Consider the following 87,407-nt stretch of genomic DNA (forward strand, 5'->3'; position numbering starts at 1 on the left):
GTGAAAGTAGGTCATCGTCAGGCTTGTTACTCCGCAATAGCCTCTCCATCTCTGATGGGGAGGCTTTTTGCTTTGCGCTTTGCACTTTGCGATTCGCGATTTGAGTTTTAGCGTTAAGAATTTGGATTCGACTGCCTCTGCAGGCGAACTTCATCACACGCTTCCCCCCCGCTCGCGCGCCAACTCCTGCAACACATCCCTGACAGATCCATTCGTATTCCGCATGTGCCGCATGCAGTGCGATAAAACCCTTTCAAATTACCCTGTAAGCATCCACTCGCAATTGTCTTGATGCCGCCAATAGGGCGCAACAGTCCTTCAGTTTGCGGAGACGGGCATTTGCAGAATAATTGACCCATCCCGGGATGAATGCGGCTTCTGTCTTTGCTCACACACAATCCGGTGCCGCCAACCGCCGCTGAAATCGTTCATAGATGAACTCGCGCACTTGCCGGCCAGAGTAGGTTGTGGATGTCATCAAAGCGCGCAAAAAAAGCCGGCAAAGCCGGCTTTTTAGCACTGCGAATTTTCGCTGCCGATCTTAGAACTTGTACGCCACACGCGCCACGGCGAAGTTCACGCCGCCGTTAGGTTGCTTGATGCCGCCGTTCGAGAAGTGCTGCAAGCGGATGCCCAGGTCCAGGCCGTTGGTGAACACATAGCCGGCGCCGATGTGGTCGCCGAACTGGAAGGCCGTCGACAGGACCTTGTCGTTGTTGCGATACAGCTTGGAGAACAGGTGGACGCCGATGCCGGCTTCGCCATAGAAGCCCTTGCCGTCATCGCGCTGGAAGCGGAGCACCGGGGTCAGGCCGAGATCGATCAGGTTGCCGCTGTCATTCGTGTTGTTATAGTGGTTCATGCGCCAGTTGGCCAGCGACAGATCCCAGTAGCCACCGATATGCGTGCCGTTCGACTGCCAGAAATTCCAGTTCGGGCCCCAGTTCCACTGGGCGCCGAGGCGAACCAGCTGGGTGTTGTTGCCGGTGCCGTATTCCAGCGACATGCCGTCGATGGCGTAGCTCGGTGCTTGGACAGCGATGGAGGCGATGCCGACGAATGCAAGTTTGGCGACCAGGCTCTTCAATTTAGTCATAGATATTCTTTCGACGCGTAAATAGTATTGATGGATGTCGGTGTCAGACGAAATCTGGTGCGGATACTGTATCCGCGATAACGCAGTATTTTCTCACAATCATCGGAAATGCATACTCGCGTGTCTGATTTTGGCCTCGTTCGCGTCTGGTCTTCAGCGGCACAAAGGAAAAAGAGCGGCGCCATCGGGCGGGCGCCGCGTTTCAGTCCTGTATCCATCCCCGCGAGCATCCCACCGCCTTATGCCAGCGCATCAGGAGTTCATCGCGCAAACCGGCCGCCATTGCCGGTTCAAACAGGCGCTCGACTTGCCACATGGCGGAAATCTCTTCCTGGGAATGCCAAAACCCGGTGGCCAGCCCGGCCAGGTAAGCGGCGCCCAGCGCGGTCGTTTCCGTGACTTGCGGACGCACCACCGGCACGCCCAGCATGTCCGCCTGGAATTGCATCAGCAAGTCATTGCGTGCGCCGCCGCCGTCTACTCGCAGTTCCTTGAGCGGGATGGCGGCATCCTTTTGCATTGCTTCCAATACATCGGCGGTCTGGTAAGCGATGCTTTCCAGCGCGGCGCGGGCCAGATGCGCCTTGGTCGAGCCGCGCGTGAGGCCGCTGATGCTGCCGCGCGCGTAAGGATCCCAATACGGCGTGCCGAGTCCGGTAAAGGCCGGCACGAAATACACGCCGCCATTGTCCGGCGCCTGTGCTGCCAGCGCCTCGACATCGGAGGATTTTTCGATCACGCCCAGGCCATCGCGCAGCCACTGCACCACCGCACCCGCGACAAAGACACTGCCCTCAAGCATGTACGAGGTCCGGGGCGGGGCGCCATCTTTTGCCGCCAGGGTCCAGCCGATGGTCGTGAGCAACTTGTTCTTCGACACGGCGGCTTGCGCGCCGGTCTGCATCAGCATGAAACAGCCGGTGCCGTAGGTATTCTTGACCATGCCTTCACGCAGGCAGGCCTGCCCGAACGTGGCGGCCTGCTGGTCGCCGGCGATGCCGGTAATCGGCAGGGCGCTCCCGAACCATTCGGCTTTGGCCTGCGCCGCGACGCCGCTGCTGGCCACCACGCGCGGCAACATGGAGCGCGGCACTTGCAGCACCGCCATGAGTTCATCGTCCCATTCGCAGCGGTGGATGTCGAACAGCAGGCTGCGCGAGGCATTGCTGCTGTCGGTAACATGTTCCCCGCTGAGCTTGTAGACCAGCCAGGAATCGACGGTGCCGAACGCCAGCTCGCCGCGCTCGGCGCGCGCGCGGGCATCCGGCACGTTCTCCAGGATCCAGTTCAGCTTGGTGCCGGCGAAATACGCGTCCAGCACCAGGCCGGTCTTGCGGGCGAACAGTTCTTCCTTGCCTTCGCCGCGCAGCCGGTCGCACAGGCCGGCGGTGCGGCGATCCTGCCACACGATGGCCGGGCAGACCGGTTCGCCGCTCTTGCGATCCCACACCACGGTGGTCTCGCGCTGGTTGGTGATGCCGATGGCGTCAATGTCGCCGGCTTTCACATGATTGTTCTTGAGCACGGCCTGGGCGACTTCAAGCTGCGAGCGCCAGATGTCGTTGGCGTCATGCTCTACCCATCCGGATTGCGGGTAATGCTGCGCAAACTCTTTTTGCTCGATGGCGGCGATGCGGCCCTGGCGGTCAAACAGAATGGCGCGCGAACTGGTGGTGCCCTGGTCGAGTGCGAGCAGGTAACGGCTCATGGGGCTCATGGGGCTCATGGGGCTCATGGCATAGTCTCCCGATGCTGGTCTTTTTGTCATCCGGCGTGCCGGGAAAATCAGGGCCGGTAACTGTATTCCAGGCGCCCCGGCACATCCACGCGCAGCGACAGCACGCATCCCGACAGCGGATATTGCTGCAATTCGCTATCGCTGCGGCCATTACGCCCGGTCGTGATGTACAGCGTGCGCAGGTCGGCGCCGCCGAAGGCCACCATGGTCGGGCAGCGTGCCGGCAAGCGGATCTCGCGCAGGATCTCGCCTTGCGGCGACAGCCGCAGCACGCGTCCGCCCTCGAACATGGCGCACCAGTAGGCGCCTTCGCTATCCACCGCGGCGCCGTCGGGGCGGCCGCCATAATCGGGCGAACTCTTGTCGGCATCGAACTGGCGCAGCAGGCGGCAGTTGCCGGCCGTGCCCGTGGCCAGGTCATAGTCGTAGACGTTGATGCGGTGCGCCGGCGTGTTCGAGTGGTACAGCAGGCGCTGGTCGGGGCTGAACGCCACGCCGTTGGAGGTAGTCACCGGATGGTGGGCATCGCGCAGGCCGTTGCGTTCGAAACAGTACAGTGTGCCGGCTTCGCGATCGCGCGGTTCGTAGATGGTGCCGCACCAGAAACGGCCGGCGGCATCGCAGCGGCCATCGTTGAAGCGGATGCGGGCGGTGTCGTAAGGCGCCGCCAGCAGCGGCGACAGCGCGCCGGTCTGCGTATTGAGGTGCGCCATGCCGGAACGCAGCGCCACCACCAGGCCCTCCTGGGCATGCTTGACGATGGCGCCGGGTTCTTGCGGCATCGGCCAGGATGTATGCTGCCGGCTTTCGATCTGCAGGCGATGCACCGCCTTGCCGGGAATGTCGATCCAGTACAGCGCCGCCTCTTCGGCATGCCACAACGGCGATTCGCCCAGCAGCATCGGTTGGTCAAAGGCAGCCGTGATCTGTTCGGATGGCGGGGATATGTCGGTCATGGGAAGGGAAAGGATGACGGAAAGACACATTATGCGCCGCAGCCGCCGATTCACAAACCTGTGCCGCAAGCTGCCTCAGCAATGAAAAACGGCATGTGTCGAAACACATGCCGTTTTCTTTTGGCAGGCATTCAGGCCGGGCAGGCCCGCTCCTGCGATGCCGATGCACAGATCGATGCCGCGATCAGTTCGACCAGCCGCCGTCGATCATGTGGATCGAGCCGGTGGTGAAGTTCGACTCGTCCGAGGCCAGGTACAGCGCCAGCGCGGCGACTTCCTCGGCCTTGCCGACGCGGCCCATCGGTTGGCGGGCGACGAAGGCCGCGCGCACCTCGGCTTCGCTCTTGCCGGTTTCCTTGGCCTGGGCGGAGATGCGCTGGTTCAGCGACGGCGATTCGATGGTGCCCGGGCAGATCGCGTTGCAGCGTACGCCCTGCGCCACGAAGTCAGCCGCGACCGACTTGGTCAGGCCGACCACCGCCGCCTTGGAGGCGCCGTAGGCGAAGCGATTGGCCACGCCCTTGACGCTGGAAGCGGCCGAGGCGATGTTGACGATCGAGCCGGCCTTCTTGGCCAGCATGCCCGGCAGCACCGCACGGATGGTGTGGAACATCGCCTTGGCGTTCAGGTTGAAGGAAAAGTCCCAGGCCTTGTCGTCGCATTCCAGGATGTTGCCGGCGGCGACGTAGCCCGCGCAGTTGAACAGCACGTCGATGGTGCCGATGTCGGCTACCAGTTGCTTGATGGCGGCGTCGTCGGTTACGTCCAGCAGGCGGGTTTCGACGCCGGCGATGCCGGCCAGTTCGTCGAGGTGAGGCTTGCTGATGTCGGTGGCGATCACGCGCGCGCCTTCCTTGGCGAACAATTCGGTCGAGGCGCGGCCGATGCCTTGTGCGGCGGCAGTGATCAGAACGGTCTTGCCGGCGAGGCGTCCAGTGGATGAGGCCATGTTGATTCCTTTAGATGAGTTGTCGTTTTGCCAGATTCTTGAGCAGCGCGGTCAGGCCGAAAGTCCAGGGCGCCGTCTTGTCGCTGAAATTCACGGTGTTGACCAGCGCGCCCAGCCTGGGCGTGGCGATCGTCACGATGTCGGCGACCTGGTGCGTGAAGCCCTGGCCCGGACCGAAACGGTCCTGGGTCGGCGCGAACATGGTGCCCAGGAACAGTACCAGACCATCCGGATACTGGTGGTTGGGCCCGATCGCATGTTCCACCAGTTGCAGCGGATCGCGGCTGATCATCGACATCGAGCTGCTGCCCTTGAGCGTGAAGCCTTCCGTACCGTCGACCCGCATTGTAAGTTCGGCGCGGCGCACGTCGTCAATTGAAAAGTTTGCGTCGAACAGACGAATAAAAGGCCCGACCGAGCAAGAGGCGTTGTTGTCCTTGGCCTTGCCCAGCAGCAGCGCGCTGCGGCCCTCGAAATCGCGCAGGTTGACGTCGTTGCCCAGCGTGGCGCCGACCACCTTGCCGCGGCTGTTGACGGCCAGCACGATTTCGGGCTCGGGGTTGTTCCAGGCCGATTTCGGATGGATGCCGACTTCATCGCCCAGGCCGACCGACGACAGCGGCTGGGCCTTGGTGAAGATCTCGGCGTCGGGGCCGATGCCCACTTCCAGGTATTGCGACCACACGCCCTGTTCCAGCAGCACCTCTTTCAGCTTGGCCGCTTCCGGCGAACCCGGCACCACGCTGGAGAGGTTGTCGCCGATCACGGCGGTGATCGCCTTGCGTACCGACTCCGCACGGCCGGCATCGCCGCGCGCCTGTTCCTCGATCACGCGTTCCAGCATGCTGGCCACGAAGGTCACGCCGCTGGCTTTGACCGCCTGCAGGTCGATCGGCGCCAGCAGCCAGGGCTTGGCCGTGTCGCGCTTGGCAATGTCGGCGTTATCCAGCAGTTCCTGCAGCGAAGCCAGGCGCGCCAGGCCGGTCGCGGCCTTCACCGCTGCGGCCGGATCGTCCAGTTCCAGCAACTGGCTGGAGGTGGCGGCAAGCTTGCTCAGGTCGTACACGCCATCGGCATCGACCTTGACCAGCACCGGGCCGACATCCGGCTGCCAGACGCGCCCGATCAGCGTCGCTTGCGCGTGGTCTTCAGGCAGGTGCGCCTGGATAGTGAATGCATGTGCCATATTCTTGACTCCTAGGTTATTGAGGCCGCATGAAGCTGGCCATACTTGGCTTGTTGGCGTCACCGCTGGCAAAACACCCTCATGCATGAAAGCCAGGGGATGCTTTGCCGGCGGCGCCGTATCTGACGGCGAACGCCGGAGGGCGCAAACAACACTGCCGTTGGCAGCGACGCCAACGGCAGCAGGGGGATGCAGCTCAGGTGTACACGCCGATATGCCAGGGGACGAACTCATCCTGTCCGTATCCGTGCAATTCGCTCTTGGTCTTCTTGCCGGATGCGGTATCGAGGATCATCTGGAAGAAGCGTGCGCCGATCTCCTGCGGCGTCGCGATGCCGTCCGCGATCTCGCCGCAATTGATATCCATGTCTTCTTCCTGGCGTTGCCACAGCGCCGTGTTGGTCGCCAGTTTCAGCGACGGCGACGGTGCGCAGCCATAGGCCGAACCGCGGCCGGTGGTGAAGCAGATCATGTTGGCGCCGCCGGCGACCTGGCCGGTGGCCGAGATCGGGTCGTAACCCGGCGTGTCCATGAACACAAAGCCCTTGGCGGTGACGGTCTCGGCGTACTTGTAGACATCCACCAGGTTGGTGGTGCCGCCCTTGGCCACCGCGCCCAGCGACTTTTCCAGGATGGTGGTCAGCCCGCCCGCCTTGTTGCCGGCCGAAGGATTGTTGTTCATCTCGGCATCGTTCTTGCGGCAGTATTCCTCCCACCAGTCGATGCGCGCCAGCAGCTTCTGGCCCACCTCCGACGACACCGCGCGGCGCGTCAGCAAGTGTTCGGCGCCATAGATTTCCGGCGTTTCCGACAGGATCGCGGTGCCGCCGTTTTGCACCAGCAAGTCGACCGCCGCACCCAGCGCCGGGTTGGCGGTGATGCCCGAGTAGCCGTCCGAGCCGCCGCATTGCAGGCCCAGCGTCAGGTGCTTGGCCGACACCGGTTCGCGCTTGATGTCATTGGCCTTGGGCAGCATCTTCTTGATCTTCTCGATACCCAGCGCCACCGTCTTGGCGGTGCCGCCGGTGCTCTGGATCGTGAAGGTATGGAAGTATTCGCCTTCCTTCAGGTCATGGCTTTCCATCAGGCCCGAGATCTGGTTGGTCTCGCAGCCCAGGCCCACCACCAGCACGGCGGCGAAGTTGGGATGCTTGGCGTAGCCGGCCAGGGTGCGGCGCAGGATCTGCAGCGGTTCGCCCAGCGAGTCCACCGCGCAGCCCAGGCCGTGGGTCAGCGCCACCACGCCGTCGACATTGGGGAAAGCGGCCAGCGCTTCCGGATGGATGTCGCGGCGGAAATGGTCGGCGATGGCGCGCGCGGCCGTGGCCGAGCAGTTCACCGAGGTCAGCACGCCGATGTAGTTGCGCGTGGCCACGCGACCGTCCGGGCGCACGATGCCCATGAAGGTCGCCGGCTGTGCGACGAAGTCGACCGGTTTGACGTCGGCGCCGAAATGGTGCTCGCGGGAGAATTCCGCCATCGCCAGATTGTGCGTGTGCACGTGCTGGCCTGGCTCGATGGCTTGGCTGGCGGTGCCGATGATCTGGCCATAGCGCTTGACCGGCTCGCCGGCCGCGATGGCGCGGGTCGCCATCTTGTGGCCGGCAGGGATCAGGCCGACGACCTTGAGGCCGCCTTCCTCTTCCAGCACGGTGCCGGAAATGAGCTGCCGGCGCGCAATGACGACATCATCGACCGGATTCAATCGAATGATGGGAGAAATAGGTTTCATGATGATCTCGGTGAGAGCGTTTCAAACAATCCGCGTCCGGCAGAATCGCCGGCGCGGATTTCAGGATTACTTCGCGGCGAACTGCGACAGGTCGGGCATCGGGCTGCCTACCCATTGCTGGTAGATGCCGGCCAGCTTGCCGTTCTTCAGGTTCACGCCGATCCAGTCGTTGAGCCACTTTTCCAGCGCCGGCTCGTTCTTGCGGATGCCGATGGCGTAAGGGATGTCCTTGATCACGAACTTGGTTTCGATGTTCTTGGACGGGTTCTGCTTGGATACGGCCGAGGCCAGCGAGTTGGGCGTGCAGAAAGCATCCACCTGGCCCGAGACGATGGCGGCGGTCACCGTGGCGTCGTCATCGAAGCGCACGATAGTCGCGCCCTTGGGAGCGATCGGGGTCAGCAGCGAATCCTGCATGTTGCCGCGCACCACGGCCACGCGCTTGCCGACCAGGTCATTCAGGCCCTTGATGTTCTCGCCCTTGGGCGCGGCCACCACGAACTGCGAGGCGCCGTACGGTTGCGAGAACGACACCACCTTCTGGCGTTCCGGCGTGATCGAGAACGATGCGATCACCATGTCGGCCTTGCCGGTCATCAGGAAGGGGATGCGGTTGGGGCCGGTGACCTGCACGATTTCCAGTTCCACGCCCAGGTCCTTGGCCAGGGCGCGCGCGGTCTCCACGTCCGAACCCTGCGGCTCCAGCTTGGCGCTGGTCATGCCGAACGGGGGCGCGCCCAGGTCGATGGCGATCAGCACTTTCTTGCGGGCCTTGATGTCGGCCAGCGCATCGGCGTGCGCGACCTGTGCGAAGCAGGCGATGCCCAGCACCACGGCGGCGGCTTTTTTGGTGAAGTTCAAAAGGTTTTTCATTGATGTCTCCTGAGATGAAAGGTACTGCTTGGGTACGTCGTCTTGATGATGCGACTGATGTGTTACAGATCGCTGGATACGAATTTCTGCAGCTCGGCGGTCTTGGGATTGGAAAACAGCTCATCCGGCGGACCCACTTCCCACACCTTGCCCTGGTGCATGAACACCAGCACGTCGGCCAGCTTGCGGGCGAAGGCCATTTCGTGCGTGACCAGCACCATGGTCATGCCCTGCTTGGCCAGGTCTTCCATGACCTTGAGCACTTCCGAGGTCAGTTCCGGATCCAGCGCCGAGGTCACTTCATCGAACAGCATCAGTTCCGGCGCCATCGCCAGCGAACGGGCGATCGCCACGCGTTGCTGCTGGCCGCCGGAGAGCTGCTCGGGATAGGCTTCCTTCTTGTTTTCCAGTCCGACCAGTTGCAATACGTTCTGCGCGATCTTCCTGGCTTCGTCGGAAGACATCTTCTTGATGGTGGTGAGCGCCAGCGTGATGTTGCGCTCCACCGTCAGGTGCGGGAACAGGTTGTAGCTCTGGAACACGATGCCGACCTGCTTGCGCAGTTCGCGCAGGTTGAGCTTGTCGGGATGGTGGATGTCGTGGCCGCAGACGTTGATGTCGCCGGCATCGACCTTCTCCAGGCCGTTGAGGCAGCGCAGCAGGGTGCTCTTGCCCGAGCCGCTGCGGCCGATAATGGCCACCATCTGGCCCTTCTGCACATCCAGCGAGACGCCGTTCAACACCTTGTTGGTGCCGAAGCTCTTGTGCAGGTCCTTGATCTTAACGATTGCTGACATTCAATTTCCTTTCGAAATGCTTGGAGAGCGCCGACAGCGGATAGCAGAGGCAGAAGTAGATCAGCGCCACACAACCGAACACGGTGAAGGGCTGGAAGGTCGAGTTGTTGATGATCTGGCCGGCGCGCGCGAGGTCGACGAAACCGATCACCGAGGCCAGCGAGGTGTTCTTCACGATCTGCACCATGAAGCCCACGGTCGGCGGGATGGCGATCTTCGTCGCCTGCGGCAGGATCACCTTGGTCAACTGCTCGAAGCGGTTGAAGCCCAGGCATTCCGACGCTTCCCACTGGGTCTTGGGCACCGCCTGGATGCAGCCGCGCCAGATTTCCCCGAGGAAGGCCGCGCAGTAGATCGCGAACGAAATGCCGGCCGCCACCAGCGGCGTGAGCTTGAAGCCGGCGATGGCCAGGCCGAAGTAGGCCACGAACAGGATCACCAGCAGCGGGATGCCCTGCACGATCTGGATGTACCAGCTGGCGATGGTGCGCAGCGCCTTGTTGGGCGAGACGCGCCACAGCGCGATCACGATGCCGGCGACGCCGCCGAACACGAAGGCCACCAGCGACAGCACCACGGTCCAGACGGCCGCCTGCAGCAGGTATTCAACGTGTAGAAAACTGAATGAGTTCACGTTGTCTCCTTGAAATAGTTCATAACACGCTCACAGGTTGGTGCCGAGCTTGCGCTTGCGGACGAACGCGACCTGGCTGATCAGCCAGAATGCCGCACGGAACAGGAAGGACAGCGCCAGGTAGGCCACCGCGATCACCACATACACTTCGAAGCTGCGGAAGGTTTCCGACTGCACCAGGTTGGCGGTGGCGGTCAGTTCTTCGGCGGAGATCTGCGAGGTGATGGACGATGCCAGCATCAGCAGGATGAACTGGCTGGTCAGCGACGGGTAGACGCGCTCCACCGCCGGCAGCAGCACCACATGCCAGTAGACATGCAGCTTGGACATGCCCAGGCATTCGGCCGCCTCGATCTGGCCGGGATGGATCGAGTTGATGCCGGCGCGCATGATCTCGGTGGTGTAGGCGCCGACGTTGAGCGTGAGTGCGATCACGGCGGCGGTTTCGGCGGTCAGCTTCCAGCCGATGCTGGCCAGGCCGAAGAACACCAGGAACACCTGCACCAGCAGCGGCGTATTGCGGATGATCTCCACGTAAGCCTTCACCAGGCCATGCAGCAGCGGGTTCTTGCTCCGGTAGGCGATCGCGCACAATGTGCCGACCACGAAGCCGAGCACGATGGACAGGGCGGAGAGCTGGATCGTCAGCCAGGCGCCGTACAGCAGGCGGTCCCAGTTGGCGAACACACTCATGAAATCAAATGTGTAATTCATTGATACTCCGGTGGAACGGGGCGGGTGGCAGGATTACGTATGGCGGCGGCAGATGTGCGCCGTTCCCGGCCGGGAGTGATGGGGTGTTGACATGAAGTGGTCTCCTTTCTTGTTACCTGAGGTCTGACGCCTGGCGTGCCGCCGGTTGCACAGAAGGATCCGGCTACCGGTGGGCGGGCTCTTGTCGGCCTGTGTGCCAGGGTGGCTTGTTACTGCTTGCTGCATGCGCCTTGCGGCGATCTTTCACCGACGGTTCCTGCAAGCCTTACAAGGCCTTGGCGCCGCCGATGCCGAATGTCGTTGCGGCCATTTCAATGCCATTGACCAGCGGCTCGCCGAAGTCGGGAATGCTGATCTCGAAGCTGTCGCCCATCTGCGTGCGCACGCCGGAGGCGAACGAGAGGTTGGCCGCGCCCATGTAATGCACATGCACGTCGCCGGCGCGCAGAAACTGGTTGTACTTGAAGTGGTGGTACTCCAGGTTCTCGATGTCGTGGCACATGTTGTCCTGGCCGGTCAGGAATTCCTGTTCCCAGATCACGCGGCCATTGCGGCGGATGCGGGTCATCCCGACCAGGTGCGCAGGCGGCATGCCCACCCGCAGTTCCGGCCCGAAGGAGCAATGGCGCAGTTTCGAATGCGCCTGGTACAGGTAATTCCTGCGCTCCATCACGTGATCGGAAAATTCATTGCCGATGGCAAATCCCAGGCGCCGCGGGCAGCCTTCGTCGTCGATCACGTACAGGCCGACCAGCTCGGGCTCCTCACCGGCATCCAGCGCAAAGTCGGGGCTGGGGAAGGGATGGCCGGGGGCGACCACGATGTCGCCGTCGCCCTTGTAAAACCACTCCGACTGCACGCCGACCCGGCCCTTGCCCGGGCGGCCGCCTTCCAGGCCCCATTCGAACATGCGCATGATGTCGGTCTTGGCCATGTCTTCGCCGTCGATCGTGCGGTGCATCTTGTCACGCGTGGAGGCGCTGCTCAGGTGCGTGACGCCGGCGCCGGAGACCAGGCAATGGGCCGGGTCTTCATGGTCCAGCGGCGCCAGGATGCGTCGCTCTTGCAGGATGGCGGCGTAGTCTTCCTGCCGGTTCCCATTGAGCAGCTGGGCCTGGCGTTCCAGGCCATTGCCGTTGCGCACGGCCAGCAACGCCAGCTCGCGCATGGTGGCGACCTGCGACAGCGCCTGGATAGTCGTCCCGTTGACGATACCGACACGGCGCGCACCTTCGCGATCCGAAAATTGAATCAGCCTCACCTTGTCTCCGATGGTCATTCTTGTTGCTTGAACAGCGCGATTCCCATGTCGTATCCCGTTACGCTGCAGTGCACGATAGGCGCCAGGGCAATCGGATGTCAGTGATTCGCACTTGGCGGGAATTTCTGCTCCGCCAGATCAATTTCGCAAAAGTCTCCTGCTTTTTTCACGCATCGCTTTGGCTGGACGATAGATGCGCTAGCATTGTGGTTTTTCGCAGCACCGAATATAAGAGGCTTACAAAACGATGTCTAATGAGCTTAATTCATCGGGTGATAACCAACTCAAGACGGCCGGGGGGGAATTGCCCTCGGTCGGTTCCATTGTCAGCCGCCTGCGTTTCCGGCAGGTCGCCTTGCTGACGGCGCTCGATGAGCAGGGCTCGCTGCACAAGGCGGCCGAAGTGATGCACATGACGCAGCCGGCTGCCACCAAGGCCTTGCATGAAATGGAAGATGCCCTGGGCGTCACCCTGTTCGACCGCTCGCCGCGCGGCATCGAGGCCACCGAACTGGGGCGCTGCGTGATCCGCTATGCGCGCCTGATCCAAAGCGACGTCGCCAACCTGCGCGACGAACTGCAGAACATGATCAGCGGCCGCGGCGGCCGCCTGTCCATCGGCACCATCATGGGCGCGGCGCCCTTCGTCACGCGCGCGCTGTCGCGCCTGCGCGAGATCCAGCCGGACGTTTCCATCGAAATCACCGAAGACACCAGCGCGCGCCAGTTGCTGTTGCTCGACCAGGGACGCATCGACCTGATGATCGGGCGCTCCTCGGTCAGTTCCCAGCCGAACCTGTACAACTATGAAATGCTGCGCGGCGAGCCCATGTGCATCGTCAGCGGCATCGATCATCCGCTGGCCACCGCGCACAAGGTGCGCTTGCAGGAGCTGTCGGACGCCTCCTGGATTTTGTATTCGAGCAATATGCCCATGCGCATCTGGATCGAGCACGAGTTCAAGCTGGATGGCCTGAAAGTCCCGGGCAATGTGATCGAGACGGCATCGCCCTTCGTCACGGTGACCTTGCTGGCGCAGTCCAGCATGGTGGCCGTCATGCCGCTGGACATCGCCCATTTCTTCGCCGCCAAGCAGATGCTGTGCATCTTGCCGGTCGGGCTGAAAACCCGGATCGAACATTACGGCATCGTCACGCGAAAAAATACGACCTTGTCTTCGTTATCGAAGATGTTCATCCAGATCTTGCGCCAGCAGAATTGAGGATGCTGTCGGGCCGGGCACGGCTTCGCGTATGATGTGGTGCGATTTCCCCCCTGCCTGTTCACCGCGCCCGCACGACGAGGGCCGTGGGTGTCACGCAGTTTCCGTTATTGCGGCCGACTAGGCCGGCTCTTCTGGTTGTTTCCATGACATTGCGTTGCTTGCGGTTCTGGCTTTCCCCGGCTGTTGGGCGGCTTCTTCCAGGCTTGCGCCCTTTTCCCCGTTTTCGCCATCCGTGGCGGATCGCGGCATTGACCATCGCCGCACTGGCGCTGGCAGGCTGCGCCGGGCAAAAGCAGGCGCCGTTGTCGCCTGAGGCGGCGGCCAAGCAGGCGCGGCTGGACCGGGCCCTGGCGCTGTTCTCCGCCAATGCGCCGGGAGGACTGCCGGCGGAATGGGAGCCGCTGGCGTTGGCGCGCAGGAAGAAGAGTACCGACTACCAGTTGGTCGAAGATGCCGGCCGCACGGTGCTGCGCGCCTATGCCGACAAGGCATCGTCCGGACTGCGCCACCAGGTCAATATCGACATCGACAAGAAACCCTGGCTGTCATGGAACTGGAAGACCGCGGCCCTGATCCCCAGCGCCGACAATACCCAGCGCGAGACCGAGGATTCGCCGGTGCGCATCGTGCTGGCGTTCGATGGCGACCACGACAAGCTGTCGCTGATGGACACCATCCTGTTCGACACGGCCAAGCTGCTGACCGGCCATGAGCTGCCCTATGCCACGCTGATGTACATCTGGGAAAACAAGGCGCCCGTGGGCAGCGTGATCGCCAATACCCGTACCGGGCGCATCCAGATGCTGGTGGTCGAAAGCGGCACGGTCAATGTCGGGCAATGGGTGGAATACAAGCGCAATGTGGCGGAGGACTACGAGAAGGCGTTCGGCGAAAAGCCGGGACGGCTGATTGGCGTGGGCGTGCTCACCGATACCGATAACACCGGGCAAAAGGTGGAAGCCTGGTATGGCGACATCAGGCTGATGCGCGAGGTTGACGCCGGCTCGTGAGCAGGCTCCAGGCAAACCAGGCCTGCCGGACGTGCGCCGGCAGGCCTGGTTTGTCTTCATTGCATTATTCCATCACACGCCGCGCCACCATGCGGCGACATGGCCCCAGAATCCCTTCGGCCCTTCGGTGAATAGCCAGGGCTTCTGCGCCTTCAGACGCTCGATCATCTCCTGCTCCGCCTTTTCCGATACATTGCCGTAGGCGCGTCCCAGCCGCAGCAGGCTGCGCAGCGCGCCCAGCTTTTCGCGCGCCACCGCGCCGGAGGCATGTTCGATGGCGATGTGCGTCTCGCGCAGTTCCTGCACCAATGCGTGCGCCAGTTGCGAAGCCGGGGTTTTCAGCTTTTCCTGCACCACGGTGATGCTGGTCACCGAATTCTTGATTTGCGCGGCCAGGATATCGATCTGCGATTCGTCGCCCTTGGCTTGCTTGACGATGGACGCGGCCCAGGCCTTGGAGGCGGCCAGCAGGTCGTCCGTGCTCCAGTCATGGCGTACCGCGATGTAAAAGCCGTAGTTCGACGCCTGCGAGATCAGGATCTCCACCACATCAGGGAAATCCTTGTCCAGCGCGCGCTTGGCCCAGGCGTACTGGCCCGAGAGCATCAGGTGCTGTACGCCGTCCTCGGTCAGGAAATGGGGGTTTTCCGAGACCTTGGCCAGCAAGAAACCGTCGAATGTCGGGGAAACGAAGCCCGAATCGACTTTCGTCGACAGCCGGACAAAGTTCTTGTAATCGCGTTGCAGCGATTCGTATGCCTCATCCTTGAGGTTGAGTTTGATCTGTTTCATTGCCCTTCCCCGAGCGTGTTTGATGTTGTCGCGCCGGCATCGCAGGCTGCCGGCCGGTAGTTGTCATTGCTTCACGTCCTGTGCGAAGCGGCAACCGTGAACAATGATTATCGGCCAAATCGAAGGAAAACTTTATGTTGGGAAATTCCCGTTCGCTTTCCGGGCACGCCACCCGCCTGGCGCCGTCCGGCGGCGTCCTGTTGCGAGAGGCCCCCTCAATAGGGCCGCAGGCCGTAACGGCGGCGCGTATCTTCGTTGGGGAACAGGACATCCCGGTAGCTCGACCAGGCGGCGTCGGCCTTGATCTCGGTATGTATTTCGCAGCCCGGGCAAAGCTTGGCATAGACCGCCGCGGCGGTTTCCCCGAGACCGTTGGGATCGATCACATAAATATAGTTGAGTTGTTCCAGGTTATGGATGACGGTGCCGGCATAAATGCTGCGCGTCTTGCGGCCGATGGCCGCCACCAGCGCTTCCGAGATGGCGTTGAGCCGGCCGGCGTCGCCCGGCTCGGGCAAGCCGTCCGGGCGGCTCGAACGGTAACCCACGCCGGTGACGATTACATACGGATAGCCGGAAACCGGCGCCACCCTGCGCAACCCCATGTCCAGCCGGACGCTGTCGGGTTTGCCGTCGCGCTCGGAGAGATAGCTCCACCATTCGGCGTTGTCGGCAGTCTGCGCGCGTAGTGCGCCGGCGGCGAGCAGTGCCAGCATGGCCATCGCGAGTTTGTTCATCGGGGCGCCTGGCCAGTCATCGCGCGGCCAGCAGGGCGAGCAAGGCCAGCAGGGCCGGCAAGGCCTGGACATACAGGATGGAGCGTTTCGCAGTGAGCCCGCCGTAGATGCCGGCGACCAGTACGCAGGTGACGAAAAACAACTGCACCGGACGTTCGCCCGCGGCGACTCCCCACAACAGGCCGGCGGCCAGGAAGCCGTTGTACAGGCCCTGGTTGGCGGCCAGCACCCGCGAAGCCTCGGCGGCTTGTTGCGACTGGCCGAACGTCTTCAGGCCGATGGGTTTGGTCCACAGGAACATCTCCAGCACCAGGATCCAGACATGCTCGATGGCGATCAGGATGAGCAGGGCAGTGGCGAGCGTTTGCAAGGGGTTCTCCTTTTTTCGTGATGGGGGCTGTTGCGATCATGCCCGAAAGCGCCAGCCTCGCCAATGTTGATGCCTTGCCGGCACGGCTGTCGCATCGCCGCCACCCCCGGCTTGGCAGAGTTGCGCCGTTGCGGATAGAATGCGGCCACGGGCGCGGCAGGGCGCCCATTCCCGCGAAAGCCGATGCACCTGCCGTCTGCGGAAGTACCTCTTGGAACCTGCTCAGGTTCTTGAACACAGACGTTGAACCTTGATAGTCGTGGCGGGAGACGACGCTTGAAAGGAACAAACGTAATGTGGTCTACCCAATTTCCCCACGCCATAAATATCGCCGAACCCGGTTTCGGCAACAGCCTCGCCAACGGCGATTTCCTGCGCCGCTATGCCAAGCGGCTGCTGCGCGCGGTACATTCCGAGCGCAGCAGCGAGGCATTGCCCGTCCTGCGCCGCATTGTCGCCATGCAGGTGACGCCGGAAATTTCCGTGGCCGAACTCCACCCCTTGCGCCGCAGCCTGCAACTCAAGCACGTGCTGCATACGCTGGCGCGCGAAGTCGGTTTTGCCAGCTGGGAGCTGTGCGCGCGCCAGGTCGACGCACGGCCGCCTGCGCTGCTGGACCGCTATCGTTTTGAACTTGGCATGTTCCGCGATTTCGAGACCAACTGGTTCCCCGACATGGCTGCCGCGCAAGGCTGGCAGCGCGAACATGGCGGTTACCTGATCGCCTACGGCACACAGGCGGTGGCGATCCTGGCGCATTGAGATTGCCCGTCATGCCGCAATGAAAAACGGCGCCGATTGAAAAGGAATATATTTGAAATCCCGCTGATGAAGAGCGGGCCTTCAATCCTCACAAATCGGAACTGGAAAAATGACAACTTCATATACAGCTTCAAATGCCGTACCACTCGGTGCTACCCCGACAGTCAATGGGATCGTTCAGAAGTTTATAGTTGGCACGACCAATCTGGCGGATGCAACTTTCGCTCCGGATGGTTATGCCGCAGCACCGATTTTTGGGTTGGGCGGCCAGGCGTTGCAGGGTAATGAACTGGTAGCTAACAGCGTGGCGACATTGGTCTCTTATGTTGGCCCACTGTTGAATTCTGGGGCGTTGTGTTGGATTCTGTTGGATTGCCCTGGCGGTACTCAGCAAGTGGCGATGGCGACGGCGAGCCAACAGGCGGTCAACTTAGGTCAGTTGAATGTGTCGAAAAATTTTGGTTTTGAAAAAATCACGGCAAGCGGGAACTTCATCACACCTGTTAGCGTTACTACATCGACGGTTTTTAAAATTACCCTAGTAGGTGCAGGCGGTGGCGGCGCTTCAGCATTGGTTGCCAATGGTGTCTCCGGTGGTGGCGGTGCGGGAGCAGCGGCGACATTTTATTTAAGTGGACTGTCTGCTAACACAGCATATGCGGTAGTAATTGGAGCGGCGGGAAGCGCTGGCGGTTCGGGAGCAAGCGGCGGAGATGGCGGAACCACTCAAATTACTATCGCAGGCACCGTATATTCGGCAGGAGGAGGTAGCGGCGGGGTTGGAGCAACGACAGCCGTTGGCGCTCAGGTTACAAATGTACAAGGGGTGCTATCGACAAGTGTGATAGCACTTCCCAATGTCACGTATTACCAGACATCTGGGACCGCTGGCACTACCATATCCGGCAGTTATGCCGGTAGTAACGGTGGTGGCTTACCTTACGGTACCGCTGGTATTGGTGGTTATAGCGGGAATGGGAATGGTGGCGTAGGAATCGGTTTCGGAGTGGGGGGCGGTGGCGGCGTCGCTAGCGGGGCTGGCGGCGCTGGCGCACAGGGATTATTTATCGCCGAATGGATTGCGTAAATTTGATATTTACTTGATTCCAGAATGAGACCAAGTCCGCCACGTTGAACTGTCCAGTAAAGCTGGATGGTCATGTAGGCCGGTTACGGGCTTGAGGGCTGGGTTCTGTATTGAACAGGACTTCAGCCCTTTTTACCTAGAACGCATCTCACTCCTATTTATGAAATGAGTTCTAGTGGTATTGAGTATTCTGCTTATAAGTGCGCCTGCAGGAATTTTTCCGCCAGCCGCACCCAGTAGGTGGCGCCGATGGGCAGCAGGTCGTCGTTGAAGTCGTAGCTGGGGTTGTGCAGGTTGCACGGGCCCAGCCCATGGCCGTGGTCGCGGTGGCCGCCATCGCCGTTGCCGAGGAAGACGTAGCAGCCCGGCTTGTGCTGCAGCATGAAGGCGAAGTCCTCGGCGCCCATGGTCGGCTCGGTGCGCGCATCGACATGGTCGGCGCCGAATTGCTCGGTCAGCACCCCGACTGCGAAGGCGGTTTCCTTCGCATGGTTGATCAGCGGCGGATAGTTGCGCTTGAAGCCGAATTCCACGGTGGCGTCGAACGCGGCCGCGGTGTGTTCGGCGATTTCCCGCATACGGCGCTCGATCATGTCCAGCACCGGCGTGCTGAAGGTGCGCACGGTGCCGATCATGGTGGCCGTGTCGGGGATCACGTTGGTGGCGCTGCCGCTATGGATCTGGGTGATCGAGACGACCGCCGGATCGTTCGGATTGGCGTTGCGCGAGACGATGGTCTGCCAGCTCTGGGCGATCTGCACCGCCGTCATGACCGGATCGATCGCCTTGTGCGGCTGGGCCGCGTGGGAACCCTTGCCCTTGACGGTGACTTCGAACTCGTTGCTGGAAGCCATCTGCGGCCCCGGCGTCACGCCGAAATGGCCGGCCGGGATGCCGGGCCAGTTGTGCATGCCGAACACGGCGTCCATCGGGTATTGCTCGAACAGGCCGTCCTGGATCATGCGCTCGGCGCCGCGGCCGCCTTCTTCGGCCGGCTGGAAGATCACGTACACGGTGCCGTCGAAATTGCGATGCTGCGCCAGGTAATGCGCCGCGCCCAGCAGCATGGTGGTGTGGCCGTCATGGCCGCAGGCGTGCATCTTGCCCTCGTTCTTCGAGGCGTGCGCGAAGGTGTTGAGCTCGGGCATGGGCAGCGCGTCCATGTCGGCGCGCAGGCCGATGGCGCGCGGGCTGTCGCCATGGCGGATGATGCCGACCACGCCGGTCACGCCCAGGCCGCGTACCACCGGAATGCCCCATTCGGCCAGCTTTTGCGCAACTACCTCGGCGGTGCGCACTTCCTCATAGCCGAGCTCGGGGTGGGCGTGGATGTCGCGGCGAATTGCTTGCAGTTCGGCGTGGAAGCGGACGATGGGATCGATGAGTTTCATGATGGCTTGGCGGCCGCGGATGGCTGGGCGTTTGCTGAATAAAAAGCTATCTTAATCCGGTGGCCGCCGGGTTGCGGCGCGGCGGTTCGGGCCTGCGCAATTTTGTTCAATACAGGCTGGCGCGGTTTGCCTAGCATGCGTTGCTCCATCATTGCCATGATCCGCGTGCATCCATGTTGACTTCCGAATTCTTCTTGCTGGCCTCGGCCCATTTCCTGGCGCTGGCCAGTCCCGGCCCCGACTTCCTGCTGCTGGTGCGCAATTCCTTGCGCCACGGGCGGCGCAACGGTATCGGCGCCAGCCTGGGCATCGCCCTGGCCAATGGTTTGTACATCGCGCTGGCGCTGGCCGGATTCAGCCTGTTGCAGCAGAGCCCGGCGTTGCTGAGCGTCATGAAATGGGCGGCCAGCGTCTATCTCGCATGGCTGGGATGGCTGTTCATGCAATCCAGCCTGAAGCCGCAGGCATTGGCCGGCACGCAGCCTGCGGCGTTACGCAGCCATTCCGGATTCGTTGCCGGCATGGGCGCGGGTTTTTTGTCGGCGGCCTTGAATCCGAAGAACGGCATCTTCTATTTCGGCCTGTTCACGCTGATCGTGGGGGCGCAGACCGGGTTCGGGCTGAAGCTTCTTTACGGCGTGTGGATGTTCGCCGCGGTGTTCGTGTGGGATGCGGCGCTGGTGTGCGCGGTATCGCAGCGCCGGGCGATGGCATGGCTGGCGCGCAGTTTGCCGATGGTCGAGCGCGGGGCCGGCCTGTTGCTGATGGTGGCGGCCGCGGCGTTGGCCTTATCGCGGGTCTGAAGGAGTTCAGCGCTTTTGATACTGCGCCGGCGTGGCCGCCACACGCGACTTGAACGCGCGGTGGAAGTGGCTCTGGTCGGCGAAGCCGGTGTCGTAGGCGGCGTCGGCGGCACTGGCGCCTTGCTTGAGCAAGGCGCGCGCCTGGTTGATTTTCATGTCCAGCTGCAGCGCATGCGGGGTCAGGCCGTAGCGGCGGCGGAACAGCCGGATCAACTGGTAGCGGCCGGTGCCGGCGACTTGCGCCAGGGTGTCGATGTCGACCCGTTCGCGGCAGTGCTCCAACAGGTAATCGTGGGCCTGCTGCAGGCCATCGGGATTGCCGGTTTCCTCCGCGGGCGGTTCGCTGCCGGCTTCGGCGCACAGCAGCATCAGCTCGTGCAGGCAGGTGATGACTTCCGCTTCCTTGGCCGCACCGTCATTGCCGTCGAGCGCCGCCGTCATGCGGTCGAGCAGTTGCGCCGCTTGCGGCGAGCGGATCACCTGCGACTCCATTGCGGCCAGCAGGCGGCATGTATCCGGCGATTCCGCCAGCAAGTCGCGCAACCAGGCCGCGTCGAGATGGAACATGCGGTAGCTCCAGCGTTGCAGGTCTTCCGGGTTGCAGCTATGCACGTCGCCCGCGCGCACCAGCACCACGTCGCCGGGAACGATAGGCATGCTGCGCCCGGCCAGCGCGAAGGTGCTGCGGCCGGCGTCGACGATGCCGATCGAGAAAGTCGGATGCGTATGCGGCGCATAGCAGGACAGGCTGCCGGTGGCGCGCCGCCCTTCCAGGAAGGGCAGGGCGGGGTCGCGCCAGAAATGGAGAGAGGTCGGCATCGTTGTGGGCAGTCAGCGTTCGGAAAGTGCATTTTAAGATAAAGTATCCGCTTTGCCGCAGCCAGGGTTGCGGCCCATCCTTTTAGCCGATCTGCCATGTCCACCACGATAGTCCGCGCCGCCTGCCCGCATGATTGCCCCGATACCTGCGCCTTGCTGGTGACCGTGAAAGACGGCGTCGCCACCGAAGTGCGCGGCGACCCCGCGCATCCACCGACTTCCGGCGTGCTGTGCACCAAGGTCGCGCGCTACACCGAGCGCACCTATCACAAGGACCGCTTGCTGCATCCGCTGCGCCGCGTGGGCCGCAAGGGCGAAGGCAAATTCGAGCGCATCAGTTGGGATGAGGCGATCGCGACCATCGCCGACCGCCTGGGCGCCATCGCGCTGCGCGATCCGCAGGCGATCTTGCCCTATAGCTATGCCGGCACCATGGGCCTGGTGCAGGGCGAGTCGATGGCGGGGCGTTTCTTCAACCGCCTGGGCGCTTCGCAACTGGAGCGCACCATCTGCGCCTCGGCCGGCGGCGCCGGCTATCGCTATACCGTCGGCGCGCGCATCGGCACCGACCTGGAACAGGTTGACCATGCCAAGCTGATCCTGATCTGGGGCGGCAACCCGATTGCCTCCAACCTGCATTTCTGGACCCGGGTGCAGGCCGCCAAGCGCAACGGCGCGCGCATCATCGCCATCGATCCCTACCGTTCGCTGACGGCCGAGAAATGCCACCAGCACATCGCCTTGCTGCCGGGCACCGATGCCGCGCTGGCGCTGGGCATGATGCATGTGCTGGCCGCCGAAGGCCTGCTGGACCACGACTATATCGCCCGCCACACGCTGGGCTTCGAACAACTGAAGGAACGCGTCGCCGAATGGACGCCGCAGCGCACCGCCGAGGTGTGCGGCATCAGCGTTGAGGAAGTGCAAGGCCTGGCGCGCGAATACGGCCGCGTGGCGCTGGCCGGCGAAGGCGCGATGATCCGCGCCAATTACGGCTTGCAGCGCGTGCGCGGCGGCGGCATGGCGGCGCGCAACATCGCCTGCCTGCCGGCGCTGGTGGGGGCGTGGCGCCATCCGGCCGGCGGCATCCAGATGTCGACCTCGGATTCCTTCCCCAGGGACAATGCCGCGCTGTCGCGCCCCGACCTGGCGACCCGCCACGGCGCGCCGGCCCGTACGATCAACATGAGCACCATCGGCGACGAATTGCTGAAACCGGCCTCGCCCGCGTTCGGCCCGCAGATCGCAGCCGTGGTCGTCTACAACGCCAACCCGGTCGCGGTGGCGCCGGAGTCGGCCAAGGTGGCGGCAGGTTTCGCGCGGGAGGATTTGTTTACCGTGGTGCTGGAGCATTTCCAGACCGATACCGCCGACTACGCCGACATCGTGCTGCCGGCCACCACCCAGCTGGAACACGTGGATGTGCACAGCGCCTACGGTCACGTCTACATGATGGCCAACAACGCCGCCATCGCGCCGCTGGGCGAGGCCAAGCCGAACACCGAGATCTTCCGGCTGCTGGCCGCGGCCATGGGTTTTGAGGAGGATTGCTTCAAGGATAGCGATGACGCGATCGCCGCCTCCGCCTTCCGCCGTGACCATCCGCGCAGCGCCGGTTACGACTGGGACGGGTTGAAGGAAAAAGGCTGGCAGCGCTTGGCCATGCCGGCCGCGCCGTTCGCCGAAGGCGGTTTCGCCACGCCCTCGGGCAAGTGCGAGTTCTATTCGGAACAGATGAAGGCGGCCGGGCTCGATCCGCTGCCGGCCTACACCCCGCCTTACGAATCGGTGGCCAGCAACCCGCAATTGGGGGCGAAATACCCGTTGGCGATGATTTCGCCGCCGGCGCGCAATTTCCTCAATTCGTCCTTCGTCAACGTGCAGAGCCTGCGCGACACCGAAGGCGAACCGCATCTCGACATGCATCCGGCCGATGCCGCCGCGCGCGGCATCGCCGACGGCGACATGGTACGCATCTTCAACGACCGCGGCAGCATGCAGGCGCGTGTGCGCGTGACCGACAAGGCGCGCCTGGGCCTGGTGGTCGGCTTGTCGATCTGGTGGAAGAAGTTCGCCGCCGACGGCAAGAACGCCAACGAAGTCACCAGCCAGCGCCTGACAGATATGGGTAACGCGCCGACTTTCTACGATGTGCTGGTGCAGGTTGAAAGGATGGCCGGGGATGCGGCCGCCGCAGCTTGAGCCCTTGCGCATGAAATGGCGCGCGCTGCGGGTGGCGACGCTGGCTGCGGTTGCCGTATCGGCGGCCGGTTGCACCTCGATCTCCTATTACGCGCAGGCGGCCCACGGCCAGTTTTCTTTGCTGGCCCAGGCCAAGCCGTTCGACGACTGGATCGCCGACCCGAACGCCAAACCGGGCCTGAAGGCCAAATTGCAGACCGTCCGCGAGATCCGGCGTTTCGCCGTCGATCAACTGGGGTTGCCAGACAACGGCAGCTACAAGACCTATGCCCAGCTGGACCGCCCCTTCGTGCTGTGGAACGTGGTGGCGGCGCCCGAGCTGTCGCTCAAGGCCCATCAGTGGTGTTTCCCCGTCGCCGGTTGCGTCGACTATCGGGGCTATTACAGCCAGCAGGCGGCGCAGGCGTATGGCGCGCAGTTGCAGCAGCAGGGCTATGACGTGCAGGTGGTGGGCGTGCCGGCGTACTCGACGCTGGGCTGGTTCAACGACCCGGTGATCTCCACCTTCATCAATTATCCCGACGGCGAGCTGGCGCGCCTGATCTTCCACGAGCTGGCGCACCAGACCGTCTACGCGCGCGACGATACGTCGTTCAACGAAGGTTTCGCCGTGGCGGTCGAAGAAATCGGCGTCGAGCGCTGGCTGGCGGCCAGGCATGACGACCAGCTGATCGAGGCTTACCGCCGCTTCGATGCGCGCAAGCAGGATTTCCTGGCCTTGCTGGACAAATACCGCGACAAGCTCGAAGCCAACTACGACAGCGATGCGCCGGACGATGCCAAGCGCGAACGCAAGCAGCAGATCTTCGACCAACTGCGCGCGGAGTATGCGCAGATGAAGGCGCAGCGCTGGGACGGCTATGCCGGTTACGACCGCTGGTTCGCCATGCCGTTGTCCAATGCGCACCTGGCGCTGGTCGGCGCGTACCACGACCTGGTGCCGGCATTCAAGGCGCTGTTCGCGCATAGCAGCGGTTTCCCTGACTTTTATGCGAAGGTGAAACAACTGGCGGAGATGGACAAGGCCGCGCGCCACATCGCCCTGGGCGATCCGCTGCCGACGGGAGAGCCGGGCCGGCAGCGGGATCGCAAGACCGAGCGCGCACCGCTGTGATTGGGCAGACGGGGTGTTTCCGCCAGGCATGCAAGGGTGCACGGACATGGCGCCCAAGGGTATGATGCAAAAGCGAGAGGGTTTGTCCGAAAAGCAAGACGGCCGAATACGAGCCATGCCGGGGAGGGGGTGAAGTTTTACGTAAAAAACCTCCTAAACTACTTGCCCAAGCGGCCAATGCTGGATAGCATCTGCACTAAATAAAAAAACACTCGTGCTTTTTTTGCTGTGCGCGCCAAGGCAATGATGCCCGATCAACGCTCAGCCCAGCGCAAGTTCTGACCGGAGACAGAGGTAACAACATGGAAAAATTCTGGCTTGCTTCCTACCCTGCGGGCGTGCCTGCCGAGATCGACCCGGGCCGCTATGGCTCGTTGGTGCAGATGATCGACGAGGCCTTCGCCAAGTATGCCGAGCGCAACGCCTACGTCTGCATGGGCAAGTACCTGAGCTATGCCGAACTGGATCGCCTGTCGCGCCTGCTGGGCGCCTGGCTGCAAGACCTGGGCCTGGAAAAGGGCGCGCGCGTGGCGATCATGATGCCCAACGTGCTGCAATACCCGATCGCGATCGCCGCCATCCTGCGCGCCGGCTATACCGTGGTCAACGTCAATCCGCTCTACACCGCGCGCGAACTGGAGCACCAGTTGAAGGACTCGGGCGCCGAAGCCATCTTCGTGCTGGAAAACTTCGCCGGCACCTTGCAGAAGGTGCTGGAGAAAACCCGGATCAAGCACATCGTGGTCGCCAGCATGGGCGAGTTGCTGGGCACCTTGAAGGGCGCCATCGTGAACCTGGTGGTGCGCCATGTGAAGAAGATGGTGCCGGCCTGGTCCCTGCCGCACGCCATCACCTTCAGCCAGGCGCTGCAACAGGCTGCCGGCAAGCAATTGCGGCCGGTGACGCTGGGGCATGAGGACATCGCCTTCCTGCAATATACCGGCGGCACCACCGGCGTGGCCAAGGGTGCGGTGCTGACCCATCGCAACCTGGTGGCCAACGTGCTGCAGGCAGAAGAGTGGCTGAACCCGGCGCTCAAGTCCGGCAAGCCGATCGACCAGCTGGTGTTCGTCTGCGCGCTGCCGCTGTACCACATCTTCGCGCTGACGGTCTGCAACATGCTGGGCACACGCGAGGGCGCGCTGAACCTGCTGATCCCCAATCCGCGCGACATCCCCGGTTTCGTCAAGGAGCTGGCCAAGTACAAGGTCAACACCTTCCCGGCGGTCAATACGCTGTACAACGCGCTGTTGAACAACGCCGAATTCGCCAAGCTGGATTTTTCGGGCTACCGTTGTTGCGTGGGCGGCGGCATGGCGGTGCAAAAGGGCGTGGCCGACAAGTGGAAGAAGCTGACCGGCTGTCCCATCATCGAAGGCTACGGCCTGTCGGAAACCTCGCCCATCGCCAGCGCCAATCCCTGCACCATCGACGAATACACCGGCACCATCGGCCTGCCGCTGCCGGCGACCGACATCGCCATCCTGGATGACAACGGCAAGCCGGTGGCGCTGGGCCAGCCGGGCGAGATCGCCATCCGCGGCCCGCAGGTGATGGCCGGCTACTGGCAGCGTCCGGACGAGACCGCCCTGGTCATGACCGACGACGGTTTCTTCAAGACCGGCGACATCGGCGTGATGGACGAGCGCGGCTACACCAAGATTGTGGACCGCAAGAAGGACATGATCCTGGTGTCCGGTTTCAACGTCTATCCGAACGAGATCGAAGGCGTGGTGGCGCTGCATCCGGGCGTGCTGGAGTGCGCCTGCGTGGGCGTGCCGGATGAGCACACCGGCGAGGCGGTCAAGCTGTTCGTGGTGCGCAAGGACAAGTCGCTCACCGTCGAGCAACTGATGGCCTATTGCAAGGAACAGTTCACCGGCTACAAGAAACCCAAGCACATCGAGTTCCGCGACGAGCTGCCCAAGACCAATGTCGGCAAGATCCTGCGCCGCGAGCTGCGCGACGAGAAAAAGAAATCGCAGGAAGAAAAGAAGGCTGCCTGATAGCGTATTCAGGTGTCAGGCAACAAGCGCCGCTGTGAAGAGATTCGCAGCGGCGCTTTTGTTTTGCCGCCATCCCGGCACGGCGTGAACGGCGGGATGGCGGACGAGGGGTTCAGGTTGGTTCGCAGGCGCGCAATGCATCGATGAACGCCTTGGCATTGGCCCCGACTTCCTGCGCGCTCATGCCGGGTTTGTACAGCGCGGAGCCCAAACCGAAGGCAGTGGCGCCGGCCTGCATGAAGGTCGGCAGGTTGTCCGGCGTGATCCCGCCTACCGGCGCCAGCACCACGCTGGCAGGCACCACCGCACGCCAGGCCTTGACCACCGCCGGGCCCAACTGCTCGGCCGGGAACATCTTGAGGATGTCGGCGCCGGCGGCCAGCGCGGCGAAGGCTTCGGTGACCGTGGCCACGCCCGGCGCGCTGGCCAGGCCGGCATCGGTGGCGGCGCGGATCACGGCCGGGTCGCTGTGCGGCATCACGATCAACTGGCCGCCGGCATCCGCTACCTGTTGCACCTGGGCCGGCGACATCACGGTGCCGGCGCCGACCACGCAGTCGACCGGCAGCGCGCTGCGCAGGATGCGGATGCTTTCCAGCGGTTCAGGCGAGTTCAGGGGGACTTCGATGATGCGGAACCCGGCATCGTAGATGGCGCGGCCGACCGCCTCCACCTCGTCGGGGCGTACCCCGCGCAGGATGGCGATGAGCCGGCATTTCTTCATGGCTTCTTTGAACATGGCGTCTTTCGCTTGGTGTCTTTGGTTTTGGTCCACGCTGCAGTGGACGAGATAGATGGCCGGCGCGCTCAGTCCTGGCGCACCAGCCCCGCTTGCACGGCGATTTTCCACAGGCCGCGTTCGGTCGCCTGCGCCGACACGTCGACCCTGGTGTAACCGTAAATGGCCAGCGCCCGCTGGTAACGCTCGCACAGCTTGCCGTCGCCGATCAGGACGATGCGCGGGTTGCCTGCCAGCCTGGCCGCTGCCCGGCTGTCGCGCAACGCCGCGATCTCGTGCCCGATCAGCAAGCCGGAGAGATAGTCGGCCTGGGCCGCGCCGTCCAGCGCGCCGGTCAGGCCCAGCGTGCGCGTGCTGAAGATGGTCGACAGCACGCCATTGATGCCGGCGCTGTCGGTGGCGACCCGCACGCCGCGTTCGAAGGCCGGCAGATTGAAATCCGCGCCGCGTTGCATGGTGCGGCCCAGGATGGTGTGCGAGGAAAGGGCCGCATACGCCTCGCCGGTCATGAAGGTATCGAAGTGCATGAAGCGTTCGCCGGCGATGCGCACCCATTTGGAATGCGTGCCGGGCAGGCCGATCAGCAGTTCCTCGTCGGCGCCGTTCTCCAGCGCCCCGGCCACCTGCGTTTCTTCGCCGCGCATCACATTGGGCAACGCGCCGCGCTCGATCAGGCCGGGCACGATGTGCAGCACGGCGCCGCCGCGGGTGGGGACCGCGGTCAGGCCGGCGCCGATGTCGGCGACCTGCAGCGGCACGTCGAGATAGGCGGCTTCGCGCCAGCCCTGGGCGCTGCCGACCATGCCGGCGGCCAGCACGGGAGTGGCGGGCGCATCGCGCAGCCAGTCGCCGCAAGCCTCGCTGAACGCCTGTTCGAAACCGGCCTGCGAATCGGCCTGCAAACCGGCGGCCGAGGCCTCGACCACCGGCAGGTTCATGATGCCCCAGGGCAGCGCGCGCTTGTCCAGCACCGCGCCGCCGCTGCCCAGCCGATAGGCGCGCAGCGAGGAGGTGCCCCAGTCGAGCGCAATCAGTGTGGTGGAGTCCGCCATCGCCGTTTTCAGTTCGGCACCGGCGTGAGCACCGGCTTGCCGGCGAAATGCGCTTGCAGGTTATGGAAGGCGAGGTCGGCCATGGCGGTACGCGTGACCAGCGTGCCGCTGGCCATGTGCGGGGTCAGCACCACGTTCTCCAGCGCCGCCAGTTCGGCCGGGATGTTGGGTTCGTTTTCGAACACGTCGAGGCCGGCGCCGGCGATCTTGCCCTCCTTGAGCGCCCGGGTCAGCGCCGCCTCGTCGACCACCGAGCCGCGCGCGACGTTGATCAGGAAACCTTTGGGGCCCAGCGCTTCCAGCACCTCGGCATTGACCAGGGCGCGCGTGCCGGCGCCGCCAGGGGTGATCATGACCAGGAAGTCGACTGCCGCCGCCAGCGACTTGATGTCGCCGTAGTAGGTGTAAGGCACATCCTTTTGCGAGCGGTTGTGGTACGAAATATCCATGTCGAAGCCGGCCGCGCGCCGGGCGATCGCTTCGCCGATACGGCCCAGGCCGACGATGCCCAGCCTGGCGCCGCTGACCTTGGTGGTGAAGGGGAACGGCCCGTTTTTCCATTCGCCGCCGCGGGCGAAGCGGTCGGCGCGCACTACGTTGCGGGCCGCGGCCAGCATCAGGGCGATGGCCATGTCGGCGACATCGTCGGTGAGCACGTCGGGCGTGTGCGTGACATGGATGCCGCGTTCGCGCGCGGCCGGCACGTCGACGCCGTCATAGCCGACGCCGAATACCGAGACGATCTCCAGCGCCGGGAAGCGCGCCATGAATTCGCGCGGCACCTTGGCTTCACCGTTGGCGGCGATGGCGCGGATGGCCGGGGCGATCTGGCTGAGCTTCTCTTCGCTCAGGCCATCGAGCAGGTTGTGGCAATTGAAATTGTCGTGCAGCAGTTGCATCAGGTGTTGCGGCAGGCGTGCCACGATCAGGACATCGGGACGGGAAGGCATGGATGGGGACATGGTGAAGATTCGTGGAGCGATAGATGAGGGGATCGTAACAATACAAACTAAGCGCAGCCCGCGTGCTGAATTCTTTTCAACATTGCGGTCGCGCGGGTTGCGTTGGCAGCGTCAAATTGACAGCATCAAATGGCCTGCCAGCCGCCGCCCAGGTCCTGCATGGTGTTGAGCTCGCCGATATCGTCGTCCGGCCCCAGCGGCGGCAGTGCGCGCGGCTTGCGGCTTTCATCGGTGGCGACATAGGTGAGCGTGGCTTCGGTGACCTTGACGATTTCGGTTTGCAGGCGGTTGCGCTCGGCATACACCTCGACGTTGACGGTGATGGAGGTGTTGCCTACCTTGACGATGTCGGCGTAGAAGGAGAGCAGGTCGCCCACGAACACCGGATTCTTGAACAGGAAGGAATTGACGGCGATGGTGGCCACGCGGCCATTGGCGCGGCGCGTGGCGGGCAGCGAGCCGGCCACGTCGACCTGGGCCATGATCCAGCCGCCGAAGACGTCGCCGTACACGTTGGCGTCGGCCGGCATGGGCATGACGCGCAGTTGCGGGAATTTCCCGGCAGGCAGTTGAGTACGGAGCGGTGTGGTCATTGCTTCTCCCTTGAAAGCGTGAAGTCCGGCGAGATTCCGAATAGGTTCTTATAATCCCAGCTTGCTCGCCCGGATGACGGCGGGGCGCGCCGAAGGCGTCCTCACTTGTCAAACAGGCACGTAAAGCATATATGAATCGTTCGTGGATCATGTTCGCGCCAATGGCGCGAGCACCATAGTTTATCGGATGTTGCCTCGCCGCAGCGGGCTTTGCCGCCGTTAGCGGCATGTTTCGCGGCTGTGCGCAATATCGCCGCCAGCCATTTTCCAGCCATCTCATGCGCCGTTATCCGAATACCTCCTCCCCGCAAACCGCCGCCGTGCCGCGCCAACGCAGCGACTGGGCCATCGTCAAGACGCTGTTGCCCTATCTGTGGACCTACAAGTGGCGCGTCATGCTGGCGCTGGCTTTCCTGGTGGGCGCCAAGGTGGCCAATGTGGGCGTGCCGCTGATCCTGAAGAAACTGGTCGACCAGATGAGCGCCACAGTTGCGCATCCGCAAGCCTTGCTGGTGCTGCCACTGGGTTTGCTGGCCGCTTATGGCGCGCTGCGGCTGGCGACCTCGGTCTTCACCGAGCTGCGCGAACTGATGTTTGCGCGCGTGACCCAGCGCGCGGTGCGCACGATTGCCTTGCAGGTGTTCCAGCACCTGCACGCGTTGTCGCTGCGCTTTCACCTGAATCGCCAGACCGGCGGCATGACGCGCGACATCGAACGCGGCACGCGCGGCGTCTCCACCCTGGTGTCGTACACGCTGTTTTCGATCCTGCCCACGGTCATCGAGATCCTGCTGGTGCTGGCTTACCTGGTGCTGCATTACGACATCTGGTTTTCCATCATCACGGCCGGCGCGCTGGGGCTGTATATCCTGTTTACCATCACGGTGACCGAGTGGCGCACGCATTTCCGCCGCACGATGAACGAACTGGACTCGCGCGCCAACACCCGCGCCATCGATTCGCTGCTCAACTACGAGACGGTCAAGTATTTCGGCAATGAGAGTTTTGAGGCGCGCCGCTATGACGAAGGCCTGCAGCGCTATGAGCGCGCCGCGGTCAAGTCCCAGAGTTCGCTGTCGCTGCTCAACACCGGGCAGTCGGCCATCATCGCCATCGCGGTCACGCTGATCCTGTGGCGCGCCACGGCGGGCGTGATCGACGGCACCATGACGCTGGGCGACATGGTGCTGGTCAATGCCTTCATGATCCAGCTCTACATCCCGCTCAATTTCCTGGGCGTGCTGTATCGCGAGATCAAGCAGAGCCTGGCGGACATGGAGCGCCTGTTCTCGCTGCTGGAAGAAAACCGCGAAGTGGCCGACAGCGCCGCCGCCGCGCCGCTCAAGGCGCAAGGCGCGGCATTGCGTTTCGAGCATGTCGATTTCAGCTACGAGAGCAAGCGCCAGATCCTGTTCGATGTCGACTTCACCGTGCCGGCCGGCACCACGACCGCGGTGGTCGGCCACAGCGGTTCGGGCAAGTCGACGCTGTCGCGGTTGCTGTACCGTTTCTACGATGTCGATCGCGGCGCCATCCGTATCGACGGGCAGGACCTGCGCGAGGTGACCCAGGCTTCGCTGCGCCAGGCCATCGGCATCGTGCCGCAGGATACGGTGCTGTTCAACGACACCATCGAATACAACATCGCCTACGGCAAGCCGGGCGCCAGCCGCGAGCAGATCGTGGCGGCCGCCAGGGCGGCTTACATCCACGAGTTCATCGAATCGCTGCCGGACGGTTACGCCACCATGGTGGGCGAGCGCGGCTTGAAATTGTCGGGCGGCGAAAAGCAGCGGGTGGCGATCGCCCGCACGCTGCTCAAGGATCCGGCTATCCTGATCTTCGACGAAGCGACATCGGCGCTGGATTCGCGCGCCGAGCAGGCGATCCAGCAGCAACTGGCGGAGATCGCGCGCGAGCGCACCACGCTGGTCATCGCCCACCGCCTGTCGACCATCGTGGATGCCCATCAGATCCTGGTGCTGGACCACGGCCGCATCGTCGAGCGCGGTACGCACTCGGGGCTGTTGCTGGCCAACGGCCTGTACGCCCAGATGTGGCTGCGCCAGCAGGCCGGCGCCGATGACGAGGGCGGATCGCCGGCGCCCGGGATGGAGGCCGGCGGCGAGGCGGCCGCAGCCGCCGGACCGGACGGCGAGCCGACAGTGCTGATGCCCGCGGCCAGCCGGTGAGAGGCGGTTCCCGGTTCTTTGGCTAAGGGTTATCCGCTGCAGCGTTCGCTTGCGCGGCGACTGGCGCGGCGGCACAATTCGTCCATTCGCATGAATTCTTAAAAGAACGAGAAGTGGGCGGGCAATGGAAAGCAAATGGCTTGAAGATTTCGTCTCCCTGGCTGAAACCCGCAGTTTCAGCCGTTCCGCCGATTTGCGGCATGTCACGCAGCCGGCTTTCTCGCGCCGCATCCAGTCGCTGGAGGCCTGGCTGGGCGCCGACCTGATTGACCGGACTTCCTATCCGACCCGGTTGACCGCGGCCGGCGAGGTGTTCTACGAGCAGGCGGTGGAGATGCTGGGGCAGATCAACAATACCCGCGCCCTGCTGCGCGGCAAGCGGCCGACGGCCCAGACCACCATCGATTTTGCGGTGCCGCATACGCTCTCGCTGACTTACATGCCCAAGTGGCTCAGTTCGCTGGAATCCGGCTTCGGCTCCATCAACACGCGCCTGATCGCGCTGAACGTGCACGATGCGGTGATGACCATCGTCGAGGGCGGTTGCGACCTGCTGCTGTGCTATCACCATCCGCGCCAGCCGGTACAGCTCGACGCCAGCCGTTACGACATGCTGACCATGGGAACCGAGACGCTGCGCCCGTATTCGCGCTGCGACCGCAACGGCATGCCCGATTACCTGTTCCCTGGCACCTCCAAGGCGCCGGTGCCGTTCCTGTCATACACCAGCAATGCCTATCTGGGCCGGATGGTGGAGCTGATGATGTCGGATGTGAAGCGCCCGCTGCACCTGCTCAAGCACTATGAGACCGATATGTCGGAAAGCCTCAAGATGATGGCGCTGGAGGGCCATGGCGTGGCCTTCCTGCCGGAGTCTTCGGTGGTGCGCGAGGTGCGCAACCGCCAGTTGGCGCGCACCGATGGGCCGGCCGGCGAGTGGGAGGTGGAGATGGAGATCCGCCTGTACCGCGAACGGCCCACCGCGCAGCGCGTCGGCAAGGCGCTGGTGGCGCGTCTGTGGGAATACCTGGTGGAGCAGGATACGGCGCGGGCCGAGCGTCAGAAGGGGGCCGCGGCCGGCTCCGGGAGGGCGGCGTCGAAGGCTGCCCGCCATGCCGAAAAGCGCGAATCCTGAGCCTGGCGCGGGCCGGCCCGGGGCGGCCGGTCAAGGGCCGCGAAAACCGCCCGGCGAGGGCGTACATATCCCGCAATCCCGCCACCACAAGGGGTATTCGTTGGTTATGCATCCTGTGCATAGTTGCATGCTCACAAAGCATTAGCCTTGCTTTGTCCGGCTGGCTACGATTGCGTCGCTGATTCGGACGGAGAAGATTTCAGGCGCTTGCGCACTGCGAGCGCGGCCGGTCAGGATGCCCGCGCCATCGGCTGCAATGCCAGAGGGCGCGCGACGTATCTTGATCGTTGGCCGCGGCGGAGTACTATGCTCGGCAGGTCTCGATTTCTTTGCAGCGTCTTGAACAGCACGGCAAACAAAAGGAGCGATTGCATCATGTCGAACGTACCTAACCACGAAGTGCCTTCCTACCTCGTCCCGCACGGCATCGGCCCGTGGGGCGTCTATCTCGAACAGATCGACCGCGTGACGCCCTACCTGGGGTCGCTGGCGCGCTGGGTGGAAACCCTCAAGCGCCCCAAGCGCATGCTGATCGTCGACGTCCCCATCGAGCGCGACGACGGCACCATCGCCCACTTCGAGGGGTATCGTGTCCAGCACAATACTTCGCGCGGCCCGGGCAAGGGCGGCGTGCGTTTCCACCAGGACGTGACGCTGTCGGAAGTGATGGCGCTGTCGGCCTGGATGACCGTCAAGAACGCGGCGGTAAACGTTCCCTACGGCGGCGCCAAGGGCGGCATCCGCGTCGATCCGCGGACGCTCTCGCGCGGCGAGCTGCAGCGCGTCACCCGCCGCTACACCAGCGAAATCGGCATCATCATCGGCCCCAACAAGGACATTCCGGCGCCGGACGTGAACACCGATTCGCAGATCATGGCGTGGATGATGGATACCTACTCCATGAACCAGGGCAGCACCTCTTCGGGTGTGGTCACCGGCAAGCCGATCTCGCTGGGCGGCAGCCTGGGACGGCATGAGGCGACCGGCCGCGGCGTGTTCGTGGTGGGCTGCGAAGCGGCCGCCAAGCGCAGCCTCGACATCAAGGACGCCAAGGTTGCGGTGCAAGGTTTCGGCAACGTCGGCGGCATCGCCGCACGCCTGTTCGCGGAAGCCGGCGCCAAGGTGGTGGCGGTTCAGGACCATGTGACGACGGTGTTCAACGCCGGCGGCCTGGATGTCGTCGCGCTGCAGACCTATGTCGCGCAGAACGGCAGCGTGAAGGGATTTGCCGGCGCCGACGAGATTGCCGAGCGCGCCCAATTCTGGTCGGTGGACTGCGACATTCTGGTGCCTGCTGCACTGGAACAGCAAATCACCGAAGCCAATGCCAACAACATCAAGGCCAAGATCATCCTGGAAGGCGCCAACGGCCCGACCACGCCGGCGGCCGACGATATCCTGCGCGACAAGGGCGTGCTGATCGTGCCCGACGTGATCGCCAATGCTGGCGGCGTGACGGTGAGCTACTTCGAATGGGTGCAGGATTTCTCCAGCTTCTTCTGGACCGAGGACGAGATCAATCTGCGCCTGACCCGCATCATGCGCGAAGCCTTCGCCGCGGTGTGGCAACTGGCCGACGAGAAGAAGGTTTCACTGCGCACCGCGGCGTTCATCGTGGCTTGCACACGCGTGCTGCAGGCGCGTGAAATGCGAGGTTTGTACCCGTAATAGGGCTTTATTCACGGCATGGGCAGCCAAGGCGACAGCATAAGATCGTCGGTTGCGGAAAAGCGGTAAGGGAGGAGACGTGGTTCGTGTGCGCGTGCGCACCGGCGGCGCTGATGTCGTGCGGTGCGTGAAACTGGCAATGGCGGTGCTGGCATGCTTGTGCCTGGCGCCGTTGCTTGCGCACGCCGAAAACACGCTGGACAAGATCCGGCGCACCAACACGATGGTGATCGCTTTTCCGGTCGACCATTTCCCTTTCGCCGAGGCCGGCAGCGACGGCCGGGTGGCCGGCTATTCCATCGAGATTTGCCGGAAGATCGCGGACGCCGTACGACGCGAAGCCAGGCTGCCCCAGATGCAGCTCAAGTTCCTGCCGGTCGATATCGATGGCCGTTTCGAGGCCATCGCCAGCGGCGCCGCCGACATCGAGTGCGGCTCGACTACCAATAACGCTTCGCGCAGAAGCCGTTTCGATTTCACCGTTCCCCACTTTTATACGACCACGCGCATGATGGTGCGCAAGGACTCGGGCATCCGCTCGTGGCTCGACATGCGCGGCAAGCGCGTGGTGACGCTGCGCGGCAGTTCCATCCTGCCCTATGTAAAGGCGCGCGACGCCGCGGGCGTGCTCGATATGCGCTGGCTTGAGGCGGGCAACGATGAGGAAGCCGTGACGATGGTGCTGGACGGGCGCGCCGACGCCTATGCCGACGACGACGTGTTGCTGTATTCATACCGCACCGAAATAAAGACGCCGGAAGCCTTGGAGATCGTCGGCGAGGCATTGTCGGTCGATCCCTATGCGATGATGATGCGCAAGGGCGATGCCGCCTTCAAGGCGCTGGTCGATCGCGAGATGGCGCGCATGATTTTCGATGGCGAGATCCAGGGCATGTATTACCGCTGGTTCATGCAGCCGGCGGGAGCGCGCAAGCAGGCGCTGGGGCTGCCGATGGGGTATGTGCTGCGCGATTCGTTTCGCTTCCCTTCGGACAAGATCGCAAAATAGTTTTCTGGCATGGATATTGCTGACGGTAAGAAGCTATCGCGGCGGTTTTGGCGGGGGATCGGCAACGATGCCGCGAAAGCATAGCCGGCCGGGCCGGATGCTCATGTAAGATGTGCTGGCTGTCTGTCGGGGGAATCGGCCGCTGCGATGCGGCAGGCGATGGACGCTTCACCGGGAATGGAATATTGGCGCGCTGCGGGCGATTGGCTTGGGTATCTGTCGTAAAATGCCGCCGCCGCATGTCGCGCATCTGGATCACTGCTATGGGTTGCGTGCCGCCATCGGTTGGCGGCAGCGGCTGCAAGCGGATGAAAGAAAGCCTGCAAAGATATGGCTTAACAATAAAAAAGAGGCATGGCAACAGGACCGCTAAGCCTTGCTCCATGGACTGCTCAGGCTGTTTTTGGAAGAGGGCTTTTGGTACACTACGTAAAAATTTTTCCAGGAGGTCACACAATGAAGTTATTGAAGCTAGCAGGGGTGTTGGTCGGCGCAAGCGTTCTGATGGGTTCTGTCCATGCGGAAGAGTTCACCGGCCGGATGAAGAAGATCAAAGATACCGGCACCCTGACACTGGGCGTGCGCGATTCCTCGATCCCGTTCTCCTATCTCGATGACAAGCAGTCCTACCAGGGCTACTCGATCGACCTGTGCCTGAAGGCCGCTACCGCGATCCAGAAGAAGCTGGGCCTGACGTCGCTCAACATCAAGATGGTTCCGGTGACGTCGGCGACCCGTATTCCGCTGATCGCCAACGGCACCACCGACATCTCGTGCGACTCTGCGACCAACAACATGGAACGCCAGAAGCAGGTGTCCTTCTCGGTGACCGAATTCGTGACCGCCAACAAGTTCCTGTCGAAGAAGGCCGCCAACCTGAAGACCCTGGACGACCTGAAGGGCAAGACCGTCGTCTCGACCTCGGGCACTTCGAACCTGAAGCAGATCACTACCCTGAACGCAGAGCGTAACCTGGGCATGAACATCCTGGCCGCCAAGGATCACGCCGAAGCCTTCCTGATGGTGGAAACCGGCCGTGCCGCGGCGTTCGTGATGGACGACATCCTGTTGTCCTCGCTGGCTGCCAACTCCAAGGCGCCGGGCGACTACCAGGTTTCTTCGGAAGCCCTGTCGGTCGAGCCCTATGGCCTGATCCTGCCGAAGGACGACGTCGCCTTCAAGAAGGTGGTCGACGATGCCCTGACCGTGGTCTACAAGGGTGACGAGATCAAGAAGATCTATGCCAAGTGGTTCCAGTCGCCGATTCCGCCCAAGGGCGTGAACCTGAACGTGCCGATGAGCCCGCAGCTGCAAGCTGTGCTGGCCAAGCCGACCGATTCGGGCGAACCGGCCGCGTATGCAGCCGTTCCGGAAGCGCAGAAGCAATCTTCTTCCAAGAAGTAATCGGCTGATTGCCTTTGGCAATGAGTGATGAAACGGGGCGACCCGTTTTATCCCAAGACGAATCAATCCGTCTTGACGAAACGGGGGCCTGGTCCCCCGTTTTGTTTAACCGGCCGGCAAAGGCGGTTGCCGCGGTGCAATTGCTTTTATCCACAGCGGCCGGTGACTGACCGGAATATCCATGGCGCGGCATTTGCCTGGTGATCGCGCCTGACAGACTGACTCGAAACAGAGACGAGGCCACTTATGCATTACAACTGGAACTGGGGAATCTTCTGGGAGATGTCTCCCGACGGCATTCCCTATATCGATACGCTGATGGCGGGCCTGAAATGGACCCTCGCGACAGCGATATCCGCCTGGATCATGGCGCTGGTCCTCGGCACCATCGCCGGCACCATCCGCACAACAACAAAACCATGGGCGGTTCGCCTCGCCAACGGTTACGTGGAACTGTTCCGCAACATTCCCCTGCTGGTACAGATGTTCCTCTGGTATTTCGTGATGCCGGAACTGATGCCCAGTGGCATCGGCAACTGGCTCAAGGGCCTGCCCGACGCATCCTTCGTCACCGCCACCCTGGCGCTGGGATTCTTTACCTCTGCTCGTGTCGCGGTGCAGGTCACGACCGGCATCCAGGCGCTGCCGCGCGGCCAGCGCATGGCCGGCCAGGCGCTCGGCCTGACGCCGGTGCAGACCTACCGCTACGTGCTGCTGCCGATGGCGTTTCGCATTATCATCCCGGCGCTGACCAACGAGTTCGCCGCGATCATCAAGAACAGCTCGGTGGCGTTGACCATCGGCCTGATCGAACTGACCGCCGCCACCTACTCGATGCGCGAGTTCACCTTCCAGACCTTCGAGGCGCTGACCGGTGCAACCATCATCTATATCGTCATTTCCGCCATTGCGCTGCTGTTGGCGCGCCTGTTGGAAAAGGTAACGGCTGTCCCTGGCTATATCTCCAGCGGTAGCACCAGTGCGGGAGGGCATTAATCCATGTTCAGCAATTTCGACTTCGACGTCATCGAGCGTTCCTGGGTCTACCTGTTCACCACGGGCCTGAAATTCACGCTTGTCCTGACCTTCTCGGCCATGCTGGGCGGCATCATCCTCGGCACGCTGCTGGCGATGATGCGCCTGTCCAGCAACAAGCCGCTGTCGTTCATCGCCACCACCTACGTCAACCTGATCCGTTCGATCCCGCTGGTGCTGGTGATCTTCTGGTTCTACTTCCTGGTGCCGTTCATCGGGGCGTGGATCATCGGCGCGTCCGAGCCTATCCGGGTGGGCGCATTCCAGTCGGCGCTGATCACCTTCATCCTGTTCGAGGCTGCCTATTACTGCGAAATCATGCGCTCGGGCATCCAGTCGATTCCGCGCGGCCAGGTGTTCGCCGGCTACGCGATCGGCATGAACTACTGGCAGATGATGGGCAACGTGGTGCTGCCGCAGGCGTTCCGCAACATGACGCCGATCCTGTTGACCCAGACCATCGTCCTGTTCCAGGACGTGTCGCTGGTGTACGTGCTGGGTTCGGTGCCGGACTTCGTCACCAGCGCTTCCAAGATCGCGCAGCGCGATGGACGCCTGGTGGAAATGTACCTGTTCGTGGCGGTGGTGTACTTCATCCTGAGCTTTGGCCTGTCGCAACTGGTCAAGCGCTTCCAGAGCAAGATCGCCATCATCCGTTAAGCCCCATGACGGCGGCTGGCGCAGATGACGCGCCGGCCGCCCAACGCATCCAGAAATCCAGGAGAAACAAATGATTGAACTCAACAACGTCAGCAAGTGGTACGGCAGCTTCCAGGTCCTGACCGATTGCACGACTTCGGTGAAAAAGGGCGACGTGGTGGTGGTGTGCGGCCCGTCCGGTTCGGGCAAGTCGACGCTGATCAAGACCGTCAACGGCCTGGAGCCGTTCCAGAAGGGCGACATCACCGTGGACGGCATCTCGGTGGGCGACCCCAAGACCAACCTGTCCAAGCTGCGCGCGCGCATCGGCATGGTGTTCCAGAACTTCGAACTGTTCCCGCACCTGTCCATTCGCGAGAACCTGACCATCGGCCAGGTCAAGGTGCTGGGTCGCAGCAAGGACGAGGCGACCGAGAAGGGCCTGAAGTATCTCGACCGCGTGGGCCTGTTGGCGCACAAGGACAAATTCCCCGGCCAACTGTCCGGCGGCCAGCAGCAGCGCGTGGCGATTGCCCGCGCGCTGTCGATGGACCCGATCGCCATGCTGTTCGACGAGCCGACCTCGGCGCTCGACCCGGAAATGATCAATGAAGTGCTGGATGTCATGGTCGGCCTGGCCCAGGAAGGCATGACCATGATGGTCGTGACCCACGAAATGGGGTTCGCCCGCAAGGTCGCCAACCGCGTCGTGTTCATGGACAAGGGCCTAGTGGTGGAAGATTGCGCCAAGGATGAGTTCTTCGCCTCGCCGCGTTCGGAACGGGCGCGCGATTTCCTGGCCAAGATCATCACCCACTGATCCAATCCCGGCGGCGTCCTTGGGCGCCTCCGAAGGAGAGAAGGCCGCATCGGCGACGATGCGGCCTTTCTTTTGTCCGGCATCAAACCGGCGTGCGCCGGGCCGGCCGGGGCTTGACGGCTACGGTAGAATATCGCTCTTGATGGTGAAGCCCCGGCCCGCGCGGCCGGACGCGGCCATGGGATGCCCGCCATCCGCCAATTCCAGACCAGAAAGAACATCGAATGAGCAACCAACTGACCATCACCCGCCCGGACGACTGGCACCTGCACCTGCGCGACGGCGCCACCCTGAAGGACGTGTTGCCGCACACCGCGCGCCAGTTCGCGCGCGCCATCGTCATGCCCAACCTGAAGCCGCCGGTCACCACCACCGAACAGGCCGCGGCCTACCGCGAGCGCATCCTGGCGGCATTGCCCGAGGGGATGCAGTTCGAGCCGCTGATGGTGCTCTACCTGACCGACAATACCCCGCCCGACGAGATCCGCCGCGCCAAGGACAGCGGCTTCGTCAAGGCCGTCAAGCTGTACCCGGCCGGCGCCACCACCAACTCGGACGCCGGCGTGACCGACCTCGGCAAGTGCTACAAGACGCTGGAAGTGCTGCAGGAGCTGGACATGCCGTTCCTGGTCCACGGCGAAGTCACCGATCCGGCGATCGACCTGTTCGACCGCGAAGCGGTGTTCATCGAGCGCATCATGAAGCCCTTGCGCCAGGCCATGCCCGAGCTGAAAGTGGTGTTCGAGCACATCACCACCAAGGAAGCGGCCGACTACGTGCTGGCCGGCGAGGGCCCGACCGCGGCCACCATCACCGCGCACCACTTGCTGTTCAACCGCAACGAGATCTTCAAGGGCGGCATCCGCCCGCATTACTACTGCCTGCCGGTATTGAAGCGCGAGACCCACCGCCAGGCGCTGGTGGCCGCGGCTATTTCCGGCAACGACAAGTTCTTCCTCGGCACCGACTCGGCGCCGCACGCCAAGGGCCTCAAGGAGCACGCCTGCGGCTGTGCCGGCTGCTACACCGCGCTGCACGCGCTGGAGCTGTACGCGCAAGCCTTCGACCAGGCCGGCGCGCTGGACAAGTTCGAGGCCTTCGCCAGCTTCAACGGCCCGGCCTTCTACGGCTTGCCGCGCAACCAGGGCACGGTCACCCTCAAGCGCGACAGCTGGACCATCCCGGCCGAATTGCCGATGGGCGATACCACCGTGGTGCCGCTGTCGGCCGGCGAGCAGATCAACTGGAAGATGGCCTGAGCCACCAATAGGAAGGGTACGCATGCAATTCGTCGACCGACTGATTACCGATCTGGATAAAGCGCTGCGCGTGGTCAGCGGCGTGGTCTCCGAAAGCCGGCCCAATCCCGGGCGCGGCCTGGCCGATGGCGTGATGGACGAGGCCGAGAAGCGGCATGCGGCCGGCCTGATGCGGGTCAACCATGTCGGCGAGGTCTGCGCCCAGGCGCTGTACGACGCGCAGGGACGGTTGGCCCAGAAGCGCGAGATCAAGCAGGCCTTCGAGCATGCCGGCATCGAAGAGGAGGATCACCTGGCCTGGACCGCCGAACGCCTGCGCGAGCTGGGTTCGCGCACCAGCCTGTTGAATCCCGTCTGGTATGCCGGTTCCTACGTGCTGGGCACCATCGCGGCCCGCGTGGGCGATGCGCGCAACCTCGGCTTTGTGGCCGAGACCGAGCGCCAGGTCGAGCTGCATTTGCTGAGCCACCTGGAAAAGCTGCCGGCGCAGGACAACAAGTCGCGCGCCATCGTCGAGCAGATGCGCATCGATGAGGTCGAACATGGCCAGGCCGCGAAGGAGCTGGGCGCGGCCGAGATGCCTGCGCCCATCAAGGGGCTGATGAAGGCGATGTCGAAAGTGATGACGGGCGTGGCTTACTACGTCTGAGCCGCCCCGGATGTAAAAAACGCCGCACCGGCGCAAGCCGTGCGGCGTTTTTTTTTTGCCGTGATCCTTGCTTACTGCTGCTGGCCCAGCGCCGGCACCGCTTCGGCGAGGTCGTCGATGATCTCGAAGGAGTGGGTCAGTTCGGCGGTCTTTTCCAGCATGATCGAGGCCGAGCAGTATTTCTCGTGGGACAGCTTGATGGCGCGCTCGACCACGTTGGGCTTGAGGTTGCGGCCGCGCACGGTGAAGTGGAAGTGGATCTTGGTGAACACTTTCGGATCGGTTTCGGCGCGCTCGGACTTGAGCGTGACGTCGCAGCCGCGCACATCCTGGCCGCTCTTGCGCAGGATCACCACCACGTCATAAGCGGTGCAGCCGCCGGTGCCGGCCAGCACCACTTCCATCGGGCGCGGGGCCAGGTTGCGGCCGCCGCCATCGGGCGCGCCGTCCATGGTGACCAGATGTCCCGAGCCTGTTTCCGCCGTAAAGGTCATGCCGGACAATCCGGTCCAGCGCACTGTGCATTCCATCGTGTAGTCCAAATTGGTTGAAAGAGCTGCGTATTGTAGCTTTTGGCGGCCGGGGCCGCTGCTGCGGCGATGCGCAGGCGCGCAGTTGCGCCGGGGTATGTCATTTTGCGATGCGGTGGAATTGCCTGTTTGTCATGGTTCTTCAAGTACTGTCGAGTCGTGTAAACCCAACAACGGCGTGCCTTTTAAGGGATTTCGAAAAAATATTCGAACGTATATTGCAATGCACAATTCGCTTTGCTATATTGGTTTCAACGGATGTATTTGCAGCACGTAACGATGTCTCCTCCACCCTCCTCATTGGTGTGGATTAAACCCGGAACCACTGTTTCCGGGTTTTTTTTATCCATTTTTCCGCGATCCCGGCCGCACCTGTCGGCAAACTTGCCTGTTTGCCATCGGAACAGGCGCGTTCGCCGCTTGTTGCTACCCCGGCGCGGCGAAATGCGACAAAAGCCGTCAAACCTTTTGACGCTAAGTCATTGAAAAGGCTATAATTCTCGGCTTTCCCATGCGCTCGGGAAGATAAAAGGATGAGTCCGCAAGGCGTGAAGGCCTGTCTAGATACATCTAGTACGGCCGGCACGGACGAACGGAACCGCCACTTTGAGCGTTATTTTTTCATTTAGGAAGTCAAACATGAAGACCTTTTCCGCTAAAGCCCATGAGGTTCAGCGTGAGTGGTTCGTGATTGACGCGACGGACTTGATCCTCGGACGTGTTGCCAGCGAAGTGGCACTCCGACTGCGCGGCAAACACAAACCGGAATTTACCCCCCACGTCGACACCGGCGATTTCATCGTCGTGATCAACGCTGGCAAGTTGCGCGTCACCGGCACCAAGGCGACTGAAAAGACGTATTTCCGTCACAGCGGCTATCCGGGCGGCATCTACGAAACCAACTTCCTGAAGATGCAGCAGCGTTTCCCCGGCCGTGCGCTGGAGAAGGCTGTCAAGGGCATGCTGCCCAAGGGCCCGCTGGGCTATGCCATGATCAAGAAGCTGAAGGTGTACGCAGATGGCAACCATCCGCACTCCGCCCAGCAACCGAAACCCCTCGCGCTCTAAGGAACAGACATGATCGGTAACTACAATTACGGAACCGGCCGTCGCAAGAGTGCTGTGGCTCGTGTTTTCATCAAGGCCGGCTCTGGCAATATCGTCGTCAACGGCAAGCCCGCCGCTGAATACTTCTCCCGCGAAACCGGCCTGATGGTGATCCGTCAGCCGCTGGAACTGACCGGCAACGTCGAGCGTTTTGACATCATGGTCAACGTGCACGGCGGCGGCGAGTCCGGCCAGGCCGGCGCAGTGCGCCACGGCATCACCCGCGCCCTGATCGACTACGACGCCGGCCTGAAGCCAGCCCTGTCGAACGCAGGCTACGTCACCCGTGACGCGCGTGAAGTCGAACGTAAGAAGGTTGGTCTGCGCAAGGCACGTCGCGCAAAGCAATTCTCGAAGCGTTAATCGTTTCTCGCATCACAGAAAGCCGCCGGCATGTTTGCTGGCGGCTTTTTGCTTTTTACGGTGTCGGAACGCTGCTGTGCTGCGCGCCACTGCGCTGTGCCGGGCGGCGCAGCGCTTCCCGCATGGCGGGATTTTTGAAGATTGCCGGTGAAATAACTTCCTCAACAGAAATCAGCGGGAAATATTCTCCTGCTAGAATGAAAAAGTTTGAGAAACTTTGCTTCTGCGAAGCTTTCTGTTCGCTTTTTTTCGCAAGGACAAGACATGATCAAGGTAGGTATCGTCGGCGGAACCGGTTACACCGGCGTCGAATTGCTGCGTATTTTCGCGAGCCACCCGCAAGCCAGCGTGCAGGCCGTGACCTCGCGCAAGGAAGACGGCATGCCGGTGGCGGAAATGTATCCGTCCCTGCGCGGCCGCGTGGACGTGGCATTTTCCTCGCCGGACAAGGCCCGCTTGACCGACTGCGACGTGGTCTTCTTCGCCACCCCGCACGGCGTGGCCATGGCCCAGGCGCCTGAGCTGGTGGCCGCGGGCGTGAAGGTGATCGACCTCGCCGCCGATTTCCGCCTGCAGGATGTCGCCGCCTTTGAAAAATGGTACAAGCTGCCGCACAGCTGCACCGAGCTGTTGAAGGAAGCCGCCTACGGCTTGCCGGAACTGAACCGCGAACAGATCCGCCGCGCGCGCGTGGTGGGCAATCCGGGTTGCTATCCGACCACCATGCAATTGGGTTTCGCGCCGCTGTTGAAGGCCGGCGTGATCGATGCCTCGCACCTGATCGCCGACTGCAAGTCCGGCGTGTCCGGCGCGGGACGCAAGGCCGAGCTGTCGCTGCTGTTCTCGGAAGCCTCTGACAACTTCAAGGCCTACGGCGTATCCGGCCATCGCCATTCGCCGGAAACCATCGAACGCCTCTCCAAATTGACCAGCGAAAAGGTCGGCCTGCTGTTCACGCCGCACCTGGTGCCGATGATCCGCGGCATGCATTCCACGCTGTACGCGCGCTTGACCAGGGATATCGACAACGCCGCGCTGCAGGCCTTGTTCGAAGAGGCATACAAGAACGAGCCTTTCGTCGACGTGATGCCGTTCGGTTCGCATCCGGAAACCCGCACCACGCGCGCGTCCAACATGCTGCGCCTGGCGGTGCATCGTCCGGACAACGGCGACACCGTGGTGGTGCTGGTGGTGCAGGACAACCTGGTCAAGGGCGCCTCGGGCCAGGCGGTGCAGTGCATGAACCTGATGTTCGGCCTGGAAGAAACCAGCGGCCTGCTACAAGTCCCTGTCCTGCCGTGAAGTACAAGCTATGGCAACGGCGCCTGACGATTTCCGCGCCGAAGATGACCATCAAGCGCCATCTGCCGTGGCCGCTGCAGGCCCTGTTGTGGGCGATCGTGCTGGGTGGCGGGGCGGCGTTGGCGGTATGGGCTTATGAACTGGGGCGCAACAACCTGCCCGGGATCCAGAGCGACGACAGCGAGCAGGTATCGACGCTCTCCGGGCAGGTCAAGAAGCTGTCGGCGGAAAACGATCGGCTGCAGACCGCCTCGAACGCGTCGCAGAACGAGCTGAAGATCGCCCAGGCCGCCCAGGCGCAACTGGCGAACCAGGTGAAGAACCTGGAAGCGGAAAACAACCGCCAGAAAGAGGATCTTGCCTTTTTCGACAGCCTGTTGCCGACCAACCTCGGCGCGCCGGGGATCACCATCCAGCGCTTCAAGGCCGAGCTGGCCGGGCCTAGCCAATTGCGTTACCGGATCCTGGTCATGCAAGGCGGGGGCGGTACCCAGCAATTTGCCGGGAATTTACAGCTCAGTATCACGATTTGGCAGGCGGGCAAGAGTGCTATTATCAATTTCCCGGAATCCAATTCGACCGATCTTGCGCGTTACAGGCTCGCATTCAAGTATTACCAGCGGGTTGAAGGCGTGTTGAATGTGCCGGAGGGAGCGACCATTAAAGCGGTTGCAGTTCGTGTTCTCGACCGCGGCCAGGTGCGCGCCCAGCAGTCGGTAGACCTGTGAGGTGATTTCATGTTCGGACGCAAGACCAAAAGCACGATCGACAGCCTGATCGGCATGTCGACCAGCATCAAGGGCGAGATCGGCTTCAAGGGCGGCCTGCGCATCGACGGCCATATCAATGGCAACATCAGCGGCGAGAGCGGCCAATCCAGCGTGCTGGTGATTTCCGAGCATGCCAAGGTGGTCGGCGAGGTGCGCGCCGCGCACCTGATCGTCAATGGCGAGATCGTCGGCGACGTCTACTCGACCGACCTGCTTGAATTGCAGCCCAAAGCCCGCATTACCGGCAATGTCTATTACAAGGCGCTGGAAATGCATGGCGGCGCGCTGGTTTCCGGCAAGCTCAGCCATGACCAGGCGGAAGAAACGCCGCTGCTGAAGCTGGCCGCGTCGTCCGAAGCATGAAAATCCGCAAGGGCTTATAATGAATCATTGTCCGCCCAAGCCAAGCAGGAGCCCAACATGAATGCCGTAGCCGAACTGCAACAAACCGATATCCCGACCCCGATCAACTTCAGCGACAGCGCTGCCGCCAAGGTGGCCCAACTGATCGAAGAAGAGGGCAACCCTGACCTGAAACTGCGCGTATTCGTGCAGGGCGGCGGCTGCTCCGGTTTCCAGTATGGTTTCACCTTCGATGAGATCGTCAACGAAGATGACACCACCATGTCCAAGAACGGCGTGCAGCTGCTGATCGACTCGATGAGCTACCAGTACCTGGTCGGCGCCGAGATCGACTACAAGGACGACCTGGAAGGCGCGCAGTTCGTGATCAAGAACCCGAATGCCACGACCACTTGCGGTTGCGGCTCGTCGTTCTCGGCCTGATCCAGGGGAAAAGTTTCACCGGATACAAGGCTTTACCGAATAAAAAAGGACGCTTCGGCGTCCTTTTTTATTGTCGGAAAGAAAAGGCTGCGGCATGCGCCGGCAGCCTTTGAGTGTCAGCCCAGTTCCGCAAATGCCTTGGAAGCGGCCGCGATGGTGGCGTCGATCACCGCATCGTCGTGCTGCGCGGAGACGAAGCCGGCTTCGAAGGCCGATGGCGCGAAGTAGACCCCGGCGTCCAGCATCTGGTGGAAGAAGCGGTTGAAGCTTTCCTTGTCGCCCTTCATCACTTCGGCGTAGCTGTCCGGTATCGCTGCCGCGAAATACAAACCGAACATGCCGCCGATGGCGTCGGCGGCGAAGGTGACGCCGGCTTGCCTGGCGGCCGCCGTCAGGCCCTCGGCCAGCTTTTTGGTCTGCAGGCCCAGCCTGGCGTAGAAGCCCGGCTGCTGGATGATCTTCAGCGTGGCCATGCCGGCCGCCACCGTCACCGGATTGCCCGAGAGCGTGCCGGCCTGGTACACGCCGCCCAGCGGCGCCAGGTGCCGCATGATGTCGGCGCGGCCGCCGAAGGCCGCCACCGGCAGGCCGCCGCCGATCACCTTGCCCAGCGCGGTCAGGTCGGGGGTGATGCCGTTGAGTTCCTGGGCCCCGCCCAGCGCCACGCGAAAGCCCGACATTACTTCGTCGAAAATCAGGATGGCGCCGTACTCGGTGCACAGACGGCGCATCGCCTGCAGGAATTCGTCGCTGGCGCGCACCAGGTTCATGTTGCCGGCCACCGGTTCCACGATCACGCAGGCGATCTCGTTGCCGGCGGTCTTGAAGGCGTCTTCCAGTTGCGCGGTGTTGTTGTAGTCCAGCACCAGCGTGTGCTTGGCGAAATCTTCCGGCACGCCGGCCGAAGTCGGGTTGCCGAAGGTCAGCAAGCCGCTGCCGGCCTTGACCAGCAGCGAGTCGCCGTGGCCGTGGTAGCAGCCTTCGAACTTCACGATCTTGTCGCGCTTGGTGGCGCCGCGCGCCAGGCGCAGCGCGCTCATGGTGGCTTCGGTGCCGCTCGACACCAGGCGGATCTGCTCGATCGACGGCACCAGCTTGATGATTTCTTCGGCCATCTCGATTTCGGCCTCGGTCGGCGCGCCGAAGGACAGGCCGCGCGCGGCCGCATCGGTCACCGCCTTGACCACCTCGGGATGGGCGTGGCCGACGATGGCCGGGCCCCAGGAGCCGATGTAGTCGATGTAGCGGCGGCCTTCGGCATCCCAGAAATAGGGGCCGTCGGCGCGTTCGATGAAGCGCGGCGTGCCGCCCACCGAACGGAAGGCGCGCACCGGGGAATTGACGCCGCCCGGCGTGGTTTTCTGGGCGCGGGCGAACAGGGATTCATTACTGGACTTGGACATATTCCTTACCGATTCAAATACTCAAATTCTCAACTGCACATCTGCAAATACGTTAGCCGGGGTGGCCGGGATCTTCCGCCTCGCGCGCCCAGAAATAGCGATCCGGCACCAGCTTGCCCATGCCGAAGCGTTGCGCGTTGGCCAGCGCGGCCAGGGTGAACTCCTGGGCTTCGGTGACCGCCTCGGGGATTTCCAGGCCGTTGGCCAGCATCGCCGCAATCGCGGCCGAGAGCGTGGAGCCGGCGCCGGTGAAGGAGCCCGGCAGGCGTTGCCAGGCGTCCTGGCGCACCAGGCCTGACTCGTCGAAGAGGGTGTTGCCGATCTCTTGCAGATCGGTCTGGGTGTTGGTGACGAACAGGTATTCGCAACCCATTTCGATGATGCGCATGGCATCGAGCATCAGCGTTTCGCCGGGCACGGGCTCGCGCCAAGTCTCGGCCAGCCGCGCCAGTTCGGCCGCCGAGGCCAGCATTAGCGTGGTCTGCGGCACCAGCAGCTCGCGGATGGCGATCAGGCGCTCTTCCTCCTCTTCCAGATTGGACAGGCAAGAGATGAAGGGATCGAGGATCAAGGGCACGTCGGGGTAATCCGAGACGATCTCGGCAATCGCCGAGATGTTCTCGATGCTGCCCACGGCGCCGACCTTGAAGGCGGCCACCGGCATGTCTTCGAGGATGACGCGCGCCTGGTCCGCCACCCAGTCGACTTCGATGATCTGCGCGTCTTCCACGCGGGCGGTATCCCCGATAAGCAGTGCGGTCACGACCGACAGGCCATGGCAGCCCATGGCCGCAAAGGTGGCGAGGTCGGCCTGGATGCCTGTGGCGCCGACCGGATCGGCGGCGCCGAAGGTCAGGATAAGAGGGGAGGTTTGGTTTTGCACGTCGAGTAGATTAAGATAGCGTGTTTAGAACTCGTTTCATCAAGCTTTCGCAGAGCGGCTGTTTGACTTTTTCATGGCTGCCGTTGCGCGGCTTGCCGGGGTTTCCCGATGAAGCGGGTTTCAAGCATTTTACTTGAATTGATTTGAGGGATAGTCAGCCGTGACAGATAGCCAAAGCAGCCAAAGCAGCCAAACCGAATTCAAAACCTGGATGTGCCTGATCTGTGGTTGGATCTACGACGAGGAAGCCGGCTTGCCGGAAGAGGGGATCGCTCCCGGTACCCGCTGGGAGGAGGTCCCCATCAATTGGACCTGTCCCGAGTGCGGCGCGCGCAAGGAAGATTTCGAAATGGTCGAAATCTAAATTTTTTTCCTCTACCATGCGGCGGCCTGTTTTTATCCGCCAGCCGCCGCACGCATTCCCTTGTTTTCCTCTCTTCGTTTCCTCTTTCCGCGGGCTTGATCCGGATCAAGCCGCAGCGCATTTTCCGGGGCAGCCGTCGACGATTTTCCTGCCGGTAATCGTTGTCCGTCACCGGAATGATCATTTTTCGCATCAAACTTGTTTTTATGGAAACTTAATTTACTGGAAGGCATCATTCCAGTGTTTTCAATAAAGCTGTGAAGTTGCTGCTGTTTCGGTGCTAGATGGGCTGGGCATTTGCTAAAGTGGCCCGATAAGCTGCAACGATTTGTGGAAGAGAGACATGGCGCCCCCGCTCCAGCCCGCGAAGAAAATCCTGATTGCCGACGATAATCCGGCCGTGCGCGGCACGGCCGGGCAGGTGCTGGCCGCCGCCGGTTACCAGGTATTGCCGGCCGCCGACGGGATCGAGGCGCTGGCCATGCTGGAGCGGGAGGCGCCCGATATGCTCATGTGCGGCGTGGCCCTGGCGCGCCTGGATGGCCTGAGCGCCTGCATGCTGATTCGCCGCAATGAGCGGCATGCCAACTTGCCCATCGTCATGCTGTCCGCCGCGGCCGGGCTGTTCGACCAGGCGCGTTGCGCCATGGCCGGGGCGGATGGTTATCTGGCCAAGCCGTTTTCCGAAGAAGGATTGCTGCAAATCGTCAGGGCGCATGTCGACGGCGTCGACGGCGCCTGACCTGGGTTTGTCATTTCGGAACAATGGGGGAAGCATGAGAATAAAAAAGGTACTCGTGGTCGATGATTCGCCGACCGACCGATACGTGTTGGCCAATATTCTCGAAAAGAACGGCTTTTCCGTTGCCACGGCCGAGAGCGGCGAAGATGCCCTGCAAAAGATTCGCGAAGACAAGCCGCAACTGGTGTTGCTGGACGTTGTCATGCCCGGGAAGAACGGCTACCAGGTCACGCGCCAGATCGCGCGCGACCCCAGCCTGAAGGATCTGCCGATCGTGATGTGCAGCGTCAAGGCCCAGGAAACTGACCGCATCTGGGCGCTGTGCCAGGGGGCTTGCGATTACATCGTCAAGCCGGTCGACCCGGATGAGCTATTGGCGAAGATCGGCGCCATCGAATGAGCATGGGGCAAGACCATACCCGTTCCGACGCAGACGGCGCGCACGGGCTGCCGGCGGCGGCCGACGACGCCCCGCCGGCGCCGGGCGCCGGCAAGAAGGGCGGCGGGCTGCAGGCCTTCCAGGCTTCGTTGCTGGCCCGCATGGAAGCGGCCAGCAGCGAGGAATTGCTGGCCCGTCGCCTGGCCGTGACGATCGGGCGGACCCATTGCCTGATCCGCCTGGCCGACGCCGGCGAAATCCTGCCGTTGTCCGGCCTGCCCGCGCCGATGCGGGTTCCCTTGACGCAGCCCTGGTACCTCGGCCTGGTCAATCTCCGCGGCAATCTGGTCGGCATTGTCGATCTTGCCGTGTTGAGCGGATACGAAGCCCAGCCGCGCGAGCGCGATAGCCGCATACTGGTGTTTTCTCCTGCGCTGGCGCCCAACTGCGGTTTGCTGCTGTCATCGGTGCTGGGCTTGCGGCACATCTCGGAAATGACACAAATATCGAATAATCACGATGTAGAAAACGAATTAATTGGAGTTATTGGGCGTTATAAAGACAAGGCCGGAACCGAGTGGAATGAAATCGGCCTGGCGACGCTGCTGAAAGAGGCCGCTTTCTTGCATATCGGCCGGTAGTACGGCGAGGGGCCGGCGGCGCACTGCCGCGGCAAGGGGTATGCCGATCTGACATTACAAAGGAGCACCAGTCATGGCACTGAGTTTGCCGCGTCTGCGAAAAAAGCAAAGACATGCAGCCGAGAAGGAGCAGGGGAGTCCCGCCGCGTTACCATCGCGCCTGACCCGGCTGCCCTTCATCAACCGTTTCTCGCTGCGCAGGCAGACCCGCATCCTGCTGGGCATTCTCGCCTTGTCGCTGGCCAGCACCTTCTTTTTCCTGTGGCAAGGCTCGCGCAACTACATCCATGCGACCTTCCAGACGCACATCGCCTCCGACCTGGTGATGCATTCGCAGCGCATCGGCAAGGCCGTGCCGAATGCCATCCAGGGCAACAAGGAGGCCTTCTCCCAGCTTGCCGAAAGCCGTAACGAATTCAACCGGGACCTGGGCCTGCTGACGGCCGGCGGTTCTTACCAGGGTTACCGGATCAGCCTTCCCGATGCCGCGATGAAGCCGGTGCTGGGCGATGTGCAAAAGATTTGGGAGCATACCAACCGCGCTTCCGAAACCATTCTCCGGCTGGAAAAGGAGTTGACCGGTTTCGGCGTCACCCTCAAGCGCCTCAACCTCTTGCTGCCGACCATGCTCGACTTGAGCGAGCAGATTTCCATGCTGCAGTCGCAAGGCTCCGCCAGCCCGCGCGAGATGACCGCGGCCGGGCAACTGGTGCTGCTGACGCTGCGCCTGGGGCGCAGCGCCAACGAGTTCCTAACCTCGGAAGGGGTCAATCCCGAAACTGCCTTCCTGCTCGGCAAGGACGTCAATACCTTCCACGACATCATCGACGGCTTCCTGAACGGCAGCGAGCTGCTGCGGCTCAAGCCGGTGTCCGACCCGGAGATGCGCGACAAGCTGGTGGAACTGGAACGGGTCTTCGGCGAATACCAGCCGCAGGTGGCCGACATCCTGGGCAACCTGCAGAATTTCATCGCCGCCAAGCAATCCGAGCAACTGGTGTTCCTGGAGAACGAGCTGCTCAAGAAGCACCTGACCGTATTGCAGACCGACTACCGCATCGTCCAGGAGTCGCGCGGCTGGACCTTCTGGGCCATGCTGGGGGCCACGGTGTGCGCCCTGATCAGCGCCATCGGCATCGCGCTGGTGCAGCTGCAAAACAGCCGCAACAATGCCGCCGATGCCGAAGCGCGGCGCCAGGAAGCCGAAGCGCAACGCCTGCATGCGCAACAGCAGGAAGAAAAGGCCATGCGCACCAACGTCGCCAACCAGGCGGCCATCCTGCGCCTGATGAATGAATTGCAGAAGGTCGCCGACGGCGACCTGACGGTGCACACCACCGTGTCCGAAGACATCACCGGCGCCATCGCCGACTCGGTCAACTACACCGTGGAGGCGCTGCGCGGCCTGGTGGGGCAGGTCACGCAGATGGCATCGAAGGTGGCGGCATCCTCCGACCATGTGCGCAGCACCACCACCGAACTGGCCAGCGCGGCCCGCATGCAGGCGCGGCGCATCCAGGAAACCGGGCACTCCATGCTGGAGATGTCGATGCAGATCACCGACGTCTCGGTGTCCGCCAGCGAGTCGGCCGATGTGGCGCGCCATTCGGTGGTGGTGGCCGAGCGCGGGGCCAAGGCGGTGGAGGATGCGGTCAAGGCGATGAACGAGATCCGCGAACAGATCCAGGAAACCTCCAAGCGCATCAAGCGGCTGGGCGAGTCTTCGCAGGTGATCGGCGAGATCACCGAACTGATTTCCGACATCACCGAACAGACCAACGTGCTGGCGCTCAATGCCGCCATCCAGGCGGCATCGGCAGGCGAAGCCGGGCGCGGTTTCTCGGTGGTGGCCGAAGAGGTGCAGCGCCTGGCCGAGCGCTCCAGCGCCGCCACGCGCGAAATCGGCGCCCTGGTGCGCATGATCCAGACCGATACCCACGACGCCGTGGCGGCGATGGAAAAATCCACCGCCGGCGTGGTGGAGGGGGCGGTGCTGTCGGATGCCGCCGGCGCCGCGCTGTCGGATATCCGCAGCGTTTCCAACCAGCTGGCCGAACTGATCCAGGGCATGTCGCTGTCGACCGAGCAGCAGGCGATCTCGGCCAATGGCGTGGCGCAGAATATCCAGAGCATCCTCACCGAAAACGAAATCATCGAGCAGAGCCGCGAGCAGGTGACCACCTTGTATCACGAGCTGTGGGACGCGGCCCGCGAGCTTGAAAGCTCGGTGTCGCGCTTCCGCGTGACGGTGTCCTGATCTTTGCCTGCCGCAATCTCATCGATGGATGCCGCCATTGCCATCTCCGCCACCCCGGCCGCAAGGCCGCAGCCGCGCGCGCAAATCTCGGACAACCTGAGGATGCTGGAGGCGGCGCTGCATGAGGCGCTCGACCAACTGCTGGCCAGCCTGAACGGCGCCGCAAGCGAAGCGCCGCCGGCGCAGCGGGCCGCGCTGGCGGCGGCCGGATTGTCCGAGCTGACGCAGGTGCTCGCCCTGGCCGGGGCCGATGCCGCGGCGCGGCTGATGACCATGGCGCATGATCATCTGTTGCGCTGTGCCGGACCAGATCCGTCCGTCTGGCCTCCCGCCGATAGTGCCGCCATCGCGCAGGCGCTGTGGAGCCTGCACGATTATCTCGATGCCTTGCACCACAAGGGCGGCAGCAGCGACATCTGCGACTGGTCGCTGTTGACGGCCAGCCGGCGCTTGCAGCCGGCGCATGGCGCTGCCGTTGCAGCCGCGGCCGCTGTCGAGGCCGTCGTCCCCGGCAGCGCCGGGGAACGCAGCGCGGCCTTTGCGCAGGCCTTGGGCGAACTCGAGGCCGACCGCGGTTTGGATGCGGCCCTGGCTGCTGTGCTGGCGCTGGAGGCCGCCTTGTCCGGTATGCCCGAACTGGCGCCGGCGCAGGCCTTCATTGGTCGTATCGCCGCCGGTATCCAGCCGCTGGATGCGCACGCGCTGTCGGTGCTGTCGGGGGGGGGGGGGGGGGGGGGGGCCTTGCTGGCCGCCAACCCCGCCGACCCCGCCGACCCCGCCGACCCCGCCGACCCCGCCGACCCCGCCGACCCCGCCGACCCCGCCGACCCCTCCGGCAGCGCCCTACACACCGCCTTTGTCTTGCGCCGCATCGCCTTCCTGCAGGCGATGGCGGATGAACAGGCGCGGCATCAGCCGCGCCCGGGCGACGCGTCGCAGCAGATGCTCAGGCTGATGCTGCTGGCTGCCGAATTGCTGGGCGCGTGGGACCGTTGCGTCGGCATTGGCGCCGCCGCCGGCCGCATCGACGCCGTCTGGCAATGGTGCGAAATCGTATTGCGCGCCGTCACGGTCAGCCGCAGGATCTGGCCGCGCCTGCGGGCGCCCGGCATGTCGGGTTTTCTGGACGCGCTGAGCCGCTTGGCGCTGGAGCTGGGGATGTCGCAGCGGGCCGATGGCCGCGACCGCGAGGTGAGCAGTTGCCTGATCTTCTTCGACGAATGCCTGCGCCGCCGTCTGTACGGCGAGGAAGACTTCCACGGGCAGGTCGATTGCATCGTCGACCATCTTGCCATGCTCGCCCACGGGGAGGTCGAGCCAGAGCCTTTCCCCTGGTTCTCGCGTGAATTGCGCGCGGACATGGCGCGTCGCATGGTCGGCGTGGTGGAGCGGAAAATGCAAGACAAGCTCGCCGGCATCGAACAAGCGCTGGAGGCGTTGTGGTCGCCGCTGAGCCCAGGTTCAGCGGCGGCGGCCTCGGTGGCGGACATCGGCCTCGGCTTTGCCAGGATCGAGGGGCTGGCGGCGCAATTGCGATCGCTTGAGATACGCGAACTGGCCCGGACGCTGCGTATCCAGGCGGCGACCCGCTTGCCCGACACCTTGCGCTTGTCGGACGCCGATGAGGATTGGCAGGCGCGGCGGCGCGGCGATGCCTTGCGCGCGACGATGGTGCGCGACATTGCCCGCCTGGGACAATTGCTCGAGCAGGCCTGCAGGTCCCCCTTCAACCGCTGGGACCAGCGCCAGGATCAGGCGTCGGCGGCCGCCGCCGCCGATCCGGCGCTGGTGGCCGACATCCGGCGCGTACTCGACCAGGACGGCGGCATGCCTTTGTCGTCCGATTCGGCGACGGCGCCTGTCTCGGGCCATTTCGAGCAGGATGTCCCCGGCGAGTGGCAGCCGCAGGAGCGCGACCCGGAGATGATGGACGTATTCCTGACCGAGGCGCGCCAGATGCTCGGCAGTTTGCGCGAGGATTTGCCCCGGCTCGAAGGCGGGCTCGCCGATCCGGAATTGCTGGCCAGCGTGCGCCGTTGCTTCCATACCTTCAAGGGCAGCGGACGCATGGTCGGATTGGCGGCGCTTGCCGATGCCGCGCATGCGGTGGAGAGCCTGCTCAATGCCTGCCTTGCCGAGGCGCGCGCGACCGGGCATGCCGCGCTGGCACAGCCGGTGCTGACGTTCCTGGAAAACAGCCGCCTGCTGCTGGAGGAGTGGATCGGGGATCTCGCCGCGCAAGGCGGCTCGTGCCGCACGGCGCCGTCGCTGGCGGCCGCGGCCCTGGCGTTGCGCAATGGCGTGACGGCAGCGTGGCCGCAGGGGCGCGCAAACCAGGCCGCTCCCGCTCAGGCCGTCCCCGCCGCGCGGCAAGCGCGCTTCGATACGGTGGCCGATGCCCCGCCGGCTGCCGCCCCTGTCGTTGCCCGACCGGATGGCCGACCGTCCGCTGCAACGAATGCGGTCAATGTCACCAATGTCACCAATGTCGCCAACGCCGCCAACGCCGCCAACGCCGCCAACGCCGCCAACGCCGCCAACGCCGCCAACGCCGCCAACGCCGATCCCCAGTTGCGCGACATTTATCTGAACGAGGCCCGCCAGTTGTTCAAGACCCTGCGCCAGCATGGCAGCAGCTGGCGCGCCAAGGCAAACAGCGGCCTGATTGCGCCGGCGCCGCCGCTGTTCATGCGCGCCATCCATACCTTGCGCGGTTGCAGCGCCACGGCCGGGTTTGCCGGCATGCAGCAGTTGGCCGGTTTGCTGGATGACTTGCTGGAACAGGTCAAGGCCGCTGCGACCGGGCTCGACGGCAACCAGCTGACGACGGTGGAGCGCGCCGTCGACGCCATGGACGCCATGCAGGAGCAATACCGGCAGGGCGCCCTGCCGCCGGCGCCGGCGCAGGAGAGCGAGGCATTGTCGGCACTCTTGCAGCAAGTGCGCCAGCCGCGCGCGAACGCAGGTGCCGCGGGGGGAGCGGAGGCAGTAGAGGCAGTGGCGGTAGCGCAGGTAGCGCTGCCTTTGCCGGCCGCGGCGCCGGACGCGCGCCCGATTGACCACGAGGCCGGCGAGTTGCGCGACGAAATCGACCACGACCTGCTGCCGGTCTTCCTGGAAGAGGGCCAGGATCTGCTGGCCGCGGTGGGGGAGGGATTGCACCGCTTCCAGCGCGACGCCTCCGATCGCGCGGCCATCGCCGAATTGCAGCGGCCGTTGCATACCGTCAAGGGCAGCGCGCGCATGGCCGGCGCCTTGCGCCTGGGGCAACTGATGCATGAACTGGAGAGCGGCGTGCAGCGCATGCTGCGCCAGCAAGACGGGGCGGATGCCGTGGCCGGCTTGCTGGCGCTATACGACCAGGCGCTCACGCAGTTCGAGGCCTTGGAGCAACTGGGCGCGCTGGGCGCCGTCGATGGCGCATCCGCGCCGTTGCAGCGCCTGTCCGAGAGCGAACGCAAGCTGGCTTCGCCGCTGGTGCGCATCAAGGTCAGCGCGCTCGACAAGTTGCTCAACCAGGTCGGTGAAGTCTCGATCGCGCGCTCGCAGCTGGAGAATGAGGTCGATGCGCTGCACAAGAGCGCGCGGGAACTGGCGGAGAACATCGCCAAGCTGTCGGCCCAGTTGCGCGATGTGGAGATTCAGGCCGAGATCCAGATGGCCGCTTCCCATCATGCCAGCGGCGAGAGCGTGCGCTTCGACCCGCTGGAGCTCGACCGCTTTACCTACTTGCAGGAACTCACGCGCATGATGGCCGAGAATGTCAACGACGCGGCCTCACTGCAAAAACAGCTGATCGATTCCGCCGGCAAGACGCAGGAAGGCTTGCGGCGCCAGGGGCGCCTCACGCGCGAGTTGCAGCAGGAGCTGATGTACACCCGCATGGTCAAGTTCAAGAGCCTGGAGCAGCGCTTGCAGCATCTGGTGCGGCAGTTGGGCAATGAAACCGGCAAGGCGCTGGCGCTGGACATCGGCGGCGGCGACGTGGAACTGGACCGCGGCATCCTGGAACGGATGATCGGGCCCTTCGAGCACTTGCTGCGCAATGCCGCCGTGCATGGCATCGAAGCCGGCGCCGAGCGCGCCGCGGCAGGCAAGCAAGCGGCCGGCCGGCTCAGCGTGCAGGCCGCGCAGGAGGGCAGCGAAGCCATTATCCGCATCGCCGACGACGGCCGCGGCCTCGACCTGGCCGCGATTCGCCGCAAGGCCGCGGCGCAGGGGCTGATCGGCGCAGATGCCGCGCTGGGCGACGCGCGGGTGAGCGAACTGATCTTCGAACCCGGCTTTACCACCGCATCGGAAGTGTCGGCCCTGGCCGGACGCGGCGTGGGCATGGATGTCGTGCGCTCCGAAGTGACGGCGCTGGGCGGGCGCGTCACGGTGGAGTCGCGGGCCGGCGCGGGCACCCATTTCACGATCCATTTGCCGTTGTCGCTGGCCGTCAAGCAGGTCTGCCTGTTGCGGCAGGGCGACCAGACCTACGCGATTCCATCGATGCTGGTCGACAAGGTGGTGCAACTGCGCGGCAAGGAGATGCGGCAGGCGCTGGACGCGGAGGCCCTGGCCGAAGGCGGGCGCATGGTGGCGCTGCATCCGCTGGACCGGCTGCTCGACGAGCCGCGGGCAGAAGGCCGCTTGCCGCAGGCGTCGAGCTATGTCTTGTTCGTCAAGGGCGGCAACGACCTGGTGGCGATTCTGGTGGACCAGGTGCTGGGCAACCGGGAGGTGGTTGCCAAGCCGCTTGGGCCGCAGCTCGACACCCTGGTCGGCGTGGTCGGCGCCACCGTGCTGGGCAACGGCGAGATCGCCCTGATCATCAATCCATTGCTGCTGGCGCGCCGCACCGGAGTCCGCCGGCTGGCAAGTCGCCAGGTCGACGCCGCGCCGCGCGCCGAACAGAAGATGGTGATGGTGGTCGACGACTCGCTCACGGTGCGCAAGGTGATGCAGCGCCTGCTGGCGCGCGAAGGTTACGCGGTGGCCACGGCCACCGACGGCTATGATGCCATCGGCCAGTTGCACGACCTGACGCCGGACATCTTCCTGGTCGATATCGAGATGCCGCGCATGGACGGCTATACCCTGGTGCGCCACCTGCGCGACAACGAGTCCACGCGCGACAAGCCCATCATCATGATCACTTCCCGCACCGGCGCCAAGCACCGCGAGCGCGCGATGGAGCTGGGGGTCAACCATTACATGGGCAAGCCGTATCAGGATGACAAACTGCTGGCGCTGATCAGGCATTTCACCGGCGATGCCGGCGCCCGGGACGAAGACGACTTCCGCGACGTCTTGTATTGAGCGCGCTTTAGCGTGGTTTAGCGCGGATTGCCGGTACGCTTGCACCCGCGCCGCATCGTCCAGCGAATGCCGATGCTGCAGACGAGGCCGAGCAGGCCGAGAAACAATAACAGGTCGTCAAGCACAATGGGTCCTTGGGAAAGGGCCCGCATGGCGCGGGCATTGCGAATGCTTGCACTGTATGCGCCCGGCGCCGCACGCGCCAATATCAAATGGGGCGGGGCGCCATCTCAAAACGATATGGAGACTCAGGGAGGAGACATGATTTCATTTCGGCAGCTCAGGTACTTCGTCGAAATCGTCGAAGCCGGCGGCTATACGCGCGCGGCGGAACGCCTGTTCATCGCGCAATCGGCGCTGAGCCGGCAGATCAAGGAGTTGGAGGGCGACCTCGACGTGGTGCTGCTGCGGCGCGACGCCAAGCAGTTCGAGCTGACCGATGCCGGGCAGGATTTCTACGAGCGCAGCCGCAAGATCCTGCTCGATATCGACCGCGCCGTGGCCCAGGCGCGCACCATCGGCAAGGGCGAGCATGGCGCGTTGCGCCTGCTGCATTCCAGTTCGGTGCCGTTGTCGGCGCCGCTGGGACCGACCTTGAACGAAGTGCTCAAGGCCTTTCCCGGCATTTCACTGGAGATATCGCAGGCGCCGTCCGAATACCAGGCGCGCGAAATCGATGAAGGCAGTGCCGACATCGGCCTGGCGCGCCTGCCCATCCTGCGCAAGCATCCCAACCTGGAAAGCACGGTGCTGTACCGCGAGCGGCTGGTGGCGGCGGTGCCGGCCACGCACCGGCTGGCGCGGCGCGACCAGGTGGAAATCGCCGAACTGCGCGAGGAGCATTTCGTCTCGGTGCCGCACCGCGATCGCGGCGGCCTGAGTTATCTGGTGGCCGAGCGCTGCATCGCGCACGGTTTCTATCCGCGCGTGGCGCGCGCGACTTCGCGCAAGAACTCGCTCCTGAGCCTGGTCAATGCCGGCTTCGGCATCGCCGTGGTGCCGCAGAGCATGGCCAGCATTTCGCTGGCGGCGGGCGTGAGCTTTCCGGCAATGAAGGATGCCGATTTCTATTCGGAGGTGGCGTTGCTGTGGCGGCGCGATGCGCCAGCCATGGTGAACCAGTTCGTGCAAGCCTTCATCGAGGGCCTGAGGGCGGCGGGCTTGCCGGCGCCGGACGGGGACTGAACCGAGTCCGGCGCGCGCGGCAGGGAAGCGTCTCAGGCGCCGGTCGCGACCGGGCGCCTGGCGTCCGCACTCCATTCGCTCCATGAGCCCGGATACAGGCGGGCGCCGCCCAGCCCGGCCACTTCCAGCGCCAGCAGGTTATGGCAGGCTGTCACGCCGGAGCCGCACTGCATCACCGCGGCATGCGGATCGCCGATCACCGACAGCCATTCCTCGCGCAACCGGACGGCGTCCTTGAAGCTGCCATCGGCCTGCAGGTTGTCCTTGAAGAAACGGTTCCTGGCGCCCGGGATGTGGCCGCCGACCGCGTCCATGGTTTCGTTCTCGCCGCGGAAGCGGTCCGGCGCGCGCGCATCCACTACCTGCAGCGTTTGCGATTGCAGATTCTCCACCAGCGCCTGCGCATCCACCGTCTTGACGATCGAGGTCAGGTCCTGGACGTTGCCGTGCGCGGCCGGCGGCGGCACTTCCGCCGTCAACGGCTCGCCGATGGCCTGCCAGGTGGGCAGGCCGCCGTCCAGCACCGCCACGTCGCTGTGGCCGATCCAGCGCAAGAGCCACCACAGCCGCGCGGCGAACATGCCGCCGTGGGCGTCGTAGGCCACCACCTGGGTGTCGTTGTTGATGCCCAGCGCGCGCATCGCCTCGACGAAACGCTGGCGGTCCGGCAGCGGATGGCGGCCATGGAAACGGCCCGCCGCGTCGGTCTTGGGGCCGGACAGGATATCGTCCAGATGGACGAAGCGCGCCTGGGCGATGTGGCCGGCGGCATAGGCGTCGCGCCCGGCGTTCGGATTGGCCAGGTCGTGGCGGCAATCGACGATCGCCAGGTTCAGGTATTGCGCGCGCGACTTCAGTTCGGCGGCGCTGATCAGGGTGCTGTAGGTCATGCGGTCTCTCCTGGTTCTCGGATGCGGATAATCGGGGTTCACACTTCGGTCGCGATCGGGTCGACCTTGGGCACGTTCTTGGCGGTGGTCTGGTTGCTGCGCTGGTTACGGTAAGTGGCGACGATGCCGCTGGCCAGGATGATGGCCACGCCGGTCCAGCCGACCCAGCCCGGCGCGTCGTTCCAGATGACCACCCCGAACAGGCTGGCAAACACGATGCCGGTATATTGCAGGTTGGCCGTCAGGAGCGTATTGCCCAGGCGGTAGGCGCGCGTCATGGCGATCTGCGCCAGCGTCGCCGTCAGGCCGATGGTGAACACCAGCAGCGCGCCGGTGGCCGAATGCGCGTGCAACAGCGGGATCTTGCCGGCAAACAGGTTGCCCGCCAGCCCGGCCACCACGCCGGTCAACGAGAAGTAGAACACCACGCGGTATTCGGGTTCCCCCAGCAGGCCCAGCTTGCGCACCTGCAGGTAGACCAGCGCCGAGAGCACGCCGGACGCCAGCGCCACCGCGCCGCCCAGCAACTGGTTGGCGTCGAGCGATGGGCGCATCAGCAGCGCCACGCCGACGAAACTCATCAGCACGGTGCCGGCCAGGCCCCATTCGAACTTCTTGGAACCCTTCCACCAGTTGGCGGCGAACAGCATGGCCGCGATCCAGATCGACGACATGTAGTTGAGCGTGGTGGCGGTGGCGACCGGCAGCAGGCTGAATGAATAGAACCACATCCACAGCGAGATCACGCCGACGCCGCCGCGGATCAGGTGATCCTTGGGAAAGGGCGTGCGGAAGGTGCCGCCGCGCACGAACACGATGCAGCAGATCACGGCCACGCCCACCAGTCCGCGGCACAGCACGATTTCAGCGGTGGTGTAGTAGTCGCCGGCCAGCTTGACGCACACCCCCATGATGGAAAACAGGAAAGAAGCGACGAGCATCCAGAGCGATTGCATGGCGATGATGGTGTGTTGGTGGGGGGAGGGGTTTTTTACGGTATTGGGGTGCGATGCGAGGCGGCCGGTTCAGGGACTGCCGTCCCGCTCCCGCAAAAACAAAATCGGCAGCGCCGGACGAGTCCGATGCTGCCGATCCGATACTGCGACTGCCATCAGGGTTGGCGTTTTGGCAAGCATGGCGGGGTAGTTGCGACAGTAAGGTTCGGTCTTGCCAGATCCCTGCCGCTGCGCCTGCATGTGCCGTCTCCCCTGGAGCCCGCGTCATGCGCGGGCATGTCTGTCTATCTGTCTATTCTTGCGCGCCTGCCGGCACCTCGAGCTGGGTGCGGTACCACTCATGGAAGTGCTGCATGCCGTCTTCCATCGGCGACTGGTAGGGGCCGACTTCGCTGGTGCCGCGATCCATCAGTATACGACGGCCCGCATCCATGCGCAGGGCGATCTCGTCGTCCTCGATGCAGGTCTCCATGTAGGCGGCGCGTTCGGCTTGCACCATCTCGCGTTCGAACAGGGCGATTTCTTCCGGATAGTAGAACTCGACCACGTTGGTGGTCTTCTGCGGGCCGTCGGGCCACAGCGTCGACACCACCAGCACATGCGGATACCACTCGACCATGATGTTGGGATAGAGCGTGAGCCAGATCGCGCCGTACTTGGGCGGCGCGCCGTTGCCGAACTTGAGCAGCTTTTCCTGCCACTTGGCGTAGGTCGGCGAGCCGGACTTGGCCAGGCCGTGGTTCACCCCCACGGTCTGCACGCTGTAGTCGCGGCCGAATTCCCAGGTCAGGTCGTCGCAGCTGACGAAGTTGCCCAGGCCCGGATGGAAGGGCTCGACGTGGTAATCCTCAAGGTAGACCTCGATGAAGGTCTTCCAGTTGTAGTCGCACTGGTGGACTTCGGTGTGGTCGTACAGGTAGCCCGAGAAATCCAGGTCGCGGGCCACGCCGAGCTGGTTCAACTGCTGCGACACATTGGCGCCGTTGGCCTCGAACAGCAGGCCGTTCCAGTTCTGCAGCGGCGTCTTGGACAGGTTCAGGCAGGGCGTTTCGCCAAAATGCGGGGCCCCGATCAGCTCGCCCTTGAGGTCATAGGTCCAGCGGTGCAGCGGGCACACGATATTGCGCGCATTGCCGCGGCCGTCCAGCATCTTGGCCTGACGGTGGCGGCATACGTTGGACACCAGCTCGATGCCATGCGCATTGCGCACCAGCATGCGGCCTTCGTTTTCCCAGGGCAACGTGGCGTAGTCGCCGGTCTCCGGCACCATCAGCTCATGGCCGACGTAGCGTGGTCCTTGCTGGAATAAGGTGTGGAGTTCCCGCTGATGAAGCGGCTCGTCGAAGTAGACGTTGACTGGAAGTTGCGCGTTTGATCGCGCCAATTTGGCAAAAGTAGCAAGATCGGACATTTCCGCCCCCAAATTAATTTGCACCAACCTAAGGAAGAAAATCCGCAAAAACCTGTGTTCAAATAATATGAAGAGGAAATTTTGGACAGAACCGGGGATTATACCTCAAAACCCCCGTAAGGTTCCTGGTTTTGAGGTCATTTAGACAGCATTTTGGCTGAATTTACGCCGCTGGGCCTTAGTGTTGCTGCAAGTCTTAAACTGAATTGATTTTGGAATCGGCGGTTTGTTCTAAAATAGCAGGTTAGATTTTCAAATGGGTCGATATGCCAAGAACCTCAGCCACTGCCGCCGTCAATGCGCCCGCCTCCTTTGAGCAAGCCATGCAAGAGCTGGAACAGCTCGTGGCGCAGATGGAAGCCGGTGAACTGCCGCTGGAAGCTTCGGTGGCCGCCTACAAGCGCGGCTCGGAGCTGGTGAAGTTCTGCGCGGCCCAACTGGACAAGGTCGACAGCCAGGTCAAGGTGCTCGAAGGCGAGATGCTCAAGCCGTTCAGCGCCGACCCCGGCGCCGGGGAGGACGATTGATGACCGCACGCCTGGGAGCTTCCCTGTCTTTCCTCGAATGGATGCAGCAAGTGCAGGCCGGCATGGAAAACGTGCTCGAGCGCTTCCTGCCGCCGCTGTCGGTGGTGCCGGCGCGCCTGCATGAGGCGATGCGCTATACCGCGCTGGACGGCGGCAAGCGCGTGCGCCCGCTGCTGGTGTATGCCGCCGGCGACGTGTTCGATACGCCGCTGCCGCTGCTGGAGCGCGCCGCCGCCGCGGTCGAGATGATCCACGTCTACTCGCTGGTGCATGACGACATGCCCTGCATGGACGACGATGCCCTGCGCCGCGGCAAGCCCACCGTCCACGTCCGGTACGATGACGCCACCGCGCTGCTGGTGGGCGATGCCTTGCAGGCGCAAGCCTTCGGCACGCTGTCGGCGCCGCTGGAGGCCGAGCTGGACGCCGCCGACGCCGGCATGCCGGCGCGCCAGCTGCGCATGCTGAACCTGCTGGCGCAGGCCGCCGGTTCGGTCGGCATGTGCGGCGGCCAGGCGATCGACCTGGCCAGCGTCGGCATGACGCTGTCGCTGTCGGAGCTGGAACAGATGCATCGCCTGAAGACCGGCGCCCTGCTGCGCGCGGCGGTGCTGCTGGGCGCGCTGGGCGGCAAGGCGCTGACGGCCGAGGAGAGCGCGGCGCTGGACGACTATGCGCGCGCCATCGGCCTGGCGTTCCAGGTGGTCGACGACATTCTCGACGCTACCGCCGACTCGGCCACGCTGGGCAAGACCGCCGGCAAGGACGCGGCCGACAACAAGCCGACCTATGTCTCGATCCTCGGCCTGGGCGAATCGCAGGCGCTGGCCGAAAAGCTGCGCGGCAACGCGCACCAGGCGCTGGCGCCGTTCGGCGACAAGGCGCGCCGCCTGCGCGAACTGGCCGACCTGATCGTGCAACGAAAGGCATGAGGCGACGTCCGCCTTGCATCCTCACATTTTTGCGGACGTCTTCTTCAGACCCCATCAAACGGTAACAACAGTATGCTGCTTAATACCATCAACGTCCCGGCCGACCTGCGCCGCCTGTCCCGCCCCCAACTCAAGCCGCTGGCCGAGGAGTTGCGCGGCTTCGTGCTGGATTCCGTCTCCAAGACCGGCGGCCACCTGTCGTCCAACCTGGGCACCGTGGAGCTGACTATCGCGCTGCACTACGTCTTCAATACGCCGGAAGACCGCATCGTGTGGGACGTCGGCCACCAGACCTATCCGCACAAGATCCTCACCGGCCGCCGCGACCGCATGTCGACGCTGCGCCAGCAGGACGGCATCTCCGGTTTCCCGCGCCGCGCGGAAAGCGAATACGACACCTTCGGCACGGCGCACTCGTCGACCTCGATCTCGGCGGCGCTGGGCATGGCCATGGCCGCGAAGGCGCAAGGCTCGGACCGCCACGCCATCGCCGTCATCGGCGACGGCGCGATGACCGCCGGCATGGCCTTCGAGGCGCTCAACAACGCCGGCGTCCACGACGACATCAACCTGCTGGTGATCCTCAACGACAACGACATGTCGATCTCGCCGCCGGTGGGCGCGCTGAACCGCTACCTGGCGCGCCTGATGTCGGGCAAGTTCTACGCCCGCGCGCGCGACGTGGGCAAGTCGGTGCTGCCGGCGCCGGTGCTGGAGCTGGCCAAGCGGCTGGAAGAACATGCCAAGGGCATGATCGTCCCGGCCACCATGTTCGAGGAATTCGGCTTCAACTACATCGGCCCCATCGACGGTCACGACCTCGACTCGCTGATCCCCACGCTGCAGAACCTGAAGAACCTCAAGGGCCCGCAGTTCCTGCACGTGGTCACCAGGAAGGGCCAGGGCTACAAGCTGGCCGAGGCCGACCCGGTGCTGTACCACGGCCCCGGCAAGTTCAATCCCACCGAAGGCATCAAGCCCAGCGCCGGCGGCAAGCTGACCTATACCCAGGTGTTCGGCGACTGGCTGTGCGACATGGCGGCGGCCGACGACAAGCTGGTCGGCATCACCCCGGCCATGCGCGAAGGCTCGGGCATGGTGGGCTTCGAAAAGAAATTCCCCGAACGCTATTACGACGTCGGCATCGCCGAGCAGCACGCGGTGACCTTCGCCGCGGGCATGGCCTGCGAGGGCATGAAGCCGGTGGTGGCGATCTACTCGACCTTCCTGCAGCGCGCCTACGACCAGTTGATCCACGACGTGGCGCTGCAGAACCTGGATGTCACCTTCGCGCTGGATCGCGCCGGCCTGGTCGGCGCCGACGGCGCCACGCATGCCGGCAACTACGACCTGGCCTTCCTGCGCTGTATCCCGAACATGGTGGTGATGGCCGCCGCCGACGAGAATGAGTGCCGCCAGATGCTGTCCACCGCTTACCAATACAACGGCCCGGCGGCGGTGCGCTATCCGCGCGGCGCGGGCATCGGGGCAACAGTGCAAAAGAACCTGGAGGTGCTGCCCCTGGGCCGCGGCGAAGTCCGCCGCGACGGCCGCGGCATCGCGATCCTGGCGTTCGGCAGTATGCTGGCCCCGGCCCTGGGCGCGGGCGACAAGATCAACGCCACGGTCGCCAACATGCGCTTCATCAAGCCGCTGGACGTGGAACTGGTCAAGCAACTGGCCGCAACCCATGATGCGCTGGTGACGGTGGAAGAGGGCTGCATCATGGGCGGCGCCGGCGCCGCCGTGTCGGAGGCGCTGGCCGCCGCCGGCATCACCAAGCCGGTGCTGCACCTGGGCTTGCCCGACCGTTTCGTCGACCATGGCGATGCGGGCCAACTGCTGGCCCAATGCGGACTGGATGCGGGCGGCATCGCCCAGTCCATCGTGCAGCGTTTCGGCAAGGACCAGCCGCGGCTGGTAGTCAGCAACGGCTGAGTGCGATCCCTGCACTGAATGAAAACGCCCCGCAGATGCGGGGCGTTTTCATTGCACAAGCCTTTTCAGCGCTCGCGATCTTTTTCCCACAATACATCCTGTCCGCCGGCGGCGCGGTTCAACACGCGCGCCAGCACAAAGCACAGGTCGGACAGGCGGTTCAGGTATTGCCGCGCCGGGGCGTTGACGGTGCCGGCTTCGGCCTTGTCCAGCAGCACCACGCTACGCTCGGCGCGGCGGCAGACGGTGCGGCAGACGTGCGCCAATGCCGCGCCGCGCGAGCCGCCGGGCAGGATGAATTCCTTGAGCGGCGGCAAGGCGCCGTTGTACTGTTCCAGCAGCGCATCCAGCCGCGCCAGATGAGCGTCGGCCAGCACCGTATAGCCGGGGATGCACAGTTCGCCGCCGAGGTCGAACAGGTCGTGCTGGATGGACAGCAGCGCCTGGCGTACATCGTCCGGCAAGTCCTCGCACAGCAGCAGGCCCAGTTGCGAATTGAGTTCGTCCACATCGCCCAGCGCCTGGATGCGCAGGCTGTCCTTGCCGACGCGGCTGCCGTCGCCCAGTCCAGTGCTGCCGTCGTCGCCGGTGCGGGTGGCGATTTTCGAGAGGCGGTTGCCCATGTCATTTCTCCCTGTGTGAAGTTGCGCGAGCTTAAGCTGCGCGCGGCGCTTGCGCAAGGCCGGCACGGCATCTTGCCTTGCCTGGCCGGCAAGCAAAAAACGATAAAGAATTCACTTGATTTGGCGGGCGGGCCGAAACGGCATTGGCGATTTGCCGAATCACTTTGCCGCAAGAGAGTAAAATTCATCAGTTGAATCAGTGGTAAGGCCAATTGGCCGGCAAGGGATGCCGGCTAGCGCTACCGCAGTTGCAAATCCAATAAAAGAAATAACAGAGACACCGAGAGAGAGACATGAATCACATCGTTGACGCCCAGAAACTCAAGAAACCCGTTCCCCAGGCCTTGCTGGATGAACTGCAGACCCTCTTCGGCAGCCGCCTGTCGACTTCCATGGCCATGCGCGAACACCATGGCCGCGATGAATCCTCGTACGATCCGATGCTGCCCGATGCGGTGGTGTTCGCGCATACCACCGCGGAAGTCGCCGCCTTCGTCAAGCTGTGCAGCCGCTACGCAACCCCGATCATTCCCTATGGCGCCGGCACCTCGCTGGAAGGCCACATCCTGGCGCTGCAAGGCGGCATCACCATCGACCTGTCGCAGATGAACCGCGTGCTGGCGATCAACCCGGAAGACCTGACCGCCACCGTGCAGGCCGGCGTGACCCGCAAGCAACTGAACCAGGAAATCAAGGACACCGGCCTGTTCTTCCCGATCGACCCGGGCGCCGACGCCTCGCTGGGCGGCATGGCCTCGACCCGCGCCTCCGGCACCAACGCCGTGCGCTACGGCACGATGAAGGAAAACACGCTGACCCTGACGGTAGTCACCGCCGACGGCAACATCATCAAGACCGGCACCCGCGCCAAGAAATCCTCGGCCGGCTACGACCTGACCCGCGTGTATGTGGGCAGCGAAGGCACGCTGGGCATCATCACCGAAGTCACGGTGCGCCTGTATCCGCAGCCGGAAGCGATCTCGGCCGCGATCTGTTCCTTCCCCAGCGTGGCCGACGCCGTCAACACCGTGATCCAGACCATCCAGGTCGGGGTGCCGCTGGCGCGCGTGGAGCTGCTCGACGAGAACGGCGTCAAGGCCATCAACGCCCATGACAAGCTGAGCCTGCCGGTCAATCCGCTGCTGCTGTTCGAATTCCACGGCAGCGAAAACGGCGTCAAGGAACAGGCCGAGGTGGTGCAGGACATCGCCAACGACAACAACGCCACCGGCTTCGAATGGGCCACCCGTCCCGAAGACCGCACCCGCCTGTGGACGGCGCGCCATAACGCCTATTTTGCGCTGCTGCAGCTGCGCCCGGGCGCGCGCGCCATCTCCACCGACTGCTGCGTGCCGATCTCGCGCCTGGCCGAATGCGTGCTGGAAACCAAGGCCGACTGCGAGGCGCAAGGCCTGATCCACGCCATCATCGGCCACGTCGGCGACGGCAATTTCCACGTGCAGATGATGGTCGACCCCAACGACCCGGCCGACATTGCCAAGGCCGAAGGCGTCAACCAACGCATGGTGGCGCGCGCCATTGCCATGGACGGCACCTGCACCGGCGAGCACGGCGTGGGCTTGCACAAGATGGACTTCCTGGTGCAGGAGCATGGCAACGGCGCGATTGACGTGATGCGCGCGATCAAGCATGCGCTGGACCCCAAGAACATCATGAACCCCGGCAAGATCCTGCGCTGGGAGCAGTAAGCAACGCGATGCCGGCGGCCTGCCGCCGGCATCTGTCAGGTTTGTCTTCACCCGTCGGCAGCAGTCCGTTTTTCAGCACGATCAGCACGAAAGAATCCATGGCCACCCGCCTTCCACCCGTCCACGCCTTGTCCGCATTCGAAGCGGCAGCCCGGCATAACTCCTTCGCCATCGCCGCGGAAGAGCTCTGCATCACTCCTTCGGCGCTGTCGCACCGCATTCGCCTGCTGGAAGAGTTTGTCGGCGAACGCCTGTTCTACCGCGATGGCCGCTCCATCGGCTTGTCCGAATTCGGCCGCCGTTACCTGGATGTGGTGCGTTCGGCGCTGCGCACGCTGACCGATTTCCCGATGCCGCACCGCAACGCCGCGGTGCAACCCAAGATCAAGGTGATGCTGCCGCCGACCTTCGCGCGCCACCTGCTGATGCCGCGCATCGTCGACTTCACCCAGCGCCATCCGGAGATCGTGGTCGAGCTGTACCTGTCGGTGCCGCTGTACGACCTGTCGCTGTCGGAAAGCGACGTCGAGATCCGTTTCGGCGCCGGCAACTATCCCAACATCGTCACCGAAAAGCTGTTCGAAGAACCGGCCTTCGCGGTCGCCAGCCCGAACTACCTCAAGACCCTGCCGCCGATGAAAACGCCGGCCGACCTGCAGCACGCCAACCTGCTGCGCTCGGCGCTGGAACCCTGGCAGCCGTGGTTCGAGGCGGCCGGCCTGAAGGACTGGAGCGAGCCGTCTTCCGGCCTGCGCGTGGACGACCTGGGCCTGTTGCTGGAAGCGGTGCGCCACGGCTACGGCATCGGCCTGACCCGCCAGCACTTCGCCGAAGAATTGCTGGCGCGCGGCGAGATCGTCGAACTGTTCGACGTGCGCCTGCGCACGCCGCCGCATGCCTACTACGTGGTCTACGAGCGCTCGGCGCGCGAGCGCCCCGAGGTCGACGCCTTCATCAACTGGATGCAGAACGCGTTCAAGAATATCTGACCTGCCTGTCGGCGCGGATTGCCCCGCTGAAAATAATTCATTCCCGCCAAAAATTCTTTTCAGTGCGCGCCGCAGCAACAATCCGGCTTGGCGCCAGCGAAATTCGTTACACTTGGAGCCTTGATAAAGGTTCGCGCCGCCGCCTGGAAAGCGGCATCGGCGCGGGCAAGAACAAGCGAGACAGCAGGCGTTGTGCAGCCGGCAGGCGGATACGCCGTTGCACTCCGGCAGCCTCCGGGCCGTCGCCGTTGGACGATCTCGACGATGCCAACGATGCCCTGCGGTTCCCCTAGCCCCAAGCCGAGGTCCAGCATGAATGCTCCCGCCAACCCATCCTTCGCGCCCGCCCGCCAGAGCGAAGTCGTCGACGCCCTGCGCCGCGCCGTGCCCGCGCACTGCGTGCTGGCCGATGAGGAAGACACCCGTCCCTACGAATGCGATGGCCTGGCCGCCTACCGGCAATTGCCGATGGTGGTCGTGCTGCCCGAGAACGAGGCGCAGGTGGTGGCCGTCATGAAGGTTTGCCATGACCTGCGGGTGCAGATCGTGCCGCGCGGCGCCGGCACCGGCTTGTCCGGCGGCGCCATGCCGATCGCCGATGGCGTGGTGCTGTCGACCGCCAAGCTGAACAAGATCCTGAAGATGGACAAGTATTCGCGCACCGCCGTGGTCCAGCCCGGCGTGCGCAACCTGGCCATTTCCGAAGCGGCCGCGCCGCACGGCTTGTACTACGCGCCCGATCCATCCTCGCAGATCGCCTGCACCATCGGCGGCAACGTTGCCGAGAACTCCGGCGGCGTGCACTGCCTGAAGTACGGCTTGACGGTGCACAACGTGCTGCGCGTGCGCATGGTGACCATCGAGGGCGACGTGGTGGAATTGGGCAGTGGTGCGCTGGATGCGCCGGGCCTCGACCTGCTGGCGGTGTTCATCGGTTCCGAGGGCATGCTGGGCGTGGTCACCGAAGTGACCGTCAAGCTGGTGCCCAAGCCGCAGGCCGCGCGCGTGATCATGGCGTCCTTCGACGATGTGGTGAAGGGCGGCAACGCGGTGGCCAACGTGATCGCCGCCGGCATCATCCCGGCCGGCCTGGAGATGATGGACAAGACCAGCTCGCGCATGGTTGAGCCCTTCGTCAAGGCCGGCTACGATGTCGATGCCGAAGCCATCCTGCTGTGCGAGTCGGACGGCACGCAGGAAGAAGTGGAAGAAGAGATCGGCCGCATGACCGAGGTGTTGAATGCCAGCGGCGCTACCGCCATTGCGGTGTCGCAGTCGGAGGCCGAGCGCCTGCGCTTCTGGTCCGGCCGCAAGAACGCCTTTCCCGCCGCCGGCCGCATCTCGCCCGACTACTACTGCATGGACGGCACCATCCCGCGCAAGAAGCTGGCGCAGGTGCTGCTGGGCATCGCCGAGATGGAAAAGAAATACGGCCTGCGCTGCGCCAACGTGTTCCACGCCGGCGACGGCAATTTGCATCCGCTGATCCTGTTCGATGCCAACATCGCCGATGAATTCCACCGCGCCGAACTGTTCGGCGCCGAGATCCTGGAGCTGTGCGTGGAAGTGGGCGGCACCATCACCGGCGAGCATGGCGTGGGCATCGAGAAGATCAACTCCATGTGCGTGCAGTTCGCGCCGGCCGAGCGCGAGGCCTTTTTCAAGGTCAAGCGCGCCTTCGATACCGCCTTCCTGCTCAACCCCGACAAGGCCATCCCGACCCTGCACCGCTGCGCCGAGTACGGCAAGATGCATGTGCAGCGCGGCCAGCTGAGCCACCCCGATTTGCCGAGATTCTGAGATGAGCGAGCAACAACATATGCATGCGGTGCTGGACACCTTCCGCCAGCGCATCGCGCAGGGCCAGCCCTTGCAGATCCGCGGCGGCGGCACCAAGGACTGGTACGGCCAGGCGCCGCGAGGCGAGGTGCTCGATACGCGCGCCTACAGCGGCATCATCGACTACGAGCCGACCGAACTGGTGATCACCGCGCGCTGCGGCACTCCCCTGGCCGAGATCGACGCCGCGCTGGAACAGAACAAGCAGATGCTGGCCTTCGAGCCGCCGCGCTTCGGCGGCGCGGCCACCGTGGGCGGCATGGTGGCCGCCGGCCTGTCCGGCCCGGCGCGCGGTTCGGCCGGCGCCGTGCGCGACTTCGTGCTGGGTGCGGTGCTGATGGATGCGCAAGGCGAGCAGCTGCACTTCGGCGGCCAGGTGATGAAGAACGTCGCCGGTTATGACGTCTCGCGCCTGCTGGCCGGTTCGCTCGGCACCCTGGGCCTGATCCTGCAGGTCTCGCTCAAGGTATTGCCCAAGCCTTTCGCCAGCAGCACGCGCGTGTTCGAGATCAACCAGGAGGGCGCGCTGCGCCTGCTGAACCAGTGGGGCGGCCAACCGCTGCCGCTGGCCGCCAGCGCCTGGAGCAACAACGTGCTGACCATTCGCCTGGCCGGCGCCCAGGCCGCGGTCGATGCGGCCGTCAAGAAACTGGGCGGCAGCGAGCTTTCCAACGGCGACGACTTGTGGCGCGACCTGCGCGAGCAGACGCATGCCTACTTCGCCGACCCGGATGCGCCGCTGTGGCGCCTGTCGCTGCCCTCGGTGGCGCCGCCGGTCGATCTGCCCGGCGCGCAGCTGCTGGAGTGGGGCGGCGCGCAGCGCTGGCTGCGTCCGCAAGGCCCGCTGGATGCGGTGGCCATCCGCGCCGCGGCGTTGGCCGCAGGCGGCAGCGCCAGCCTGCATCGCGGCGGCGACAAGGCGATCGGCGTGTTCCATCCGCTGCAGCCGGCAGTGGAGAAGATCCATCGCAACCTCAAAGCACAATTTGACCCGGCCGGCATCTTCAATCCCGGCCGCATGTACGCGGGCCTGTAAGCCGAAAGCCAACAGACAATCATGCAAACCAACTTAGCCGATTTCATCCGCCACACCCCCGAAGGCCAGGAAGCCGACAGCATCCTGCGCAGCTGCGTGCATTGCGGCTTCTGTACCGCCACCTGCCCGACCTACCAGTTGCTGGGCGACGAGCTGGACGGCCCGCGCGGGCGCATCTACCTGATCAAGCAGGTGCTCGAAGGCAAGCCGGCCACGGCTGCCACGCAATCGCACCTGGACCGCTGCCTGACCTGCCGCAACTGCGAATCGACCTGCCCGTCCGGCGTGCAGTACGGCCGCCTGGTCGATATCGGCCGCAAGGTGGTGGAGCAGCAGGTGCCGCGCCCGTTGTCGCAGCGCGTGATGCGCACCGCGCTGAAGGAGCTGGTGCCGCGCAAATGGATCTTCCGTCCGGCGATGAAAGCCGGGCAAATGGTGCGCCCGCTGTTGCCCAAGGCATTGCAGAACAAGGTGCCGGCGCCGCAGGACGCCGGCGTGTGGCCCGCGCGTTCGCATGCGCGCCAGATGCTGCTGCTGGACGGCTGCGTGCAGCCGTCGATGTCGCCCAACATCAACAGCGCCACCGCGCGCGTGCTGGATGCGCTCGGCGTGCAATTGTTCGTGCCGCCCAAGACCGGCTGCTGCGGCGCCATCCGTTTCCACATGAACGACCAGGACGGCGGGCTGGACGACATGCGCCGCAATATCGACGCCTGGTGGCCCTATGTGGAAGGAAAGGACGGCATCAAGGCCGAGGCCATCGTGATGAACGCCTCCGGCTGCGGCGTCACCGTGAAGGAATACGGCCACCTGCTGCAGCATGACCATGCCTATGCCGAAAAGGCGCGCCGCATCTCGCACATGACGCGCGACATCAGCGAAATCCTGCCCGACTTCGAAGTGCAACTGCAGGAGAAGCTCAAGGATTACGCCGGCCGCCGCGTGGCCTACCATCCACCGTGCACGCTGCAGCACGGCCAGAAGATCCGCGGCAAGGTTGAGGCTATCCTGCGCGCGGCCGGCGTGGACGTGCAGTTATGCGCCGACAGCCATTTGTGCTGCGGTTCGGCCGGCACCTATTCGCTGCTGCAGCCGGAGCTGTCCTACCAGCTGCGCGACAACAAGCTCAAGAACCTGGCCGCCACCGATCCGGACATGATCGTGACCGGCAACATCGGTTGCGTGACGCACCTGCAGTCCGGCACGCAAACGCCGGTGCGGCACTGGATCGAGTTGCTCGACGCGGCCTTGCTGGAACGCGCCTGAGCGGCCATCCCGGCCGTACTTCCCAAGCCCCGCGATGCGGGGCTTTTTTATGGTCAAAATGACCACGCCTTGCACATTTTTGAGGCATTTTGGCGATCCCGGCTTGACGGACGGCCCCATAAATCAATAAGCTTCGTGCTTTTTATCGCTTGCCGGGAAAAAGTATTGACTATTTCTCATCGAAAGCCGACGCGATCCACGACAATCCGGAGCGCACCCGCCTGACAGCGGGCGGCGCAAGCAGCCACAATCAGCCACAAGAAACAAGCAACAAAAGCCCCTCATCGCTCCCGGCGCCAGGCTGTTTGGCCCGCCAGCGCTTTTGGGCTGGAGACCATCTTGAAAAAACGCATCCCACCCGCCGCCTACATCTTCATCGCCATGCTCCTTGGCATCCTGGTCGGCTACCTGATCTTCACCCACTACGGCAAGGCCGAAGCCAAGGAATTGTCCGGCTACATCTCGATCGCCTCCGACATGTTCCTGCGCCTGATCAAGATGGTGATCGCGCCGCTGGTGTTTTCCACGCTGGTGGTCGGCATCGCCCACATGGGCGACGCCAAGTCGGTGGGCCGCATCTTCGGCAAATCGCTGGCCTGGTTCATGCTGGCCTCGCTGGTGTCGCTGGCGCTGGGCATGGTCATGGCCAACCTGCTGCAGCCGGGCGCCGGCGTGTCGTTGCCGCCGCCCGACGCGGCCGGCGCCGGCCTGGCGACCGGCCAGTTCACCGTCAAGGAATTCTTCAACCACCTGGTGCCCAAGTCGGTGGCCGAGGCCATGGCGCAAAACGAGATCCTGCAGATCGTGGTGTTCTCGATGTTCTTCGGCGTCGCGCTGGCGGCGCTGGGCGAGCGCGGCAAGAACCTGCTGGCGGTGGTGGACGACCTGTCGCACGCCATGCTCAAGATCACCGGCTATGTGATGAAAATGGCGCCGGTCGCGGTGTTCGCGGCCATGGCCGCCACCGTCGCGGTCAATGGCCTGGACATCCTGGTCAGTTTCGCGGTCTTCATGCGCGACTTCTATTTCTCGCTGGTGCTGCTGTGGGCATTGCTGATCGCCGCCGGCTTCGTGTTCCTGAAAAAACGCATCTTCCATCTGCTGGCGCTGATCAAGGAAGCCTTCCTGCTGGCATTCGCCACGGCCAGTTCCGAGGCCGCCTATCCCAAGCTGCTCGATGCGCTGGACCGCTTCGGCGTCAAGCGCAAGATTTCCAGTTTCGTGATGCCGATGGGGTACTCGTTCAACCTCGACGGCTCGATGATCTACTGCACCTTCGCCACGCTGTTCATCGCCCAGGCCTACGGCATCCACATGCCGCTGTCCACCCAGATCACCATGATGCTGGTGCTGATGCTGACCTCCAAGGGCATCGCCGGCGTGCCGCGCGCCTCGCTGGTGGTGATCGCCGCCACGCTGCACCAGTTCAACATCCCGGAAGCGGGCCTGCTGGTGATCCTGGGGATCGACACCTTCCTCGACATGGGGCGTTCAGCCACCAACGCGGTGGGCAACTCGATCGCTTCGGCCGTGGTTGCCAAGTGGGAAGGCGGCTTGCTGAGCGAGGAAGAAGCGCGCGCCGCCGAGCAGGAGATCGAGCGGGAAGCGGAACTCAAGCTGCACGCCTGAACGAAAAAACAGAGGCCAAATGGAGCGGACCGGGTGACCGGTCCGCTCTTTCTTTTTGCGCAATCGCGCGCGGGAAAGGGGGCAGGCCGCAATGGCCATGCGTCCCATGATGCGGGACGCGTGCTTGTTTTTATTTCTTTCGACATGCTAGAATCCGCGTCGTACAAACTTCGGAGTTCCTCCTGTGGACAGTTCTTATCGTCGATCCCTGATCGGCCAACCACAGCCAAGGTAGTCGCGCATCGTCTTTCGCCGCTACCTTGCCTGCATGGCGGGTAGCAGCACCAGGCAGCCGGTTCACGGCCGCCGGTCTTCTTCTCCCTCCTCCTCATTTTTTGATTGTCGCGTGTTGCCTGCTGCCTGTTGGCAGCGGCATCGTTCCGGTCTTGCGCATTTACGCTGCGGCCGGCTGTCGACGTGCGCGGCAATAGCGCCGTGGCCGACCCGCATCTGAAATCACGCGGACTTGCGGTCACCTTTTTCGTCACTCTTCGGGAGAAAAGATGGATCCAGAACCAGAGCCAGAACCAGAGCCGCTCAGGCCCTTAGCCAGCATCAGCTGGACATTCACTTTCAACACCATATTCCGGTCCAGGGCCGGAGGCATGCCTTCGGCCGATTGAGACCGCGGCTCCTCCGGTGCGAACGGCCGGCCAGGAGCTTCCCATGTTTCAATTCATCCCGTTTCTCCGTCCTTGCGCCTTGCAGGTGCAACAATTCATCGCATCCCCCCGCCTGCGCGGCGCCGGAGGAAAGTGGCTCATCGCCTCGCTGGTTGGCGCGATGCTGTCGTCCAACGCACACGCAGGCCGTCCGATGGTCACCGACGATGCCGCCGTGATCGATGAGGGGGCCTGTCAGCTTGAGGCCTGGACCGAACATTCCTCCGGTTCCAATACCGCATGGCTCAATCCGAGCTGCAATCCCTTCGGTTCCACCGAATTCGCGCTCGGCGCGGCGTACCAGCAAGACCGCCAGGACAGCGCCGGCAACAGCGCGCTGCTCGGCTGGCAAGTCAAGCACCTGCTGCGCGCCTACGACGACCAGCGCGCCGGTTTCGCGGTGGCGATGGGCGGGCAACAGGCGCGCAGCGGCAACGCCGGCGAGATCTTCGTCAAAGGCATCGCGACCCTGCCGCTGACGGGGGAGGACCTGCTGGCGCACATGAATCTCGGCACGCTGCGCCAGCGTGAAGACGGGCTGCGCAGCTACCACGGCACCTGGGGTGTCGCGCTGGACGCCAGGGTTCTTCCCCGCACCCGCGCATCGCTCGAGACCTATGGCATGACAGGCGGCGGCAGCGACACCCGCAGGAACTGGCAACTGGGCGTGAGCCATGCGCTGATCCCGGAGCGTCTCCAGCTCGACGCCAGCGTGGGCAGTCCTTTCGGGCAATGGTCCGGGCACAAGGTCTTCACCGTGGGTCTGGTCTTCGCCATGCCCGGGGTCTTGCGCTGATGCGCATGCTGCCCGGCAGACAAACAGCCAATGAGCCAATCAGCCAATCAGACAAGGAGAAATCATGAACCGTGACGACCTGCAAACATCCCTCCGCGCAATCCTCAATTCATTTGATGGAGAGGCATTTTCCGCCATCGTACGAAATTCGCTGTCAGCCGACGTGGTCGATGCGCTGGACCGGTTCACCACCGGGCAAACCAGCGCCATGCTGATGATCCTGGAACCGGGCCTGCGCGCTTCCCTGTTTGCCCACTTCCCGGCGGTACGCCAGGATCTGTTGTTGCAAGCGTTGCCGCGTGAAGCGGTGGTCGACCTGTTCGAGCGGATGCCTTCCGATGACCGGGCCGACATGTTCAAGCGCCTCGGCGAGGATGCCCGCCAGCGGCTGCTTCCGGCGCTGGCCAAGGTAGAGCGCGACGACATCCTCAAGTTTGCCGCCTTTCCCGAGGACAGCGTCGGTTCGGTGATGACATCGGACTACGCCACGCTCAATGCCGGCATGAGCGTGGCGCAGGCGCTGGTCGCGCTGCGTTCCAGCGCGCCCGACAAGGAGACGATCTACGAGATATATGTGCTCAGCGCGGACCGCCGCCTGCTCGGCACCGTGTCGCTGCGCGACCTGGTGCTGGCCGAACCGACTGCCGATGTCGGCGACCTGATGCGCGTCGACCCGGCCTTCGCCCGTTTGCAATGGCCGCGCGAGCAGGCGGTGGAACTGATTCGCCACTACGATCTGCTGGCGCTGCCGGTGGTTTCCGGCGACAAGACCATGGTCGGCATCGTTACTGTCGATGATGCGATGGATATCCAGAACGACCGTGAAGCGTCGCAACTGGCGCGCTTCGGAGGCACTGCCGGGCGCAATAGTCCCGACCTGGATATCCTGGCGACGCCGTTCAGAAAGATCGTCGGCGTGCGCGTGTTCTGGCTGTCGATCCTGACGCTGTTTGGCATGGCGATCAGCAACTTCGTCGCCGCGCAGGAAGAGATGCTGACGCAGGTCGTCATCCTTGCGGCGTTCCTTGCGCCCATCATCGACATGGGCGGCAATACCGGCAGCCAGTCGGCCACGTTGGTGATCCGCTCCATGACCCTGGGCGAAGTGACGCTGCGCTGGCGCGACATCTGGCGCGTCATCAGGCGCGAACTGCCCATCGCCGGAGTGCTGGGGCTGATCATTGCGGTGCTGGAACTGATCCTGGCGCACTTCAGCAAGGATGTCGGCGTCGACATCCTGCTGGTGGTCGGGCTCAGCATGTTTGTCTGCACCGCAGCGGGCGGCGTGATCGGCGCGCTGCTGCCGTTCCTGGCGCGCCGCATCGGCACCGATCCGGCCACGCTGAGTTCGCCGCTGATCACGTCCATCATGGACATCATCGGGGTGATGATCTACTTCGGATTCGCCTACGTGTTCCTTGGCAATCAACTGGCTTCCAGCGCATGAGCGCCGGCAGTCGCTGCTGCCGCGACATGCGGCGACCGCGCCCGCCGTGGCTGGCTGACAGGTTGCGGCGGGCGTGACGGCGTTCGCGGAGTGGCGGCGGAGGGTCAGGCCGGCAGGGCTTCGCGCACCTTGGCCGGAATCCATTCCTGCAGCGTGATCTCGATGGTGATGAACGAGAGATTGGCGCCGCGCAGGAAACGGCCGGCGAAGATCTTGCCGTCGGTGTCGGCCACCACGCCTTGCAGCGGATTGGGGTTGGACTTGCCGTCCGAGAAACCGATCTCGCCGAAGACGTTGAGGATCTCGACGCCGGGGCCGTTGATTTCCATCACGCGCAGGCCGCCGGCGGTGGCGTATTGCAACTGGGCGTCAACCAGGCTGCCGATGGCGCCGCGCACGATGGCGGTTTTCATGCCGTGCTGGCGGCATAAGGCTTCCACGCTCTCGGTCAGGTCCTGGTTGGGTTTGAGGCGGGCCATCACCAGCTTGCCCAAGGTTCCTTCTTCTACCTGGATGTTGTCGTCTGTCTCGGTTGTCGTTGTATTTAGGTTCGTCATCATGATTCCATGGGTGTCGGATGCAATAGACTGAAGTGCGTCTCTTCATCGCTGTTGACGACAAAGGCGCCTTGGGAAAACAAGCACATGCGGATGATGAGCGGATCGTCGCCCACTTCCACAGTATCAAGCAAAAGATGGCCGCCATGAATGACGCCATCGCCATCGATGAAGCCCGAATGGCAGTGCAATAATACCTTTCCTTCCTGGTTTTGGCCCACCGTGATGGCGCCGGTCACAAAGGTGATCGCGCCTTCCAGTACATGCGGCGGGCCGTAGTCATATGGGCGGTTCTGGTCCCGGGTGTTCTCGATGCGGTGGTAATGCAGGCTGCGCGCGGTGCCGCCGCACATGCGGCCGACGCCGCCGCGCTGGCCGTAGCGCGCCAATACCTTGCGCAACGCCTCGCCGACCCTGGTGCCGGGCGCCAGCGTGATGCGCAGTTCCTCGGCCGGGTTGGCCTCCAGGTCCAGCGTGCGCGGATAGCTCTGCTGGCCTGCGTGCAGGAACTTGCGGACCTCGACAAATCCCGGATGGCCGTCAGCGGGTTTGTTGGAGAGTTTCATAAGCGATAGTCACCTTTCTCCTCAAGCAATGCCTTGATCTGTTTCTTGACGATCTTCCCATAGCCCGACTTCGGCATGGTCTCCCAGAACACGAAGCGCCGCGGCCACTTGTACTTGCCGATGCGCTCTTCCAGATGCGCCAGCAGCGCCTCTGGCCCCACTTGCTGCCCGGCCTTGGGCACGATCACGGCCAGGCCGCTCTCGCCCCACTTGGGATCGGGCACGCCCAGCACCGCCACCTCGGACACCGCCGGATGGGTCAGCAGCGCCTCCTCGATCTCGCGCGGATAGACGTTGGAGCCGCCGGAGATGTACATGTCGGACGAACGGCCGGTGATGTAGAGGAAGCCGTCCTTGTCCACATGGCCGAGGTCGCCGGTGTGGAACCAGTCGTGCTTGAAGGCCTTGGCGTTGGCGTCCGGGTTGTTGTGGTAGCCCATGAACACGGCCGGGCCGCGCACGCAGATCTCGCCGGTCTCGAAAGGCTTGAGCTTGTTGCCGGCGTCGTCCAGGATGGCGATTTCCATGCCGGTGCGCGGCATGCCGCAGGTGCCCACGCGCGCCTGCGGATGGGCGTCGTCCTCGTGGTGCATGTAGGGCGGCAGGAAGGTGATGTTGCCGGTCACTTCGCCCAGGCCGTAGTACTGCACCAGCACCTTGCCCAGCTTCTTGAGCGCATACACCTGGTCGGCGCGGTACATCGGCGCGCCGGCGTAGATGACATGCCTGAGCGAGGAGTGGTCGTAGCGGTCGACCGATTCGTCTTCCACCAGGATCTTGACGATGGTGGGCACGGTGAACAGGTTGTCGACCTTGTATTTCTCGACCAGTTGCCAGGCTTCCTCGACCACCAGTCGCTCCGACGACAGCAGGATGCTGGCCGCGCCGCGTGCGGTATTGATCACGGCATGGATGCCGGCGCCATGCGACAGGGGCGCGACCACCAGCGAGCGCGATTCATGGTTCAGGCCCGGCATCAGGTCGGCCAGGTGGTTGGTGACCACGAAGGCCATCTGCCCGTGCGCCAGCATGCCGGCCTTGGGGTGGCCGGTGGTGCCGGAGGTATAGAAGAACCACAGCGGATCCTCGTACTCGACCTCGACTTCGTCGAAGGCCTGTTGGCCGGCGTCGGCGACCAGCGTCTCGAAATCCAGTTCGCCCGGACGCGGATCGGCCAGCGCGATCACGTGTTCCAGCACCGGCGAGACCGCCTTGACCGCATCCACGTAGTTGGCGAAGCCCTGGTCATAGAGCATCACCGAGGCGCCGCTGGACTGGCCGAGGTAGGCCGCTTCGGGAGGCGTGATGCGGAAGTTGGTCGGCACCCAGACCACGCCCAGCTTGAAAGCGGCCCAGGCGCTTTCGAAGATCTGCTGGTTGTTGCGCGAATGGACCAGCATCTTGTCACCCTTCTTCACGCCGCGCTTGGCCAGCGCGTGCGCCAAGGCGTCGACGCGGTCATTGATCTGCTTCCAGGTGATGATTTTGTCTTCGCCATTGACGCCGCCGCGGCTCAGGATCAGGCCGGGCTGGTCGGGAAAGCGGCGCGCCACGTCCGATAGCAGGCGGCCCAGGTTCATGACTTTCTTTAACATCGTCTCACTCGTTCTAATTGAAATTGGCGTTGCTTTTTTTAGTTCGCTGCTGCGCTCTTGCGGATGCTGCCTGCCGCCTGCGGATGCAAGCGGCAGGGAAGTACGGAAGGAAACGGGTCAGTGGATGCGTTCCAGGATGCTGACGTAGTTGGCCACTGCCGCGCCGCCCATGTTGAATACGCCGGCGTATCGGGCGTTGGCGATCTGCATGTCGCCGGCGTCGTGCGCGGCCTGCATGGCCGCCATCACGTGCATCGACACGCCGGTGGCGCCGACCGGGTGGCCCTTGGATTTCAGGCCGCCGGAAGGGTTGACCGGCAGCTTGCCGTCCTTGGCGGTGACGCCGTCGAGGATCACGCGCGCGCCTTGGCCGTGCGGCGCCAGGCCCATCGCTTCGTATTCCAGCAGTTCGGCCACGGTGAAGCAGTCATGCGTTTCCACCAGCGACAGGTCGTTCAGCGACAGGCGCGCATTGCCCAGCGCCTGCTTCCAGGCCAGCTCGGCCGCTTCGAAGCGGGTGGCGTCGCGGCGCGACAGCGGCAGGTAGTCGTTGACGTGCACCGCGGCGCGGAACTGCACCGCGCGCGGCATAGTCTTGGCGGCATCGGCCGCGCTGATCACCATGGCGGCGGCGCCGTCGGAGATGAGCGAGCAGTCGGTGCGCTTCAACGGGCCGGCCACGAACGGGTTCTTCTCCGACACGTTGCGGCAGAAGTCGAAACCGAAATCCTTGCGCATGTGGGCGTAAGGATTGGACATGCCGTTCTTGTGGTTCTTGGCGGCGATCGCGGCCAGCGCGTCGGACTGGTCGCCGAAGCGGTCGAAGTAGCTCTGCGCGATCTTGCCGAACACGCCGGCGAAACCGCCGGGGATGCCGGCCTCTTCCTTGGCGTAGCAAGCCTTGAGCAGCACCTCGCCCACCTGTGCCGTGGCCAGTTCGGTCATTTTCTCGAAGCCGATCACCAGCACGTGCTTGGACTCGCCGGCCTTGATCGATTGCAGGCCCGAGTGGATCGCCGCCGAGCCGGTGGCGCAGGCGTTCTCCAGCCGCACGGCCGGCTTGAAGCGCAGTTGCGGCAGGCTGTTGAAGACCAGCGAGGCAGGGAAGTCCTGGTACAGGAAGCCGGCATTGAAGGTGCCGACGTGGACGGAATCGATATCTTCCGGTTGCAGGCCGGCGTGCTCGATGGCGGCCTTGGCGACCTGGCCGATCAGCACTTCGGGATCGATGCCGTCGAGCTTGCCGAATTGGGAATGATGCCAGCCGGTAATGCAGGGTGCGGATGCAGAAGCAGTCATTTTATTTGTCCTTGTAAGACGTGGTCGGTACGGTTGATGTGGACGCAATATGCAAAATCGATGCCACACATCCGGACTGTTATTCGAGGGCCTTGTGGGCTTCGGCCCGGATGGCGGGTTGGCCTGCGCGCGGGCCGGCCGAACCAAGATAGCACGACTGCGCAGCCGGTGAATTTGCTGCGATGCGCAAAGAAAATGTAGCGGAAATCGCATGGAACAACTGTCCGCGATGCGACAGTTGTTCGACAAAAATGCGACATGTGTCGCATCAATTCCCATCAAATAAATTGTTGCCGAGGGCGCGCCCGCCCTTGTCCTTTCGCGCCGTTATCGCAGAGAATACAGGCGCAATGCCGATCACAGGGAGGAGACGCCCGCGCTGCCGAGGAAGGATTGGCGGCTTGGCATTCAAATTGCTCTGTTGACGCCAAGCAGTGCTGGCAACAAGGAAACCGTTTGCATGTCGGCATCCGGGTTCCGGTTCATATAAAACTACAAACAGGAGATAAACAGATGGGAAACCCCACTGGCAAGATCACGCGCCGTTCTTTTCTGAAGACCGCCTCGGTTGCCTCGGCCGCCGCCGCGACCGGCCTGTACGGTACCTCCGCGCATGCCGCCGAATTCACCTTCAAGTACGCCAACAACCTTCCGGTGTCGCACCCGATGAACACGCGCGCCAAGGAAATGGCCGCCAAGATCGCGGAGCAATCCAAGGGCCGCATCGATTTGCAGATCTATCCCAACAACCAGTTGGGCACCGACACCGACATGCTGTCGCAGGTGCGCGCCGGCGCGATCGATTTCTTCACGCTGTCGCCGCTGATCCTGGGCACCCTGGTGCCGGCCGCGCAGATTTCCGGCATCGGCTTCGCCTTCAAGGACTACAACCAGGTATGGGCCGCCATGGACGGCGAACTGGGCGCGCACGTGCGCAAGCAGATCGAAGCCAAGTCGACCCTGTTCGCCTTTGAAAAGATCTGGGACAACGGCTACCGCCAGATCACCAACAGCACCCGCCCGATCAAGAGCGCCGACGACCTCAAGGGCATGAAGCTGCGCGTGCCGCCGAGCCCGCTGTGGACCTCGATGTTCCGCGCCGTGGAATCGGCGCCGACTTCCATCAACTTCGCCGAAGTGTATTCCGCGCTGCAGACCAGGATCGTCGAAGGCCAGGAAAACCCGCTGGCGATCATCTCCACCGCCAAGCTGTACGAAGTGCAGAAGTACTGTTCCATCACCAACCACATGTGGGACGGTTTCTGGTTCCTGGGCAACAAGAAGTCCTTCGAGCGCTTGCCCAAGGACCTGCAGGAAATCGTGGCCCGCAACGTCAACGAAGCCGGCTTGAACCAGCGCGTCGACGTCAAGAAGCTCAACGACTCGCTGGTCGGCGAGATGAAGGGCAAGGGCCTGGCCTTCAACGATACCGATAACGATTCGTTCCGCGCCAAGCTGCGCAGCGCGGGCTTCTACGCCGAATGGCACAAGAAGTTCGGCGATGAGCCCTGGGCATTGCTGGAAAAGTACACCGGCAAGCTGGCCTGAACCGAATCCGCTGGAACTGCTGGAGGTTGACGATGGAAGCTGCAATGACTTACCGCGAGCCGGTGAACATGAACCCGGCCGCGCGCGCCCTGGTGGCGATCAACCGCATGGTGATGCATGTGGTGGGCGCCGTCGCGGCGGCGCTGGTGGTGGCCGAGACGGTGGTGCTGTTGACCGGCGTCATTTACCGCTACGCGCTGCACGATCCGCTGATATGGTCGGATGAACTGGCCTCGATCCTGTTCATCTGGCTGTCGATGCTGGGGGCCGTCCTGGCGCTGAACCGGGGTGAGCACATGCGGCTGACCGCCGTCATCAACAAGTGTTCGGAAAAGGGCCGCGTCTGGCTGGAGACAGTCGCGGCCCTGGTGGTCTGCATTTTCGTGCTGATGGTGATCCACCCCGCGGTGGATCATGCGGTCGAACAGATGGCGATCACCACGCCGGCGCTGGAAATCCCCGATGGCCTGCGCGCCGGCGCCTTGCCGGTGGGCGCGATCCTGATGCTGCTGGCGGCGATCTCGCGCATGGCCTCGATGACCACCTTCCGGCTGTTGCTGTCGGCGCTGGCGGTAGTGGCCGTGATCGCCGGTGGCCTGTTCCTGGCCAAGCCGCTCCTGCTGGGCATGGGCAACTACAACCTGATCGTCTTCTTCGTGCTGCTGATCGGCGTCTGCGTGATTGGCGGCATTCCCATCGCCTTCGCCTTCGGCACCGCCACCATGGCTTACCTGGCGCTGGCCACCACCGCGCCGCTGATGATCGTGGTCAGCCGCATGGATGAGGGCATGTCCAGCCTGATCCTGCTGTCGGTGCCGCTGTTCGTGCTGCTCGGTTCGCTATTGGAAATGTCGGGGCTGGCCAAGACGCTCATCGATTTCATGGCCTCGCTGCTGGGCCACGTGCGCGGCGGCCTGCAATATGTGCTGCTGGGGGCGATGTTCCTGGTGTCGGGCATCTCAGGCTCGAAGGCGGCCGATATGGCGGCCATCGCGCCGGCATTGTTCCCCGAGATGAAAAAGCGCGGCTCCAAGCCGGAAGAGCTGGTGGCCTTGCTGTCGTCGTCCGGCGCGATGACCGAGACCATCCCCCCCAGCCTGGTGCTCATTACCATCGGCGCGGTGTGCAGCGTGTCGATCACGGCGCTGTTCATCGGCGGCCTGATGCCGGCGGCCATCGCCACCATCGCCATTGCCGTGGTGTGCTGGATGCGCGCGCGCCGCGAACCGATGCCGGACGTCAAGCGTGCGCCGATGTCGCTGATCATGAAGACCCTGATCGCCGCGATCCCGGCCCTGGCGCTGCCGATGCTGATCCGCGTGGCGGTGATCGAAGGCGTGGCCACCGCGACTGAAGTGGCGACGATCGGCGTGGCCTATACCATCGTGGTCGGCCTGGTCATGCATATGTTCAAGGGGCACCTGGACTTCAAGCGCCTCTACCCGATCCTGATCGAGTCGGCGGCCTTGTCCGGCGCCATCCTGCTGATCATCGGCATGGCCACCTCGATGGCCTGGGCGCTGACGCAGTCCGGTTTCTCGGCCAAGCTGGTGTCGCTGATGCAAGGCGTGCCGGGCGGCGGCGCGGGCTTCCTGCTGATCACCATCGTCATCTTCATCGTGCTGGGCAGCCTGCTGGAAGGCATTCCCGCCATCGTGCTGTTCGGCCCGCTGCTGTTCCCGGTGGCGCGTTCGCTGGGCGTGCATGACGTGCACTACGCCATGGTGGTGATCCTGGCCATGGGCATCGGCCTGTTCGCACCGCCCTTCGGCGTCGGCTTCTATGCCGCCTGCGCGATCGGCAAGGTTTCGCCGGACGGCGTGTTCAACCGCGTGTGGGGCTACCTGGCCGCACTGGTGGTGGCGTTGCTGGTGGTGGCCTTCGTGCCGTGGATTTCCATCGGCTTCCTCTGATCCCCGGCCAAGTCACCCGAGACCGATCATCGACAAGGTAACGACTTAAAAACGGCGGCCCCAGCTCTTCTTCGGGGCCGCCCCAATTCACGGAGACAACATGAACCAAAGCGATAGCGGCGCCCGCGTGGCGCTCGTGACGGGCGGAGCCATGGGCATCGGCGCCGCGATTTGCCGGCAACTTGCAGCCAAGGGCTATACCGTCCTGGTGTCGGACATCAACCTGGAGGCCGCCGGCAAGACTGCCGCCGCCTTGGTCGAGGCGGGCCACAAGGCGGCGCCGCTGCAGATGGACGTGGGCAACCCGGAGTCGATCGCCAAGGCCTTCGCCGCCGTCGAGAAGGATTACGGCCGTTGCGACGTGCTGGTCAATAACGCCGGCATCGCCAAGACCTATCCCTTCCTCGATTTCCCCATCGACAACTGGGTGCAGACCATGAACATCAACGTCACCGGCGTGCTGGTGGCGGGGCAACTGGCGGCGCGCCTGATGCTGAAGAACAAGTGGGGCCGCATCGTCAACATCTCGTCGATCTCGGGCATCCGCGCCGGCGCCGGACGCACTGCCTACGGCACCTCGAAATCGGCGGTGATCGGCCTGACGCGCCAGATGGCCATCGAGCTGGCCGAGCATGGCATCACCGTCAACAGCGTGGCGCCGGGGCCGGTCGACACCCCCATGACGCAGGCCATCCACTCGGAAGAGACGCGCCAGAGCTACTACCGGCTGGTGCCGATGCGCCGCTACGGCAGCACCGACGAGATCGCCGCCGCCGTGACCTTCCTGGCCGGCGACGAGTCGTCCTACATCACCGGCCATGTGATCCCGGTCGACGGCGGCTTCGTCGCCGGCGGCGTGCTCAGCATCTGACAACGAATACGAAGGAGAAGGCATGAACAAGCAAATGGAAGACAAGGTCATCATCGTCACCGGCGCCGGTTCGGTGGGCGAGGGCTGGGGCAACGGCAAGGCCGCCGCGGCGCTGTATGCGCGCGAAGGCGGCAAGGTGCTGGCGGTGGACCGCAGCATCGACGCCGCCAAACAGACCCAGGAGATCATCCGCGGCGAAGGCGGGGTGTGCGAGGTGCTCGCCGCCGATGTCTCGAAGTCGGCGGACGTGAAGGCGATTGCCGATGCGGCCATGGATTACTTCGGCCGGGTCGACGTGCTGCATAACAATGTCGGCATCGCCGAGACCGGCGGCCCGGTGGAAACCAGCGAAGAGAGCTGGAACCGCCTGGTGGCGGTCAACCAGACCAGCCTGTTCCTGACTCACAAGTTCGTGCTGCCGATCATGGAGAAGCAGAAGAAGGGCGCCATCGTCAACATCTCGTCGCTGGCGGCTTTACGCTGGATCGGCTTTCCCTATCTTGGCTATACGGCGACCAAGGCGGCGATCCTGGCTTTCACCAAGAACGTGGCGATGCAGTATGCGCCGGTGGGGATTCGCGCCAATTGCGTGTTGCCGGGGTTGATGGATACGCCGATGATTCGCGAGCCGTTGAAGGCTTCCTATGGCGGTGATATCGAGGCGATGCGGGCCAAGCGGCATGCGCAGTGTCCGATGGGGTTCATGGGGGATGCCTGGGATGTGGCGCATGCTTCCTTGTTTTTGGCTTCTGATAATGCGCGCTATATCACGGGGTTGGATTTGATTGTGGATGGTGGGTTGTCGTTGAAGTGCACTTGATGTTGTTTGTTGCTGGGTAGTCTGTAGTCTGGTCTTGCTTCGTGCGGATGGACTGGCTTGATGCTTTTCTTTCTCCGGTCGGAGGGGAGCGCCGGGGGCGGCCCGGCAGCCGCTCACTTTCTTTGGCCCGCTGTATAGACCTGAGACATAGGTAACACGTGT

At 63.7% G+C, this 87,407-nt stretch carries 78 protein-coding genes; 46 read left to right on the forward strand and 32 right to left on the reverse strand.

Features of this window, described 5'->3' with window-relative positions; genetic code table 11:
• Positions 1 to 541: 541 nt before the first annotated feature.
• The 11 genes from AC07N6_RS21905 to araD1 form a co-directional block, all read right to left on the reverse strand.
• Entirely contained in the window at positions 542 to 1,096 is a 555-nt protein-coding gene (locus tag AC07N6_RS21905) for an acyloxyacyl hydrolase (RefSeq protein ID WP_494783385.1), read from the reverse strand.
• A 202-nt stretch (positions 1,097 to 1,298) separates the two neighbouring features.
• Positions 1,299 to 2,804 carry a glycerol kinase GlpK gene (gene glpK / locus AC07N6_RS21910; RefSeq protein WP_494783389.1) on the reverse strand — a complete coding sequence of 502 codons (1,506 nt, stop codon included), beginning with the start codon at positions 2,802 to 2,804 and terminating at the stop codon, positions 1,299 to 1,301.
• A 77-nt stretch (positions 2,805 to 2,881) separates the two neighbouring features.
• A complete protein-coding gene (locus tag AC07N6_RS21915) occupies positions 2,882 to 3,790 on the reverse strand; it encodes an SMP-30/gluconolactonase/LRE family protein (protein WP_494783384.1) in 909 nt (302 codons plus the stop codon).
• A gap of 184 nt (positions 3,791 to 3,974) precedes the next feature.
• Positions 3,975 to 4,739, reverse strand: coding sequence for an SDR family oxidoreductase (locus AC07N6_RS21920; protein WP_494783383.1), 765 nt, complete (start codon positions 4,737 to 4,739; stop codon positions 3,975 to 3,977).
• Positions 4,740 to 4,749: 10 nt separating this feature from the next.
• Positions 4,750 to 5,925 (reverse strand): fumarylacetoacetate hydrolase family protein, encoded by a 1,176-nt coding sequence (locus tag AC07N6_RS21925; protein ID WP_494783382.1) that lies wholly within the window; start codon positions 5,923 to 5,925, stop codon positions 4,750 to 4,752.
• 196 nt (positions 5,926 to 6,121) lie between these two features.
• Positions 6,122 to 7,657, reverse strand: coding sequence for a UxaA family hydrolase (locus AC07N6_RS21930; protein ID WP_494783381.1), 1,536 nt, complete (start codon positions 7,655 to 7,657; stop codon positions 6,122 to 6,124).
• 66 nt (positions 7,658 to 7,723) lie between these two features.
• The gene (locus AC07N6_RS21935) at positions 7,724 to 8,530 is read right to left on the reverse strand and encodes a transporter substrate-binding domain-containing protein (RefSeq protein ID WP_494783380.1); all 807 of its coding nucleotides are present in this window, start codon (positions 8,528 to 8,530) and stop codon (positions 7,724 to 7,726) included.
• 62 nt (positions 8,531 to 8,592) lie between these two features.
• The gene (locus AC07N6_RS21940; protein ID WP_494783379.1) at positions 8,593 to 9,327 is read right to left on the reverse strand and encodes an amino acid ABC transporter ATP-binding protein; all 735 of its coding nucleotides are present in this window, start codon (positions 9,325 to 9,327) and stop codon (positions 8,593 to 8,595) included.
• The gene (locus tag AC07N6_RS21945) at positions 9,311 to 9,961 is read right to left on the reverse strand and encodes an amino acid ABC transporter permease (protein ID WP_494783378.1); all 651 of its coding nucleotides are present in this window, start codon (positions 9,959 to 9,961) and stop codon (positions 9,311 to 9,313) included. Before AC07N6_RS21945 ends, AC07N6_RS21940 begins: the two co-directional genes overlap by 17 nt.
• Before the next feature lie 30 nt (positions 9,962 to 9,991).
• Positions 9,992 to 10,675, reverse strand: a complete 684-nt coding sequence (locus AC07N6_RS21950) for an amino acid ABC transporter permease (RefSeq protein ID WP_141911333.1) — start codon at positions 10,673 to 10,675, stop codon at positions 9,992 to 9,994.
• Between the two features lie 265 nt (positions 10,676 to 10,940).
• On the reverse strand, positions 10,941 to 11,936 hold the full coding sequence (gene araD1 / locus AC07N6_RS21955; RefSeq protein WP_494783388.1) for an AraD1 family protein: 996 nt from the start codon (positions 11,934 to 11,936) through the stop codon (positions 10,941 to 10,943).
• Between the two features lie 247 nt (positions 11,937 to 12,183).
• Here araD1 and AC07N6_RS21960 point away from each other — a divergent pair, with 247 nt between their 5' ends.
• Both AC07N6_RS21960 and AC07N6_RS21965 read left to right on the forward strand, forming a co-directional pair.
• Positions 12,184 to 13,158, forward strand: a complete 975-nt coding sequence (locus AC07N6_RS21960; RefSeq protein WP_494783377.1) for a LysR family transcriptional regulator — start codon at positions 12,184 to 12,186, stop codon at positions 13,156 to 13,158.
• A 251-nt stretch (positions 13,159 to 13,409) separates the two neighbouring features.
• Positions 13,410 to 14,171, forward strand: coding sequence for a DUF3047 domain-containing protein (locus AC07N6_RS21965; protein ID WP_494783376.1), 762 nt, complete (start codon positions 13,410 to 13,412; stop codon positions 14,169 to 14,171).
• Between the two features lie 72 nt (positions 14,172 to 14,243).
• On the opposite strand, the gene AC07N6_RS21970 is transcribed toward AC07N6_RS21965, so the two are convergent.
• The 3 genes from AC07N6_RS21970 to AC07N6_RS21980 all read right to left on the reverse strand — a co-directional run bounded on the left by AC07N6_RS21970 (position 14,244) and on the right by AC07N6_RS21980 (position 16,070).
• Positions 14,244 to 14,963, reverse strand: coding sequence for a DUF4088 family protein (locus AC07N6_RS21970; RefSeq protein ID WP_494783375.1), 720 nt, complete (start codon positions 14,961 to 14,963; stop codon positions 14,244 to 14,246).
• Positions 14,964 to 15,178: 215 nt separating this feature from the next.
• A complete protein-coding gene (locus AC07N6_RS21975; protein ID WP_494783374.1) occupies positions 15,179 to 15,700 on the reverse strand; it encodes a DUF695 domain-containing protein in 522 nt (173 codons plus the stop codon).
• A gap of 16 nt (positions 15,701 to 15,716) precedes the next feature.
• Positions 15,717 to 16,070, reverse strand: a complete 354-nt coding sequence (locus AC07N6_RS21980; RefSeq protein ID WP_494783373.1) for a DUF1304 domain-containing protein — start codon at positions 16,068 to 16,070, stop codon at positions 15,717 to 15,719.
• Between the two features lie 294 nt (positions 16,071 to 16,364).
• On the opposite strand from AC07N6_RS21980, the gene AC07N6_RS21985 reads away from it, so the two are divergent.
• Together AC07N6_RS21985 and AC07N6_RS21990 are read left to right on the forward strand one after the other, a co-directional pair.
• The gene (locus AC07N6_RS21985; protein WP_494783372.1) at positions 16,365 to 16,832 is read left to right on the forward strand and encodes a hypothetical protein; all 468 of its coding nucleotides are present in this window, start codon (positions 16,365 to 16,367) and stop codon (positions 16,830 to 16,832) included.
• 109 nt (positions 16,833 to 16,941) lie between these two features.
• Positions 16,942 to 17,919, forward strand: a complete 978-nt coding sequence (locus AC07N6_RS21990; RefSeq protein WP_494783371.1) for a hypothetical protein — start codon at positions 16,942 to 16,944, stop codon at positions 17,917 to 17,919.
• A 194-nt stretch (positions 17,920 to 18,113) separates the two neighbouring features.
• On the opposite strand, the gene AC07N6_RS21995 is transcribed toward AC07N6_RS21990, so the two are convergent.
• Positions 18,114 to 19,310: a M20 aminoacylase family protein gene (locus tag AC07N6_RS21995; RefSeq protein ID WP_494783370.1), complete on the reverse strand. Its 1,197-nt coding sequence runs from the start codon at positions 19,308 to 19,310 to the stop codon at positions 18,114 to 18,116.
• Positions 19,311 to 19,483: 173 nt separating this feature from the next.
• Between AC07N6_RS21995 and AC07N6_RS22000 the strand changes: the two genes are divergently transcribed.
• Entirely contained in the window at positions 19,484 to 20,113 is a 630-nt protein-coding gene (locus tag AC07N6_RS22000; protein ID WP_494783369.1) for a LysE family translocator, read from the forward strand.
• Positions 20,114 to 20,119: 6 nt separating this feature from the next.
• On the opposite strand, the gene AC07N6_RS22005 is transcribed toward AC07N6_RS22000, so the two are convergent.
• Positions 20,120 to 20,932, reverse strand: coding sequence for an AraC family transcriptional regulator (locus AC07N6_RS22005; protein WP_494783368.1), 813 nt, complete (start codon positions 20,930 to 20,932; stop codon positions 20,120 to 20,122).
• 96 nt (positions 20,933 to 21,028) lie between these two features.
• On the opposite strand from AC07N6_RS22005, the gene AC07N6_RS22010 reads away from it, so the two are divergent.
• The 3 genes from AC07N6_RS22010 to AC07N6_RS22020 all read left to right on the forward strand — a co-directional run bounded on the left by AC07N6_RS22010 (position 21,029) and on the right by AC07N6_RS22020 (position 26,254).
• Positions 21,029 to 23,134: a molybdopterin-containing oxidoreductase family protein gene (locus tag AC07N6_RS22010; protein ID WP_494783367.1), complete on the forward strand. Its 2,106-nt coding sequence runs from the start codon at positions 21,029 to 21,031 to the stop codon at positions 23,132 to 23,134.
• A gap of 10 nt (positions 23,135 to 23,144) precedes the next feature.
• Complete coding sequence (locus AC07N6_RS22015; RefSeq protein WP_494783366.1) at positions 23,145 to 24,248, forward strand: aminopeptidase; 1,104 nt, start codon at positions 23,145 to 23,147, stop codon at positions 24,246 to 24,248.
• A gap of 302 nt (positions 24,249 to 24,550) precedes the next feature.
• Positions 24,551 to 26,254 carry a long-chain-fatty-acid--CoA ligase gene (locus AC07N6_RS22020; RefSeq protein WP_494783365.1) on the forward strand — a complete coding sequence of 568 codons (1,704 nt, stop codon included), beginning with the start codon at positions 24,551 to 24,553 and terminating at the stop codon, positions 26,252 to 26,254.
• A 112-nt stretch (positions 26,255 to 26,366) separates the two neighbouring features.
• Here AC07N6_RS22020 and AC07N6_RS22025 read toward each other — a convergent pair whose 3' ends face one another.
• From AC07N6_RS22025 to AC07N6_RS22040, 4 genes are all read right to left on the reverse strand, one after another.
• Complete coding sequence (locus AC07N6_RS22025; protein WP_494783364.1) at positions 26,367 to 26,993, reverse strand: 2-dehydro-3-deoxy-6-phosphogalactonate aldolase; 627 nt, start codon at positions 26,991 to 26,993, stop codon at positions 26,367 to 26,369.
• A 68-nt stretch (positions 26,994 to 27,061) separates the two neighbouring features.
• Entirely contained in the window at positions 27,062 to 28,045 is a 984-nt protein-coding gene (locus tag AC07N6_RS22030) for a 2-dehydro-3-deoxygalactonokinase (RefSeq protein ID WP_494783363.1), read from the reverse strand.
• Positions 28,046 to 28,053: 8 nt separating this feature from the next.
• Positions 28,054 to 29,007 carry a 2-hydroxyacid dehydrogenase gene (locus tag AC07N6_RS22035; protein WP_494783362.1) on the reverse strand — a complete coding sequence of 318 codons (954 nt, stop codon included), beginning with the start codon at positions 29,005 to 29,007 and terminating at the stop codon, positions 28,054 to 28,056.
• A 125-nt stretch (positions 29,008 to 29,132) separates the two neighbouring features.
• Positions 29,133 to 29,600 carry an acyl-CoA thioesterase gene (locus tag AC07N6_RS22040; protein WP_494783361.1) on the reverse strand — a complete coding sequence of 156 codons (468 nt, stop codon included), beginning with the start codon at positions 29,598 to 29,600 and terminating at the stop codon, positions 29,133 to 29,135.
• A 278-nt stretch (positions 29,601 to 29,878) separates the two neighbouring features.
• Here AC07N6_RS22040 and AC07N6_RS22045 point away from each other — a divergent pair, with 278 nt between their 5' ends.
• From AC07N6_RS22045 to coq7, 10 genes are all read left to right on the forward strand, one after another.
• A complete protein-coding gene (locus AC07N6_RS22045) occupies positions 29,879 to 31,792 on the forward strand; it encodes an ABCB family ABC transporter ATP-binding protein/permease (protein WP_494783360.1) in 1,914 nt (637 codons plus the stop codon).
• 124 nt (positions 31,793 to 31,916) lie between these two features.
• Positions 31,917 to 32,927 (forward strand): LysR family transcriptional regulator, encoded by a 1,011-nt coding sequence (locus AC07N6_RS22050; RefSeq protein WP_494783359.1) that lies wholly within the window; start codon positions 31,917 to 31,919, stop codon positions 32,925 to 32,927.
• 375 nt (positions 32,928 to 33,302) lie between these two features.
• On the forward strand, positions 33,303 to 34,595 hold the full coding sequence (locus AC07N6_RS22055) for a Glu/Leu/Phe/Val family dehydrogenase (RefSeq protein ID WP_494783358.1): 1,293 nt from the start codon (positions 33,303 to 33,305) through the stop codon (positions 34,593 to 34,595).
• Positions 34,596 to 34,674: 79 nt separating this feature from the next.
• Complete coding sequence (locus AC07N6_RS22060; protein ID WP_494783357.1) at positions 34,675 to 35,604, forward strand: amino acid ABC transporter substrate-binding protein; 930 nt, start codon at positions 34,675 to 34,677, stop codon at positions 35,602 to 35,604.
• Positions 35,605 to 36,060: 456 nt separating this feature from the next.
• The gene (locus tag AC07N6_RS22065; RefSeq protein WP_494783356.1) at positions 36,061 to 37,008 is read left to right on the forward strand and encodes an amino acid ABC transporter substrate-binding protein; all 948 of its coding nucleotides are present in this window, start codon (positions 36,061 to 36,063) and stop codon (positions 37,006 to 37,008) included.
• A 246-nt stretch (positions 37,009 to 37,254) separates the two neighbouring features.
• Positions 37,255 to 38,004 carry an amino acid ABC transporter permease gene (locus AC07N6_RS22070; RefSeq protein ID WP_494783355.1) on the forward strand — a complete coding sequence of 250 codons (750 nt, stop codon included), beginning with the start codon at positions 37,255 to 37,257 and terminating at the stop codon, positions 38,002 to 38,004.
• A gap of 3 nt (positions 38,005 to 38,007) precedes the next feature.
• On the forward strand, positions 38,008 to 38,703 hold the full coding sequence (locus tag AC07N6_RS22075) for an amino acid ABC transporter permease (protein ID WP_494783354.1): 696 nt from the start codon (positions 38,008 to 38,010) through the stop codon (positions 38,701 to 38,703).
• 70 nt (positions 38,704 to 38,773) lie between these two features.
• On the forward strand, positions 38,774 to 39,502 hold the full coding sequence (locus AC07N6_RS22080) for an amino acid ABC transporter ATP-binding protein (RefSeq protein WP_494783353.1): 729 nt from the start codon (positions 38,774 to 38,776) through the stop codon (positions 39,500 to 39,502).
• A 224-nt stretch (positions 39,503 to 39,726) separates the two neighbouring features.
• Entirely contained in the window at positions 39,727 to 40,761 is a 1,035-nt protein-coding gene (pyrC, locus tag AC07N6_RS22085) for a dihydroorotase (RefSeq protein ID WP_494783351.1), read from the forward strand.
• 22 nt (positions 40,762 to 40,783) lie between these two features.
• Positions 40,784 to 41,410, forward strand: a complete 627-nt coding sequence (coq7, locus tag AC07N6_RS22090) for a 2-polyprenyl-3-methyl-6-methoxy-1,4-benzoquinone monooxygenase (protein ID WP_494783350.1) — start codon at positions 40,784 to 40,786, stop codon at positions 41,408 to 41,410.
• Between the two features lie 71 nt (positions 41,411 to 41,481).
• Here the strand turns inward: coq7 and AC07N6_RS22095 are convergent, their stop codons facing one another.
• Positions 41,482 to 41,940, reverse strand: a complete 459-nt coding sequence (locus AC07N6_RS22095) for an OsmC family protein (protein WP_494783349.1) — start codon at positions 41,938 to 41,940, stop codon at positions 41,482 to 41,484.
• A 639-nt stretch (positions 41,941 to 42,579) separates the two neighbouring features.
• Here AC07N6_RS22095 and rplM point away from each other — a divergent pair.
• The 6 genes from rplM to erpA all read left to right on the forward strand — a co-directional run bounded on the left by rplM (position 42,580) and on the right by erpA (position 46,268).
• Positions 42,580 to 43,008 carry a 50S ribosomal protein L13 gene (gene rplM, locus AC07N6_RS22100; RefSeq protein ID WP_494783348.1) on the forward strand — a complete coding sequence of 143 codons (429 nt, stop codon included), beginning with the start codon at positions 42,580 to 42,582 and terminating at the stop codon, positions 43,006 to 43,008.
• 9 nt (positions 43,009 to 43,017) lie between these two features.
• Positions 43,018 to 43,410, forward strand: coding sequence for a 30S ribosomal protein S9 (rpsI, locus tag AC07N6_RS22105; RefSeq protein ID WP_050469370.1), 393 nt, complete (start codon positions 43,018 to 43,020; stop codon positions 43,408 to 43,410).
• Positions 43,411 to 43,674: 264 nt separating this feature from the next.
• The gene (gene argC / locus AC07N6_RS22110; RefSeq protein WP_494783347.1) at positions 43,675 to 44,712 is read left to right on the forward strand and encodes an N-acetyl-gamma-glutamyl-phosphate reductase; all 1,038 of its coding nucleotides are present in this window, start codon (positions 43,675 to 43,677) and stop codon (positions 44,710 to 44,712) included.
• Positions 44,713 to 44,735: 23 nt separating this feature from the next.
• Positions 44,736 to 45,440, forward strand: a complete 705-nt coding sequence (locus tag AC07N6_RS22115) for a DUF6776 family protein (protein WP_494783387.1) — start codon at positions 44,736 to 44,738, stop codon at positions 45,438 to 45,440.
• Positions 45,441 to 45,449: 9 nt separating this feature from the next.
• Positions 45,450 to 45,845 (forward strand): bactofilin family protein, encoded by a 396-nt coding sequence (locus AC07N6_RS22120; RefSeq protein WP_494783346.1) that lies wholly within the window; start codon positions 45,450 to 45,452, stop codon positions 45,843 to 45,845.
• A 57-nt stretch (positions 45,846 to 45,902) separates the two neighbouring features.
• The gene (gene erpA / locus AC07N6_RS22125) at positions 45,903 to 46,268 is read left to right on the forward strand and encodes an iron-sulfur cluster insertion protein ErpA (RefSeq protein WP_141911395.1); all 366 of its coding nucleotides are present in this window, start codon (positions 45,903 to 45,905) and stop codon (positions 46,266 to 46,268) included.
• 116 nt (positions 46,269 to 46,384) lie between these two features.
• On the opposite strand, the gene hemL is transcribed toward erpA, so the two are convergent.
• Together hemL and thiD are read right to left on the reverse strand one after the other, a co-directional pair.
• Positions 46,385 to 47,671, reverse strand: a complete 1,287-nt coding sequence (hemL, locus tag AC07N6_RS22130; protein WP_494783345.1) for a glutamate-1-semialdehyde 2,1-aminomutase — start codon at positions 47,669 to 47,671, stop codon at positions 46,385 to 46,387.
• A gap of 52 nt (positions 47,672 to 47,723) precedes the next feature.
• Positions 47,724 to 48,554 (reverse strand): bifunctional hydroxymethylpyrimidine kinase/phosphomethylpyrimidine kinase, encoded by an 831-nt coding sequence (gene thiD / locus AC07N6_RS22135; protein WP_494783344.1) that lies wholly within the window; start codon positions 48,552 to 48,554, stop codon positions 47,724 to 47,726.
• A gap of 211 nt (positions 48,555 to 48,765) precedes the next feature.
• On the opposite strand from thiD, the gene AC07N6_RS22140 reads away from it, so the two are divergent.
• Entirely contained in the window at positions 48,766 to 48,918 is a 153-nt protein-coding gene (locus AC07N6_RS22140; protein WP_050469386.1) for a rubredoxin, read from the forward strand.
• Between the two features lie 32 nt (positions 48,919 to 48,950).
• Here the strand turns inward: AC07N6_RS22140 and AC07N6_RS22145 are convergent, their stop codons facing one another.
• Positions 48,951 to 49,154 carry a hypothetical protein gene (locus AC07N6_RS22145; RefSeq protein ID WP_494783343.1) on the reverse strand — a complete coding sequence of 68 codons (204 nt, stop codon included), beginning with the start codon at positions 49,152 to 49,154 and terminating at the stop codon, positions 48,951 to 48,953.
• A 107-nt stretch (positions 49,155 to 49,261) separates the two neighbouring features.
• Here AC07N6_RS22145 and AC07N6_RS22150 point away from each other — a divergent pair, with 107 nt between their 5' ends.
• The 6 genes from AC07N6_RS22150 to AC07N6_RS22175 all read left to right on the forward strand — a co-directional run bounded on the left by AC07N6_RS22150 (position 49,262) and on the right by AC07N6_RS22175 (position 59,426).
• Positions 49,262 to 49,660: a response regulator gene (locus AC07N6_RS22150; protein WP_494783342.1), complete on the forward strand. Its 399-nt coding sequence runs from the start codon at positions 49,262 to 49,264 to the stop codon at positions 49,658 to 49,660.
• A gap of 34 nt (positions 49,661 to 49,694) precedes the next feature.
• Positions 49,695 to 50,060 (forward strand): response regulator, encoded by a 366-nt coding sequence (locus AC07N6_RS22155; protein WP_494783341.1) that lies wholly within the window; start codon positions 49,695 to 49,697, stop codon positions 50,058 to 50,060.
• A complete protein-coding gene (locus tag AC07N6_RS22160) occupies positions 50,057 to 50,680 on the forward strand; it encodes a chemotaxis protein CheW (protein WP_494783340.1) in 624 nt (207 codons plus the stop codon). Before AC07N6_RS22155 ends, AC07N6_RS22160 begins: the two co-directional genes overlap by 4 nt.
• 73 nt (positions 50,681 to 50,753) lie before the next feature.
• On the forward strand, positions 50,754 to 52,937 hold the full coding sequence (locus AC07N6_RS22165; RefSeq protein ID WP_494783339.1) for a methyl-accepting chemotaxis protein: 2,184 nt from the start codon (positions 50,754 to 50,756) through the stop codon (positions 52,935 to 52,937).
• A gap of 24 nt (positions 52,938 to 52,961) precedes the next feature.
• The gene (locus tag AC07N6_RS22170) at positions 52,962 to 58,241 is read left to right on the forward strand and encodes a hybrid sensor histidine kinase/response regulator (protein ID WP_494786284.1); all 5,280 of its coding nucleotides are present in this window, start codon (positions 52,962 to 52,964) and stop codon (positions 58,239 to 58,241) included.
• Between the two features lie 261 nt (positions 58,242 to 58,502).
• Positions 58,503 to 59,426 carry a LysR family transcriptional regulator gene (locus tag AC07N6_RS22175; protein WP_494783336.1) on the forward strand — a complete coding sequence of 308 codons (924 nt, stop codon included), beginning with the start codon at positions 58,503 to 58,505 and terminating at the stop codon, positions 59,424 to 59,426.
• A 32-nt stretch (positions 59,427 to 59,458) separates the two neighbouring features.
• Here AC07N6_RS22175 and AC07N6_RS22180 read toward each other — a convergent pair whose 3' ends face one another.
• From AC07N6_RS22180 to AC07N6_RS22190, 3 genes are all read right to left on the reverse strand, one after another.
• The gene (locus AC07N6_RS22180; RefSeq protein WP_494783335.1) at positions 59,459 to 60,316 is read right to left on the reverse strand and encodes a sulfurtransferase; all 858 of its coding nucleotides are present in this window, start codon (positions 60,314 to 60,316) and stop codon (positions 59,459 to 59,461) included.
• Between the two features lie 38 nt (positions 60,317 to 60,354).
• Positions 60,355 to 61,272: a DMT family transporter gene (locus tag AC07N6_RS22185; protein ID WP_494783334.1), complete on the reverse strand. Its 918-nt coding sequence runs from the start codon at positions 61,270 to 61,272 to the stop codon at positions 60,355 to 60,357.
• A gap of 292 nt (positions 61,273 to 61,564) precedes the next feature.
• Positions 61,565 to 62,683, reverse strand: a complete 1,119-nt coding sequence (locus tag AC07N6_RS22190) for an aromatic ring-hydroxylating oxygenase subunit alpha (protein ID WP_494783333.1) — start codon at positions 62,681 to 62,683, stop codon at positions 61,565 to 61,567.
• A 266-nt stretch (positions 62,684 to 62,949) separates the two neighbouring features.
• Here AC07N6_RS22190 and AC07N6_RS22195 point away from each other — a divergent pair, with 266 nt between their 5' ends.
• From AC07N6_RS22195 to dxs, 3 genes are all read left to right on the forward strand, one after another.
• Complete coding sequence (locus AC07N6_RS22195; protein ID WP_494783332.1) at positions 62,950 to 63,210, forward strand: exodeoxyribonuclease VII small subunit; 261 nt, start codon at positions 62,950 to 62,952, stop codon at positions 63,208 to 63,210.
• Positions 63,210 to 64,142, forward strand: coding sequence for a polyprenyl synthetase family protein (locus AC07N6_RS22200; RefSeq protein ID WP_494783331.1), 933 nt, complete (start codon positions 63,210 to 63,212; stop codon positions 64,140 to 64,142). Before AC07N6_RS22195 ends, AC07N6_RS22200 begins: the two co-directional genes overlap by 1 nt.
• Before the next feature lie 72 nt (positions 64,143 to 64,214).
• Entirely contained in the window at positions 64,215 to 66,080 is a 1,866-nt protein-coding gene (gene dxs, locus AC07N6_RS22205) for a 1-deoxy-D-xylulose-5-phosphate synthase (RefSeq protein WP_494783330.1), read from the forward strand.
• 65 nt (positions 66,081 to 66,145) lie between these two features.
• On the opposite strand, the gene AC07N6_RS22210 is transcribed toward dxs, so the two are convergent.
• Entirely contained in the window at positions 66,146 to 66,703 is a 558-nt protein-coding gene (locus AC07N6_RS22210; RefSeq protein WP_494783329.1) for a cob(I)yrinic acid a,c-diamide adenosyltransferase, read from the reverse strand.
• Positions 66,704 to 66,996: 293 nt separating this feature from the next.
• Between AC07N6_RS22210 and AC07N6_RS22215 the strand changes: the two genes are divergently transcribed.
• The 8 genes from AC07N6_RS22215 (at position 66,997) to mgtE (ending at position 78,076) form a co-directional block, all read left to right on the forward strand.
• Entirely contained in the window at positions 66,997 to 68,412 is a 1,416-nt protein-coding gene (locus AC07N6_RS22215; RefSeq protein WP_494783328.1) for an FAD-binding oxidoreductase, read from the forward strand.
• 98 nt (positions 68,413 to 68,510) lie between these two features.
• The gene (locus AC07N6_RS22220; RefSeq protein ID WP_494783327.1) at positions 68,511 to 69,401 is read left to right on the forward strand and encodes a LysR substrate-binding domain-containing protein; all 891 of its coding nucleotides are present in this window, start codon (positions 68,511 to 68,513) and stop codon (positions 69,399 to 69,401) included.
• 312 nt (positions 69,402 to 69,713) lie between these two features.
• On the forward strand, positions 69,714 to 71,201 hold the full coding sequence (locus AC07N6_RS22225; protein WP_494783326.1) for an FAD-linked oxidase C-terminal domain-containing protein: 1,488 nt from the start codon (positions 69,714 to 69,716) through the stop codon (positions 71,199 to 71,201).
• A gap of 1 nt (position 71,202) precedes the next feature.
• Entirely contained in the window at positions 71,203 to 72,276 is a 1,074-nt protein-coding gene (gene glcE, locus AC07N6_RS22230; RefSeq protein WP_494783325.1) for a glycolate oxidase subunit GlcE, read from the forward strand.
• A 21-nt stretch (positions 72,277 to 72,297) separates the two neighbouring features.
• A complete protein-coding gene (gene glcF, locus AC07N6_RS22235) occupies positions 72,298 to 73,542 on the forward strand; it encodes a glycolate oxidase subunit GlcF (RefSeq protein ID WP_494783324.1) in 1,245 nt (414 codons plus the stop codon).
• 339 nt (positions 73,543 to 73,881) lie between these two features.
• A complete protein-coding gene (locus tag AC07N6_RS22240) occupies positions 73,882 to 75,171 on the forward strand; it encodes a dicarboxylate/amino acid:cation symporter (protein ID WP_494783323.1) in 1,290 nt (429 codons plus the stop codon).
• A 666-nt stretch (positions 75,172 to 75,837) separates the two neighbouring features.
• Entirely contained in the window at positions 75,838 to 76,629 is a 792-nt protein-coding gene (locus AC07N6_RS22245; RefSeq protein WP_494783322.1) for a PA4824 family protein, read from the forward strand.
• Positions 76,630 to 76,693: 64 nt separating this feature from the next.
• The gene (gene mgtE, locus AC07N6_RS22250) at positions 76,694 to 78,076 is read left to right on the forward strand and encodes a magnesium transporter (protein ID WP_494783321.1); all 1,383 of its coding nucleotides are present in this window, start codon (positions 76,694 to 76,696) and stop codon (positions 78,074 to 78,076) included.
• 104 nt (positions 78,077 to 78,180) lie between these two features.
• Here the strand turns inward: mgtE and AC07N6_RS22255 are convergent, their stop codons facing one another.
• The 4 genes from AC07N6_RS22255 to AC07N6_RS22270 all read right to left on the reverse strand — a co-directional run bounded on the left by AC07N6_RS22255 (position 78,181) and on the right by AC07N6_RS22270 (position 82,093).
• A complete protein-coding gene (locus AC07N6_RS22255) occupies positions 78,181 to 78,636 on the reverse strand; it encodes a PPC domain-containing DNA-binding protein (protein WP_494786285.1) in 456 nt (151 codons plus the stop codon).
• Positions 78,633 to 79,199 (reverse strand): PCC domain-containing protein, encoded by a 567-nt coding sequence (locus tag AC07N6_RS22260; protein ID WP_141911452.1) that lies wholly within the window; start codon positions 79,197 to 79,199, stop codon positions 78,633 to 78,635. Before AC07N6_RS22260 ends, AC07N6_RS22255 begins: the two co-directional genes overlap by 4 nt.
• Positions 79,196 to 80,812 carry an acyl-CoA synthetase gene (locus AC07N6_RS22265; RefSeq protein ID WP_494783386.1) on the reverse strand — a complete coding sequence of 539 codons (1,617 nt, stop codon included), beginning with the start codon at positions 80,810 to 80,812 and terminating at the stop codon, positions 79,196 to 79,198. The genes AC07N6_RS22260 and AC07N6_RS22265 overlap by 4 nt, the downstream gene beginning before the upstream one ends.
• Before the next feature lie 99 nt (positions 80,813 to 80,911).
• A complete protein-coding gene (locus tag AC07N6_RS22270; RefSeq protein WP_494783319.1) occupies positions 80,912 to 82,093 on the reverse strand; it encodes an acetyl-CoA acetyltransferase in 1,182 nt (393 codons plus the stop codon).
• 513 nt (positions 82,094 to 82,606) lie between these two features.
• Here AC07N6_RS22270 and AC07N6_RS22275 point away from each other — a divergent pair.
• The 4 genes from AC07N6_RS22275 to AC07N6_RS22290 all read left to right on the forward strand — a co-directional run bounded on the left by AC07N6_RS22275 (position 82,607) and on the right by AC07N6_RS22290 (position 87,245).
• Positions 82,607 to 83,641 carry a TRAP transporter substrate-binding protein gene (locus tag AC07N6_RS22275; RefSeq protein WP_494783318.1) on the forward strand — a complete coding sequence of 345 codons (1,035 nt, stop codon included), beginning with the start codon at positions 82,607 to 82,609 and terminating at the stop codon, positions 83,639 to 83,641.
• A gap of 44 nt (positions 83,642 to 83,685) precedes the next feature.
• Positions 83,686 to 85,554 carry a TRAP transporter large permease gene (locus AC07N6_RS22280; RefSeq protein WP_494783317.1) on the forward strand — a complete coding sequence of 623 codons (1,869 nt, stop codon included), beginning with the start codon at positions 83,686 to 83,688 and terminating at the stop codon, positions 85,552 to 85,554.
• A gap of 100 nt (positions 85,555 to 85,654) precedes the next feature.
• Positions 85,655 to 86,425, forward strand: a complete 771-nt coding sequence (locus tag AC07N6_RS22285; RefSeq protein WP_494783316.1) for an SDR family NAD(P)-dependent oxidoreductase — start codon at positions 85,655 to 85,657, stop codon at positions 86,423 to 86,425.
• 22 nt (positions 86,426 to 86,447) lie between these two features.
• A complete protein-coding gene (locus AC07N6_RS22290; protein WP_494783315.1) occupies positions 86,448 to 87,245 on the forward strand; it encodes an SDR family NAD(P)-dependent oxidoreductase in 798 nt (265 codons plus the stop codon).
• The last annotated feature ends 162 nt before the right edge of the window (positions 87,246 to 87,407 follow it).

The organism is Herbaspirillum sp. GW821-FHT09A12, assembly GCF_059418325.1.

What these genes read in the sequence shown, in the direction of transcription:
- AC07N6_RS22095 (WP_494783349.1), bottom strand. Translation starts at nt 41,940, where the DNA reads ATGGAATGCACAGTGCGCTGGACCGGATTGTCCGGCATGACCTTTACG.
- AC07N6_RS22270 (WP_494783319.1), bottom strand. Translation starts at nt 82,093, where the DNA reads ATGACTGCTTCTGCATCCGCACCCTGCATTACCGGCTGGCATCATTCC.
- AC07N6_RS22040 (WP_494783361.1), bottom strand. Translation starts at nt 29,600, where the DNA reads ATGACCACACCGCTCCGTACTCAACTGCCTGCCGGGAAATTCCCGCAA.
- AC07N6_RS22120 (WP_494783346.1), top strand. Translation starts at nt 45,450, where the DNA reads ATGTTCGGACGCAAGACCAAAAGCACGATCGACAGCCTGATCGGCATG.
- AC07N6_RS22170 (WP_494786284.1), top strand. Translation starts at nt 52,962, where the DNA reads ATGGATGCCGCCATTGCCATCTCCGCCACCCCGGCCGCAAGGCCGCAG.
- AC07N6_RS21915 (WP_494783384.1), bottom strand. Translation starts at nt 3,790, where the DNA reads ATGACCGACATATCCCCGCCATCCGAACAGATCACGGCTGCCTTTGAC.
- AC07N6_RS21985 (WP_494783372.1), top strand. Translation starts at nt 16,365, where the DNA reads ATGTGGTCTACCCAATTTCCCCACGCCATAAATATCGCCGAACCCGGT.
- AC07N6_RS21930 (WP_494783381.1), bottom strand. Translation starts at nt 7,657, where the DNA reads ATGAAACCTATTTCTCCCATCATTCGATTGAATCCGGTCGATGATGTC.
- AC07N6_RS21990 (WP_494783371.1), top strand. Translation starts at nt 16,942, where the DNA reads ATGACAACTTCATATACAGCTTCAAATGCCGTACCACTCGGTGCTACC.
- glcE (WP_494783325.1), top strand. Translation starts at nt 71,203, where the DNA reads ATGAGCGAGCAACAACATATGCATGCGGTGCTGGACACCTTCCGCCAG.
- AC07N6_RS22225 (WP_494783326.1), top strand. Translation starts at nt 69,714, where the DNA reads ATGAATGCTCCCGCCAACCCATCCTTCGCGCCCGCCCGCCAGAGCGAA.
- AC07N6_RS21925 (WP_494783382.1), bottom strand. Translation starts at nt 5,925, where the DNA reads ATGGCACATGCATTCACTATCCAGGCGCACCTGCCTGAAGACCACGCG.
- glcF (WP_494783324.1), top strand. Translation starts at nt 72,298, where the DNA reads ATGCAAACCAACTTAGCCGATTTCATCCGCCACACCCCCGAAGGCCAG.
- AC07N6_RS22290 (WP_494783315.1), top strand. Translation starts at nt 86,448, where the DNA reads ATGAACAAGCAAATGGAAGACAAGGTCATCATCGTCACCGGCGCCGGT.
- AC07N6_RS22215 (WP_494783328.1), top strand. Translation starts at nt 66,997, where the DNA reads ATGAATCACATCGTTGACGCCCAGAAACTCAAGAAACCCGTTCCCCAG.
- AC07N6_RS22140 (WP_050469386.1), top strand. Translation starts at nt 48,766, where the DNA reads ATGTGCCTGATCTGTGGTTGGATCTACGACGAGGAAGCCGGCTTGCCG.
- AC07N6_RS22045 (WP_494783360.1), top strand. Translation starts at nt 29,879, where the DNA reads ATGCGCCGTTATCCGAATACCTCCTCCCCGCAAACCGCCGCCGTGCCG.
- AC07N6_RS22065 (WP_494783356.1), top strand. Translation starts at nt 36,061, where the DNA reads ATGAAGTTATTGAAGCTAGCAGGGGTGTTGGTCGGCGCAAGCGTTCTG.
- AC07N6_RS22050 (WP_494783359.1), top strand. Translation starts at nt 31,917, where the DNA reads ATGGAAAGCAAATGGCTTGAAGATTTCGTCTCCCTGGCTGAAACCCGC.
- AC07N6_RS22035 (WP_494783362.1), bottom strand. Translation starts at nt 29,007, where the DNA reads ATGTCCCCATCCATGCCTTCCCGTCCCGATGTCCTGATCGTGGCACGC.
- coq7 (WP_494783350.1), top strand. Translation starts at nt 40,784, where the DNA reads ATGCAATTCGTCGACCGACTGATTACCGATCTGGATAAAGCGCTGCGC.
- AC07N6_RS22010 (WP_494783367.1), top strand. Translation starts at nt 21,029, where the DNA reads ATGTCCACCACGATAGTCCGCGCCGCCTGCCCGCATGATTGCCCCGAT.
- AC07N6_RS22025 (WP_494783364.1), bottom strand. Translation starts at nt 26,993, where the DNA reads ATGTTCAAAGAAGCCATGAAGAAATGCCGGCTCATCGCCATCCTGCGC.
- AC07N6_RS22280 (WP_494783317.1), top strand. Translation starts at nt 83,686, where the DNA reads ATGACTTACCGCGAGCCGGTGAACATGAACCCGGCCGCGCGCGCCCTG.
- AC07N6_RS22000 (WP_494783369.1), top strand. Translation starts at nt 19,484, where the DNA reads ATGTTGACTTCCGAATTCTTCTTGCTGGCCTCGGCCCATTTCCTGGCG.
- AC07N6_RS22030 (WP_494783363.1), bottom strand. Translation starts at nt 28,045, where the DNA reads ATGGCGGACTCCACCACACTGATTGCGCTCGACTGGGGCACCTCCTCG.
- AC07N6_RS22260 (WP_141911452.1), bottom strand. Translation starts at nt 79,199, where the DNA reads ATGAAACTCTCCAACAAACCCGCTGACGGCCATCCGGGATTTGTCGAG.
- AC07N6_RS22005 (WP_494783368.1), bottom strand. Translation starts at nt 20,932, where the DNA reads ATGCCGACCTCTCTCCATTTCTGGCGCGACCCCGCCCTGCCCTTCCTG.
- AC07N6_RS21935 (WP_494783380.1), bottom strand. Translation starts at nt 8,530, where the DNA reads ATGAAAAACCTTTTGAACTTCACCAAAAAAGCCGCCGCCGTGGTGCTG.
- AC07N6_RS21905 (WP_494783385.1), bottom strand. Translation starts at nt 1,096, where the DNA reads ATGACTAAATTGAAGAGCCTGGTCGCCAAACTTGCATTCGTCGGCATC.
- AC07N6_RS22020 (WP_494783365.1), top strand. Translation starts at nt 24,551, where the DNA reads ATGGAAAAATTCTGGCTTGCTTCCTACCCTGCGGGCGTGCCTGCCGAG.
- AC07N6_RS22070 (WP_494783355.1), top strand. Translation starts at nt 37,255, where the DNA reads ATGCATTACAACTGGAACTGGGGAATCTTCTGGGAGATGTCTCCCGAC.
- AC07N6_RS21950 (WP_141911333.1), bottom strand. Translation starts at nt 10,675, where the DNA reads ATGAATTACACATTTGATTTCATGAGTGTGTTCGCCAACTGGGACCGC.
- AC07N6_RS22150 (WP_494783342.1), top strand. Translation starts at nt 49,262, where the DNA reads ATGGCGCCCCCGCTCCAGCCCGCGAAGAAAATCCTGATTGCCGACGAT.
- AC07N6_RS22220 (WP_494783327.1), top strand. Translation starts at nt 68,511, where the DNA reads ATGGCCACCCGCCTTCCACCCGTCCACGCCTTGTCCGCATTCGAAGCG.
- AC07N6_RS22275 (WP_494783318.1), top strand. Translation starts at nt 82,607, where the DNA reads ATGGGAAACCCCACTGGCAAGATCACGCGCCGTTCTTTTCTGAAGACC.
- AC07N6_RS22145 (WP_494783343.1), bottom strand. Translation starts at nt 49,154, where the DNA reads ATGATGCCTTCCAGTAAATTAAGTTTCCATAAAAACAAGTTTGATGCG.
- AC07N6_RS22190 (WP_494783333.1), bottom strand. Translation starts at nt 62,683, where the DNA reads ATGTCCGATCTTGCTACTTTTGCCAAATTGGCGCGATCAAACGCGCAA.
- mgtE (WP_494783321.1), top strand. Translation starts at nt 76,694, where the DNA reads ATGAACCGTGACGACCTGCAAACATCCCTCCGCGCAATCCTCAATTCA.
- argC (WP_494783347.1), top strand. Translation starts at nt 43,675, where the DNA reads ATGATCAAGGTAGGTATCGTCGGCGGAACCGGTTACACCGGCGTCGAA.
- AC07N6_RS21920 (WP_494783383.1), bottom strand. Translation starts at nt 4,739, where the DNA reads ATGGCCTCATCCACTGGACGCCTCGCCGGCAAGACCGTTCTGATCACT.
- AC07N6_RS22015 (WP_494783366.1), top strand. Translation starts at nt 23,145, where the DNA reads ATGAAATGGCGCGCGCTGCGGGTGGCGACGCTGGCTGCGGTTGCCGTA.
- pyrC (WP_494783351.1), top strand. Translation starts at nt 39,727, where the DNA reads ATGAGCAACCAACTGACCATCACCCGCCCGGACGACTGGCACCTGCAC.
- AC07N6_RS22185 (WP_494783334.1), bottom strand. Translation starts at nt 61,272, where the DNA reads ATGCAATCGCTCTGGATGCTCGTCGCTTCTTTCCTGTTTTCCATCATG.
- AC07N6_RS22245 (WP_494783322.1), top strand. Translation starts at nt 75,838, where the DNA reads ATGTTTCAATTCATCCCGTTTCTCCGTCCTTGCGCCTTGCAGGTGCAA.
- AC07N6_RS21970 (WP_494783375.1), bottom strand. Translation starts at nt 14,963, where the DNA reads ATGAAACAGATCAAACTCAACCTCAAGGATGAGGCATACGAATCGCTG.
- erpA (WP_141911395.1), top strand. Translation starts at nt 45,903, where the DNA reads ATGAATGCCGTAGCCGAACTGCAACAAACCGATATCCCGACCCCGATC.
- AC07N6_RS21960 (WP_494783377.1), top strand. Translation starts at nt 12,184, where the DNA reads ATGTCTAATGAGCTTAATTCATCGGGTGATAACCAACTCAAGACGGCC.
- hemL (WP_494783345.1), bottom strand. Translation starts at nt 47,671, where the DNA reads ATGTCCAAGTCCAGTAATGAATCCCTGTTCGCCCGCGCCCAGAAAACC.
- AC07N6_RS22210 (WP_494783329.1), bottom strand. Translation starts at nt 66,703, where the DNA reads ATGGGCAACCGCCTCTCGAAAATCGCCACCCGCACCGGCGACGACGGC.
- AC07N6_RS21975 (WP_494783374.1), bottom strand. Translation starts at nt 15,700, where the DNA reads ATGAACAAACTCGCGATGGCCATGCTGGCACTGCTCGCCGCCGGCGCA.
- AC07N6_RS22160 (WP_494783340.1), top strand. Translation starts at nt 50,057, where the DNA reads ATGAGCATGGGGCAAGACCATACCCGTTCCGACGCAGACGGCGCGCAC.
- AC07N6_RS22075 (WP_494783354.1), top strand. Translation starts at nt 38,008, where the DNA reads ATGTTCAGCAATTTCGACTTCGACGTCATCGAGCGTTCCTGGGTCTAC.
- AC07N6_RS21940 (WP_494783379.1), bottom strand. Translation starts at nt 9,327, where the DNA reads ATGTCAGCAATCGTTAAGATCAAGGACCTGCACAAGAGCTTCGGCACC.
- rplM (WP_494783348.1), top strand. Translation starts at nt 42,580, where the DNA reads ATGAAGACCTTTTCCGCTAAAGCCCATGAGGTTCAGCGTGAGTGGTTC.
- rpsI (WP_050469370.1), top strand. Translation starts at nt 43,018, where the DNA reads ATGATCGGTAACTACAATTACGGAACCGGCCGTCGCAAGAGTGCTGTG.
- AC07N6_RS22285 (WP_494783316.1), top strand. Translation starts at nt 85,655, where the DNA reads ATGAACCAAAGCGATAGCGGCGCCCGCGTGGCGCTCGTGACGGGCGGA.
- glpK (WP_494783389.1), bottom strand. Translation starts at nt 2,804, where the DNA reads ATGAGCCGTTACCTGCTCGCACTCGACCAGGGCACCACCAGTTCGCGC.
- AC07N6_RS22180 (WP_494783335.1), bottom strand. Translation starts at nt 60,316, where the DNA reads ATGACCTACAGCACCCTGATCAGCGCCGCCGAACTGAAGTCGCGCGCG.
- AC07N6_RS22080 (WP_494783353.1), top strand. Translation starts at nt 38,774, where the DNA reads ATGATTGAACTCAACAACGTCAGCAAGTGGTACGGCAGCTTCCAGGTC.
- AC07N6_RS22175 (WP_494783336.1), top strand. Translation starts at nt 58,503, where the DNA reads ATGATTTCATTTCGGCAGCTCAGGTACTTCGTCGAAATCGTCGAAGCC.
- AC07N6_RS22055 (WP_494783358.1), top strand. Translation starts at nt 33,303, where the DNA reads ATGTCGAACGTACCTAACCACGAAGTGCCTTCCTACCTCGTCCCGCAC.
- AC07N6_RS22155 (WP_494783341.1), top strand. Translation starts at nt 49,695, where the DNA reads ATGAGAATAAAAAAGGTACTCGTGGTCGATGATTCGCCGACCGACCGA.
- AC07N6_RS21995 (WP_494783370.1), bottom strand. Translation starts at nt 19,310, where the DNA reads ATGAAACTCATCGATCCCATCGTCCGCTTCCACGCCGAACTGCAAGCA.
- dxs (WP_494783330.1), top strand. Translation starts at nt 64,215, where the DNA reads ATGCTGCTTAATACCATCAACGTCCCGGCCGACCTGCGCCGCCTGTCC.
- AC07N6_RS22165 (WP_494783339.1), top strand. Translation starts at nt 50,754, where the DNA reads ATGGCACTGAGTTTGCCGCGTCTGCGAAAAAAGCAAAGACATGCAGCC.
- AC07N6_RS22200 (WP_494783331.1), top strand. Translation starts at nt 63,210, where the DNA reads ATGACCGCACGCCTGGGAGCTTCCCTGTCTTTCCTCGAATGGATGCAG.
- AC07N6_RS22255 (WP_494786285.1), bottom strand. Translation starts at nt 78,636, where the DNA reads ATGATGACGAACCTAAATACAACGACAACCGAGACAGACGACAACATC.
- AC07N6_RS22195 (WP_494783332.1), top strand. Translation starts at nt 62,950, where the DNA reads ATGCCAAGAACCTCAGCCACTGCCGCCGTCAATGCGCCCGCCTCCTTT.